Source organism: Moraxella sp. K02, assembly GCF_041154755.1.
Taxonomy (GTDB): domain Bacteria; phylum Pseudomonadota; class Gammaproteobacteria; order Pseudomonadales; family Moraxellaceae; genus Faucicola.
In genome coordinates this window covers 1-115,343 of the sequence record NZ_AP031590.1, presented here as the reverse complement: position 1 = coordinate 115,343, position 115,343 = coordinate 1, and the positions used below count along the sequence as shown (strand labels likewise).

The following is a 115,343-nucleotide window of genomic DNA, read 5'->3' as shown; positions in this document are numbered from 1 at the left end:
CAATTCTACCCAAGGCACTAGGCTGTTAAAGCTATATTTGTGGACAGTCACTTGCTGCGGTTTGGCGACTTGCTCAATGACTTCATTGAGTAAATACCCGTGCAAGGTGGCTGGTGTTGCCAACACCGCGACTTGCTTGGTCGTCGACTGCATCACCGCAGGTTTTAATGCAGGGACTAAACCGACAATCGGTACTTGAGGATACTGCCGCCTTGCCGCCTGTAATCCATGCGCTGAGGCACTATTGCAAGCTATCACAATGAGCTTACAGCCTTGCGAGTGTAGCCATGCCACTGCCTGCAAGGTAAGTTCACAAATCTCTGCTTCACTGCGTGAGCCATAGGGTACGTGCAGGGTATCGGCAAGATAGATATAACGTTCAAATGGCAAGCGTCGCTGCAAATGGGTCAATACCGACAATCCGCCCAACCCAGAATCAAATACGCCTATCGGCGCGCTTGCTAACTCTACCATAGCCTACTCAGTCCAACTCGCAGGGTGTTGCTATTTTAAACCGCAAAATAATCGCCTACCCATAAAATAGACCACTATCTTATACCAATTTTTAGACGCTCACTACAAAAAAAATGCGGGGGCGGATTTGACAGCCCATTCGTCACTTCGCTGGTTCACAAGCTATCAAAATTTGGCTACAGCGGCTATTTAGGCGGTCATCGTCAAGGTAAAAGTGCTATCACCACTGTGCAAAATCAATGACGCACCCTCTTCACCCTCTACCAACTCACCCAATTCAATCAAATGATAGAACACATTGCGATGAATGAGTCCGTATAGCACTGAATCACCATTTTGCCGCACCAACAGATAAGGCTGGCTGGCTTGTTTTTGCTGTAAACCAGCATCATGCTGGCTAGCATGGGTAAATGGCAGACCCAAACGAATCGGATGCTGCTCATCAGCAATCACCACATCGCCTTGCGTGGTGGTGAACTGCAACACCGATTTGCTAGTGTCGCCAAATTGCTGGGTAATGACGTCCACTTGATTCACTAGCAGTGGCGCGTCTTCTACTTGGATTTGCCATTTTTCCACAGGGGTTTTTAAAAAATACCGAACCTGGTGGTTGTCATCAATCTCTGACCACAACACTTTGGCAAACAGATCAATGAGTAGTGGACGGGTGATTTGACTGCCTTCATGCCACCACTCGCCATTGGCTTTGACCACCACATCCATCGTACCGCTGAGTTTGGGTTGCCATTTTTCAAGCGGTGGAATTTGGCGTGTCGGATGATTTGCGGCTGCTAGCGCTTGCGAAGTGACCGATTGCTCGATTTGTTGGCTTAGCTCGCCTATATCAAAGCTGGGTTTAGACGCTACATTATTAGTATCATTATTAGTCATTGTCTGGCTCGTATTATGGTAGTTTTTATTTAAATTAGGCGTTAGATTATTGTATGGGTTTCTGAATGCCATGATGCACTGTGTTGACATCACTTTGTGGTACATAGTAGTCAATTCAACGCTGGGTTTCAAATAGTCGCTGTTAGTACCTGTGTCGATTTATTGTATATAAAGGTGACAGATAGCATAAGACAAGCCAGATTAGATACGATAAATTAAGCCCGACAGTCATTTTCTCCTGCAAAAATATTAGGTGGTTAAACGGTTAATCTATTATACTAAGTAGTATTTTTTCTGAATTCATATAACGATTCATTATATGTTAAAATCAAGAAAACCATTGATAACATTGCCAGCCTGCGCCAGCAATTATTTGATGAACTGATAATCAAAGGCTAACCTTCTAGATCACTAGCCTTGCAAAAATCATCGTGATGCAACTTATGTTGATAAATTGTCAGATATAAGCTGAAGAACCGCATTGTATAACCCAATGCGCGCAAGATTAAGCAAGTTGTCATCACTGAATTTTATTTTTCTAAGGAGTTTGTATGCAAGACATCGAACGCGAGCAAATGGAGTTTGACGTAGTTATCGTGGGTGGCGGACCTTCAGGTCTATCTACGGCAATTCGTCTACGTCAACTTGCCATTGCTGCTGGCAATCCTGATTTTAGCGTGTGTATCGTTGAAAAAGGGTCAGAATTTGGTGCCCATATCTTATCAGGTGCGGTTATGGAGCCTAACGCACTGACTGAACTGATTCCTGATTGGAAAGAAAAAGGTGCGCCCGTTCGCGTGCAAACCAAAGGTGACCGCGTCTACATGCTCAAAAATGAGACCAAATACCGCGAATTGCCAGAAAAAATCGTCCCAAGTTTGATGCACAACCACGGCAATTACATTATCTCATTGGGTAACCTTGTACGTTGGTTAGCCACCCAAGCCGAAGAGCTTGAAGTGATGATGTTCCCAGGTTTTTCTGCTTCTGAAATTCTCTACAACGAAGATGGTTCTGTTCGTGGCGTATTGACGGGTGACATGGGCGTCAATGCCGAAGGTCAACCAAAATCAGGCTATGAGCCAGGCTATGAGCTACTGGCAAAATATACCATTTTTGCTGAAGGTTGCCGTGGTCACTTAGGTAAACGCTTAATCAGCCGTTTTAACCTATCAGAAGGCAAAGACCCACAGCACTACGGGATTGGCTTAAAAGAGCTTTGGGAAATTGACCCTGCCAAACACCAAGAAGGCATGGTGCTGCACGGTTCAGGTTGGCCACTTAGCGAGACGCATAGTAACGGTGGTTGGTGGTTATACTTCGATGAAAACAACCAAGTGTCATTTGGTATGGTGATTGACTTGTCTTATCACAACCCTTACCTATCGCCATTTGATGAGTTACAACGCTTAAAAACCCATCCGCTCATTCGCAATATTTTAGAAGGCGGTAAACGCTTATCTTACGGTGCGCGTGCCTTGACCAAAGGCGGTTTAAACTCATTACCAAAACTGTATTTTGCCGGTGGTGTGTTAGTGGGTGACGATGCAGGTTTCCTAAACCCAGCAAAAATCAAAGGTACTCATACCGCCATCAAATCAGGTATGTTAGCCGCAGAAGCCGTGTATGAAGCGATTGCTGCCGGTCGTCAACATGACGAAGTGCCAACCTATGAGCAAAAATTCAAAGCATCATGGCTCTACAACGACATGTACCAAGCGCGTAACTTCGCAAATGCGATGCACCGCATGGGTATCTGGATGGGCGGTGCATTCAACTTCCTAGAGCAAAATATATTTAAGGGTAAAATGCCTCTGACTATTCGTGACAGAATGCCAGACTACGATGTGCTTGAGCGCGCAGACCACGCTTATATCCCTGAGTATCCAAAGGCTGATGGTAAGCTGACCTTTGATAAATTATCTTCCGTGTTTATCTCCAATACCAACCACGCTGAAGATCAACCTTGTCACCTAAAACTAACCGATCCAGAGGTGCCAATTAAGCGTAACCTCAAAATCTTTGCTGAGCCTGCACAGCGTTACTGTCCAGCAGGGGTATATGAAGTGGTGCAAAGTGACAGCGGCGCAAAATTTGTAATCAACTCACAAAACTGTGTGCACTGTAAAACTTGTGATATCAAAGACCCCTCACAAAACATCACGTGGGTCACGCCAGAAGGCGGTGGTGGTCCAAACTACCCAAATATGTAATGATTTATCAAAAAAAGCCGCTAAGTTAGCGGCTTTTTTATTGGGTTTTGTTAAAGTTATTTAAACCAAATAAGGCTCACCCACTTTGACACGCATGGTTTTACCAATACTGCTTGAATAGGTGGGTTTGGTGATATCACTAACAAACACCCACTCGCTGGTGCATTGCTCAGGGGTGACTGTCACAATCATATAACCGCGCTGAGAGGTGTCACACCATTTTAACGTACCACCTTTGACCAGCATGGGTAACCCCAGTGCTAACTGTTTTGGGTCAACTGTTGCTAAGTATTCTTCAAAACCTGGCGACGTCACTGATTGTACCGCAAATTCCACCCCAACGGGTTCACCTTTGACATTGACTAGATTATTCGCCCAAGCGTTATGGGTATCGCCTGCCAATACCACTAAGTTTTTTTGCATCGCGTTGGCAATACCATAAATCATCTCGCGTGCCACCGCATAACCATCCCACGCATCTAGGTTATAAGGAATGAATGGCGCTTGCTGCAACTGTTGTACCATACTTTGCTCTTGCGGTGTCAAAGTCGTGGGCGCGGTCTGCGCTTTTTGCATTAGGGTCAGATAAGTGACGGCATCTACGCCCAAAGCAGGATTCATAAAGTTGAGCAGTACGGGGGCAGGAATAAACATCTGCCCCATCACCACTTGCTGACCCAGAATTTGCCAAGTGGACTTTGACGCTTGCAATTGACCTGCTAGCCAGTTTTGTTGTGGCAAACCAATCAATTGGCGGCTGGTATCTTGCATTGCTGCGGTGAATTTCGTGCCATCCAAGGTGAGCTGACCATTGGCGTCTTTAATTAAAAATTTATTGTAATCTAGCTGTTTGTCCCGGGCAATGACACGGGTGTCTAGCATATGCAGACTGAGTAAATTACCAAAATCAAAACTGCGATAAATTTGCGTCATCACACTATTACGCGTGGGCATCCATTCATGATAGGCTTTCATGGCGTCCATTTTGCGCTGATTCCAATCGCCTTCATTGGATTGGTGGTTTTCAGCACCCGCTTTATAAGTATCATTACTAATCTCGTGGTCGTCCCATACCGCAATCATTGGCATGGCGGCATGTACCGCTTGCAAATCTTTATCGGTACGATATTGGGCATAGCGCAAGCGATAGCCAGTAATGGTGAGCAACTCTTCCACTGGGATGACTTCACGATTGAGCTGTGCGGCCTGGCCTGAAGCATAAGCAGGCACCGTTTTACCTTGGTCATCGATGGTATGACGACCATATTCATAGATATAATCGCCTAAGTGGAGCAGCACATCGACATCGCTACGCTTGGCAATATCGGCATACGCATGAAAATAGCCTGCAGGATAGTTTGAACAGCTCACTACCGCAAGTTTCACTTGATTGACATTCGTGACAGGTAGGGTTTTGGTTTTACCAATCGGACTGGTGACACCACCACATATAAATCGATAAAAGTAAGGGGTATTCGGCTGTAAACCCGTGGCATCCACTTTGACCGTATAATCTTGCCCACCGTTTGTTTTGCTCGTGCCTTTATGGATGATGGTGTTAAACGCATTATCACTGGCAATTTGCCAATCGACATCAAGGCTGCTGCCACTGTTCGTCGGTGTCACACGAGTCCATAAAATCACTTTGTCAGCAAGCGGGTCACCACTGGCTACGCCATGTAAAAAGCTAACCTGCGCTGTGTTATCATTATCATCATTGTCATTATTACAGCCCGCTAGCATCATCGATGCACCTGCGGCAGTCGCAAGCGAGGTAGATTGTAAAAAACGGCGACGGTTGATACTTGGGGTTGATGGCTGGGTGTCTTTAAGCAAATTGTGGATAGGAGAATTTTGCTCAGCAGGCGGTTTGGTCATGGGATTTCCTCAAGGTTAGGCAAAGCCAAAATGTGATAAAAATGAGTGACGTAACTAGGAAACATTAGCTGACTAAGGTGACAACCGTATGACGATTGAATGAACAATTAACGGCAAATTTTAGCCAATAAAAAAGCTGACCGAAGTCAGCTTTTATGCAGCAAAACATATAGGGAACAAAACATACAGGCAATAAAACTAGGCATAAAACCTAGTCGCTTATTAAGAGTCGCTTATCAAGACTAGCAGCTAGATACCCACGGCCGCTTTAAATGCCGCTTCATCAAAGTCGTCACCATGGGTCACAACGATGGTACCATTAGGGTTAACGTTGACAAATTTGACCCCTTTGATGTCTTCGGTTTTCTTGATGATTTCATCAGCAGCGGCTTGGTCTGCGATAGGTACATCATATTTGGTTTGTGGCATAACAGGTATCCTTTATATTGATAACAAAATATTGATAATTTTATATTAATAACAGTGGTATTGCGCAATGGATAAAAATTAATTAAAACCAATCGTTAGGTCAGTGTTAATTAATCAATAAGTGCATAGGGTATAACATAACAAAAATTTGGGGGTGTGAATAGTCGCTTTATCTGTAAAAATAGCGCTCTATCAGAATTTAAGCGCCTACTATGGGCTATCATGCGTTAATGTATTTAATGGCATCGGGTGTCCAGTGGCTGATATATTGCTGCACTTGTGATTTGCGATTTTCATCAGCAATTAGGTACTTAGCAATCGCTTGCGCCACGATTAGCAAGCTTTCATCTCTCGCTAGGTCACTGACATAGTAGCTATCAAATCCCGTCTGCCGTTTACCCAAAAGCTCCCCTGCACCGCGCAGTTCCAAATCTTTTTGCGCAATCACAAAGCCATCATTGCTATCTCGCAGCACATTGAGCCGCTCGATACCCGTTTCTGACAATGGTGTTTGATAAAGCAATACGCAAAAGCTTTTTTGGGTGCCACGTCCCACGCGTCCGCGTAGCTGGTGCAATTGCGATAACCCTAATCGCTCAGCATTTTCAATCACCATCAGCGAGGCATTAGGCACATCGACCCCAACTTCAATCACGGTGGTAGCCACCAGCAAAGCGGTTTTACCGGCTTTAAAATCCGCCATGACTGCTTGTTTGTCATTGGGTTTCATTTTGCCATGCACCAAGCCAATGTTGAGATTGAGCCTGTCATTCAAATCGGCATAGGTCGCTTCAGCGGCTTGCGCATCAAGCACGGTAGACTCTTCGACCAGTGGGCACACCCAGTAAGCTTGTTTGCCTTGCTCACAGTTGGCAGCGATACGTTCAATCACTTCATCACGTCGGTCACGGCTTATGGTGACGGTGGTGATGGGGGTACGGTTGGGCGGCAGTTCATCAATGATGGACGTATCCATATCACCAAATGCACTCATCGCAAGGGTACGCGGTATGGGTGTGGCTGTCATAATCAGCTGATGCGGTGTGGTATGCGCCAAGCCTTTATCTACTAGCGCCATTCGCTGCTCAACCCCAAAACGGTGCTGCTCATCGATAATCACCAAGCCCAACTTGGCAAAATTGACATGTTCTTGAAATAGCGCATGTGTACCGACCACGATTTGCACCTCGTTGTCTTGTACTTGTTGCAAGGCTTTTTCACGCGCTTTGGCTGTTTGCTTACCTACTAGCCAACCCACACCGATGCCAAGCGGTTCAAACCAGCTTTTAAAGTTATTAAGATGTTGTTCCGCCAAAATCTCTGTCGGTGCCATCACCGCCACTTGCCAGCCGCTATCAAGCGCATAACACGCCGCCAAAGCTGCCACCAAGGTTTTGCCTGCACCAACATCGCCTTGCACGAGTCGCAGCATGGGTACTGACGTTGACAAATCTTTGACGATTTCCGCCACGACCCGATTTTGGGCATGGGTCGGGGTAAAAGGTAAATTGGCTAACAGCCGATTGGCAAGCGCGCTTGTGGCATCGCAGCGCGGTGCTTTGTGCTTATAAAGTTGTTGTTTGCGGTACAGTAGACTCAGCTGGTGCGCGAGCATTTCTTCGATAATGAGCCGCTGACAGGTCGGATGGCTGCGATTTTTTAACGCCTCTAATACCAAAATTTGCTTGTTCAAATCGGTATAAATCGGTGGCTGATGAATAAAGCTAATGGCTTCTAGCAAGCTAAATGCCCCAAATGGGTTGTGGCTACCTGCCAGTAACGGAAACTGCTTGCTGAGCGCACTTTGTACGATTTGCCACTCAGTATCATTAATAGTAGCCATCACAGGATTGGCTTGTTTAACCGTCTGCAGTGCAAGTCGAATCAAGCTACGCAGTTTATTTTGATGCAAGTTTTTGACCGTTGGATAAACAGGTATCAGCCCTGTATTGGCCAGGGGTTGATGTCCAGTAATAATTTCATATTCAGGGTGGCTGATTTGGGTGCCATACTTACTGATACTGATTTCGCCAAACACACGTAAGGTATTGCCCACCACCATGGTATCGGTCAGTCCACGATAGACTTTGAAAAAGCGTAATGTTGTTTGCGCTGTCCTATCTTGCAATGTCACGCTCAGGCCCATCTTTTTGTTGTCGACGCGGACAACGGTGCCTTGTAGCAATGCCGATTGTCCATCGACGACATCACACATGTTGACCAGTCGGCTGCGATCTTCATAATCACGCGGCAAATGTAGCAACAAATCAAACACGCGCTCAATACCAAGTTGGTCAAGCTGCTCAGCGATTTTACTACCCACGCCGGCAAGTGCGGTGACAGGGAGATTAAAGATGTCAGGTTTTAGCGTCATATTATAAAGTTAGCTTATCTGCCTATAATAAAAATAGCATGAAAAAACACCAAATTAAGTTAGAATACATAGCGACACAATTTACGCTTTATAACCGATGAACTCAACAAATTTATCATTTAATAATATTGCTGTTTTGATTGATTAGGCTTGCTATGAAACCGCTTTCTTTTTTTGCCTTGATAACTACTAGCATTTGTTTTACGGTCACCGCCTGCACCAAAACGCCAGTGATACCCACCCAACCTATTAAATCACCTGCTAAACCATCAGTAAAACCCAAAATTGCCCTTGTATTAGGCGGGGGCGGTGCCAAAGGTTTTGCTCATGTCGGCGTCATCAAGGTACTGGAAAAAAATGGCATCACCCCCGACTTAATCGTCGGTACCAGTAGCGGCAGTCTAGTCGGTAGTTTATACGCCAGTGGCAAGTCCGCTAGCGAACTTGAAGACATCGCGACCCATGTTAGCAATAATGAGTTGCTCGATTATAGCTGGAGCAAACAAGGCTTTATCGAAGGTCTCAAACTACAAAACTGGGTAAATACCCAAGTCGATAATCGACCGATTGAAAAACTCCCTATACGTTTTGCCAGTGTCGCCACCGATTTAACCACCAAGCAAAAAGCCGTCTTTGATAAAGGCAATACCGGTCTTGCGGTGCGGGCATCCAGCAGTGTGTATGGCGTTTTTGTGCCGCCACGTATCAACAATAAACGCTATGGCGATGGCGGTCTGACAAGCCTTGTGCCTGTGCAAACTGCCAAACAAATGGGCGCAGATATTATCATCGCGGTAGATGTTTCAAGCCCGCCAAAAAATAGCCATCCACAAGATTTTTGGGCGCTACTGGATAAGACATTTGCCGTCATCCCCAATCAAGCAAACGCTGCTGAAATCAAATTGGCGGACGTGGTGATACGCCCAGCCGTTGGTGATATTGGCACGACCAATACCGTAGCCAGAGAGGCGACGATAAAAGCAGGGGAAATCGCAACCTTAGCAAAGCTCAGCGATATCGAGCAAAAAATCGGCAAGTTTCAAAAATTGTAAATAAAAAAACCACTCATTCAATTGAGCGGTTTTATGCGTTGAGCCCTTCTAGGCATTGCTTCTAGGTATTGAGCGCTTATTATTTTACTTTTAAACGATATTTTACCATCGCCACTTCATTAAGACCCAAACCTGGCACATCCCACTGTATGGCTTTATAGTAAGCCATCGGTAGATTTTGTAGCACGCCATTCATGTTGGTCTTTAGCGGCATATATTGAAAATTGGCACCGTCCATACTACCAAACGCGCGGGTTGGCTCCACATCGCTTGTGCTCACCAATTCCATATTGGCTGGAATGTTCATGGTCACTTTCATGTTGCGGATACGGTCAGGGCTGTTATTGGTTAGGTAGCCGCGATACTCTACGATATTGCCAGATGCAAGGCGCGTTTGTGCATTGACGGGGCTTAACACTTCTTGACCTTGTGGATCCTGACCAACAACCGAGGCTAAAATGCGGGTTTGAACTTGACCAGCAACGGGCGCTGAGATAGGTGCTGCTTGATTATTAGCAACAGGGTCTAATGCCACCGTTGGTAGCACAGCCATTGCGGTGGCTGATGCCCCAAGTGAGGCGGTCATTAGCGCGAATACTGAAAGCTTTTGCATGAATATTCTCCATTAAATCATGATTTTCAAATGTTCAAAATTATTGTGTCAGCCGGTGCTAGCATATTCTCTTTTTTCGGTAGGTTGGCATACACCGCTGATTAGGTGGTCAAATAGGTTAAGGCTCGACTATAGATTAGCATAACAAACTTTACAATTTAACTCACTAGCAAGTTGAAAGTTGCGGGATGAATTTACTAAATACAAACAGCGCAGCCAAAATCAGTAAGATTAGCTATTGTATTTTGTAAGGTTTATTGATAGCCTTATCGTTAGTCTCTGAGCGATGCGTCGCAATAAGCTGTGTGAAGAATGTTTCATAGTGCATTGCCCATTAGCTGTTAAGTCCATATTTGCTGTTAAGCTTACATGTATGTTTAATTAAAAGAGACAAAAACTTTATCGTACGCTATTTGTACGTCTACTTTTTTTATCATGTCTACTTTTATCATGCCAACTTCAACCGATACTTCAGCAAGTTTTACCCATGGCAATGCACCGCTTGCCGATGGCGAAACGATGACTGATAATAACCCTATACTTGCCTATCACGCTATGATTGATTTACCCAATAATACCCAACAAAATGCCGCTGCCACAACCCCTGCTTATGTTACCCCGCCTTATGTATTATGGTTTCGTAACTTTGCGCCCTATATCAACACCCATCGTGGCAAGACCTTTGTCATTATGTTCAATGGCGAAGCGGTCAATCACGACAATTTTAGCCATTTGATTCATGATTTTGCGCTGCTGCATAGTCTTGGCATTAAGCTCGTACTCGTCCACGGTGCGCGTCCGCAAATTGATGCCAATCTTGCCGAGAACCATATCGAAACACCGATGGCAGATGATGTGCGCATCACCACAAAAGAAGCCATGCCGTACATCCTAAAAGCCGTTGGCTCAATTCGTCTGCAAATTGAAGCGCAGCTATCGATGGGACTTGCCAATTCGCCGATGTATGGCTCTCGTATTGATGCCATCTCAGGCAACTTCGTCACCGCCCGCCCTTACGGTATCCGTAATGGCATCGATTATCAATTTACTGGGGAAGTGCGCGCGATTGATGCTGAAGCCATACACAACAATTTAATCCATGATCATGTGGTGATTTTGGGTAGTATGGGCTATTCTGCGACAGGCGAAGTATTTAACCTGCTGGCTGAAGATGTGGCGCTACAAGCGGCGATTAGCCTAAAAGCGGATAAATTAATTTTCTTGGGTGAGCAAACAGGTATCTATAGTCAATCCTAAATTATAGTAAGCACCGTTTGCCCTGAGCTTGTCTAAGGGTAATGGTCGTTATGGTTCGACAGGCCTACCACGAACGACCCTGTTCGATATAATTCAGTTTTCACTATATAAAGATGGCACTCACCTGCTTAAAGAAATGATTCCGCATGAAGTGACACGCTTCTTACGGGATGTTCCTGAAAACTCAGAAATCGCGCGTTTCTTACGGGCAGCCAGCGATGCCTGTCAATACGGCATCCACCGTACCCATATTATCTCCTATGCCAAAGATGGCGCATTGCTTGAAGAGTTATTTACCCGTGATGGCTCAGGGACGCTAATCTCCCATGACCCGTATGAAGAAATTCGCCGTGCCGATATCGACGATGTGGTAGGTTTGATTGAGCTACTAGAGCCACTCGAAGAACAAGGTATTTTGGTCCGTCGTTCACGTGAGCGTTTAGAGAGCGATATCGAAAACTTTAGCGTGATTGAGCGTGATGGCATGGTGCTAGGCTGCGCAGCTTTATACCCACTCAACGACCAAGCCGCGGAAGTGGCTTGTGTGGCTGTCCATCCCGATTATCGCAATGGTAGCCGTGGCGCAGATTTGATAGCATTCTTAGAGCAACAAGCGCGTAGCCGCGGCATTCATGAACTCTATGTCTTGACTACTCGCACCGCGCATTGGTTTGTCGAGCACGGGTTTATGGAAGTCCCTGCTGAATCGCTACCGGCTGACCGCTATGCCTTTTATGACAATACCCGCAACTCTAAAGTATTAAAAAAGGTACTTTAAAGGTACGCTTTTCAAGCCCTCATATAAAAAACGCTCAATAGGAATATGAGCGTTTTTTTATAGCCAAATGGGACAAAACTTTAAGATGGGAGAAAACTTAAAGTTTGACGGGTTGGGTCACAGGTGGATTGACTTGTAGCAGCTCAATATCAAAAATCAACACGCTGTTGGGCTCGATATCGGCATTACCTGCTTCGCCATACCCCAAATTAGCGGGGACAAACAGACGGTATTTACCCCCTTCTTTCATCAACTGTAGCCCTTCTGTCCAACCTTTAATCACTTGATTGAGTGGGAAAGTCACAGGCTCGCCACGTTTATAAGAGCTGTCAAAAATCGTACCGTCAATCAAGCGACCTTCGTAGTGGACTTTGACTTTGTCCGTTGCTTTAGGCGATTTGCCTCTCCCTTGTGTTAGCACTTGGTATTGTAGACCCGACGCGGTAGTCTTCACGCCTGATTTTTTGCCGTTTTCTAGCAAGAACTGTTTGCCTTTTGCTGCATTGCTAGCTGCTAACGCTTGTACTTCTTTGGCATAGGCAATTTCTTTGTTTTTTTGATAGTCTAGCAATACTTTTTGCATTTGTTTTTTGTCAAGATTGGGCGACTGCGCTGAGTATGCATCTCGAAATCCCTGAAAAAACGCATCAAGATTTAAATCATCAATACTGTCTTTGTTGCTCTCACCCATCAGATAGCCAAAACTATAGCCGACTTGTGCCAATGCTGGGCTAGTTGCCGTCACTGTGGATTTTGGTACATAAACAGAGGACGCAACTTTGTTTGTGCCAGTGCTGGCGGGTGCGGCATTTGCACTGATTGACGTAACCGCTAACAGCATGCCAGTAGCGATGCCAGTCACTAAACTTACTTTTTTATATCCTAAAATCATTGGGATGTTCCTTTGCCATCGTGCCGATGAGTAGGGCGAGCGAATTCGATAGTTGCGCTTGCCCAGCTGATTGAGATCACCTATCTGACGCCAACCCAACCTATTGGGCAGGTTGAGAAGCTGACTGCATGGATTCAATTTGTTGTTGTAGTTGCGCTTGGATATCTGCTGCGGCAGGCTGTGCAGCATCAGCCGGTGGATTGACTTTTACCAAATCAACATCAAAGATGAGCACGCTGTTAGGCTCAATACCACCTTGGGGGGCGCCTTGCTCACCGTAAGCGAGTTTTGATGGAATGTAGAAGCGATATTTGCCGCCTTCTTTCATTAACTGTAAGCCTTCAGTCCAACCTGGGATAACTTGGTTAAGCGGGAATACCGCAGGTTGACCGCCATGCTGTGCGGTGCTATCAAACACGTTACCGTCTAACAATTTACCTTCATATTGTACCGCTACGATATCTGTGGCTTTTGGCTGCGCGCCGGTACCTTCTTTGAGCACTTCATACTGCAAGCCAGACGCGGTAGTTTTGACCCCCGCTTTTTTAGCGTTTTGCGCTAGGAAAGCCTCGCCTTTGGCTTGGTTGTCATGCAGGCGTTTTTGGATTTGGGTTTGCTCATAGGTTTGTACCGCTTTAATCATTTCTTCGCGAGTCATGGTCGATGTTTTGCCATTAAAACCGTCATTGATACCTTGATTGATATCAGCAGGATTGAGGTCTTTGGCGTCTTTTTTGACGTTTTGACCCATCATATAACCTAGGCTATAACCTACTTTTGCCACTTCACTACTTTGGGCATTGATAGCGGTTGAATTACTAGCCAGCTGACGGCTACCGATGGCGGCTACTTGTGGGTCGTTGCCAAAACTTTTGATAAAAACGGGTGATAATGCCAAAGCACCTAACACAACTGCTGCCAGTACGGGAACTGTATTATTGCTCATAAAATTTCCTATCTGATATGTCCAATTAAGGTCTAATAACGACTAAAAAATCGTCTCAAAATTGTAGCTATCATAGCAGAAATAGTTTGTAAAACCTATGACATCGTGAGGTAACCGTATGGTCAAACAAAAAATTGGGCAATAGTAAAACTGGCTTTACATTAATATACTTTTCTTAACAATTCATGCGCTAAAAAGCTAGTTGCACAACCTTTTTATACTGTCATCTTGTTGAGCTTCAATGCTACAGTAACATTTGCAAACACTTGAAAGGTATTTGTACCACTTTATTTAATTAAACATACACACAACAATGATAATTATAAGCATGACATTGGCTTAGCTAGACGGATGATAGACAAACAATAGTATGGAGTAGCATATAGTTAGCAATTTTCGAGTATTTAAAAACTTTTATCAACCACATCAATAATATAACCACATTGTAGGAGGCACAATGGACAATTTTTTCATTAATTTTAACCAAACTCTTGGTTCATCCATGATGACCATGATTGGCGCACTGATTATTTTTATTCTTGGCTGGATTATCGCCAGTATTGTCGGTTCGGTGGTGCATAAATTATTAGAAAAACTGAGCATCAATCAAAAAATGAATGCGTCAACAGGTAAAACCTATGACTTGGCACATTTATTATCACGTATTGCTTTTTGGTTTGTCTTTATCATTGGTATTGCCGCAGCATTAAGTTTCTTAAAATTAGACGCTATCTCAGTGCCGTTTGCCAATATGGTCAATAGCGTGTTGTTATTCATCCCAAATCTTGTGGGTGCAGGCTTACTTGCGCTACTAGGTTGGGTACTGGCGACTGTGGTGCGCTCTGCGCTGTCAAACGTGCTTAACCGCACGTCAGTTGATGAAAAACTATCAAGCGAAGCAGGCGTACCGCACATGAGCGAGAGCATTGCTAACTTGGCTTATTGGTTTATTTTGCTCATGTTCTTGCCAATGGTATTGCAGCAATTAGGCGTAACGGGTCTGTTAGCCCCGATTAATGGCATGATTAGCAAAGCGTTATCTTACATCCCTAACTTAATCGGCGCGGGTGTGATTATTTTTGTCGGTTTTGTTATTGCCAAAATTTTACGTGGTATTGTCACTAATATTGTTACAAGCTTAAACGTGCAAAACTTAGCAGGCAAAGCGGGTATCGGCAACCAAACCCAAATCGCCAATATCGCAGGTACGCTGGTATATCTCATCATAATCATCACCGCGATTATCATGGGTCTTAATGTACTGGATATCCAAGCGATTTCTGGTCCTGCAACCAATATGCTGAACGAAATCATGCTAGCGATTCCAAATATCATCATGGCTGTATTGATTTTAGGTATAGCGTATTTTGTGTCAAAAATGATTGCCGATATCGTCAAAAACCTACTTGATAACTCAGGCGTAAATGTATTACCAAGCAAGTTAGGCTTGCAAAATGTGTTAGGTAATGCCAAAGTCTCTGACGTGGCAGGCTTTTTGATTGTGTTCTTTGTGATGTTATTTGCCACCATCGAAGCGGCTCGCAGCCTTGGCTTTACTTATATTGGAAATTTAATCAACGTCTTTATCGAGTTTGGCGCGCAAGTCATCCTAGGTGCAATTATCCTTGCTGTGGGTTTTTGGCTTGCCAATTTACTGGCGAGTGCGGTACAACGCTCACAAAATGGTACGGCATTTTTAGCCAACCTTGTTCGTGTTCTTATTATGGGTCTGGTGCTTGCGATGGGCTTACGTGCGATGGGCATCGCTGACTCTATCGTGAACATGGCATTTGGCTTGACTTTAGGCGCAGTCGCGGTTGCGTTTGCCCTAGCCTTTGGTCTTGGTGGCCGTGAAGCTGCCGCGCGTTTTTTAAAAAATATCCAAGATAAAGCCGAAGGTCAAAGCTCAGGCTTGACAAATATGATGAATACGCCTGTGAAAGAGCCCACCAAATTGACAGGGTTTGAAACAGATGTCGCGACTCAGTACGCACCTACACAAACAGGTAGCATTGAGCGTCCAATTGACTCAGGCATTGCATCGGGGATTGACAACAATCAAGCAACCACTGTCGATACCACCACGTCATTGCATACCGCACTTAACAATTTGGCTGAAAGCATCGATACCGATGAAACGACCCAAACACAGCAAGCGATTATTCAACCTACCAGCACTTTTAGTAGCGATGATTTAAAACCTAAATCATAGTTGTTTAGTGTACAGCCACGCTGAAAAAAATGCCCTGATAAGTAATCAGGGCATTTTATTAACGGTGTAAATCTTGTAGTGGCTGTGACATTTTTTCAAAATGCTTACCCAAAACGCCGCGATAGTTTTCTAAAATTTTCGGTAAATCGGCATCATAGTCGCCCGTTGGGTAAAACAAAGGCATAAAGCGGATTTGCTTGGTTTTATAGTCCATTGCAATCGGTAAAATCGGTACGCCTGCGCCTACGGCAATATGATAAAACCCTGTTTTCCATTTTTCGGTATAACTGCGTGTCCCTTCAGGTGCCAACCCTAACCAAAGCTGATCTTGTTGGTTAAACTGCTCAATGGCGGCCTGCAAAGTTGAACCTTTTTTGTGACGGTCAATCGAAATCATACCGCCCCATTTTAAGAAAGACCCGATGAGGGGGAGACGAAACAGCTCTTTTTTACCCATCAATTTAAAATCAATGCCAACTGATAAAATGCCCATCACCGCGTTCCAGCCGTCTTCGTTTGACGTGTGCGGGACGGCGAGCATCACCAGCTGTTTGACATTGGGCACCTCGCCCACAAGTTGCCAACCGCGCATTTTTAAGTATTTTGCGGCGAGCTTGGCGATGTTTGGGTCATCGCGGCGGGGCACATTTGAGCCAAATTGGCTGGGATCTAATGGCGTTTGGTTGATATCCATGAATATACTCTTTGAGATACTAGGTTAAATTAAGATACTATAGTGAAAACTGAATTATATCGAACAGGGTCGTTCGTGGTAGGCCTGTCGAACCATAACGACCATTACCCTTAGACAAGCTCAGGGCAAACGGTGCTTACTATAATTTAGGATTGACTATAGATAACCTCAATTCGACATAAGAAAGGATAAAAAAAAGAAGTCCAACATGCTAAAGTAAGTTCACCACAAACACCTTTAACCAGGACTTCTTACATGGACAATCTTGTAGAACTTTACTGCCACATCGACGACTTTTGCAAAGCCTACACAGCCGAGCAACAGCAGAAAATGCTAAAACTAAAGAGCAACAGCAGTAAAAAGCCACGCAACAAACCATGCAAAATAAGTTTAGCAGAAATCATCACCATCTTGGTACTATTTCATCAAATACGCTATCGAGAATTTAAAGCCTTTTACTATGGCTATGTCTGTCAATGGCTAAAAAATGCCTTTCCAAGACTACCAAGTTACAACAGAATGGTAGAGCTGATGGAAAAAGCCGTATATCCCATGTGTGACTACCTACAATTCTTAATGCAAGGCAACTGCACAGGGATTAGCTACATCCACTCAACCAGCCTAGCGGTTTGTGATAACCACCGTATCAAACGCAACAAAGTCTTTGCCGATACAGCAGGACGAGGAAAAAGCAGTATGGGCTGGTTCTTTGGCTTTAAATTACACGCCATCATCAACCACCGAGGTGAACTCGTGAATCTTACCGTAACAGCGGGCAATGTTGATGACAGAAAGCCTGTCAAACAACTGTGTGAAAACCAAGTCTTTGGTAAACTGTTTGGCGATAAAGGCTACATTGATAAAAAGCTGACCGCTTGGCTAGACGAAAACTTGGATGTTGAACTGGTTACCAACGTCAAAAAGAATATGAAAGCTAAAGACATTGCTTGGTTAGATAAACGATTGCTTAAACGCCGTTTCTTGATTGAGACGGTGTTTGATGAGTTAAAGAATATTTGCCATATCGAGCATTCAAGGCATCGTAGCCATGTTGGGTTTATGAGTAATTTGGTGGCAGGGCTGATTGCTTATTGCCATGAGCCCAAGAAGCCGACACTTAAAAATGTGCTGATTGAACCTTTCGTCGCTAAGATTGCTTGTTAATTCAAAGCCTTAGAGTATGGCTTATGTCGAACTGGGGTATAGATAGCCTATAGTCAGCTGAATGTAAAAATGTTATGGATTTAAACGCGCTACTGGTATAAATTTTCTTTGCGTGCTGCTTACACAGAGGCTGCACAAAATTCATCCCAGTAGCACTGTATCATTTTTAAAGTGGGTTAACTAGACAGCTAAAAGGATAAAAAATGACCAAACCTAATCCAAGAGTATTAGAAGTAAAAGGCGTATTCGTTGAGCCTGCATCGGCGGCTTCAATCGGCGGTGCAATCCGTGATATTAAAGCAGGTAAAATCGCTGAAGGTTCGGTGATCGTTTGCACAGTGACGGGTAATGGTCTAAAAGATCCTGACACTGCGATCAAACAATGTGCCGATGCCGTGATGCTCACCATCAATGCCACATTGGATGATGTCAGAACATCAATCCTATCAAATATGGAAAAATAATTTTTCATGCTTTGCTCAGAAGAAAATACTTAAAAAGCCAACCAACTGCGGTTGGTTTTTTTTATTGCATCGTGCAGAATATAAACTGTATAAGAATAATTCCTATTTACAAACAATTTGATACAGTTTGATTTGTTTTGGTGCAAAATCAATAAATCGCCCAATATTTGTGCAATACAATAATGCTTCAAAGTTGGTTTTGTAAGTTATTGCAGTTTTATTGCAAAGAAATAAGATAAAACAGTAACTTAATAAAGTTGGCACGCTCTTTGCTATTTCAATAACAAGTTCAGAGTCAAATCATTTCGATTTGAACATTTGTAATAAACAGCTTGGGGGAATACCAACATGAACTTTAAACTTTCTACATTAGTGGCTGCATCTTTACTCACTTGTGCAAGTGGCTTGACTATGGCAGCTGAAAGCGATGTATCATTCTCTGGTACTGCAGCAATGACTTCAGATTACCGCTATCGTGGTATGACACAAACTGAAAGCGACCCTGCCGTTCAAGTTGGTTATGGATTAACCCATAGCTCTGGCTTATACGCAGGTGTCTGGGGCTCGAATGTCGGCTTTGGTAGCTCATTAGAGCTCGATCCATATGTAGGTTATAGCACTGAACTTGGCTCTTTGGCGTCTAAACCAGTTTTAGATGTCGGTTTATGGTACTACGGCTATCCAAGTGCTTCTGATTTGAATTGGCTTGAGCTGTATGCACGTCTAGGTTTTGCAGACACCATCACTGTTGGTGACAGTTTGCTTGCAAGCGTGAATTTCACTAATGATTTTTTTGGCTTAGATACTGATGCATGGTATTTAAACCTGACTTATAGCATGCCATTGAGCGCATCTTTCGGTGGTGTAGCAAGCTTAGGTTATACCACTGCTGACGATTATGATTTCAGTGATAACGCTAGTGGCGATGATAACTACATCGACTGGAAAGTTGGTGTGACTTACAGCTTTGCTTCTGTTAAAGACCTGTCAGCTGAGCTTGCTGCTGTCGGCACAAATATTGACGCCGACACCAACCCGTACAAACGTGGTGTAGAGACTGGTGCTGTATTTACAATTACTAAAGCATTCTAAGTTGTAAATAGCATAGGCTAGAAAATTAGCCTTGCGATAAAAAAATCCTGTCTTACTTCAAGGCAGGATTTTTTTATGGAGAATTGGTTCTAATACCAAACCCAATAGTTAAAGTCTTGCTTGTGTAGGACGCATGCGATGCACCGCTGGCTATATCTCACCAAAAATGGTGCGTAAAACGCACCTTATTATATTTTTTGGGTTTGGTATAAATACGTCTTGGCATGTTAAATGCTTAATATTTATATCGAATAAAGATTGTTTGAATAGATTAAAAAGAAGGGGCTGTCCTAGATGAGTAAAATTATTTAGGATAGCACTATGAGAAAGAGTAAACTAAGTTGGTATAAACAAAGCAGACTCATCGAGTTATTTGTTGCCGGTTCTACCGCGAGAACAGCAGCAAGCTTAGTTGGTGTTAATAAAACCACAGCCAGTTATTACTTTCATAGGCTAAGACTGCTTATTTACGAGAATAGGGGCTGTATACATTAGATTAAGATACTATATTAAATTAAAATACTAAGCTAAAATTTTCAGTTTACATTAGCTCACTGAAATTAGCAAATTTGTCGATTGGAGGAATTTATAACAAACTTTTGGGCTGTAGGATGATAATACTTGCGCCCAACAGTATCACCAAACCGCCCATGCTGTCCCAGTGCGTTAAAGAAACGCCATCGACAAATTTTAGCCATACCAAAGCCGTCGCGATATATATGCCACCATATGCGGCATACACTCGCCCTGTCGCTGTGGGGTGAAGGGTCAATAGCCAGACGAACAGGGCAAGCGTGATGGTCATAGGTACAATGAGCCAAAGTGGTTTGTGCTGTTTGAGCATCAGATAGCCGAGATAGCAACTGACAATCTCGGCAATGGCGGTGATAAAGAATAACAGCAGGGTAATCAACAATTTAGTCATATTCGCGGATTTGCTCCATGTTAGATGTTAGATGTTAGGCAGAAGGGGAAATTTGATAAATCGCATCACGAGCGTCATTTTCTTTTGAAAAGTCTAAAGCCTAATAGGATTTATCTACTTGATAATGTTCAAACGTAGCTGATAGCGGTGCTCTTTCAAAAGTATGCGTTAGCATTGGGGGCTTAACGTCAATCATTTTTGCGTAGCCATTAAACCCCAATTTCCGCCAAATCGCCTTTTTGCTCAAGCCATAATTTACGGTCACTTGAGCGTTTTTTGGCAAGCAGCATATCCATCACGCTATCGGTTGCAGTTGGGTCATCAAGGTCTAGCTGCACCAAACGTCGCGTATCAGGATTCATCGTGGTTTCACGTAGCTGTTCAGCACTCATCTCACCCAACCCTTTAAAACGGGTAATTTGCGGCTTTTTGTTTTTTGCCACTTTTTTCAAGATTTGCTCAAGTTCGTCATTATCAAGGGCGTACTCCACCTCTTTGCCAATATCAATGCGGTATAGCGGTGGCATTGCAACGTACAGATGCCCTGCATCAACCATCGCTTTAAAATGTTTGACAAACAGCGCACACAGCAACGTGGCAATATGCAGTCCATCCGAATCGGCATCTGCCAAAATACAGATTTTATCATAACGCAGTTCGCTCAAGTCGTCCGAATCAGGATCAACGCCAATGGCGATGGCAATGTTGTGGATTTCTTCACTGGCAAGCACCGTATCGGGCGATACTTCCCACGTGTTCAAAATCTTGCCTCGCAAGGGCATAATCGCTTGAAAATGTCTATCACGTGCTTGTTTGGCACTACCGCCTGCTGAATCCCCCTCCACCAAAAACAGCTCTGCGCCATCTCGCAAATCACCGCGACAATCCGCCAATTTTCCTGGCAATGCTGGTCCTTGGGTGATTTTTTTACGCTCAACTTTTTTGGCAGATTTTAGCCGTTTGCCTGCTTTATTAATCGCTAATTCAGCGATTTGTTTGGCAATCTCCGAGTTTTGATTGAGCCACAAGCTAAAGCCATCTTTGGCAAAGGCTTGCACCACGCCCGCCGCTTCTCGGCTCGATAGGCGCTCTTTGGTCTGTCCGCTGAACTGCGGTTCGGAGAATTTTAGCGATAAAATATAATTGACCCCATCCCACACATCTTCAGGAGCGAGTTTGACGTTGCGCGGCAGTAGATTGTGCAGTTCACAAAATTCTTTCAACGCGTCCGTAATACCTGTGCGTAGGCCATTGACGTGGGTGCCACCTTGTGCCGTAGGAATCAAGTTAACATAGCTTTCTTGCACAGGCGTACCACCCTCGCTAAGCCAACAAATGGCAAAACTTAACCCTGCTCGCTCGCCTTTTTTGGCGTCGTAATTAAACACAAATGGCTGTTCTGGCAAGGTGATTTCTTCGACCAGTTGCTCGGTCAAGTATTGCGATAGCCCATCGGTAAATTGCCAAACGTCTTTATCGCCGTCAATTTCATTGATAAAAGTGATGGTCAGCCCTGCCGATAATACGGCTTTGGCTTTAAGATGGTGTTTGAGTTGTTTGATATTAAATTTTGGCGTGTCAAAGTATGTTTCATTGACCCAAAACCGCACGAGTGTGCCACGTTTTTTCTTGTTAGAAGACGGGGCAACCGCCAGCGGAGCAACGGCATTGCCATCGACAAATTGCATGGTAAATTCTTCACCATTTCGCCACACAGTGACATCGACTTTGTGCGACAAGGCATTGACGACTGAAATTCCCACGCCATGCAGACCGCCTGAGACTTGGTAGTTGTCGGTAGAAAATTTACCGCCTGCGTGTAGGCGTGTCAAAATCAGCTCAATGCCCGATTGGTTGAATTCTGGGTGAATGTCAGTGGGCATGCCGCGCCCGTCATCTTCGACCGACAGCGAGCCGTCGGTGTGTAGAATGACAGTAATATTTTTGGCGTGACCTGCTAAGGCTTCGTCCACCGAGTTGTCGATGACTTCTTGGGCAAGGTGGTTGGGGCGTGTGGTGTCAGTGTACATACCAGGGCGACGGCGTACTGGGTCAAGACCTTCTAACACTTCAAGTGATGTGGATGTGTAACTACTCATAACAACCTTAATTTTTTAAAATTTTAAATGATTCATAATAAATAGTAGATATAGCTAGTGGTATGAGATAAACCCATTTTCTAGGCTAAAGCCTGACCTTTCGAGCAAATTTTTACTTAATCAGCGGCAAGCCGAACAAGAACAGTATGATTTGCGGTAATTTGGTTTCAAAATCACTCATACGATGGTCGCCACCCTCTTCCACGATGATATGGCTTTGGGCATTGCTTTTTTCCAAAGTGCTTTGACTAAAATAATTGACCGCATCTTGGAAATTAAGCAGCTCATCGCCTTTTTTCAAAATTACCAATAAATTCTGCGGATTGAGCGATTGTTCGGGGCGATTCGCTACCAGCCACTCAATATCTTTTTTGCTAATATGCCAGCCATCGGGGGTCACGTGACCGATATAATCATCGGGCAAACTGTCAAAATCTTCCCCAAAAAAACGCTTGAGACTTGTGCCACTGTGCACACTTGGATTGAGCAATACCGTTTTTTTACCTGTCAAATTTGCCAAAATATTGCCATAAAATCCACCGAGCGAACTACCGACCAAACCTGTATTCGGGTCTTTGGCAATAATTTCTTGGATTAAAGCAATCGACTCATTGGGTGAACGATTCAAATCGGGCGCAACAACCTTGATTTGTGGGAAATTTTTGGCACAAAAATCTTTGAGTTTTTGCGCTTTTTCGGCGTTTGAATTGCTATCAAGTCCGTGAATATACACAATTTGCATGGCTTTATCTCAAATTTTTAATTATAGTAAATTATCATATCGACTGTTGTTGGTTTGGCTAACATTTAATCTTAGCATTGCTTGGCTAAAATAGCCATGATGCGAGGTTTCAACACGTTAAAATTTGTCGTGTTAATTAGCTAGCCGTGTTTAGTGGTACGTTTTTGTCTGTGTTATTTGATTTTCAGCCCAGTTAACCCTATCTCTGCATAGGTGGATTACTCGTCCATTTGTATGGCGTAGTCAGGAGTTATCACCGCGATGGAGCAGCAAGAGTTATTTGATATTGCCAGTCCTTGTATTCAAGTCTGCGAGCTTGATAAACAGGGGTATTGTAAAGGCTGTTTGCGCAATCGCACCGAGCGTGACCTTTGGCTACTGATGAATGACTCACAAAAGCGGCAAGTACTTAAGTTATTAACCATCCGACGACTCAAACGACTGCGTGCCCAGCGTTTGGCGCACCAAACACACACCCAAACTGCGCAAGATAATGAGATAAATTTGACATTGTTTGAAGATAATGAAAATAATGTTGGCGACTAATTGATTAATTGATTAATTGATTAATTGATTAATTGATCGTAATGTCTACTAAAAAAAATTAGGTTGAATGCATGAATAGTTCTTGGTTTAAGCAGGTTTGGCGACTTGCATTAACAGCGATTACGGTATTGATTTTTTTCATGGCAATTCGTGCGCTTTACCGTTTGACCAAAACTGTGCACTATCAAGACGTTCTAGACGCTATCGCGCATATTCCTACTTTCCATCTTATTATCGCCGCCATCGTGGTGGCTTTTGGTTATTTAGTACTCACTATTTATGATTTTATTGCGCTCCGCCAACTCGGCAAAAAACTTGATTACCGCCATGTCGCCCTCACCTCTTTTACCGCTTATGCCATTAGTCACACCATTGGACTCAATCTTGTGACCGCGAGTGGTATCCGTTATCGTAACTATCGCCGTTTTAATCTGACTCATAATGAAATTGCCAATATCGTCTGGATGGTGTCGATGGCATTTACCTTTGGTATTACCACGTTGATTGGGGCGTCTTTGACTAGCCATCCTGAGATTACCATTCAACTATTGTCTGAACTGGATAAATCCCTTGGCATCTTTGAGCATACTTTTTATGTACGGGTGCTTGGCATCACCATGTTAAGTATGATTGCGGCGATTATTGTATATGCTGGCAAGCAAGGCAAACATGTGGTGATTCGGGGTTGGCGTTTTGATTTACCGCCCGCCAAAATTGTGCTGCAACAGATTGCGATTGCCATTTTAGATTTAAGTACCGTGGCGTTGGTACTATACTTACTATTGCCGCCTTCTGAGCATATCAGCTATTGGGCGACCTTTTCTGCGTTTATTCAATCAATGGCAATCGGTATTTTAAGTCATGTCCCTGGTGGTTTGGGGGTGTTTGAAGTGGTTATGATTACGGCTTTGCCAAAAGTCGATCGGACACAGATGCTGGCGGTGTTATTGATTTTTAGATTACTGTATTACATCATGCCATTTTTGGTTGCCTTACTGGCATTGCTGGCATATGAGGCAAAGCTATATTTGAGTGAAAATTCTGACAAAAAAAAATAACCTTTTACATTTTTAACACTTTGCATCAAACAAACGTGTTTTCATATCGTAAAAGGTTATTTTAAGCGTGTTTGGTACGATCATACCAATTTAAAAAGACCTGTCAAATCGGCCTATCGTATTAACATTTAGTATCTAAACTTCAGTGTTTAAACTTTTCGGCTAATAAAGGCGATAATAAATAAAATCACCGCTACTGCCAAGAACACATATGCCAAGTTTGCCGATAAACCTGCCACACCACCAAAACCTAAGAAACTCGCAATTAGTGCGATTACCGCAAAAATAATAGCCCAACGAAACATGATAATTCTCCTTTTTTTATTGTTTTCAATGTCCTGCTTCTATACTTTGAAAATTTTAGACAATTTGCATTTTAGTTGTTAAAGCATGTTAACCTATGCTTTATCACATGACTGCATATTAAAATGATTCTATCTTGTTGTAACGAGCAATTTTGTAAGGTTTGTGGCATTCTCATAGCCGTTATATAAAAAAGTGCAAAAAAAAGCCCTACAAGGTTGATGACGTTGACGCTTCTAGTAAGCTTTAGTAAGTTTTGCAACGCTTTGTTAATACGTTAGCATACCCAGTCTTTTAGTCATATCATAAAATTTACACTAAAATGAAATTTGACGGCGTTTCATTGACAATTTCACCGATTGTTAACGCTACCGAATAACTTCCTTAATGCCAACAGGGTTTATTTACGCATTCTCAACATTTTGCCCGCAATCCTTACATTCTTGTGTCTAATGATTGTTCTATAATGACACCCAGGCGTTTAGTACTCCCCTAAAGTATTTTCTTGATAATTGATGACACGGTCATATTTGGGGATGATACTAACTATCTAATATAACTATAGAAAACAAGCTAACCATCAACCTAGCAATCAACAATGAGGAAAAAATTATGAAAAAATTAGCCACAACGCTTACTGCATTAGTCATAGCAACAGGTCTTACGGTCAGCGCCCAAGCAGCGACTAAAGTAACAACTACGACCAAATCGACTACCACACATAAAAACGTAGCAACGGCAAAAGCAAAATCGCAAAAAGCTACTCAAAAATCCACAAAAGCATCAAAAAATACTCACAGCACCAAAGCTTCAGCTAAGGCTAAAAAAGGCAGCAAAGCAACGCCAAGAACCAGTGAAATAAACATTGATATCCCAGCTGACCTAAAAATCGACGAAAGCAATAACAAATCTGTTGCGCTAACCGCACCTATGAATACTCAACCAAATCCTGCAGTTGTGGTACCTGTAGCAAAAGTTACCCAAACAGGCCCTGCAGTTCAATCAGTCACCGTGCAACCGGTTGATGATAATACAGCAATTACCTCAACAACAACGACCGTGCCCGTTGACGTACAAACCGTGCCTGTGGTAGTAAACCCATAATCGCCAATTGTTAAGTGATTTTTATAAAAAAAGATGCCTGCGTGGCATCTTTTTTTTGTGGATAATTAGCTAATTAGTCTATTGATTATTTGGACAATAAAAAAGACACGCTTGATACCCTTTTTTAGTGTTCCTTTTTTATCGTTATATGGCTCAAAATCTTTAGCAACCTTTAGCGATGATAAGCATATTTGGGATCTGCTGCCGCGGTGAATAACACGTCCGTTGATGAGTTGAGTGCTGTCTCAACCGAGTCTTGTACTACCCCAATAATAAAGCCAATTGCAACTACCTGCATGGCAATGGTGTCAGGAATATTAAAGAAACTACAGGCCAATGGTATCAATAGCAATGAACCCCCTGCTACACCTGATGCCCCCGCCGCAGCTAAGGTAGATACCACCGCTAACAACAGCGCAGACCCGAAGTCCACATGAATACCTAACGTATGTGCCGCTGCCAATGTCATGACATTGATGGTAATCGCCGCCCCTGCCATATTAATGGTGGCACCTAGTGGAATAGTGATTGAATAGGTATCTTCATGCAAACCTAACTTATGCGCAAGGTTTAGATTCACAGGAATATTGGCGGCTGAACTGCGAGTAAAGAAGGCGGTGATGCCACTTTCTTTAAGACAGGTAAACACCAGTGGATAAGGATTTTTGCGGGTTTTGACAAACACAATCAATGGATTTACTACCAACGCAATAAACGCCATAGAGCCGACCAATACTGCTAACAAACGGGCATAACTTAATAACACCGACAGACCCGTTTCAGCGATGGTTTGTGTCACCAAGCCAAAAACACCCAATGGCGCAAACCAAATCACCCATTTGACCACGCTTGAGACCGCCTCCGATAAATCGTTAATCATTTGCTTGGTATGGTCTGAGGCATGGCGCAAGGCAAGACCCAAAATCGCCGCCCAAGATAGCACGCCCATGTAGTTGGCATTAACGATCGATTTGAAAGGATTTTCCACCATGTTGGTCAATAGTGCTTTTATCACTTCTGCTAAGGATGACGGTGGCGTCTGACTGACTTCACCCGCTTTTAAAATCAATTCGGTTGGGAATAAAAAGCTTGCTACTACCGCCGTCAAAGCTGCCAAGAACGTACCTGCCATATACAGCGCCATGGTTGAGCGAACATTGACCTGAGTGCCTGATTTATGCTGACTGATAGCGGCAATGATTAAGATAAATACCAACAACGGTGCAATCGCTTTTAACGCACCGACAAACAACGCACCCAAAATTGAGATGGTTTGCGCCACACTCATGGATAAACCGCCGATGATAGTCGGATTGGCTAATGAACCGACTAAAATACCGAGTATCAGCCCTATCACAATTAAAGGCACCAACCCCACGCGCTGATACGCTTGGATAAGCTTTAACATAATAACCTCTTAATATTTCACCGCAAAAATGGCTGATATATTAACATTTTTTAACAATTTGCATAAATTATTTTTAAAATCGTCAACTTGTCAACTTAAAGTTATCAAAGTGCTGGGTAGAGAGGTTATCGGATTTGAAAAACTTGGATGGTAGGTGGGCTGCTAGTTGCCAGGGCTTGTAATTGTGCTTGATAAACGCGGTATTTGTGACGACCACTTTCAACGTGTTCGGGGGCGGCGTCGATAACTTCTAGCAGGCGGCTAGCTTGGGTATCTACAATTGCTTCGTTGGTGAGATTGATGACGACGCCATCAAATTGGGTGACGAGCTCAATATTATCGGTAAGTACCACACTGGCAGGGATTTTTTGGTGATAAAAGGCATCAAGTTGCTGGATAATTTGGTGGGGAATAAACGCCACATCACTCAATGACCATAATCGGTCATCAAGTGAGGGGAGTAGCTCGGATGCTGCCACTACGATAATGCTATCCTCGCTTTTGGTCAGCACAGTTGAAATCAGCTGGCAGACGAACGCCAGCTGTTTTTTTTGCGGGGACAAAATATAAAAACTAATTTGTGATGCCATCATGGGGTGGTCAGCGTCCTATCACTTAGACTGCATCTTGGACAGCTTGGCGATAAAGATAATGCATCAATAACGGTACTGGACGACCCGTTGCGGTTGGCTCTTTGCCCGACTGCCATGCCGTCCCCGCGATATCCAAATGCGCCCAAGGGATATCTTCAACAAACTTCGATAAAAAACACGCCGCTGTGACTGACCCTGCCGGCATACCGCCAATGTTTTGCATATCTGCCATGTTCGATTTAAGCTGCTCTTGGTAGTCATCATCCAGTGGCATGTGCCAAACACGGTCATACGCTGATTCGCTAGCTTGTTCAAGCTCAAAAATCACATCTTCATTGTTACTGTATAGACCTGAGCGCACATAACCCAGCGCCACGATACATGCCCCAGTCAAGGTTGCCATGTCGATAATCACTTTTGGCTGATAGCGCTGTACATATACCAAGGTATCGCAAAGTACTAAACGACCTTCCGCATCAGTATTGAGGATTTCGACGGTTTTACCATTCATGGCGGTGACGATATCGCCAGGGCGAGTCGCTGTTCCTGATGGCATATTCTCCGCACAAGCGAGTGCGCCAACGACTTGTAGCGGTAGACGCACTTCACATAGCGCTTTAATCATCCCCATGACTGCAGCCGCACCGCCCATGTCATATTTCATCTCCCCCATACCCAGACCTGGTTTGATTGAGATACCACCACTGTCAAAGGTGATGCCTTTGCCCACCAGTACAATGGGTTGCTCTAGGCTTGATTTTTTGCCTTTGGTTTTGCTATTTTTGTCTTTTTTGGCGGCTTTGCCATTGTACTCAAGTAATACTAGTTTAGCTTCATGCGCTGAGCCGCGAGCGACTGCCAAAAAGCAGTTCATCCCTAATTGCTGCATGTCTTTTTCACCCAATACCTTGACCGTCAATAGCTCTGGGTATTGATTTGCCAAGCTTTGCGCTTGCTCTGCAAGATACGCAGGGAAACATACATTCGGTGGCTGATTTGCCAAATCTTTGGTGAGTGATTGACCTTGGGCAGTCGCCTGCTGCAGCTGTAGCAGGGGGTCAAACGCGGCTTGGTTGTCTGCGCTGACCAATAAGGTCAAGTCTTTTAGCGTCGGTTTATCCGCTTTTTGCGATTTATAAATATCAAAGGTATAGCTTTGATTCAACAGGGCTAATGCCAACTGACCAAAACTCACTTCATCCATACTATCGCCTAAACTAATCACGGCAGATTTGGTAAGACGGCTCAAACTTGCATAAATCGCTTTGGCAATTTTTTGCAGGCTACCGCCGTTTAATTTGTCTTGACTGCCCACGCCAACCAATAACAGACCCGTATTATTGTCTGTGCCATAACTGATGGCGGTGTCGGCAAGTTTACCCTTAAAACGACTTGCTTCAATTAGGCTACTAACAGCGGTTTGTAGCTCGCTCGTTAGTTGCCCCATAGTTTGGCTATTGTCATCTACCAATACCACGTGATAGCTATTCTTGACCGGTTTTTTAAGCGCGGTCGCCAGTGTTAATGTCAAACTCATTTAAGCTCCTTAATTATTGTCATCAAGAAATAACTATTATCATAGCATACCTATTATCGTATTTGGGTTATAGCATTGGGTTATCACTGGGCGATGGGATAGCAGACGTCATTGCGTAGGGTAAAATGCGGCTGTGAAAAGTCTTTGTAAAAAGTGGCTTTGATAAAGCGGCTGTAAAAAGTGCTGCTGAAAAGCCATTGTGAAATGTTACCTTACAGTATTCATATTCATAATCTCTCGGCAACGCGCTAAAATAGCCGATTAACAGATGCGCCGAATGGTATGATGTCGTACAATATTGGCATTTACTTCCCTAGCTGTTTGAATTGATTAATTTTTGAGTAATATTAGGTGGTTACTTGTGATATTACGACGCTATATGACGCAACAAGTCGCCGCCAATACTGCGATTGTGCTGTTATTTCTGATGGCACTGATGCTCGGCGGTCGCTTAATCCGCTATTTTGGTATCGCTGCAGAAGGCAGGCTGGATGTGGGTTTGCTATTTGCTATTATTGGCTATAACATTCCAACCTTTCTTGAGCTGATTTTACCGCTGTCATTTTTTATCGCCCTGATGCTCGTGCTCGGTCGTATGTACGTGGATCAGGAGATGAGCGTTCTGTTTGCCAGTGGTATCAGTCGTGGCCGTTTGACGCGTTTGATGATTCCGCTGATTACTGGGCTATTTGTATTTCAAATGGGGATTAGTCTTTGGGCAAAACCATGGGGACTGTCTAACAGTGAGCAGATTTGGCAAACCCAGTCGCTCGGTAGTTTGCTTGATTTAGTGCGTCCAAAAACCTTTATCAGCAGTGGCAACTATCACCTGTATGTCGATGAGTTTGATAAAGAAAAACGTGAACTCAAAAATCTATACGTGGTGCAGCAGCAAACCGATAAAAGCGGCAAAATCGCCAAAAACGATGTTATCATCACCGCCACGCGCGCCTATCAAGTACCCAGTAAAGACACGGATAGCTCAATGCAGCTGGATTTGTTTCAGGGTCGTCGCTATGAGCTTAGCACCAACAACGCCAAATACAACCAAGCCAGTTTTGAAAAATATCGCATTACCCTAGAAAAACCTGCCAGCGAAACAATTACCGAAACCAATGTTGAAACCCAAACCACTGCCAAACTGCTCGCCAATACCCAAAAACCCGAAGTCAAAGCCGAGCTCGGCTATCGCTTTACCATGCCGTGGCTGATTATCATTGCGGCGATGCTTGCTACCCCGCTTGCACAGGTACGCCCCCGTCAAGGACGCTGGCTTCGTCTGTTACCTTCCGTGCTCATATTCGCGAGCTGTGCGATTAGTATCATTTCGCTACGCACTGCCATTGGTAAAGAGCGCATTAGTGAGTACGCGTATATTTGGCTAATCGTTGGTTTTATCGCGTTTGCATTGTTGTTAAATTGGCAAAGCCGCGTGGTACATCGTGTCCGCTATCGTCGCCAAAGTCGTCAGTTGTCCCCAGGCGGTCAGCCATGATTTTATCTTATTACGTTAAAAAACAAGCGCTTTTTGCCATGACAGGGGCTATCATTGGTCTTTGGCTACTTAAAGTCGTCTTTGATTATCTGGCAGAGTTGCAGGATCTCAATGATCATTACAATTATTTAGATGCCTTGCGTTTTATTGCCTATAGTGCACCCAGTGATTTACTCGATTATATGCCGTTTGGGACGCTGTTAGGCGCTGTGGTAGGTCTAGGCTTGCTTGCCAACACCAGTGAGCTTACGGTGATTCAAGCCGCAGGTATCAGCCGCTTTAAAATAGTCAGTTGGGTGATGCAACCAGCGATTATTTTTGTCATTATTGGGCTATTACTTGGGCAGTATGTAGTGCCAACTAGCAATCAGTTAGCGCACCAAGTCAAGCATGACAAACCTTTGCTATCAAGTGCCATCAACGGTTATTGGGACAAACAAGCCAACCGCATCATCAATATTGACTATGCCAATACCAAAGGCGAGCTCAAAAACATTAAAGTTTGGCAGCTAGACGACACTGCTCATATCCAGCAAGTGCTGCAAGCCGATACTGGCAGCTTTGTCAGTCAAAACACCGCCGATAAAACATCGGGCTGGCAGCTGCAACAAATCAAACAATTAACCATCGCCGCCGATGGACACAGTCAGTTGACCACCATCCCGACTATGACGCTGCAGTTACCCATTGAGCCGTCAGCGATTTATCTGTTAACACGCAGCCCTGATAACATGTCAGTGACCGAATTATGGCAGCACCAACAGCTCTTAGCCAAAGACAAACGCCGCTCGCTTGAGCATGAAGTTGCCTTTTGGAAAAAACTATTGTCGCCTTTCGCCATGCTATCGCTAGTGTTAGTTGCTTGTTCATTTGTATTTGGCTCCTTGCGTAACCAAAGCTTGGGCTATCGTATTGTGATTGCTCTGCTCTTTGGCTTGGTATTTAGTTATCTGCAAGATTTAGTCGGGTTTGTCAGTTTAAGCACGGGATTTTCACCGTTTTTTATGGTGCTGTTACCGATTATTGCCAGTGCCGCGCTTGGCGTGTATTTAATTAGAAATAAAAACTGATATGTCTGCCGATTTATTGACTGACCCGCGTGTCGAAGCCCATCCATTTGGTAACTTCTTTTTTGCTGATACCAAAGTCTTGATGATGGGTACCATGCCGCCCATGCCTGACAAATGGTGCATGCCATTTCATTACCCCAATTTTTATAATGATATGTGGCGTATCATGGGCAAGGTGTTTTTTGATGATATCGATTATTTTCGAGTCGGTGAAGAAAAACGCTTTGATGCCGAAAAAATTAAAGCATTTTTACAGGCTTATAACATCGGTGAATGTCCCTCAGTCACTCACGTCATCCGCGAAAAAGGCAATGCAGCTGACGAACATCTGACCGTGGTTGCGACGGTTGATTTGGGTAAAGTGTTGGCACAGCTTGAGCAGGTCAAGTGGATTTATACCACCGGTGGCAAAGCCACAGAAGTGCTGATAGCGCTGGTGAACCAAAGTATCAGTGACCCCACTTCACCCTATTTTGACCCCAGCCAAACACCCTATAAACTGCCAAAAACCAATCAGTTTCTTGAAGTTAACGCTTTTGGGCGAGCATTTGGTATTTATCGGTTGCCATCGACCTCGCGCGCTTACCCGCAAAGCTTGGAGAAAAAAGTAGCCGCTTATCGCGCGTTTTTTGTCTTGGCAGGGATATTGCCCGCAAGTGACAGCTAGCAGCTAGCATAATTGACAGCTAGCATAATCAGCAGTTAGCAAATGATAAGCAAGCTGCCATGACACAATTGATATAGTCACTGTGCTTGCCCTACTTTATACTCTTGCCTAAGACTGATAATCAATGCTGACAGTCAATGCACACAGTCAATGCTTACAATCATCATTTCAAAACACACCGTATAAAAATCAAGGCATGGGAGCCGATGCATGTCCAACACCGCACCATCAATCTTGCTTGTCATCGCAGTTATCAGCATGATTGGTTGTGAGCAATCTGATTCTCAGCAGCCAACACCCCCGACGGGTGCCAGCGCGAGCGCGCCCCAAGAATTTGATGATAAACCATTGCCCCAAGTATTAGACACCCAGGCAATCAATAACAACATGCTTACCGTCAGTCAACTGGCGCAAGGCTACTTGATGCCTGACTCAAGTACCATCAATGACTATCAAGAAGCGTATTTTACTGTCATCAAGCAGCCAAGCATCGATGCGGCTGCAGCCAGTGACCCAAACGCCCTCAATCAATTTGACTATATACCCATCTCGCCTGATATGATTTTTGTCAAAACTATGCTGAGTCATTTTGATGAAATCATCGCGCTTGCCAATATTGAGCAGCGATACGGCAAAAACCCTGAACTGCTAGACTTAGCCCGAGACATTATTAGCTCACGCCAAAATGAATCACAAATATTACAGAATTGGCTTGCCATGCAACTGATTCAAAATACCGCTGACCCTAATCAGTCGATGGCAGATAGTGTGGCAGCCCAGCAAGAAATCGATAGCATTATCGATGATATGCAGCAAGAAATGGTCGACACGGTAATGACTAAAAACGCCGACCAAGCGTTTGCCCAAACCGTGCTGATTCATCATAAAGGCGCGATCGCGTTCTCCCAAGTGATTGCCAAATATGGTAACGATGACAAAGTGCGTAGCCTTACCAATACCCTAATCGATACCCAACAAGCCGAAATACAACTTCTACAAAATTGGCTCCGTAACCACGGTTTTGCCCAATAATCGTTTGCTGTAGTAAATAAAAAGGGCGGATTATCGCACGATAACCCGCCCTTTTTTAGGATTAAACTCACCTAATTGATGTTGACTAACTTGATGTTTGTTAACTATCATCCACATCATGAACCATTCGCGTGAGCGTGATTTGCCGCTGTAACTGCCGAAGCGGTCTTAGCTCGTCAAGCAGCGATAGTATCAAGCCAATTGCTTGCGGACTGGCATCAAAATCACGGCGTAGGCGTGAGGCAAGGCGCACTGTGGTCAATTGTGCGCTATTAAAATAGGGCTGGCTGTCGATGGCAGGCGTTTCAGCATAAATAATATCTTCATCCATCAGCGCTAATACCCAGCTTTTATCCCAACTACTCGCCGTAATCAAATCATCTAAGGTTAACCGTAATGATAAATCCGTATTGGTGGTTTGAGCCATGTTGCACTCCTGTTGTGTATCTCTAGTTATGTTTGGTGCTGGTTTGTCATTTTTTTTATTGTACTGCCTATTTTTTTTGCCTAGTTATCAATAAAGCTTAATTATCAATAGATTAGCGCATTGGCACAAACGAGGCAAATGCCGATTTGAACGCTTCAAACGCTTGGATATCTGCGTCTGTATCGATTTTTGGCAACACGATATTTAAACTTAAATACAAATCACCGGCTTCTTTGGCTGGGATACCTTTACCTTTAAGGCGCAGATTGGTACCCGTGCGGCTATTTTTTGGGACATTGACATTGACCTTACCAGCAGGCGTGTTGACCGTGATTTGACCGCCCATGGCTGCTTCCCAAGGCGCAACGTCTACCGTTTGGAACACGTCTTTGCCTTCTACACGGATATTGTCTGGGTGATTAAATTTAATTTTTAGGTACAAATCGCCATTGTCACCGCCATACGGGCTTGGATTGCCTTGTTTTGCCAAGCGAATTTGTTGCCCTTCGGCAATACCTTTGGGGATTTTGACTTCAATGGTTTTGGTTTGATAATCCAGCCCTGTCGCGGTTTGCACGGGTAAATTTAGGCTGATTTTACGGGTATCGCCTTCATAAGTGGCTTTCAAATCAATTGATAACTCGGCGTGCTGATCGTCGCCTTTGGTCGAACGTTGCGACTGTCTGCCACCAAATCCGTCTGAAAACCCGCCTGCCCCGCCCCCGAATGTCGAGAAAATATCATCAAATCTAAAGCCACCCGCGCCTTGCGACTGACGACCGCCAGCCCCACCGCCAAACTGGCGAAGGATTTCATCCAAATCCGCTTGGCTCATATTGGCATTAAAGCCCTGACCGCCGCCCATGCCGCCAAAGCCTTGACCCATATAAGGGTTATCTAGCATCAGGTCGTATTGAGCGCGTTTCTCAGCGTCCTTGAGCGTTTCATAGGCGTTATTGATTTCACCCATTTTGGCGTCAGCATCGGGTGAGTCGTTGATATCAGGGTGATATTGTCGTACCAGTTTGCGATAGGCTTTTTTAATATCTGCTTCACTGGCTTTTTTATCGACGCCTAAAATGTCATAATAGTTTTTTTCTGCCATTATTATTGTCCTTACAATTTTGCGAATAATGTTATTCGCGCAGCAATGTGATGATATTAATATAATGGCTATTTTGGCATTTTTCAAAACTTCTTTGGTAATTGACGATGATGAGCGCCAAGTGATATCAGCGTTTAATCGCAGTTTTGGGCTTTTTTGACAACAGGATAAGAGATGACAAAGGTTGCATTGTTAGATTATGGCATGGGTAATTTACATTCGGCGGGTAAAGCCTTAACGGCAGTGGGCGCTGATGTGTCGATCACGCGTGACTCTGCGGTGATTGCGGCAGCGGACAAAATCGTCTTCCCTGGCGTAGGGGCAATGCGCGACTGTATGGCAGAGATGCAGGCAGCAGGTATCGCTGATGCTGTCAAAACGGCTGTATTTAATAAGCCTGTAATGGCGATTTGTGTCGGGATGCAGGCGTTGTTTGAGCGCTCAGAAGAAAATGACGGGGTAGACTGTCTAGGGGTACTGGGTGGTGACGTCAAACGCTTTGATGATCATTGGCTAGATGACAAAAATGAACGCATTAAAGTGCCGCATATGGGCTGGAATACTATCACCCATATGGATTTGGCGCATCCGCTATGGCAAGGGATTGAAGATAATACCTATTTCTATTTTGTGCATAGTTTTTATTGTGTGCCGTCTGATCCATCGATTGTGGCGGCAACCTGTGATTATGGCGTCGAGTTTTGTGCCAGCGTGATTAAAGATAATCTGTTTGCGACCCAGTTCCACCCCGAGAAAAGCCATACCGCAGGATTGCAGCTATTGAAGAATTTTGTTGAGTGGAGAATCTAGTAGCTTTTTTTCAAGATTTCTCGCAACATGACAATGGTCATTTTGGTTGTCTTATCCAAAACAGGTTTATCAAATAATGGTGAATAGCTACAGGCTTCAGTTGGGTCGCCTGATAGCTGCGGATGTAATTTATTTTTGCAAGCTTGGGATGTCAGTAGTGCTGTCTGTTTTAACACCTCTAACAACATTCCTTCAAGGCACAATGGCTCAGATTGTAGTAGGATAAAATTTTTCTCTTTAGCGGTTTTGGTGTCTTTTGCATCAATCGCTACATCTGAATCCATCAAAATATAGATATAATCAAACGCTCGGTGTTGGGTCTGTTTGACTGTATATTTGATGACATCATGCGGTGAGCCACCTCCTGCAAAGTCTAACGTAACTTTTTTACCTGACAACCGATTATCATAAATCGACTTCATGTGTTGCAAGAATGCTTCCTCATGCTCGCCTTCACCCACGATAATTAAAGTGGTTTGTTGTTGATTGCGGATTTTTTTCTTCGCCATGCCTATCCCTTACAAATTCGGTACGGCAGAAAAAGCCCCTGCCATGTATTTGGCATAAAGGTTATCGTCATTGCGTATACCTTCCACTTCATCTAATCGCCATGCTTCTGATTTTTGGTCGATTTTTTCTACCAAATAAATTTGATGCTTGTTGAGAATATTAAATACTTCAGGCGTATGGCAAGTAAAGATAAGTTGGGCATTGTGGGGATTGGTGTATTGGGAACGGAATAAATTAAAAATCTCTGGCAGTAAATGCGGATGTAAGTCGTTGTCGAGTTCATCAATAATAGCAATACCGCCATTTTGTAAGACAGGTAAGATTAAACTTAATAAGTTAAAAGCTGACTGTGTACCATTAGACTCTTGGAAAAAATTCAGTTCAAAAGTTTTCCCGTCTATAGTTCTATGTATACCGAAAGGCAATAATATTTCTTGTGTTTCCGAGGAGTCTTTTGCCAAAGCAGTGATTTCCTTGATAACTATTTCCTGTATCCCTGTATCAAATTTGCATAACAAATCCTCTGCTGTTTTCTTAAGCTTTTCATTCTCGTTAAACAATTTAGTAGCTTTAACAATAGAATTTGCATTTTGACTTAGTCTACCGCCAGCGACAACATTTGATTCATTATTCATTAAGGAATTAATAATTTGCTTAGCAATTTCATTTTCAAAAATTTCTGCGTAACTAATTAATGAAACATTTTTTTGAGCATCATTTGCTAAAGAGGGTCTAATGAAACCATTATGCCTGTAATCTAGAACACCGTTAACGTATGAACGTTTGAAAATGTAACTAAATTGACTACTAGATTTTTTGTAAAGATTTTCTTTTACAATTTGTTCCCTATTAATAACTAGTTCATACCTGTATTCTTCAAAATTATTTTCTAAGTTTTTTAGCAAAAAACCCATATGAAATGTGGCATCTTCAGGCTCACTTAATATATGGGTTTGTATAACTATTTGTTTATCACTATCAAATGTTTTAGCAGAAGTACATATATACCAAGTCAAAAAAGACAATGGTTTAAGAAATTGAGTTTTCCCCGACCCATTGGCTCCAACTACCGCCATAATTTTATTTAGGCGAATGTTATCTTGGGTTGTTTTGACGGTAAAATCATAGGCAGAAACTGTCGCCTGTTTGCTAAGTTCAAACGACACTTCTGTCTCATCAAGATAAGAATAAAAATTATTAAATCGAATATATTTAATCATAAAATTCCAAATATCACATAAATTTGTGATTTATTGATTAATATAGCACAATTTTTTCTGTAGCAATTTAAGAATTGTAAACCGCTCTCACCACTTCCCCAATGGTGGCAATGCCTTTTTTCAAGGTTTCATCATCTTGCGCGATGCTTAAGCGGATGCACTCATGGGCATGCCTAAAATTCTCGGTATCCACGCCAACAAAGAAATGCTCGCTAGGAATAATCAATGTGCCTTTGGCTTTTAATCGCTCATACAGCTCAACCGTGGTTATCGGCAAATCTTTAAACCATACCCACAAGAAAATCGCACCTTCAGGCTTGTGGATTTTCATCGCATTGTTATAGGGGCTTGGCAAGTCGCCCAGTTCTTGTTTTAGCAGCTGCACCGCTAATTTGGCTTGTCCTTGATAAAACGGACGAATATGATTGTCTGACAAATCTTTTAGCCGGTCATCTTGTAGCAGTGGCGTAGCAATCGCCGCACCAAAACGGGTCGGCGCTAGATTGACAATCGCATTTAGGCTGCTAATCGCTTTGACCACTTGCGGATTGGCGACCACAATCCCTGTACGCACCCCAGGTAAACCGATTTTTGATAGGCTAAAGCACAAAATAATCTGCTCATTCCAATTGAGCGTGGCTTTGCTATAGATGATATTGGGGAACGGCATCCCATACGCATTGTCAATAATCAGTGGAATATCAAAAAGCTTGGCAATCGCTTCAAGGCGTGCCATTTCGTCATCGGTCAGCACGTTGCCTGTTGGGTTGGTGGGGCGGGAACAACAAATTGCCCCAATTTCGCCGTTGTGCAATTCAGACAAATTCTCTAGCGTGTCAAAATCGACTCGGTATTTAAAAAAACCGTCTTCACCTTGATGTTGCACAAATTCGATGCTGGGTGGCACTGCGATAAAATGCTGCCCGTCCACATGGGCATCGGCATAACCCACGTATTCTGGGGCAAGGGGTAATAGAATTTTTTTATCTATGCTGCCTTGTTTAGTATCCTCAAACTGCCCACCAAACAAGTTAAATAAATAAAAAAATGCATTTTGTGAGCCATTGGTCAGGGCGATATTGTCTGTGGTAAGTCCCCAATCATAATAGCGATTAAAAAAATCTACCAATGCTGCAATAAACTTGGCATCGCCCTGCGGCGTTGAGTAGTTCCCGATATTTTCGATGGCCATTGCGCCCATATCACCTTCAGCTAGGGTTTTAAACACCGACCAATAGGTTTGGTTAACTGTATCAATCCGTGCTGGATTGCCACCGCCGAGCATATTAATCGGTTGCTCGCTGTTAAGCGCGTTGCCCAAATCATCCATTAACTGCAAAATACCGCTGTTTTTGGTAAACTTTTCACCAAACTTTGAAAACTGCATGATTGCCCCTTTAATTTTGCCAAGCTATCTGCGTATTATAGCAGGATGCAAGTGCCGTTGCCCGTTTTGACTCACCTGCACAGCCACCATCAGGATACCTCAGCATGAAACCGCATTTACCCAAACTCAAAGGCTATAGCCACACTTGGCAAACCACCTTGATGGTGATGTTGATGGTACTGGTGAGCGTGGCATTATCGCTGTGGTTTTTTTGGCGCAGTCTGTATTTACCAGAGCTACAAAACCATGCGACTTATCTTGCCAATCAGCTGTTGATGATTGATAAAGCGGATAAAGATTTTAAAAACAATCCCGAGCTTAAAAATTGGATTATTGATGCCTCGCATATTAACGTGATTACTGACCCACAACAGATACCTTCTTTTCAAGAAAAAACCTTGGTGGATTACTTTACCCAGCGAATGGCAACACAGATGGAAACCGTGATGCAGCGCCCTGTATCGGTCAATTTTAAATTCAAACCCGTACCGATTTTGTATATTCAAGACAGCGCGCATCCGGATGTTTGGCTGCAAGAGCCTGTCAAGTTTTATGCCAAATATAGCCCAACGTCGATTTACTTTTTCTTATTGGGGATTCCGCTTGCCACGTTGCTGACAATTTTGTTTTTGGTAAGACAATTAAATCGCCCGCTCAAACGCCTACAAAAAGTGGCGATTGATTACATCACCCTTGGGCACGCCAACAATTTGGTGACCAATGAAGGCTCAACGGAGATTCGTCAGGTGAATTTGGCATTTAATCGACTGTTTCATAACTTGACCCAAACCCAAAAAGAACGCAATATTATGCTCGCTGGTATTTCCCATGATTTGCGCACGCCACTGACGCGGATGCGACTCACAGCCGAGATGCTACCCGATGAGTTTTTGCGGGAAGGGCTAGTGTATGACATTGAGGACATGGACGCGATTTTGGAGCAGTTTATTTCATTTATGAAAGATGGCTCAGATGAAGCAGTGCGATTGACCAACCTGCGCCCCATCATTAACGAGATTGTGGTGCAGTTTGCCCCCACCCCATTTATTATCGATATCCAAGACGATCTGCCCAGTGTGCCATTGCGACCCTTATCCATCAAGCGTCTCATCGTTAATTTGGTCAATAATGCTTGTCGCTATGGTCAGCCGCCCATTCATATTGAGATTAGCATTGATGATGATCTACAGCCTACTGAGCAAGTGGTCACCGATGAAACACTAACGCCAGAGATAACCTCTAGACAAAAATACTTAACCATCAAAGTTAGCGATGAAGGGCAAGGCGTTGCCGAAGATCAGCTCGAGCGGATTATGCAGCCATTTGAGCGGGGCGAAACGGCACGTACCACGCAAGGAAGTGGACTTGGGCTTGCGATTGTAAGCCGCATTACTCACCTGCACAATGGTAGCGTCATCGCTCGTAATCAGCCCAATGGTGGTGGCTTAGTAGTAGTGGTGAATATTCCGATTATAGAATGAATGATTATAGAGTAAAGATGACAGAAAACTAATTGGTTGCTTAATAGGTTAGGCTAACCATGATTCTTGGGTAGCTTTGGTTTTAGTAGCTTTGGTTTTGATAGCTTTGGTTCGGGTAGCCATTTTTACTTTTTAGTACCAATCATGGGGGGTAGCTCACTTGACACATTGGTGGCTGTGACAGGATGAACCAATGCTGCACGCGCCTGTGAGACTGACTCGCTTTCAGTAGGTTTGCGCAAAAAACTATAATAACCAAAAACAGCTATGTTGAGTACCATCAAGGCTAAAAATAGGTAACGCATACCATCCTCGCTTGTGATTATTTCGCTTATCGGTTAATTGATATGCGCAAATTTTGCTAAACCATTGCATAACTCACTAAAATTTAGCCGAGTCTGAGCAAATTTGCAAGCATCACTGGTAACGAGCTTATGACCCTTGCGCTTGCGTGTATTTTTTCTAGCTACTTTTTTGGGTAATTTCATCCGCTTCAATACTTGAAGCTAGCTGGCTTTTTGGCCATTTCATGATAAATCGCGCCCCACCCAAGGTCGGGCTTTCATCCACTGACATCCGGCCGTTAAACCAAAACGCAATTCGAGACACGATTGATAAGCCAAGACCATAACCACCCGAGGCACGGGTACGACTATCATCCAAACGCGCAAATGGGATAAAGACTTTTTCACGGTCTTTTTCTGGAATACCCTGTCCATCATCTTCCACACTGATAAAGGCCTCATTTTTTTCTAAGCCTGCTGAGATGATAATAGTGCTTTCGGCATAACGGGTGGCATTACCTGCCAAGTTTTGCAACACGCGGTGTAAATAGCGTCTATCGGCTTGTGCAAACGCACCTTTTTGCATGTTGCCTACTTTAACGGTGACAGGTTTACCAAGCGCATTGGTCTCGCGGACAATCTGCGACACGAGTTCTTGCAAATCGACATCTTCCCAGTCCATTTTGGGTGAGCCTTCTTCAAGCTTGGCATAGGTCAAAATTTCATCAATTAAGCCATTGAGCGATTCGATATCCTGGTCGATATAATCACGCTGACTCATCCGATCGTCATAATCATCCGTATCAGCCAGCATATCCACCGCAAAACGGATACGTGCTACTGGGGTGCGCAGCTCATGGGATACGGCACGGGTCAACTCGCGCTGGGATTCAATCAAACGGCGGATGTGCTCAGTCATACTATTAAAGGTTGCGGCTAAATGGGCAATTTCATCTTCGCCCACGACTTTTACTTTGGTATTGAGCTTACCTTCGCGCACTTTGGTGATACCGCTTTGAATAAGCTGCAATTTACGCTCTAATGGGAAAATCAGCGCATACACCCCTAGACTAATCAAGAACATACTAATGAGCGTGATACTAATAATCAGATTAAGCGGAAACCAGTTAAATAGCGGAATGGGTCCCAAATCCACCACGGTATCTTGGATTTCAGTCGGTGCTAATACCCGAATCGATGAATTCTCTACACTGGTATTGTCACGGAACATAATCACGATGTCTTTGCGATACAGGCGCGCTTTTTGGTCGGTATCAAGTTGAAGTTTATTAATGGATTGCAAGGTGAGCTTAAAAGGGAAAAATTTTTGAATTTGTTGCAAGCGTTGCTGTTTTTCTGCCAAAGTACGATAGTAAGACAAATCATCGAGCAGCAATACGCCTATCCCTTTGATTTGTTGCTCACTGAGTTTATTAAAACTCACATGCAACACGTTATTCTCGCCCGAGACTTTATGATAAATCTCAGCCGTATTGGTATCGCTATTAAAACGTACTACGGCTTGTTGTTTATTGAGTCGATTGATTTCGCTGGTTCTAAAATCTGCTTTTGAAGTCGGTTCAATATTAAACTTGGTATCAAATAAAGTACTGACATCAGAGAGCCAAAAATTACGCTCTTGGGCAGTGACTTGGCGCGACAAGCCTGAATCAATGAGATAAAATGCCGCTGATGCCATATCCTCGCGATAAGTCTGTACCCGCTCTGCATTGATAGTGGTGATAAGCAGTTGCGCAAAAAATGCAACCAACAAACAGATAAATAACAGACCTGCATAAATTCGCAGAAAAATAGACTGGTTTAAGGACGATAATAGCGACATAAAAATCTAGGGTTAAGGTCAATAGATAATAGCGGTATTATTACCTAGCAAAATTAATATTACAATGTAAAATTCATGAAAAACGGTGAGGCAACTGTCTAGTAACGTAGTAAATTGTTGTCCAAAACCTTTCAATTGCTAAGTAGCAAAATACACAGCGACAAAAAAAGCCAGCTTGATGCTGACTTTTTTATCGATACGGTGTTTATCAATACTATGTTAGTTTTCTTTGACAAACAGATAACCTTTACTGCGAACGGTCTTGATACGTTTTGGGTTTTCTGGATCATCACCAATTTTTGGACGGATACGAGAAATACGTACGTCAATCGAGCGGTCTTGACCATCATACTCAATACCACGCAGACGTTCAAAAATATCTTCACGCGATAAGATACGACCTGCATTGGATGCCAACAACCACAACAAATCATACTCCGCACTGGTAAAGTCAACAAGCTCATCGTTCAAAGTAACCGAACGACCGCCGTTATCAATGACCAAATCGCCAAACTCAAGGCGCTGCGGCACTTCATCAGTTGGCGCGGTATCAGAGCGGCGCAATAGCGCACGGATACGCGCTAATAACACACGCGGTTGAACGGGTTTTGCCACATAGTCATCCGCACCCATTTCTAGACCTAATACTTGGTCCATATCTTCGGTACGCGCGGTTAGCATTAAGATAGGGTTATGAAAATGAGGACGTACTTCACGACATACCGTCAAACCATCACTACCTGGCAGCATCACATCAAGTACCACCATATCAGGCTGCTCAGCCACGATACGACGAATCGCACGGTTACCGTCAGTTTCAATTGCCACATCTAAACCATTTTTACGCAAATAATCTTGGGTCAAGGTGGCAAGACGCTCATCATCCTCTACAATCAATACGCGGGGTATCAACTCTTCTTCTGACATAATTTCCTCCAAAAAATTTTATACATACTCTTAATACTTATATCAGAATATATCTTTATTTATCTATCAGCAATAAGTAATGAAAGTTTACGCATTGCCTGTACTACTACAATATAATTGGATTAATTTAGCGAAAAAATAGCCAATTTAATATTGTTAAAACGTAACTAAACATAAAAAAGTATAAATACCACATATAATAAGATGGAAAAGCATAAGATATAAGGTTATCTGTTAAATGACTGATTCAATAATTGATAAAATTTTTTTGCTAACTTTTGTTTAAAAAATAATTAACCCCAGTTCGACATAAGCCATACTCTAAGGCTTTGAATTAACAAGCAATCTTAGCGACGAAAGGTTCAATCAGCACATTTTTAAGTGTCGGCTTCTTGGGCTCATGGCAATAAGCAATCAGCCCTGCCACCAAATTACTCATAAACCCAACATGGCTACGATGCCTTGAATGCTCGATATGGCAAATATTCTTTAACTCATCAAACACCGTCTCAATCAAGAAACGGCGTTTAAGCAATCGCTTATCTAACCAAGCAATGTCTTTAGCTTTCATATTCTTTTTGACGTTGGTAATCAGTTCAACATCCAAGTTTTCGTCTAGCCAAGCGGTCAGCTTTTTATCAATGTAGCCTTTATCGCCAAACAGTTTACCAAAGACTTGGTTTTCACACAGTTGTTTGACAGGCTTTCTGTCATCAACATTGCCCGCTGTTACGGTAAGATTCACGAGTTCACCTCGGTGGTTGATGATGGCGTGTAATTTAAAGCCAAAGAACCAGCCCATACTGCTTTTTCCTCGTCCTGCTGTATCGGCAAAGACTTTGTTGCGTTTGATACGGTGGTTATCACAAACCGCTAGGCTGGTTGAGTGGATGTAGCTAATCCCTGTGCAGTTGCCTTGCATTAAGAATTGTAGGTAGTCACACATGGGATATACGGCTTTTTCCATCAGCTCTACCATTCTGTTGTAACTTGGTAGTCTTGGAAAGGCATTTTTTAGCCATTGACAGACATAGCCATAGTAAAAGGCTTTAAATTCTCGATAGCGTATTTGATGAAATAGTACCAAGATGGTGATGATTTCTGCTAAACTTATTTTGCATGGTTTGTTGCGTGGCTTTTTACTGCTGTTGCTCTTTAGTTTTAGCATTTTCTGCTGTTGCTCGGCTGTGTAGGCTTTGCAAAAGTCGTCGATGTGGCAGTAAAGTTCTACAAGATTGTCCATGTAAGAAGTCCTGGTTAAAGGTGTTTGTGGTGAACTTACTTTAGCATGTTGGACTTCTTTTTTTATCCTTTCTTATGTCGAATTGAGGTTAATTAGCAAATTTGTAATTACCCCTTTTTTAAGCACTTATATCTTTAAGCACCCATAAAAAAACAGTGGTCATAGCCACTGTCTTTAAACACATCCGCATCAAAATTAGGCACGGTTTTTGAATTTCTGTAAGGTTTGCAATTGTGCCAAAGATTCTGCCAATGCTGCCAATGCTGCAGAGGTGTCGATATCGGCTTTTTGATTTTGCAAGGTTTGTTCTGCATGACGACGTGCTTCCAAAATCTTAGCTTCATCTAAGTCATTCGCACGTACTGCCGTATCTGCCAATACCGTCACTAAATGCGGTTGTACTTCTAAAACGCCACCTGATACATACACCATTTCATCATTGCCATTGCTGGTTTTGATCTGCATAGTGCCTGGTTTTAATAGCGTAATAAAAGGAATATGTCCTGGCAAAATACCGACTTCACCTTCTACACCAGTAGCAATTAACATGCTAATCTCACCAGAGTAGATAGTTTCTTTCGCACTGACGACATTACATTGTAAAGTTGCCACAGTTCTCTCCTATGGTATTGCAAAATTAGGTTGATAAAACCCTGTTAATATAGTTTAAACTAACAGGGTTTGATTGAGAAATTAGCCGCGTAGTTTTTCTGCGGCAGCAACTACTTCTTCAATACCACCTTTCATGTAGAATGCTTGTTCTGGCAAGTCATCATACTCACCATTCAAGATTGCTTTAAAGCTTTGAATGGTTTCACGGATTGGTACGTATTTACCTGGTGAGCCGGTGAATACCTCTGCAACGTGGAAAGGTTGTGACAAGAAACGTTGGATTTTACGTGCACGGTATACTACTAATTTATCATCTTCTGATAATTCGTCCATACCCAAAATCGCAATAATGTCTTTCAATTCTTTAAAGCGTTGTAATACTTCTTGAACGCCACGAGCAACAGCATAGTGCTCTTCACCAATGACCAGTGGGTCTAACTGACGTGACGTTGAGTCTAGTGGGTCAACCGCTGGATAAATACCTTGTGAGGCAATATCACGGCTCAATACTACTGTTGCGTCTAAGTGAGCAAAGGTTGTCGCGGGTGAGGGGTCAGTCAAGTCATCGGCAGGAACGTATACCGCTTGTACCGAAGTAATAGAACCTGATTGGGTTGAAGTAATACGTTCTTGTAGTACACCCATCTCTTCTGCAAGCGTTGGCTGATAACCTACCGCAGATGGCATACGACCTAATAATGCTGATACTTCAGTACCCGCTAGTGTGTAACGATAAATATTGTCAACAAACAATAATACGTCACGACCTTTACCGTTTTCATCTTTTTCGTCACGGAAGTATTCCGCCATAGTCAAACCTGTCAGGGCAACACGTAAACGGTTTCCTGGTGGCTCATTCATCTGACCATATACCATCGCAACTTTATCAAGTACGTTTGAGTCTTTCATCTCGTGGTAGAAGTCATTACCTTCACGAGTACGCTCACCTACACCGGCAAATACAGATAAACCTGAGTGTGCTTTTGCGATGTTATTGATAAGTTCCATCATGTTAACGGTTTTACCAACACCCGCACCACCGAACAGACCGACTTTACCACCTTTAGCAAATGGGCATAGTAAATCAATTACTTTAATACCGGTTTCTAAAAGTTCAGTAGAGTTTGATTGTTCATCATAGCTTGGCGCTTCACGGTGAATCGCCCAAGTGTTGCTATGCTCTACCGGACCTGCTTCGTCGATTGGGCGCCCTAAAACGTCCATGATACGACCTAGTGTACCTTTACCCACAGGTACAGAGATTGGTGCGCCAGTATTGCTAACTGGTAGACCACGTTTTAGACCTTCAGTAGAACCCATGGCAATAGTACGTACGATACCATCACCTAATTGTTGTTGTACTTCTAATGTAGTTTCTGTGCCTTCAACTTTTAAGGCATCGTAAATTCTTGGTACGCTTTGACGGTCAAATTCAACGTCAATAACCGCGCCAATAATCTGTACAATACGACCGCTACTCATTACGCTCTCCTTGAATGTAGGTCAATTATGAAACAGCAGCAGCACCGCCAACGATTTCCGAAATTTCTCGGGTAATCGCCGCTTGACGCAGCTTGTTGTAAACCAATTGTAATTCGTTAATTAAGTTACCTGCGTTATCCGTTGCTGCTTTCATAGCAACCATACGTGCAGACTGTTCAGAAGCAATATTTTCTACCACACCTTGATAGACGATTGATTCAACATAACGTCCCATCAAACCATCAAGCAGCTCTTTGGTAGTTGGCTCATAGATATAATCCCAGCTATGTTCACGATTTGCCATCGTTTCATCAACCAAAGACTCAGCCGCAATCGGTACTAAGCGTTGCACACTAGGATTTTGGGTCATGGCATTAACAAATTCGTTATATACCATGTAAATCTCATCAATTTCACCACGATTATACGCATCAAGCATTACTTGAACTGGCACACTAAGTTGCTCAAAGCTTGGGTTGTCACCATAGTGAGTTTCCGCAGCAATCACCGTACCACCGAATGTTTTAAAGAAGCTCACGCCTTTTTGACCAATCACCGCAAAACGCGTTTCAACAGATTGGCTTTTTTGTTGTTTGACATGCTGCATCAATTTTTTGAATAAGTTGATATTCAAACCACCTGCAAGACCACGGTCAGAACTGACTACAATATAGCCAACACGATTAACCGCACGAGGTACTAGGTAAGGATGTTTGTAGTCTGGTGAAGCTTTAACTAGATGAGAAACCACTCGACGCATGCTATCAGCATAAGGACGACCTAGTTGCATACGTTCTTGGGCACGTCGCATCTTACTCGCTGCAACCATTTGCATGGCGCGAGTAATTTTCTGGGTACTTTTAATACTAGCAACTTTTGCTCGAATTTCTTTTAAACTTGCCATAAATAATCCATACAGCCATGTTTAGTTTCAGTCCACGCCCATTGATATAACATGGACGAAATTTGGAAAAATGAACAAAGTAATCATAACCCCTTTGTTCATTTGTTCTATGACAATGCAGTTCTAAAATTTCACTGAATCTTAGAATGAATGATTTTGCTTATAGTTTTCAATCGCTAATTTGAACTGGTTTGCGATATCATCATTATAGTTAGCAGTGTTATCAATGTCTGCCATAAAATCACCATGTTGGTCACGTAGGTAACGTAACAAACCTGCTTCAAACGCACCCACTTTGTTGACAGGAACATCAGCTAGATAGCCTTCGTTAGAGGCATAAATTACCGCAGCTTGTTCAGCGATGCTCATTGGTGCGTATTGATTTTGTTTCATCAATTCAGTCACACGTTGACCATGGTCAAGCTGTTTACGGGTCGCGTCATCTAAGTCAGAAGCAAACTGTGCAAACGCTGCCAATTCACGATACTGTGCCAATGCGGTACGGATACCACCTGACAATTTTTTGATGATTTTAGTTTGCGCTGCACCACCCACACGAGAAACTGAAATACCCGCATTCACCGCTGGACGGATACCTGAGTTAAACAAGCTTGACTCTAGGAAGATCTGACCGTCCGTGATTGAAATCACGTTGGTTGGTACGAATGCTGATACGTCACCTGCTTGGGTTTCAATAATTGGCAAGGCAGTTAGTGAACCTGTTTTACCTGTTACAGCACCGTTGGTGAATTTTTCTACATACTCAGCGCTTACACGTGAAGCGCGCTCTAATAGACGTGAGTGAAGGTAGAATACGTCACCTGGGTAAGCTTCACGTCCTGGTGGACGACGTAAAAGCAATGAAATTTGACGATAGGCTACGGCTTGTTTTGATAAATCATCATAAATGATAAGCGCATCTTCACCGCGGTCACGGAAGTATTCACCCATAGTACAACCAGAGTATGGCGCGATGTACTGCAGTGCTGCTGGTTCAGAAGCAGATGCAACCACAACCGTTGTATAAGCTAATGCGCCCGTTTCTTCTAGTTTACGTACCACGTTTGCGATTGTTGAACGTTTTTGACCAACGGCTACGTATACACATTTAATGCCCGAGTGTTTTTGCGCGATGATCGCATCGATTGCCATGGCTGTTTTACCAGTTTGGCGGTCACCAATGATAAGCTCACGTTGACCACGTCCGATTGGAATCATGGTATCAACAGCTTTATAACCTGTCATTACTGGCTCATCAACTGATTGACGGTCGATAACGCCTGGGGCGATTTTTTCAACTTTATCCGTTAATTTGGCGTTAATTGGGCCTTTACCATCGATAGGATTACCCAGTGCATCTACCACACGACCTAAAAGCTCGGGTCCAACTGGTACTTCTAAAATACGACTAGTACAGTAAGCTTTTTGTCCTTCTTGGAGATTCAAGTATTCACCTAGAACAACCGCGCCGACTGAGTCTTGTTCAAGGTTTAGCGCCATACCATATACGCCACCTTCAAACTCAATCATTTCGCCGTACATGGCATCTTCAAGACCATGAATCTGTACGATACCGTCAGATACCATGACAATAGTGCCTTCGTTCTTTGCTGTGGCACCCGCAGTCAGGTCTTGAATTCGCTGCTTAATCAGATTACTGATTTCCGCTGGATTCAATTGTTGCATTGCACTGTTCCTTAATTTTTACTGACTAGAATCAATTTTGTTGAAATTTATGCCGTCAGCTGTGTTTTTAACTGTTTTAATTTGCCACGTACAGAGTCATCGATTACTTTGTCACCGACCTTAATCGTCACACCTGCAATTAGGGCAGGGTCTACATTGACATGTAGTACGACCTTCGCGCCTAGGGAGGTAGCAAGTCGGTGTTCAATGAGTTGCTCTTGCACTTGCGTTAATGGATATGCCGACGTGACATATGCATGAACTTCTTTTGCATCAGCGGCTTTTAATAAACCAAAACGCTCATTGATACTGGGTAATAATGCCAAACGATCTTGCTCTGCAAGTTGCGTCAAAAAATTAACAAAAGCATTGGAATCTGCTTGTGCCCCACCCTCAATAGCGGTGCTTAAAGTTTTAAACACGGTATTGCTATCTTCAGGTGAACTTTGGTTATAAAGGTCTTTTAAAGTAGCGACTTTAGCTTGTGCAGCAACTGCTGGATTATTGATATAATCGGCAAATGCTTTATCACTAACGATGGCATTCATCACGTTTAAGTAATCTTGCCACTCATTGACTGACGTGTGCTCTTTAGCATAATCAAATGCTGCTTTTGCATAGGGTCTTGCTAAGGTTGATAAATCAGCCATCATATCCTCACTGTACGGTTGCTACTTATAACTTGGCTGCCAATTGGTTTAACATATTGGCATGAGTTTCTGGATTGACCTTTTCTTGTAAGATTTTTTCGGCACCGAGTACGGCAAGTTCTGCAACCTGCGCGCGTAAACCTTCACGGGCTTTATTAATTTCTTGATCAATTGCTTCACGCGCTTGTTGACGAATACGTTCGCCTTCCACTTGTGCTTGCACTCTGGCATCTTCAATCATTTGATTGGCGCTTTTGTTCGCTTGGTCAATGAGTGAAGCGGCTTTTGCTTTTGCTGCGATAAGCTCTTGCTCTGCAGCTTGTGATGCAGTTGCTAAGTCTGCTTTGGCTTTTTCGGCAGCATTTAGGCCATCTGCGATTTTACGTTGGCGATCCGAAATAGCAGCAACCAAAGGCGGCCACACAAACTTCATGCAAAACATCACGAAGATGGCGAATGCAATCGATTGTCCAATTAGGGTTGCATTGATATTCACTTAGAATCCCTCGTTAATTAAGTTTCTTCAATCCTTGTCCACATAAGATGATGTGGACATTGTACTGATAGTGTACCTATTAACCTGCTAAAGGATTTGCGAATAACAATAACATTGCAATACCAACACCGATCATCGGTACGGCGTCAAGAAGACCTGCCACGATGAACATACGAGTTTGCAATTGTGAACCTAGTTCTGGTTGACGAGCGACGCCCTCTAAGAATTTGCCACCTAAGATTGCAAAGCCAATACCTGTGCCTAGTGCACCTAAACCGATTAGCAAAGCAACGGCAAGAACGGTCATACCTTCTAGAGTCATTGATGTATCCTCATTACTGTTTTGAAATTAATGTTCAGTTTGTGATGCAAGGCTAAGATAGACAATGGTTAGCATCATGAAAACGAACGCTTGCAAAGTGATTACTAAAATGTGGAAGATTGCCCACGGTACTGATAACACCCATTGAATCCAAAATGGCATAAGGGCGATTAACACAAAAATTAATTCACCTGCATACATGTTACCAAAAAGTCGTAAGCCAAGTGAGATAGGTTTTGCGATTAGAGTTACAAACTCTAGGATAAAGTTCACTGGAATCAATAAGATTTTAGCAATTGGGTTTTTTGCGCTAAATGGATGAAGGGTTAATTCACCAATAAAACCGCCAAAACCTTTTTCTTTAATACTATAAAAAATTATCAGTGCAAATACTGAGAACGACATACCAAGCGTCACATTTGGGTCGGTACTTGGTACGACTTTCATGTAAACATGGTGTGGGTTATGTCCTAGCAGACCACCAATTTTTTGTGCAATGACAGGCAAATAATCAACTGGCAGAAGATCCATGAAGTTCATCAAAAAAATCCACACAAAAATTGTCAGTGCTAATGGCGCAATAACTTTTGATGTGCCATGATAAGTATCACGAACGTTACTATCAACAAACTCCACAATCATTTCAATAAAAGCTTGCATTTTGCCGGGTACACCCGAGGTCGCTCTTTTTGCCACCATATAAAAAATGGCACAAAAAAGAACCCCTAAACCAATCGACCACAGCATTGAGTCTAAATGAATCGCATTGAAACCCATTTCAGAAGCTTGCTGTTTGGTTTCGGCAACTATCCAACCTTCTGTTGGGTGATTACCGAAAGTCCAGTTTGTCAAGTGGTGATTGATATACTCATTTGAAGTAATTTCTGCGTTTGCTTCTGCCATAATCTTAACTTCTTTTTTATATTGAGCCGATAATAGAGGGAGTTAGCGTCAGATATTTTGTCTAATCACAAAAATTTGTAACTTAACACTATAATCGTATCTAACTGAGCTGATGATACTCAATGAGAAGTGCAAACATGACGTCAAAGGCACATCGAGGCGTTTAAGCAATCTGCTTAACTAAGGTGATGAACCGTGAATAAACGGATTGTTTATCAACGTAATAATATAGGCTATCGACCTACTGTGTTTTGCTTGACTCAAATAAGTGGGTCATCAGTAAAACATATATGCAATTGCTTGAAAACTAATTCTTTTTAGCCAATTAGCGCTGAGCAATCGCACCTTTAAAAAATTTTCACTATATTAATTCAACTGTTACCTTTTTGTAAAGGATTAAATGGATTTATTTGTGATTTAGTTTAGGTTATTTCTGTTATTACCAAATAATTGTAAATAGCCTTTTTTTACCAAGGATTTCGGTAAGTGATAATGAGGTAACTCATTTGCAAAATTAAGTACCCCGCGAATACCGCAATGGCGTTTAGCGGTTTTAACAGCAAAAAAATCAGTGCAAACCCAACAATGGTCAACACCCACTTTGCCATATGCGCTTGGTAAAAACGATGAACAATTTGACGACGCTGCTGATAGCCCGATTTGCTCAGGGAAATTTTAGCAAAGATGATTTGACTCACCCACCCTAGCACACTACCGGCTAGCAGATTTTTACTCACCGCATACTGGCTATTGCCTTGCCAAACATCCCATACAATCCCGATGGCAACCAGCCCAAGTATCAGCCATGACTGCTTGTTGATGGATTGTTGGATAGACTGTGGGTCAAATGGCTTGGCAGGTTTTGACATAGCAAAATAAGGGCTAGGTGATTATGGGCAGGAATGATGAAAGTAGTATAGCAGAATCTTGATTAAAAATTTTGCTAAAGGTTGTTTTATCTACGCTGACGTTAATCGTCAGTCATTATGAATAGTGTGTTATTAGACTTGTTATATTGTCGGGTAGTTTTATAGCCGAACCACTAATTTCTCAGACAAATTATGCGGTTTTCATGCTAAAGTAATTTGATAGTTATTGATGATTTTATGTGATATGACCCAACGTTCTATTCAATCAGCTAGAAATTCTATTCAATCAGCCCATAGTTACGACGCAAATTGTCGCCATCTATCTATGTCCATGTGTATGCCACACATGACGGCCGAGCAGGTTGAAGCACAGATTACTCAGATAAAACAGGATTGCCAAGCGCAAGGTTTACGTTTTACTGCGCTGCGAGAGCAAGTGTATCGTTTGATTTTACTTGCCGCGCAGCCCATTGGGGCATATGAATTATTGGATTTGCTGCAAGCAGCGAGCGAAAAAGTCGTCGCACCGCCAACTGTATATCGTAGTCTGGAGTTTTTGCTCAGGCATGGCTTGGTTCATCAATTAAATTCCAGCAAGGCTTTTTTTGCTTGTTCTCAGCCCACCGATCGCCATGTTGCCGCTTTTTTGGTTTGTCGATGCTGTGGCGAGGTGCAAGAGTTTAGCCACCCATCTATCCAGACCATGCTAAATGAGGTTGAGCAATCAACCAATTTTGCCACTCAGTCAAGCATTATTGAGCTTTCAGGTGTTTGTCAGCGCTGCCAATAATCACCTTTTTTTATCGAATGCTTAGAATGAGACTCTGCAAACAATTATTTTGCTATTGTGTTTGTCAATTATGAGCATTTGTGATATAAAACATGCCTTATTTGATTGACTTAAGTCAATTAACCGTTGTTTGATAAAGTTGTACTGCCACGATTACCGTCATTATTCTAAGGATAACTGAGTGACGTTACTGCCAAGTTCGATATCACAACACCATGCTGATTATTTTTCAATTATTGAATTAAGTGATCTGCATCTTTTTAATGACCCTAATAAGTTAATGAATGGCGTTAATACCGCAGACACATTTGAGTCGGTATTATCCTTGGTTCGACAACAGCGCGATGATGTTGATTTGTTGGTACTGACGGGGGATTTATGCCATGAACCTACCTCGCAAAATTATGACCGTTTATTTGCAACCTTAGACGACGTCGACATTCCGTTTATAGCCATCCCAGGCAATCATGATGTGACCCTAGAGCTTGATCACCATCTACCTTTTGCCCAGCGCCGCCATTTGCCCGTCAAAGCAGATACTCGCCTGCAAAACTGCTATAGTATTGCCACCGATTATTGGGACATATTGTTATTAGACTCCTCTTGTGAGGGACACAGTTATGGCAAAATTGACGAGCAGTCATTGCGGTGGCTGGCGCAACAGTTGGCGAACGCCAATCGCCCTTGTGCAATTTTTTGTCATCATCCAATGGTGTTAATCGATTCAACATGGCTTGATGAATACACTTTAATCAATGCGGACCGTTTTTGGGAAGTGATAATGCCGTATTTAGATCGCATTAAAGCTATATTTGTCGGTCATATTCACCAAGAAATGCATAAGATTAATTATGGAATATCTGTGTTTGGCTGCCCATCGACCAGCCTACAGTTTAAACCCTTATGTAAAGACTATACCATTGACGAAATTGCGCCTGGTTTACGTTGGATAAATTTATATAACAATGGGTTACTTGCAACTGGTATCAAAAGAACAGATACTATCTGACTAATTTTTCATGGTTGTTGAACTTATGTTCATAAACTTAATGTCGTGAAAGTTTGGTTAGCTTGTTTATTAAGGTTTTAGCGTTTATTTTAGTTTGATTTCATATACTGACGAATTGCAGTGTTTAAAGCGTTAATAACGCGATGTCATTGGCTTAAGTGCTGAACTCGTAATGAAATTGTAAACTTAAAATTGTATCACTATTGGTTTTTAAAGGAATTAGCTATGGCATCTGCCCAAAATGAACGTGAATTAAGCTTTACCCCATATCAGCCAGCGGCTGAAGAAGAATATATGAATGACGCACAACTTGCGCATTTTAGAAAAATTTTATTAGATTGGAAAGAGCAGTTAATTAGCGAAGCTGAATCAACTAAATCTTATATTCAAGATGAATCAACGGCGATGCCTGATATTAATGACCGCGCCACCCAAGAAGAAGAGTTTGCGTTGGCTCTGCGCACGCGTGACCGTGAGCGTAAACTGATTCGCAAGATTGATAAATCGATTGCTGAAATTGACAGTGGCGATTACGGTTTTTGTGAGACTTGTGGTGTAGAGATTGGTCTGCGTCGTTTAGAAGCCCGTCCAACCGCGACCCAATGTATCGATTGCAAAACCTTATCAGAGATTAAAGAAAAACAAGCATGGGGTCATGCTTAATTTATCAACATCTCCTGTTATTGGTCGCTTTGCTCCCTCTCCGACGGGAGCTTTGCATTTGGGGTCACTGGTGACTGCGATTGCCAGTTACTGTATCGCTAAACAAGCGCAAGGCAAGTGGCTAGTACGCTTTGAAGATACTGATACGGAGCGCTGTCATCCAAAATTTAGCGATTTGATTTTAGCAGATTTAGATCGATTGGGTTTGCACTGGGATGGTAACATTCGCTACCAGTCGCAACACCTAAACACATATCATGCGTTATTGGATGAGCAGCTAAAAGCAGTAAGTTATGGCTGTGATTGCAGTCGTAAATCACTGCAAACTTATCAACTCGCCCACCCCAATACCCAATACCCTTATCCTAGAATCTGTGTCCATAAGCGGCTATCGCGCGATCATGCCATTCGCTTAGTGATGCCAGATAACCCAATGCTTTTTTTCGATCAGCTGCAAGGGGTGATTTTGGGCAATCCGCAACGAGACCAGGGTGATATTGTGGTCAGAAGGCGGCGCATTGGGCGGTCTTTTTCAAATACGCCAACCGCCAACAAAGGCATGATTAATTATATGCTTGCGGTGGTAATTGATGACGCGCAACAAAGTGTCAATCAAATCGTGCGGGGTCTGGATATATTGCCATTGACGATACCGCAAATGGTCATTTCGGATTATTTAAATTTCCCCCCTAACCAACACTACTATCACTTACCCATTTTGGTGAATGCACAAGGGCAAAAACTGTCTAAACAAACGCTCGCAGAGCCGATTCAATCCTACCCTGCACGCCAACTTATTAAGACCGCACTGCAATTATTACAACAGCCACCGATTGATCTGGATAAACCAACCACGATGCTCGAGCAGGCGGTTTACCAATGGGATCATACGCCGCTGCAAGGCAAACAGCGTATAAAAGTCGATAGCTTACAAAATCTTTTGGCAAGCCGTTAATAATAACGACATTGATTGGCAGGAATCGTTGGGCTTTCTTTGATAATTCGCATCAATAATCCGACGATAATCAGATTAACCACCATAGAAGAACCTCCATAGCTAAAAAATGGCATGGTCAACCCTTTGGTAGGTAGCATCCCCATAGTCATGCCGGCATTAACAAAAATTTGCCCAAAGAATAAAATTCCAACCCCAAACGCAAAATAGCTTAAGCGTGTTTGGTGCCGTGCTAGCGCTTGGTAGCTAATGCGCATAACCGTGGTGACCAAAATAATTTGTAACACCAGTAAAAACGACACACCCACTAAGCCTAACTCTTCACCGGTAATCGCTAGTAAAAAGTCGGTATGCGCCTCCGGTAAATGGGAGAGTTTTTGGATACTTTCCCCATAACCGACACCAAACCATTCACCGCGGGCAAAGGCTACAATACTGCGACCTAGCTGATAGTCACTATTTTTTAAGTCATCAAACGGATCTAAAAACGAGGTTACCCGTTTTAGTCGGTAACTTGCCCCCATAATCGCCATGGTGCCTGCCAAAAACATGGCACCCATGATGATGAAAAACTGGCGCATGGGTAACCCGCCGACAAAAATCATCGCCGCAATACAGGTCGCAATAATCACCACCGAGCCGAAGTCAGGCTGCAACATGATAAATAAGATCAGCCCCATGGCTATCAGTGTTAGCCGCAAAAAGCCTTTCCAATGGTTACGAATCTCTTCTGATCGGCGCACCAAATAATCTGAAGTGTACAAAATCATCAACAATTTTGCCAATTCAGAGGGCTGAAAATTGATACCACCTAATTCAATCCAGCGTTTACTGCCGTTAATCACTGACCCACCGATTAGGGTATAAATAATCAGCAAAAGACAAGCCAGCAGCGCGTACATAATAAAATCTAAGCGAAACGTCTTGCGAAGCGGGATAAAATATACCAGTAAACCAAGAACTGCACCGATTCCCATGTACGCCAGTTGGTGATAAAAAAAGTAAAAATCACCCAGTTTTTTGGTTTGTGCAAAAGGTATTGACGCGGACGCCACCATCAACAGACTAAATACCATAATGGTTGCTACCGTGGTCAATAGCACCGAATTAATGGGCGGAATCCACTGGCGGCTTTTCTTAGTAGAACCGCTTTTAGCTGAGAGGGATGAAGAAAGTGACGAAGAAGTCGAATGGGGCGCGGGCATAACACAACCTAAATATTAAAAATACACTAGCGAATGATTATTGGGATTTGACTAAGCGTTGAAAAACTTGTCCACGTTCCACATAGCCACTAAACTGATCAAAACTTGCACAAGCGGGTGATAGCAATAATACGCCTAAAGCGGGGAATGTTGGCTGGTCTTGCCAAGCTTGATTGACCGCTTGTTCTAGGGTTTGGCATTTGGTTAACACAATCCCTGCAGGATTGTGAGTATCCAACCCCGCTGATGCCAAATCAGCCGCGATTTTATCGGCATCTTCTCCAATAAAGTACACCACTTTCGCATAATCCATCAGGGGTTTTGCCAGTTCAGCAAAGTTTTGACCTTTACCTTGCCCGCCCAAAATCACAGCGAGTTTTTTGCCTTTGGGCGCATATACTTTACCTAGCCCCAAAATTGCCGCGATGGTCGAGCCAATGTTGGTGCCTTTGGAGTCGTCAAAACAATCGAGCTGATGGGTGGTTGTGATAAATTCACAGCGATGGGGCAGCCCGACAAAGTTTTTTAATGTTGTTAGCATACTCTCTAACGGCAGACCTGCCAACTCGCCAATTGCTAGGGCTGACAGCGCATTCATCAAATTATGCTCACCTTTGATCGGTACTTCTTTTTCATTGAGTAACCGCTCGCGACCCCGGGCTAGCCAGATTTCACCATCGCTATCTTTTATCAATCCGTACTGATTCATATCCGGTGCATTACTACCAAAGCTAATGGTGGGCATATCATCGGCTACTAACGGGCGACTAAGCAAGTCCTCGCGGTTGACCACAATGGATTGCACGCCTTGGAATATTCGGTGTTTGGCTTGGTGATAGCCAAGCATATTGCCATGGCGATCTAGATGGTCAGGCGACATATTAAGCACGGTGGCTACTTTGGCAGCCAAATTGGTGGTGGTCTGTAGTTGAAAACTGGATAACTCAAGCACCGCCATCTGTATGGACTCAAGTAACAAATCAAGCGCGGGTGTTCCCAAGTTACCACCGACACCGACTTTAAACCCCGCATTTTTAACCATCTCGCCAACCAGTGTAGTGACGGTGCTTTTGGCATTAGAGCCGGTAATTGCAATAATCGGAATATGTCGCTGTTTAGCTACTTCATGGAACAATTGAATATCACTGACAATCGCGATTTTTTTCGCACGTGCGCCATCAAACACCGGCAAATAAGGGTCGATACCAGGACTGATGATAATGCGATCTGCCACTGCCAACAGCTCGCCATCTATTGCGCCAAACTTGGTCACTATATGGGTTGGCAAGTGCTCGGCAAGTTTGGGCAGACCTGCATCGGTGACAGCTACAGGGTAGCCAAGCGCGTGTAAATAGTTGACTGCCGACAAGCCTGATTTACCCAGTCCAACCACCACTTGTAATCCATTGCCACGTTGAATCATGCTCGATGCTGATTGCATGCTTTGATTGGTTGAAGCAGGTGAAACGGCTGATTGAGTGGCAGAGAGTTGGCTCACGAGAATTCCTTGTAATACTTAAACTTGTAATACTTAAATCTTAAATAAAGGTACCGCTAGATAATGCAGTAACAATACTTGCCGCATAAGCTAAAAAACGTTTTCTATCATACCATTTTATGACAAAAAGTTTTGCGATTAAATGTGAGTTTTCATGTTTTGTAGTGGCAGCAATAAAAGGCGGTTTAAATGCCATGATTTTTGTGATTCGGATATACTTTTTATTTATATTACCCAACAAATTTAACGATTTTAGCCAGTAAAATGCACCTTTTTAGTGCAATTATTTTGTTTTTATCGCAAATTATTAAAATAATTCTCAAAATCATCTACAAAATCGTTAATCACACCCAAATAACCTTTTTGGTGCAATAACTGATTTAAATTAGAGGAATTTTTATTTTTTCGTTATAATAAAATTTCGCTTTCTGTGTGATGGTCGCATTGAAGCCACAAAAAAGTTTTTGCTTTATTTTCAATAAGTTGTATTTTTTACCCCCTTAAAAATAGGACGTTTCTGAAAGTTGGCACAGCTTTTGAATTATCGAAACTACCATTTTCAACACGCTATACGAATGCTGTTTAGGGTAACCGCTATTAAGCCACTACAGCAGATAGTAACTAACCCAGCCATAAGCGGCACTTAAAAGGAAATTATTATGAAATTAATTACGGCTATCTTAAAACCGTTCAAACTAGATGATGTACGTGAGTCACTCTCTGAGATTGGTGTTCAAGGTATCACTGTTACCGAAGTAAAAGGTTTTGGCCGTCAAAAAGGTCATACTGAATTGTATCGCGGCGCTGAGTATGTGGTTGATTTCCTGCCCAAAGTTAAGTTAGAAATTGCGGTGACTGACGAAATGGTTGATGCAGCGATTGAAGCTATTACTCGCGTGGCTAGCACGGGCAAAATCGGTGATGGCAAAATCTTTGTATCACCATTAGAACAAGTGATTCGTATCCGTACGGGTGAAACGGGCGCTAATGCTATCTAACACTATCATGACTGTCGTTGCCGCAACGCTTGTTAACTTTTAAAGTCGACCATCCTTTAAACATTAACGCAGACCTATCAAGCAGCTTAACGACTATCTCAAATAATTTTAAGGGGGTTACGATGAATGCCGTCATTACAAGAGCAGCTTTTGCCAAATTTTTACAGCCACTAGTATCTACTAAATCAATTTTATCGTTATTGTTGTTATCTCCATTGGTGGCTCATGCTACTGACACGCCTACGCTAAATGCGGGCGACACCGCTTGGGTATTAATTTCTACTGCATTAGTGCTACTAATGACTATTCCAGGGTTGGCACTGTTTTACTCAGGTATGGTGCGCAAAAAGAATATTTTGGGGACGATGGCACACAGTTATGGTGCCACGGCGGTAGTATCTATTGTTTGGATTGTGTTGGGTTATTCACTGGCGTTTGGTAGCAGTGATTTTAATCAATTTGTTGGCGGTTTTGATAATGTATTGTTATCTAATATCGGGCTGGGTGATTTAACGGGTACCGTACCGACCCTGTTATTTGTCACTTTTCAAATGACCTTTGCCATTATCACTGTGGCAATCTTAGCAGGCTCGATTGCTGAACGTATCAAATTTAGTAGCTTTATGGTGTTTACTGCCCTTTGGGTATTATTAGTGTATGCACCGATTTGTCACTGGGTTTGGGGCGGCGGCTGGTTGATGGCAGATGGTGCGCTAGACTTTGCAGGCGGTACGGTCGTGCACATTAATGCAGGTGTGGCAGGTATTGTGTTGGCGGCTGTTTTAGGTAAACGTAATGGCTATAACCGTGACCCAATGGCACCTTCAAACTTGGCTTTAACCTTAATTGGTACGGGTTTGATTTGGGTAGGTTGGTTTGGCTTCAATGGCGGTAGTGCTTTGGCGGCAAATGCATTAGCAGGTAATGCCCTACTCGTCACGCAAGTAGCGGCAGCGGCAGGGGCATTGACTTGGTTTGCCATCGAAAAATTAGTGCGTGGTAAAGCCTCTGTACTGGGCGGTGCATCAGGTGCAGTAGCAGGTCTAGTCGGTATTACCCCAGCAGCAGGTTTTGTGACGGTAGCAGGCGCATTAGCGATTGGTATCATAACCTCATTGGTTTGCTTTTATGCAGTCAACTATCTCAAACGTCTATTAAAAATCGATGATAGCTTGGATGCGTTTGGATTGCATGGCGTTGGTGGCATCGTCGGTGCCATATTAACAGGTGTCTTTGTGAGTCCTGCTATCACTGGCAAACCCTTAGCTTTATCGACTATAGGTCAAGTGTGGGTGCAATTAGAAGGCGTGTTTGCGGTTATCATCTACTGCGCGATTGTGACTTTCATTATTGCTAAAGTGATTCAATTAACCATGGGCTTACGTGTCACTGATGAAGATGAATACACCGGTCTTGATTTAGCCGTACATGGCGAACGTATCGAATAGACAAAGAATAATAAACATAGGCTGATTCAATCAGCCTATTTTTTTATCTGACCATACTAAAAGACTCTAAAAAACTTGCGATTGCACAAATAAAAAAGCTAGATAGTGATATCTAGCTTTTTTGATATTTCAAATCAGTAGTGATTATTTAATTTTTTTCCAAGTTTGGCTGCCTTTGACTGGAACAGATAAAGTCAAGGTTGAACCACTTACTGAAATATTTGCGCCTAACCCAAGACCCCAACGTGGGTCTTTTGCTTTACCCGTATATTTGCCATTACCCGCTGCTTTAACGCCTGTTAACACAGTTTTACCAACAAAAGATTTTGCTTTTTCAGTATTACCTGCAACGATTTTACCGGTGAAAGTAGCACCTGTTTGTGAGATTTGAACTTGGGCTTTTGGTTGATTGTCTTCATAAGTTTGCCAAGTACCCACGATTGGATCGGCAGCCATAGCAGCAACACTTAAAGTAGAAAGCGCAACACCAACGCTGATTGATTTAAGAGAAATTTTCATAACAGTTCCTTCTGTAGCGCACTGCAAAAAAGTAAGGGAAGTGAGATGCAGTGCCATTGACAATCATTATAGCCAAAATGGTTTTGAGGTAAAGATATTTTTTAATGCGCAAAAGTTACTAATAGTTTTCTACATCGTTACAGGACAAAATTTCTCATTTTTTTTATATTAAGTAATTGATTTTTAAATGATTATTTTTCTAGAAAACCCCAAAAGCGCAAACTGACTCATCAGTCATTTGTGTATAATTATCAGTTTTAGGATTTAAATAGGCTGATTATCCATTCAAAAATAGTCAAGACTAAATTAACTAAGACTAATAAAATTTGTTGGTTATCGGGTTCTGATTTTGGGGTGTTTTTGTTTTTTGTAGCGCTCGAATAGTCATCGATAGGCAGCGACATTGCCGTTTTTTGTACCTTCCCTGACAACCCTGGCATGGCATCCACGCCTATTCTTAACGCCAATTCATCCAGACTAATGACTTCCACTCGCTGACTATCATCATTAGGTGCAAAATAGACGCCTGCTTGTTGTAGACTTGGAATATAAATCGCTTTGTACAGATGACTGGGTACTAATATATTGTTATTAATTTTCTTAACCCGATTACTGATAAAAGCCACCCCTGTCACCACATAGATACGGTTGTGTTTAATCGCTAGATAACGAGTACGGGACTCAATGTCTCGCCAAGTGCTACGATTATTGACAGGATTTTGCGGTACAATGTTGGCAAGGCTAAAACTATCATATTGTGATTCAAGCGTACTCATATCTGCGTTGGGCGCTAGATGCCCACGATCATAAGGTACGTTACGATAATCAGCTAAATAGCCTTTAACCCGATTAGGCAGCTGACTTTCCTCGTGAAAATTATCAACCCTCGGTAATTCACTCGCTTTTTCAATACGCGCTCGCGTCAAATACTCCGCTGACCATAAAGCGGTTTTACTCAGTGATGAATACCCCACAGCAAAGCCATTTAGACATAGATAATAAATCTCAAGTGGTTGATTCGAGAGTGGCTGCGGACTTTGTTGGTTAGCATAGGTATTACCGCATTGATTGAGGTGCTGTTTGCGATAATCTAAAGAGCTGCTTGAATGTGCCCATAAGGGCAATACGGATAAACCCATTACTACCACGCTCTGTGACAGTGATTTGTGGGAAAAACGCTGATAACCACTCATACGCTATAATTTACCAACTCTAGCCATCGATGAAAATTGATTAATTATACATGACATTTGGCATTATTTTGGGTAAAATAGGCGTCCGTTTTGCGATTCCCTATATTTTGGAATTGCAACTCGATTGGAAACGTGGCTGAGTGGTCGAAAGCGCACGCCTGGAAAGTGTGTATACGTTAATAGCGTATCGAGGGTTCGAATCCCTCCGTTTCCGCCAATTCTCTTTTTGGCATCCTTCCAAATTATTCTTAAATACATCTAAAACCCAGTGCCATCAACGCTTATAGACAGTTAAACCTCATACTCCTTTTCCAAAATATTCTATAGTTTTCCTACCCCATCCTAACATTGTGTTGGTTTATTCGTTGGTTTATACTCTAAAAAACCCAATTTTAAACCAACAGCAAAATTCAATAAACCAACATTGCTAAGAAAGTAGTATATATAGTGGTAGTTGAAAGGATGTGCATATGCTTACCGATACTAAAATTCGCAACTTAAAACCGTCAGATAAATGTACTACCAAACGCCCTGATAAATATAGCGACACTGATGGTTTGCAGTTATTGGTAAGAGTGACTGGTTCAAAGGTATGGGTAAAAAGCTATCGATTTAATAATAAACAGCAAACGGTTACCTTAGGAAAATATCCTGAAATAAGCCTTGCCCAAGCCCGTCAGATTAGTGGGACTATTAAAAGCAATTTAGTAAAGGGAATTGATCCGAAACTTCAAAAACGTATTCAACAGAAGGAGCAAGCTCAATCTCAAGCTTTTAATGATTATGCCTTACTTTGGCTAGCTGAGAGAAAGCTTATTCTTAAGCCTCGTACCTATCAACAAGATTATAATCGTCTCCACAAAGATATACTGCCAGCCTTCAAGAGTTTAGCCATTAATGACATTACCTTTGAAGACTGTAAAGCAATGGCTGATGCCATGGAATCTCGTAAGCATGATGACGGTACTCCTCCTAGAGAAGTGACTCGCCGTACTATTGATATTGTGGCTAAGATTTTTAAAAGGGCTAAAATTGAACGTATCGTTATTGACAATCCAACAGATGGTCTAAAGGAACTCTATCCTAAAGCCAAAACTCAGCATATGAAGCATGTAGATTTAGAAGAACTGCCTGCCTTACTACAAGCGATTGACCAATATCATGGTCATGAGCAAACTAGATTGGCTATGAAATTCTTAGCTTACTCCTTCTGCCGTACCATTGAATTGCGTATGCTGAAATGGGAACATTTAGACTTTACTAATAATCTTTGGCGTGTAGATGTGGATAACCTTAAAGTCGCTCGCAAGCATGTGGTTCCCCTATCTCGTCAGTTGGTTGAAGTTTTAGAAGCGTTAAAGCCGATTACTGGTCGCTATGAATACGTGTTCTATAATACTGGCACTAATCAACCATACAGTGAAGAGTTTATTAATAATGCGTTAGATATTCTAGGATATGCAGGCAAGCAAACTGGTCATGGGTTTAGGCACATTGCTTCTACTAATTTAAATGAGTTAGGTTTTTTGGGTGATGCTATTGAAAAGCAATTAGCCCATGACAAGAAAAATAGTGTTCGTGCAGTTTATAACCACGCCCAACACCTAGAAGAACGCCGTAAAATCATGCAGGTATGGGCAGATTTCCTTGATTTATTACGTGATACTGGGAAGGTACCAAATCTACAACAGGCTCGTCAACAAATTGAAGCATCCATCAAATTACACACGTCTGTTTCAATTGATGATGTTGACACACATTTGTTAATTGAAGAATTAGAAAGACGTGGTATAAATCTCTAAGCCTAGCCTATATTAACTTTCGGCGTTTATTTTCTTAAACTCTTGCTCAATTAACTTGTTTATAACTCTACGATTAGTTAATTTATAATGAGACGCAATTTTAATAAGTTTTTTCCAATTTTTAACATCTATGACTTCAGTACGATTATTCTTAGACTCGCTCTCAAGTACTCTAGCATGGCGTCTTTCATATGCTTTTGTTATTTGATTAAGGAGTATTTGTCTAGGTTTAATTACTTCAGTTTGTTTGTTTTCGATATCTAAACTTGTAAATAGTAACGGTTGAGTTTTAGTGGAATTAGGTTTATATATTTCATATTGATTTGTAAAGAATGGATTAACCATATCCAAACTTGCCTGAATTAAGGCTAATTTCTCATCTTTATTCGAAGGCCGATAAAAATTAATCAATTGTAAGTAGTTTTTTTCTTTCAAATAATCCATCAACCAATCTAAATCCTCATTATCCAAATTATTTAAAAATGAAATTTGTTTACGTTCAGTTTCAACATCAAAGTAAAACTTGCGAAGTCTATTCATGGCGTTAATTTTAGTGTGTTTATTATAGCTAGCATTGAAATCTTGATAATAAAAATTAACTTTCCACCTATCTTTTAAATCATCTCCCCATGAGCGCACATAAGATTCACTAAAAGTAAAAGCTCTATAAGTTAGACTATAAACTACGTATTCTTTAAGCTCCTTAATATTATAAAAGCAATATTGAGAATCTATAGGAAAATTCGCAGCAATAAAAATTATTAGCCGAGCATTGTCTTCAAACCATTCGAAATATGTTTCTCCCAATAGGCAATTTGATTTAAACAATTGAACGTTATAAAAAACCGATATGGGATCTTCTGAATTTGTTAAATAAATTTTTATCAAGTCCTTTATCTCATGATCCTCATAATTGGAAAAGTTGGCTCTATTCGGATAGTTGTAAATTAGAACGAAAAGAAAATTTTTTGCATCATGAATACTCATTTTATTAATTTTACTAAATAATTCCTTAATTTCATTTTTTGCCAGATTGCCTAAAAACCTTTTAGACTCGATTTCACTATGTATAGAATAATTAATTATTTTATTTAATAATTCTTTGTAATTTTCATCAATACTGTTATCTTTTGTCAATTCTATAATCTGTTCAACGTTCATAAAAATCCTAAAATAGTTGTAGAATTATGATAGTAATAAACGAAAATAATGGTAGTAAATCAGTCTTAAATACCAATAAATTATCTAGGAAATTTGTAGAAAATTCGTAGAGAAAATGCTATTCAATGAGGAATTATGACCAATAACTCCATAGTAATAAAAAACGTCTATATCATTATTTTTGAAGCATACACACTTCTCTGACTTTCTTCAATATAAAAAATTAACTCCATTTTTTTATTGGACTGACTCTACTAACAGATTAAGATGAAAATTTTAAAACAAACTGGAGTCCTGTCAGTAAAATTAATTAAGCTGCTAATTGGTTATTTATTTAATATATTCTAAATATTAGTACCATTCACTAAAAATATTTTTCGTTTAATACTCCAAATTCTCAAACACTATAGCACATACAGATTTTAGAAATTACAAATTCAAATTAGGTTATGAATCAGATAATTAAATTGGAGTTTCAATAGTGGCTACACCTAATTTAAAAAATATTAATATTTTTTATAAAGTAGATTTTTTACTACATGAGATATTTGAAGAAAAAAAATCAGTTATAGAAATTCAATATAATCTAAATGACTTATATGGGAAATTTTGGGAAATTTATGATGAGAGTTACGATTATGCTTTGACAATTAACGCTTTCATTGGAGCAACTCAAGCAGTAATGGGAGATAAAATTGCACAAGAAGTTTTTTGGGAAGAAGCCCAAGTGTTAGAGTTTCTTCGTTATTTAGATACCTATAAGGAATCCTGCCAAAAGGAGAGGTTGTTATACACAGCACAGGAGGCAAGAAATAGAAAGAACATTGAAGACTATATTTCTAACTTAACGGCTCATTACTCCAAATTATTGTTTGTGAGAATAGATTTACATTATTTAAAAAACAGTCAAGATTGCGTGACAGTATCAGAATTTTATGAGCATATCAGTAATTTTAGAGATCTTATTTCCAACAAAAATACATGCTTTGAAAATTTGCAAGGATATATTTGGGCGATTGAACATGGTATGGATAGAAGTTTTCATTGTCATTTACTCTTAATTTATGATGGCTCCAAGCATCAAAATGACTATGGATTAGCAAAAATGGTTGGTGAAAAGTGGGTAAAAATTACCCACTATAAAGGCGGCTATTATAATGTTAACACACCTTCTAGAAAAAACCTTTTTAAGAAAACTGGTAAATTGGGAATTGGAATGATATTTCGCAACGATAATCATTCTGTACAAAATGCTATAAATGCTGCAAAGTACTTGACTGAAATTAAAGCTGATTATCAACACGCTGTTATTAAAATAGCAAAAATGCGAACGTTTGGTAAAGGACAATTCAAGGTTGGTTGGCGAAGAGGTATAAAATGATTAAAAAAATTTCAAATATATATTATTCACTAGAAGAAAGCCTAATATGACTATCTAAGCACCTTCAACCATAAACGCACATTAAAGGTCTGCCCTAAAAAGCAGACCTTTTTTTATGCCACAAATTTGACCTAACAAGGAGTTTCTATGCCCATAAAAACCTTATGTCCTAACTGTCATTCATCCAATGTATACAAGCTTGGTAATGATAATATTAATTTTAGCTTACCCCTAAACCAGACACTATTGCATCCTAGGATTATAGAGGGGTTAAGTTCCAGTATTTGTAATGCTTATCGACTGCCACCCTATGCAGGTATTGCCATCAGCACGGTCGCTAATATTGCGATAAGTTTAGTACAAACCAAATTCACCATCTTTCCAGGTTCACAGCAAATGCAGTGCATTGACTGTGAATATGTCTTTGATGCAACAACGCTAAATGGGACATAGCCTGTCCATCCAATCTATTAAACTTAACACAAAAAAGGAGAATATCTCATGTCACACGAACTACAAACAATGGCATATGTTGGTGAAACCCCTTGGCACGGTTTAGGTAACGAGCTTACCCCCAATCAACCCATCGAAGTTTGGGCAGAGCAAGCAGGCATGGACTGGACAATCGAATCATCCGATGTTAGCTACTATGCCAATCATGCCGCAGGTGGCAAGCTCATTATGCCATTTGCTGATAACAAGGTACTGTACCGCTCAGATACCCTAGAGCCGTTATCCGTGGTGAGTCAGCGCTATCAAGAAGTCCAGCCACGTGAAATCTTGGAGTTTTATCGGGATTTGACTGAGCAAGCTGACTTTGAGCTTGAAACCGCAGGCGTACTCAAAGGCGGTCGTAAGTTCTGGGCACTGGCGAAAACAGGACAATCCACGGCATTAAAAGGCAAAGATGTCAGTAATGGCTATATCTTACTGGCAACCGCTTGTGATGGTACGTTGGCAACTACTGCCCAATTTACCAGTATTCGGGTGGTGTGTAATAACACACTGGCTATCTCATTAGCGGACAAAAGCGGGGGCGTGGTCAAAGTGCCACATTCAACTGTGTTTGATGCTGATAAGGTGAAAAACCAGCTCGGTATTTCCATTAACCAATGGAATGAGCATATGTACCAAATGAAGCAGCTCACTGAACGGCGGATAACTCAAGCACAAGCCACCAACTATCTCAACCGCTTGTTCAATGATGTTGACGATACGCTGATTATGTTCCCAACCAATAAGAAAACCCAAAAGGCGGTTCCCAATGCCAAAGCCATGAATCAAATCATGACCATGTTCAATGGGCAAGGTCGTGGTGCAGACTTAGACTCCGCCCGTGATACCGCTTATGGCTTATTGTGTGCCGTGACTGAATTTGTTGACCATGAACGCCGGGCTATGTCTACCGACCATCGGTTAGACTCAGCTTGGTTTGGCACTGGGGCAAACTTAAAGCAAAAGGGGCTTGAGGAAGCGATGCGACTGATTGCCTAGCACCAGTCATTAGAACAAGTCGCTTAAAGCAATTTATCTATTATCTAAAACACTGTAACAACCACGCTTTAGCAATAAGGCGTGGTTTTTTTATGCCCTTTTTTTACAAACATTTAACCAAAGGAGATAACCGCATGAATGATTTAACCCTACCTATTCAATCCCCCAGTTCTAATGACAGTCAATCTGTTAAGGAACTAGCCTTAGAGTCTGTAGTGGTAAACCACCCCAGTAGTCAGGTACGCCCAGCAGGACATGAACCCAAATCTGCTAAACGGTTAATTAGTACTAAAGATTTAACCCACCAAGACTGGTTAGCCGTTCGCAACACAGGCATTGGTGGCAGTGATGCCGCTGCCGCTTGTGGTTTAAATCCCTACATGTCTATGCTTGAGCTATGGCTCATCAAGACAGGACGACAAAACCCAGACTTATCCGATGGGCTGATAGAAAATGCCTATTCACCACTGTATTGGGGTAAAGAGTTAGAACCCCTTATTGCCAAGTACTACACCGCTAAGACAGGCAATAAAGTTCGCCGTGTTAACGCAGTCCTGCAACATCCTGACCCCGATAACTCCTTTATGCTTGCCAATCTTGATTATGCTGTTAATAAATCAGAAGTGGGGGTTCTTGAGATTAAAACCACAGGGGAGCATGGCGCAAAGCTATGGAAGCATGGTGTGCCGCTGTATGTCACTTGCCAAGTACAGCACCAGTTAGCGGTGACAGGTAAAAGCTTAGCCCATGTCTGTGTACTCATCTGTGGGCATGAAGCTCGGGTGTATGAAATCAAACGCGATGAGTTAATCATTAATCAACTCATTCAGCAAGAACGCCGGTTCTGGGAGTATGTGCAACAGGATGTGCCACCGCCTGCTGATGGTAGTGAGTCAGCAGCAAAAGCCTTAAGCCAGCTTTATCCCACTAGTCAGGGTGAAATGATTGACTATCGGGACAATGACATCTTAAACACTTGGTTTAATGAATTGACCGAGCAGAAAAAGCTGATTGATCACCATCAACACCGCTTTGATTTTCTCAAACAGCAAATTCAGCAGGTAATGAAAACAGCAGAGCTTGCCACCTTTGCCAATGGCTCAGTTAGCTGGAAGAAAGCTAAAGATAGCGTGAGTTTAGATACAAAGGCACTGCTCAAAGACCAACCTGAACTACTTAATCAATATCCACAGGTAAGGCAAGGCAGTCGTCGTTTTCTAGTGAATACCAAGGCGTAATTCAAGCTAACAAGCATCCCATTATCCTAATCACTGTATCGCCCATGTTTGCTGGTCAAGCATGGGCTTTTTATTTGATTCAGTCAGCCAATTAAGCAAGCCTTTTAAACCCATTTATTAAATTAAACCAAGGAGAACACCCATGATTAAAGGGTTAACCATCACACCGCCTATCTTAGGCAGAATCACCATTGGTAAGGTCGTTGAGAAAAATGGTAAACGCTTACCGGAGAAAGATGACCAATTCACCATTACCAGCCAAGTGCAAAGCAAGGAGGGTTGGATTAAGCATCCACTCGATGACAAGCTACGCCAAACCAAAGCAAATGGCAAGCTACGTCAAATCCCGGTACGGATGCTGTTTAACACGCCTGAGTTAAACCTTCGAGCCGAATATACGCTGTTTGATCGGCAAACAGGCAGACCTATCTGTGTGGGTAATGGTGAGCTGTGCCAACGACGTACCCAAAACGGCGTTGAGCAATTGCCTTGCCCCAGTCCAGAATTATGCCCAATCGGACAAAATGGTAACTGTAAAGTGTTCGGAAGACTATATGCCAACTTAGATGATGTCGATGAGTTAGGCTCATTTATCTTTCGTACCACGGGCTACAATTCAATCAGAACGCTGATGGCTCGCTTAAGCTACTTTAATGCGGTATCGGGTGGGTTGTTGTCTTGCTTACCGTTACAGCTGACGATTCGTGGGAAGAGTACGACACAAAGCTATCGTACGCCCATCTATTACGTGGATTTGACCTTGCAGGATAATGTGAGCTTAAAGGATGCGGTGGAAAATGCTCAGGCGATTCATGCGCAGCAATTGCAGTCTGGCTTCAATCAGCAGGCGTTAGAGGAGGTGGCTAAGCTTGGCTATGCCAATTCAGCGTTTGAGGTGGATTCAGATGAGGGATTGGCAATCGTGGAGGAGTTTTACAATGCTGATGTGGATAATGATGGGATTGTTCGGTCAGTGGGGAGTGATAGTCATTCATCCGATGGACAGTGGCGGTCGCTTGAGGATGAGCTTCGGCAGAGTGTGAGAAAGGTTAGCTAGTATTTTACAGTTTTTCAAGAAGTCTGCTTAGGTGGACTTTTTGACTATTTTGGACGTCGTAAAAAAATATTGGAAACACCTTTGGTATGTGAAGAAGTCCCTTCACTTATTTCATAAGGAAATCACAATGAACACATTAAATAAAAGCAATCAAGTTGAAACAATGCAAGCCATTGAGCCGCAAGTCCCAATCTCTATTTTGCCAAGAATGTTACCAATTAAAGAGGTTTGCTATTACACAGGTTTAGGACAATCAACTATTTACAATTTACTTGATAAAAAATCAGATTATTACGACCCTTCGTTTCCAGAACGTGTTACTTTAACTAAAGGACGTGTGGCTTGGATTGAATCTGAAATTGCTGAATGGATAAATAGCAAGATTGCAAAACGATCCGTTTAATTTTTAGCATAGTAAAGTCATGAGAACATGGCTTTATTTTTTTGTCTAATTTTCAGCTACAATAACTAAAGATTTATTTGGAAACCAACAATGCTAACAATAGAACAGATTTTACCAATAATAGCTCAAGGTGAAACCCTAACAGTTGAGTTTAAAAGTGATAAAAATAGGCTACATGATAAAGATTTAATTGAAGCTATCGTTGGGCTGGCTAATACAAACGGAGGGTATTTGTTTGTTGGTGTTGAAGATGATGGTGAAATTACAGGTTTACATAAATCGCACGATAATGCTCAAGGCTTGATGAGTTTTGTAGCAAGTCGCACCAGTCCTTCCATTAATGTCAATGCCACAATTTATACGCTTGAAGGATTTAAAATAGCCGTTATTAAAGTTTTGCGTTCTATGAGTCTTGTCGCAACTTCCGAAGGATTAATTCAACGCCGTCGGCTAAAAGCCGATGGTAGCCCTGAATCTGTGCCATTTTTACCCCATGAGTTTATTCAACGCCAATCTAGTCTAAAGCTAATAGACCCATCAGCAATGCCAGTTTTGGAAATAGAAGCAAGTCAACTAGACCCAATTCAAAGATTGCGTCTGCGAAAGGCTATCAATACCTATGGTGGTGATAGAGCTTTAGCTAATCTTGATGATGAACAACTTGACCATGCATTAAGCCTTATTGTAGAACAGGATGGCAAATATCATCCAACGTTAGCTGGATTATTAATATTAGGGACTGAAGAATTGTTGAAAAGACACTTACCAAGTCATGAAGTGGCATTTCAAGTTTTGTCAGGTACAGATGTTAAGGTGAACGAGTTTTATAAAAAACCCTTTTTGGAAACTTTTGAAGAAATCGAATTACAGTTTCGGGCAAGGGTTGAAGAAGAAGAAATTCAAATTGGCTTATTTCGCACACCTATTCCTAATTATAGTCGAAATGCTTTTCGTGAAGCTTTTGTCAATGCCTTAGTCCACCGGGATTATTATCGCTTGGGCATGGTACAGATCAAACTTGATGACTTTGGTCTTACTATTAATAGCGCAGGTGGATTTATTGAAGGTGTAAGTTTAGATAACTTATTAGTCACTCCCCCACGCTCACGCAATTCGTTATTGGCTGATATCATGAAGCGAATTGGTCTGGCAGAGCGTACTGGTCGAGGCATTGACCGAATCTATGAGGGAATGCTTCGTTATGGTCGCCCTGCTCCCGACTATAGTCAGTCCAATAGCACAACTGTGTCTTTATATTTGAGTAATGCCAAAGCAGATTTTGAATTTTTAAAGATGATTATTGAGCAAGAAGAAAAACAAGGTTTTGAGATGCCAATTGATACCTTGATCATTCTTAGTCGTTTGAAAGATGAGAGACGATTGACCACAGCTGATTTTGCTGAATCAGTCCAAAAATCCGAAACTTATATTCGCTCAGTTTTAGAAAAATTAACTGAAGCTGGACTAATTGAAGCTCATGGCGTAGCAAAAGGACGAAGCTATACCTTAAGTCAACAAATTTATCAACAACAAGGTGAAAAAACAAATTATATTCGTCAAATGGGCTTTAATCAAATTCAGCAAGAGCAGATGGTTAGACAATTTATTGAAAAAAATAATCTTATAAGACGTGCCGACGTTATGGATCTTTGTTATTTATCTAAAGACCAAGCTTATAAACTCCTTAAAAAAATGGTTGATAGCAATATTTTGGAATCTCAAGGTAATGGACGTACCAGATTTTATACGCTTGTTTGACTAAGCAAACGCGTTTAGGCGCGTTTAGGCGCGTTTAGGCGCGTTTTCCGCTTGAGTTAATTTCGTAATTTATATTAATATATTAAGCTGATAGCTCAACTTAAGGATAAATTACGGTGGACATTAAGAAAGTTATACAAGACTTAGAAAGTGGACCTATTTCTACGAAAGCTACTGCTGAAGCGTTTCTCGACTCTTACAATTCTCAAGAACAAAAGCAAATTATTGCCGCTATGTATATTGGTAGAGATTATTTTCATGAAAATCAATTTAAAGAAGGTCATCTGCCGAGTAGCTCAGAAGTCGACCATATTCCTCAAACAGATTATGCTGAAATTCTACAAAGTAAAGGAAAAGAGAACGTCGCCAAATACCTTGGCATCTTTGATAAATGTGCCGAAAATTCTAAATTTGACATGAAAAACTTTTAATGGAAAGTAATTATTCATACTAAAAAAGCCTCTCAAATCTAATGAGAGGTTTTTTTTGGCTTTTTAACTGGTCACTAAATTGTTGAACTTACAGTACAAGTTATGTATGTTATACCAAACCCAAAAAATATAATAAGGTGCGTTTTACGCACCATTTTTGGCGAGATATAGCCAGCGGTGCATCGTATGCGTCCTACCCAAGCAAGACTTTAACTATTGGGTTTGGTATTATCCTGATTTTCTACCCTTCTACGATGTTTAGTCAATTGAACTTTGCTATAATATCCGATTTTGCAAGATTGCATGTTTTTCTGATTTATGATAAGGCAAGTTATGACTACCAAGCTAGAAACCTACGCTATTTCACACGAAAATTCATCGAATGAATTAATTCGGGAAACGCCATATAGCGCACAAGAAACGGTTAATAGCCAACAACTTGCTATTCTCAAAAAGAACTTTCCGAGTTGTTTTGACAAAAACGGCGCATTTTTACCCAATAAACTTGCTGAGTTAGTCGGTACAGAAACAGAAGTTAGCCAAGAGTTTTATGAGTTAAACTGGCTTGGGCGGTCATATGCCAAGTATTTGCGTAATGCTCCGCCTGAAATGCTGATGACAGAAGACACCGAGCATAATGCCGAGCCGATTAATCAAGATAGCCAAAACTTGCTGATTCAAGGTGATAATCTTGAGGTGTTAAAGCATCTTAAAAGTGCTTACGCCGAACAGGTAAAGATGATTTACATTGACCCACCATACAACACAGGGTCAGATGGGTTTGTGTATCAAGATGACCGTAAGTTTACGCCACAGCAGTTGAGTGAGCTTGCCAATGTGCCGATTGAGGAAGCGGAGCGAATTTTGGCGTTTACGGCGAAGGGGTCAAATTCGCATAGTGCGTGGCTGACGTTTATGTATCCTAGGCTTTATGTGGCGAGAGAGTTGCTGAAAGATGATGGGGTTATTTTCATTTCAATTGATGATAATGAGGTTAATCAACTAAAAAGCCTCTGTGATGAAATTTTTGGTGAAATAAACTTTATTGCTCAAATTGTTGTAAATTCTAACTCGTCTAAAAATAACTCTAAAAATATATCTATTACACATGAATATATCCTTTGTTACGTTAAGGCTATCGAGTTTCAAACTGAAGAGTGGAAAGTTGAAAAACAACAAATTAAATCCTTTGAAACGAAAGCAAAACAACTACTGAAAATGAATTTGTCAGAAAACGAGATTCATGAAGAGTTATTGCAATTAGTAAAATATCCAAGGTTTTATGATTTTGACCATTTCACTTTCGCTGATAAAAATGGGGTTTATGAAACAGATAATCCAGGCGGTGTAGAGAATGGAAACTTTGATACTGAAATAATTCATCCAATTACTGGCAAAGTTTGTGCTATGCCTGTTGGTGGATGGAGATATAAAGATGAATCTTTAAAAGATATGGTCAAAAATAATCAATTATTTTTCGGTAAGGATGAGACGACTATTCCCAGAGTTAAACGTTATTTACATGACTATAAAGAACAAGTGCCTAAGTCGAATATATATTTTGACTCTCAATCTACAACAAAGTGGTTAAAGTCGGAAAACATTCCTTTCTCATTTCCAAAATCCATTGAGTTAATAAAATATATTTTAACTATGCAGAATGATAAAAACTCAATAATTTTGGATTTTTTTGCAGGTAGTGGAACTACTGCTCATGCAGTAATGCTACTAAATAGTGAAGATAACGGAAATAGAAAATTTATTAGTGTTCAGATACCTGAAGACTTACACGAATCCTTAAAAAAAGCCTCATCACAGTCAAAGCCTACAATCCAAGAGGCAATTAATGTTTTGAAAAAATTAGGTAAGCCTCAGACAGTTTTTGAAATCACGAAACTTAGAATCGTACGAGCCAGTCAAAAAATCCGTGAAGAAAATCCACAAGCCACAGGCGATTTTGGATTTAAAATATACAAAACCACACCCCAGCTTATCAACCACAACCTAGCCTTTGACCTTGACCAACTTGAATTACCAGAGTTACTAGAAATACAGCCGGATGACTATCTCGCCCTACTTACCACATGGCGACTGTACGACGGAGCAAAACTCACCGAAAAAGTCACCGACATAGACCTAGACGGCTACACTGCCCATCTATGCCAACAAAACCTGTATCTGATGTATCCAGACTTTCAGCCAAAGCATTTAATACAGCTTATCAAGCTACTCGATAATGACCCAAGCTTTACCCCAAACCGTGTCATCATGCTCGGTGAAACCATTGATAGCTCACGCCAAAACGAGATATACCAAGCACTTAAAGACTATGCCAATAAAAAATCACTCGATTTATCAGTTATCGTAAGAAATATATAAGGCGTGATATCTATGGCAAATCCAACAAAACCCACCCAAAACGGTTTTAGCTACGAAAAAGGCTTGCCCCACCAAGAAAATGCGGTCAAATCAATACTTGCCGTATTTGACGGTGCAGAGCCAAAAAATGACAACGTCGCCAAAAACCCAGAACTTACTTTTCTCAATGCGACCAAGTATGCCCAAAATATCGCTGATATCCAAAAAACTCATGGTATAGAAAGTCGATTCAGCGATAACAGCAACGTCATCGATATCTCAATGGAAACAGGGACAGGCAAAACCTATACCTACACCAAGACTATGTATGACCTACATCGTATTTTTGGCATTTTTAAATTTATCGTCATTGTCCCTACGCTATCTATCAAAGCAGGGACAAAAACCTTTTTGCAAAGTACTGCGTTAAAACAGCACTTTTTGCAAGACTTTACAGGTGATTATAGCAATGCCGAAATCAAGCTATACGAAGTCAATAGCCAAAAATCGACCAAAAACAAAAAGGATGCTCATTTAAATGTCATCAGCAACTTTACTACCGCTGATGATAACAAAATCATCCATGTGTTACTGATTAACGCAGGGATGATTAACTCCGATGCGATGAAAGCGTCCAGCTCACAAGCCTATTCTTTAAGCTTCGAGAACTACGATACCGCATTCGGCGGATTATCAGCCACTCGTCCGTTTGTCATTATTGATGAGCCACACAAATTCAAAACCGCCAATGTCACATGGGGTAATATTGAACAACTAAACGCCCAATATATTCTAAGATTTGGGGCAACGTTTAATGATAATTTTCATAATCTTATCTATAAACTGACTGCCCTAAATGCCTTTAATGACAATCTAGTCAAAGGTGTACAGGCATTTATTGAAGAAGTTGATAGCGATACTAAAGCCACGATTGAACTCATTGATATTGTTGATGGTAAAGAAGCAGTTTTTCAGCTACTTAGTAAAAACGACAAACCGACTTTTAAACTTCAAAAAGGTGGAGATTTATCCGTTATTCATGAGGCAATCGATGAACTTATCATTGATAAAATGAATAAGTCCACCGTGGTTTTGAGCAATGGGCAAGAGCTAAAACGTGGTAGCAAAATTAACCCCTTTAGCTATAGCGAAACCTTGCAAGATAAGATGATTCAACGTGCTATCAAAGAGCATTTCAAACTTGAGCGTGAATTATTGACCGAGTACGATTATAAAATCAAACCCCTGACCTTGTTCTTTATTGACGATATTACAGGCTACCGTGATGGCAATAAAATCACAGGTAGCTTGCGTGATAAGTTTGAAAGCTGGATACTTGCCGAAGCCAAAGAGCGTCTAATAACCGAAACCAACCCATTTTATAAAACCTACCTTGAACAAACGATTCAAGATGTAAGTCTTGTGCATGGCGGTTATTTTTCCAAGGATAACAGCGACAGCGATGAGAAAATCGAGCAAGAAATTTATGAAATCCTGCACGACAAACAAAGCCTATTATCACTGACCAATCCACGCCGATTTATTTTTTCAAAATGGACATTGCGTGAGGGTTGGGATAATCCAAACGTCTTCCAAATCTGTAAACTTCGTTCAAGTGGTAGTACCACATCCAAACTCCAAGAAGTGGGACGTGGACTGCGTCTGCCTGTCAATGAATACATGGCAAGGGTCAAGGATAAACAGTTTTATCTCAATTACTTTGTCGATAGTAGCGAAAATGATTTTGTTAAAGAATTAAAAAATGACATTAATAAAGACTATGAAGAAACGCCGCCAACCGAACTCACAACAGAATTGATTGAAAAAATTCGTAAAGCTTATCCAGATAGCTCAAAACGAAGTATAACCAATCTATTAGCCGATAAGAATATCATTGATGACAACGATGTATTTGTATCCAATTCTTCTTACCTTGAATTAAAAAATCTGTTTCCCGATGCCTTTGGCGGATTACAACCCAATAAAATCCGTTCAAGCACAGATGAAAAACATCAACGTATACCCATGCGTGAAGGTAAATATGAAGAGCTTAAAACGTTATGGGAAATGATTAATCAAAAAGCAATTTTACAATATGATATCCAGTCCGAAGATGAGTTTTTGGCATTATTTCTAGCTTATCTTGCTGAAAATAAGCAAAAGTTTCAGCAAACAGGTATTCGTACTTCGGTCAATCGCCTGAGCCTAAATGAGGATGGCTTGGTTACCGTCAATCAAATACATGGCTATGACGACGATTTTACCCCATTTAACACGCTAACCTATCGTGAGTTTCTGGATAAACTATCACAAAAAACCTATATCAAAATTTCTACGTTGCATCGAGCTTTTTGGGAAATGAAAGCAGAGCTTAATATTGAAAAGTTCCTAAACATGAATACGGTGAATAAAATAAAAAAAGGCTTTAACCAATTCCTTTTAAATCAATCGTTTAGTAAGTTCCAGCTTGGCTATCATGTCATTGATAATAAAATTCACCCCACTAAGTTTACCGATGAAAAGGGAATGCCAAAGCCTGTATTTGTAAGCGATTTAGGTGTGCATGAAGACAATGCTCACAATACAGCAAAAAATTACCTGTTTGATAAAATCTTTTATGATTCGTCGATTGAGCAAAAAAATATCGTTGATGAAATTGAGTATGTTATCGTCTTTACCAAGATACCTAAAAACTCAATCAAAATCCCTGTCGCAGGTGGTGGAACATATTCCCCAGATTTTGCTTATATAGTTAAAACCAAAAAAGGCGATATTTTAAACTTTGTCATCGAAGCAAAAGCTGTGACTGCTGAAGACGATTTACGCAAAACCGAAAATCAAAAAATCAAACATGCTCAAAAATTATTTAATCAAATAAACAAAGATGTTAAGGTGATATTCCAAACTCAATTTGATACCGATAAGGTACAAGCGTTGATTGAGCAAGCACTGTATTGACTTTTTCTGTCTATATCGAATAAATTCGGTAACAATTTGCGGTGTTGGTGTTATTATATATTTAATTTAAGAGTGGATTCAAAGATGGAAAACTCTCAACTAATTCTTATTGCCGATGATGCAAAACTCATTGAAATAGTGCATAAATCAAAAAATAATTTAAATTTTTCGAACATTATTAGTAATGCTCCTAATGTATTACTATCAGTTTTAATGCCAAATGTTACAAATGTTTTAAATATCGTAGATAGTGTTAGTTTTGCATATTTACTAAATAAAAAAATTAATAAACCAAATGAACAATCGAAAATCGATTTAAGAGATAGCTTAATTAAATACATTGCGAAAGAACTTGACCTTTCCTCGCCTTTAAAAGTGATTAGTCCTGAAGAAACAAATACCTTAAACCTAACGTTTGGTGAAATTGCAAGAAATGGGAGTTTTTATATAAAACATCCAATTATTACTAATGTATATATACCTTTTAGCACTTATAGTGAGACTCTATTAAAAGAAAAAGAAGCAGCGTTCAGGAGTTTAGCAAGTTCATTAGGTGCTAAAACTATCAATTTAGTTGATGCAAAATTTTATGATGCTAAGGGTACAATAATAGCTAAAGCAGATATAGCAGAGAAAATTTCTGCTAATCTAGGCATAAGAGCCAATTTTGAAAAAGATGGAAAGCTTCAAAGAGCTGTTTTCTGTGAATATGGAAAACCAAGGCATGAACCGAAAATTCCTGATGACATAAAGAAATGGGTCGAAATTGACCCAGATTTAAGACTAATGGCAAGGGATAGATTAGAAGGACATTTGATCAGGAATACGGTAAAGCTAAGTTTTGATGAAAAATCAGTTTCTAACGCTAATCTAGCTGCAAAAATAGCAGATAGAGGATTAGATATCGGTGGAGGTTATCAAAAGTCAAATAGTTCGATATGGTTTTTTGAAGTTGAATATTACCCTATAGAGAGCTAAAACAATTGTTTTAGAACTGATATTTTAATTTATTACTCTGAATCATAAATGATAAAGTAATTTTATATTTTAATCTAATTTACCCTAGTCTCCTGTGCTAAATGGACAATAAGGGAATATTGAGCCATTTCACAAGTAGGATTTAACCCTAGCTATATCTTTGATTTTTAGATTTCATAAACGACTCGATTTTGTCCGTCTTTATCAGTCTTTATACGCAACTCTTCAAAACTAAATTGATTATTTTCAATCACCTGGCGTAGTATTTTTTGTCTTGGATTGAGCTTCGCTTCACCTGTCTTGATCTCAGCAAAGATCACTTTGACATCTTCTATTGGTACACTACTCTCACTACAAGCATGTAGATTATGAAAAATCACGTAATCTATTGGCTCACCCATAAATCGGCAATCTGCAGAGCTATAAGGAAAATCAGCAATAAATGGCATAAATTGCTCACCTATTTGCCCTTTTAATACATTGCGTTGCATATTGTTTGAACGTTTTTAGCGTCCTTAGTTTCAATATCTAACTGACGTTGAAATTTCATTTCTCGCTTATGCTATTTGGAATTTAACTCAGCAATAATAATATACTGAAGTTATGATTTAGCATAAGGATATAACATGAGAAAATCTACCAAAAAGATAAGACTATTAAATTACATTATTAGGTATAATGAAAAAAGCTAATAAAGAAATAAACATAAGTTTTTTATAGATAATGTATATCTGTACTTAATTTGAATTACAAAATTTATACAGTTTATGAGTTGGTAATCCTTTTGCCTTAAGCACTATTCTTATGTTGGTTTATTTGTTGGGTTGATTTTAAATTTAGATAAATTAAATCTTTAAAAATCAAATAGATACCTGTTGAGTTCGAATCCCTCCGTTTCCGCCAAATAAATAAAAAGCTAGCTTAATAATAAGCTAGCTTTTTTGTTGCTGGGTTAATGAATTACGCTAAATCACGCACATGAGGTTCACGATCCCATTCACGCGATTTGGCCTTCTCAATAAAGGTATCTATTTCCTTTAAAGCCACTACACTGGCATCTTTCTCAATGTGCTGAGGAATTAGGATAAATTCATCCGTCGCACCGCAATAAGCAATCGCCTTTAGATGGGCGTGCGCATCTTTAAACCACGCAATCGCTTCACTCACTTTGGCTAGTTTTTTCGCTTGCTCTGGCATAATGATACTAACGACTGCATCAAATAAGACAGAAGGCGAACCCGCCAATTGACCGTCAGCTGCAATGGATTCACCATTGTTTAACGTAATGCTAATTTTTGGTGCTACTATAAAGGGTGTTGCCTTTGCTGCGGTAATCGCCGCTTTATATTTTTCAAGCATTTCTGCATTTGAATCATCTGCGACTAAAATAGCCACTTTACGACCTTCAAGCGTTGGCTTGGCTTTGCCAATCAACTGCAAAGCCGGCGATAATGGTAAGTCTTGCACTGGAACCGTCGGCTCAATCGGTTTTGGCACTGATTTCATCCCTAACCCATCGGCAACGCGTTTACCCAATGTTGCATCAACCGTTAACAGCTGCGCAACCATGCGTTCACGGATATAGGGCGTCTCAACTTTTGAAAGCTCAAATACAATCGCTGAAGCGATATGCGCCTGCTCAATAGGGGTTTGACTACGATAGAACATACGTGGTTGACTATAAAAGTCTGCAAAGCTTTCTGCACGGATACGACCTTTAACTGTATCATTGCCTTGGCTTAAATCCTCAACAAATGATTTAAAGCCTACTGCGGGATTTTCACGCGGTTTTTCTGGTTCTAAACTTTGTGGTTCATAAGCAACGCGACCTTTCGGAATTTGCATCTGCATATGACCATCACGCTGCATATTATGGAATGGACATTTTGGTGCATTAATTGGCAATTGAGCAAAATTTGGTGAACCTAAACGCGACAGCTGGGTATCAAGATAACTAAATAAACGACCTTGTAGCAATGGGTCATTACTAAAGTCGATACCTGGGACGATGTTCGCTGGGCAGAAAGCCACTTGCTCTGTCTCAGCAAAGAAGTTATCGGGATAACGGTTTAAGACCATCTTACCAACCACTTTAACTGGTACCAACTCCTCTGGAATAAGCTTGGTAGCATCTAAATGATCAAAAGGGAACTTATCCGCTTGCTCTTGGGTAAAGATCTGCACACCAAAATCCCAAACAACTTCATCACCATTTTCAGACAAGGTTTCAAATAAATCACGACGATGATAGTCTGGATCCGCACCGGCAACTTTCACTGCTTCATCCCAAACATGTGATTGCAGTTCAAGACGTGGACGCCAGTGATAACGGAAGAACACGCTTTCACCTTGGGCATTAATAAAGCGATAACTATGGATACCAAAGCCTTCAATCATACGCAAACTGCGAGGAATAGCACGATCACTCATTGCCCACAAGTAATTGTGCAATGTTTCTGGACTCAATGAAATAAAATCATAAAAAGTATCATGCGCTGAAGCAGCTTGTGGGAAACCACGATCGGGTTCCATCTTGACCGCATGCACCAAATCTGGAAACTTAATAGCATCTTGAATAAAGAATACTGGGGTATTGTTACCCACCAAATCCCAATTTCCTTCCTTAGTATAAAGTTTAACTGCAAAACCGCGAATATCACGCGGCGTATCAATCGATCCTGCGCCACCCGCTACTGTCGAAAAACGGGTAAATAAAGGTGTTTTCTGACCTACTTCAGTAAGCACTTTAGCAGTAGTATATTGTTCTAATGACTCAGTCAACTCGAAATAACCATGCGCTGCACTACCTCGCGCATGCACAATACGCTCTGGAATACGTTCATGGTCAAAATGGGTAATTTTTTCGCGTAAAATGAAATCTTCTAGTAATGCAGGACCACGGCGACCCGCTTTTAGCGAATTTTGATTATCAGCAATTACGATACCTTGCTGGGTGGTCAAATTGGTAGAATTTTTGTCAGCTTGTTGATGGGTTTCACCCGCATTACCTTGGTGAGTATTCATCTCGGGTTCGGATTTAACAGGTTTTTGCGTCATTTTTTATCCTAAATTCTTAAATATAGTTATAATTTTCTAGAAAATATCAACTTTGAATCTAAGATTCGCATAGACTCAATATTGATTAAATTAGTATACATAATTGGTAAAATTATAGTGTGAAGATGCGTAACGCACTGACAGAAATAGGAGATTATAGAGGCAAACTAAAAAAAATAAGACCATAGCCACCAAACAAAACCCCCCTTACTTATGTAAGGGGGTTTTGGAATAGGGAGCTGACGATGACCTACTCTCACATGGGCGAACCACACTACCATTGGCGCATTGGAGTTTCACTTCTGAGTTCGGGAAGGGATCAGGTGGGACCTCCAAGCTATTATCGTCAGCAAAGGGGGATAGAGGAATGAGTTAATTTAAAAGTAAAGTATCAGCTATATCAAGCGAGGTGATAATCGTTATTACCTACAAAGCCATTTAGGCGTTGTATAGTCAAGCCAAACGAGCAATTAGTATTGGTTAGCTACACACATCGCTGTGCTTCCACACCCAACCTATCAACGTCGTAGTCTACAACGGCTCTTTAGGGAAATCTAATCTTAAGGTGGGCTTCCCGCTTAGATGCTTTCAGCGGTTATCCCATCCGAACATAGCTACTCGGCAATGCGACTGGCGTCACAACCGAAACACCAGAGGTTCGTCCACTCTGGTCCTCTCGTACTAGGAGCAGATCCTCTCAAATTTCCAACGCCCACGGTAGATAGGGACCGAACTGTCTCACGACGTTCTAAACCCAGCTCGCGTACCTCTTTAAATGGCGAACAGCCATACCCTTGGGACCTGCTTCAGCCCCAGGATGAGATGAGCCGACATCGAGGTGCCAAACACCGCCGTCGATATGAACTCTTGGGCGGTATCAGCCTGTTATCCCCAGAGTACCTTTTATCCGTTGAGCGATGGCCCTTCCATACAGAACCACCGGATCACTAAGACCTACTTTCGTATCTGCTCGACTTGTGGGTCTCGCAGTTAAGCGCGCTTTTGCCTTTATACTCTTCGAACGATTTCCGACCGTTCTGAGCGCACCTTCGTACTCCTCCGTTACTCTTTAGGAGGAGACCGCCCCAGTCAAACTACCCACCATACATTGTCCTCAGCTCTGTTAAGCTTGAGTTAGAACCCCAACATTACCAGGGTGGTATTTCAAGGATGGCTCCACAGACACTGGCGTGCCTGCTTCAAAGCCTCCCACCTATCCTACACAGGTAAGGTCAAAGTTCAATGTAAAGCTGTAGTAAAGGTTCACGGGGTCTTTCCGTCTAGCCGCGGGTACACAGCATCTTCACTGCGATTTCGATTTCACTGAGTCTCTGCTGGAGACAGCGCCGCCATCATTATGCCATTCGTGCAGGTCGGAACTTACCCGACAAGGAATTTCGCTACCTTAGGACCGTTATAGTTACGGCCGCCGTTTACTGGGGCTTCGATCAAGAGCTTCGCTTACGCTAACCCCATCAATTAACCTTCCAGCACCGGGCAGGCATCACACCCTATACGTCCACTTTCGTGTTTGCAGAGTGCTGTGTTTTTAATAAACAGTTGCAGCGGCCTGGTATCTGCGACTGCCAATAGCTTTGTAGAGCATGTCTACTCACCATCGGCAGCGTACCTTCTCCCGAAGTTACGGTACCATTTTGCCTAGTTCCTTCAGCAGAGTTCTCTCAAGCGCCTTGGTATTCTCTACCTGACCACCTGTGTCGGTTTAGGGTACGATTTCTTTATGACTATCGCTTAGAAGCTTTTCCTGGAAGCAGGGTATTTGCCACTTCGCTGTACAAGTACAGCTTGCTATCAGATCTCATTAATAACCTAGCGGATTTGCCTACTAAGTCTAACTACATCCTTCCACTTGGACAACCATCGCCAAGCTGGCATAACCTTCTCCGTCCCTCCATCGCATCATAAACAAGTATCGGAATATTAACCGATTTCCCATCGACTACGCCTTTCGGCCTCGCCTTAGGGGTCGACTCACCCAGCCCCGATTAACGTTGGACTGGAACCCTTGGTCTTCCGGCGTGCGAGCTTTTCACTCGCATTGTCGTTACTCACGTCAGCATTCGCTCTTGTGATACCTCCAGCATGCTTTACAACACACCTTCACAGGCTTACACAATGCTCCCCTACCACTTAATTGAAACAATTAAATCCGCAGCTTCGGCTCCTAGTTTGAGCCCCGTTACATCTTCCGCGCAGGCCGACTCGACTAGTGAGCTATTACGCTTTCTTTAAAGGATGGCTGCTTCTAAGCCAACCTCCTAGCTGTCTGTGCCTTCCCACATCGTTTCCCACTTAACTAGGAATTTGGGGCCTTAGCTGGCGGTCTGGGTTGTTTCCCTCTTGACGACGGACGTTAGCACCCGCCGTCTGTCTCCCGGATATCACTCATCGGTATTCGGAGTTTGCATCGGTTTGGTAAGTCGAGATGACCCCCTAGCCGAAACAGTGCTCTACCCCCAATGGTGTTCGTCCGAGGCGCTACCTAAATAGCTTTCGGGGAGAACCAGCTATCACCGAGTTTGATTAGCCTTTCACCCCTATCCACAAGTCATCCCCTGGCTTTTCAACGACAGTGGGTTCGGTCCTCCGGTAACTGTTACGTCACTTTCAACCTGCTCATGGATAGATCACTCGGTTTCGGGTCTATACCCTGCAACTAGACGCCCTATTAAGACTCGGTTTCCCTACGGCTCCCCTATTCGGTTAACCTTGCTACAGAATATAAGTCGCTGACCCATTATACAAAAGGTACGCCGTCACATCATAAATGATGCTCCGACTGCTTGTATGCACACGGTTTCAGGTTCTATTTCACTCCCCTCACAGGGGTTCTTTTCGCCTTTCCCTCACGGTACTGGTTCACTATCGGTCAGTCAGGAGTATTTAGCCTTGGAGGATGGTCCCCCCATCTTCAGACAGAATTTCTCGTGTTCCGCCCTACTTAATATGCTCATTAAAGTGTTTCGAATACGGGACTATCACCCTTTACAGTAGGCCTTTCCAAACCTTTCTTCTACACTAAAACTCGTCGGCTCCTCCCCGTTCGCTCGCCGCTACTAGGGGAATCTCTATTGATGTCTTTTCCTCGGGTTACTGAGATGTTTCACTTCTCCCGGTTTGCCTCGTAAATAAATTTACGATACCTGTCTTATGACAAGTGGGTTTCCCCATTCAGATATCGCCGGATCACAGGATATTGCCGCCTCCCCGACGCTTTTCGCAGGCTGTCACGTCTTTCATCGCCTCTGACTGCCAAGGCATCCACCATGTGCACTTCATTACTTGACTATACAACCCTAAAGGGTCGTATAGGTAATGGTAACGATCTTCACCTATGTTTACGCTTGATTCAGTTCTCTTTACTTTTAAGTAATCAGTTGTTCCAATCATTTCTTTGGGTCTGATTGGCTGATTACTAAGGTTAATTATCTTCGTTGGAACTTGATAATTAACCCAGACTCATTTCTCTATGTTGTTATTGAATTATCAGACCCTCGTCAGGTCGTGATTTCTGATAAAACAGATTGAAGTAATCTCTTAATACACTTACTAAATTACTCTGTCTGCTTTATTACGTTAAGCTAATTATGGTGGAGCCAAGGAGAGTCGAACTCCTGACCTCCTGCGTGCAAGGCAGGCGCTCTACCAACTGAGCTATGGCCCCTGAGCAAGGATCAGCAAAGCATCGCTTTGCCCGAGTGCAAGAGAATTTACCAAGTAAATTCTAAAGCATTTAACCTCTGGTTAAATGGTGGGTCTAATAAGACTTGAACTTATGACCCCTGCCTTATCAAGGCAGTGCTCTAACCAACTGAGCTATAGACCCCGAGAACCGTTAAAAAATTGCATCGCAATTTTAGGTTCGAGCTAAAATCCTTTGCTAAGGATTTTAGTCTTAGCCTTGCTATTTGCGCTGCTGTAGATTAACGATTATTAGCTTATTTATACACAAGAACAACTTGCTGTGAATTCTCACTTAGTGCTTTAGTTAAGGAGGTGATCCAGCCGCAGGTTCCCCTACGGCTACCTTGTTACGACTTCACCCCAGTCATCGACCACACCGTGGTAAGCGCCCTCTTTCGTTAGGCTACCTACTTCTGGTGCAATAGACTCCCATGGTGTGACGGGCGGTGTGTACAAGGCCCGGGAACGTATTCACCGCAGCATTCTGATCTGCGATTACTAGCGATTCCGACTTCATGGAGTCGAGTTGCAGACTCCAATCCGGACTACGATAGGCTTTTTGAGATTAGCATCACATCGCTGTGTAGCAACCCTCTGTACCTACCATTGTAGCACGTGTGTAGCCCTGGTCGTAAGGGCCATGATGACTTGACGTCGTCCCCGCCTTCCTCCAGTTTGTCACTGGCAGTATCCTTAAAGTTCCCGGCTTAACCCGCTGGCAAATAAGGAAAAGGGTTGCGCTCGTTGCGGGACTTAACCCAACATCTCACGACACGAGCTGACGACAGCCATGCAGCACCTGTATGTGAGTTCCCGAAGGCACTCTCTCATCTCTGAGAGATTCTCACTATGTCAAGACCAGGTAAGGTTCTTCGCGTTGCATCGAATTAAACCACATGCTCCACCGCTTGTGCGGGCCCCCGTCAATTCATTTGAGTTTTAACCTTGCGGCCGTACTCCCCAGGCGGTCTACTTATCGCGTTAACTGCGCCACTAAAGTCTCAAGGACCCCAACGGCTAGTAGACATCGTTTACGGCGTGGACTACCAGGGTATCTAATCCTGTTTGCTACCCACGCTTTCGAATCTCAGTGTCAATATTATGCCAGGAAGCTGCCTTCGCCATCGGTATTCCTCCAGATCTCTACGCATTTCACCGCTACACCTGGAATTCTACTTCCCTCTCACATATTCTAGCACCACCAGTATCACATGCAGTTCCCAGGTTAAGCCCGGGGATTTCACATGTGACTTAATGAGCCACCTACACTCGCTTTACGCCCAGTAATTCCGATTAACGCTCGCACCCTCTGTATTACCGCGGCTGCTGGCACAGAGTTAGCCGGTGCTTATTCTGCAGGTAACGTCTAATCTAATGGGTATTAACCATTAGCCTCTCCTCCCTGCTTAAAGTGCTTTACAACCAAAAGGCCTTCTTCACACACGCGGCATGGCTGGATCAGGGTTGCCCCCATTGTCCAATATTCCCCACTGCTGCCTCCCGTAGGAGTCCGGACCGTGTCTCAGTTCCGGTGTGACTGATCATCCTCTCAGACCAGTTACAGATCGTCGCCTTGGTGGGCCTTTACCCCACCAACTAGCTAATCTGATTTAGGCTCATCTAATAGCAAGAGCTTGCGCCCCCTTTCACCCGTAGGTCGTATGCGGTATTAATTCGAGTTTCCCCGAGCTATCCCCCACTACTAGGCAGATTCCTAAATGTTACTCACCCGTCCGCCACTAATCATCTCTAGCAAGCTAGAGTTTCATCGTTCGACTTGCATGTGTTAAGCCTGCCGCCAGCGTTCAATCTGAGCCATGATCAAACTCTTCAGTTTAATCTTTCTATCTATTGTCACCGCTACGCGGTGTCAATAGATTTAATTTGTTGACTCAATTATTTATACTGTCTTTGCTCAAATAAACTTACGAGTATCTTCACTCTGACAATACAAATTAATTAAAGTCTTAATTTTATCGCCCTAAGTGAAAATCCACACAAGTTGTTCTTGTGTTTGTTGTTATTTAATGTACCAAAGATATCGTCTATCATTTGGTGAGCTTGATATTGTAATACGTTTTGTTTTACTCTGTCAAGCTTTATTTTAATTCTTTCTAAGCTTCGTAACTTGTTTTACTTGTTTGTAAACTGTTCGTCGCTCAGTGGTGGCGTATTATACGTGAATTGGAATGGGTGTCAACACCTTTTTTTTCAAATAAAATAAAAATACCGCCTTGCGGCGGTATTTTATTGATGCTCTAATCAGTGAACTGATTATTTGTTGTCATCTTTTACTTCGGTGAATTCTGCATCGACAACCCCATCATCTTGCTTGGTTTGTTGTGGCTGTGCATCACCCGCTTCTGCCGTAGCGCCTGCGTCAGCATAGATTTTTTGACTAACCGGTAAGAAGGCATTGTCTAGGGCTTCAAGTTTTGATTTGATGTCATCTAGATTATCTTCTTTGACAGCCAACTCTAGCGCTTTAATAACGTCTTCTACTGCAGTTTTATCGCTATCGGTTACTTTATCAGCGGCATCTTTCATGGCTTTTTGTACGCCATGAATACGACCATCTGCTTCGTTACGTACTTGCGCAAGTTCAGCAAATTTGGCATCTTCAGCGGCATTAGCTTCAGCATCACGAACCATTTGCTCAATTTCAGCATCTGATAGACCTGAGTCGGCTTTAATTTGGATACTTTGTGCTTTACCAGTCCCTTTGTCTTTTGCTGAGATATTCATAATACCGTCAGCGTTGATGTCAAAGGTAACTTCAATTTGCGGTACGCCACGCGGTGCGGGTGGAATATCGGTCAAATCGAAACGTCCAAGTAATTTGTTTTGTGCAGCAATTTTACGCTCACCTTGGTAGACCTGAATAGTTACCGCAGGTTGGTTGTCATCCGCTGTCGAGAACACTTGTGATTTCTTGGTTGGAATCATGGTGTTTTTCTCGATGATTGGTGTCAACACACCGCCCATGGTTTCGATACCTAGCGTTAACGGTGTCACATCAAGCAGTAGTACGTCAGTTTTGTCACCAGACAGTACCGCACCTTGAATCGCTGCACCCATCGCTACCGCTTCATCAGGGTTCACATCTTTACGAGGCTCTTTACCAAAGAATTCTTGAACACGTTGTTGCACCAATGGCATACGGCTTTGACCACCCACCAAGATAACGTCATCAATATCAGACGCTTTTAAGCCCGCGTCGCTCAGTGCGATTTTACAAGGCTCAATGGTACGGTTGACAAGCGCTTCAGTTAAGCTTTCTAACTTGGCACGGGTTACGTTTACCACTAAGTGTTTTGGACCTGTGGCATCGGCAGTGATATACGGTAAGTTAATATCCGTGCTTTGTGAGCTTGAAAGTTCGATTTTCGCTTTCTCTGCCGCTTCTTTTAGGCGCTGCATTGCCAGTGGGTCACCTTTTAGGTTCACACTGTTTTCTTTTTTGAATTCTTCAACTAAGAAATCAATTACTGCTAAGTCAAAGTCTTCACCGCCTAAAAAGGTGTCACCATTAGTTGAAAGCACTTCAAATTGCTGCTCGCCATCAACGTCTGCGATTTCGATGATTGAAATATCGAAAGTACCACCACCTAAGTCATAAACCGCAATCTTACGGTCTGCACCGCCTTTTTTGTCCATCCCGTAAGCTAAAGCCGCCGCTGTAGGTTCGTTGATGATACGTTTGACATCAAGGCCTGCGATTTTACCAGCGTCTTTAGTGGCTTGACGTTGGCTGTCATTAAAGTAAGCAGGTACAGTTACTACCGCTTCAGTCACGCTTTCACCCAAATAATCTTCTGCAGTTTTTTTCATTTTTTTCAAAACTTCAGCAGAAATTTGAGGTGGTGCTAATTTTTTACCGTTGATGTCAACCCAAGCGTCGCCATTGTCAGCTTTGACAATTTTATATGGCACCATGCCGATATCTTTTTGCACAACTTTGTCTTCAAACTTGCGACCAATTAAACGCTTGATAGCAAATAAGGTATTTTGTGGGTTGGTTACCGCTTGGCGTTTAGCTGATTGACCCACTAAGATTTCGCCGTCATCTTTATAAGCAACGATTGATGGGGTGGTACGTGCACCTTCAGCATTGTCGATGACTTTAACTTTGTCACCTTCCATCACTGCAACACATGAGTTGGTTGTACCTAAGTCAATACCAATAATTTTAGCCATAATTAAATTCTCCAATTTTTATTTTGATGGTAAGTGGTGATGAGCACCACGTTGTCTTGTATTTTTATATCGGTTTACCGAGGGTTTTTTTCAAGCAGTTAGCAAAAGTTTTTTGCTACGCTTGTTACCCATCGGCCAATCCGTGGTTTACTGCTTGCCTACTAGCTACCTACGCGAACCATGGCGGGGCGCAATAAACGCTCATTTAGCGTATAACCTTTTTGTAGTACTTGACCGACTTGGTTGGCACTTGCCTCTGGGTCGATACCCACAGCTTCATGCAGGTCAGCATTGAATGTTTCGCCTTGTGGATCGACCACTTTTACGCCGTATCTTTCTAGCACCGTAAGCAGCGACTTGTGGGTAAGTTTGACGCCTTCAAGCACAGGATCATTGTCAGATTGGCTACTTTCAATTGCACGTTCAAGGTTATCCACGGTTTCTAATAGGTCTTTGGCAAACTTTTCTAAGGCGAATTTTTTGGTTTTTTCGGTTTCTTGCTCCATGCGGTTGCGCGCATTGTAGGCCTCAGCATTGGCACGGGCATGGGCTTCTTTGGCTTCTTTGACTTGACCTTCAAGCTCGGCAATACGCTGCTCGTAGGTGCTTAAGTTGATGTCGCTAGGAATGGTTTTTTGCTCGTTACTTGGCTCAAACTGTTCCATGGCATCTTTTAACTCCGTTGAGACAGCGTCAGTTTGGTTATGCGGTTGCGTATTTTGGTTATTATCAGCTGAATTCATCAATCATCACTCCTATTATCAAATTAACCATCACCAAGGTAACAGTTACACGTTAAAACGGTTAAAGTTATCGGCTTTGATAATGGTGAATCCCTTTGATTTCAAGAGTGAATAGCATTATTTGCGGGTCAAAATGGCGTTTTTCCTATGAAATCCACACTAAATTTGCGTATTTATGACATGAGAAGATAAAAATTGCTAAAAACAAGGCGTTAAGCGCGTACTTGTTGTTGGGTTAGTGCGTCAAAAATTTGGCTAGGTCGAACAAATCCAAGGGTGTCGCCGAGTAAATAACCGATGGCATCACCAAAGTATTGATAAGCCGCCGCGAAATCAGTAGCAGGTGTTAAACCCGATAGGTTACAACTCGTGGATACCAAAAATCCAAATGGGTTATTATTGTCTACATGGGCAATGTGATTGCAAAGTTTGGCAATCATCGGATGGCTAATCACCCGTATGGCTAAGCTATCTCGCCCACCTGTGACCCACTCGGGGATTTTGCCTTGCAATGATGCAGGAATCGGTAACAACCAAGTGGTGGCTTGTGCATCGCTAGACTGCCAACTTGCCGCAATGGTGTTGACTACCTGCTGTGGTAACGGCTGTAAAAATGGCTGAATATGCGCGATATCGCCTGTGATAACAATCATGCCTTTTTCGATTGGACGTTGTTTAATCGCTAAAATCTGTTTCACTGCGGTTTCGTTAAACGGGTCACAGCCGATTCCCCACACCGCTTCGGTTGGATAAGCGAGCAGATTGCCGGCTTGTAAAAATTGCTGAACTGCATCGAGCTGGGTGTCATTAAATTGCATTATATACCTCGATTATTTTGTAGTTTTTTTTGCTCATCGCTTATCAAAATTAAGGACGGCAGCGCATATATAGACCGCCGCGCTGCATTACCAGTCCCATGAGTTCAAGCTCAATCAGCCAGCCCATGAGTGTCGCAATATCGGTGCGGGTCTTATCGACCAAGCTGTCTAAATCTTGCCCGACCCAATCGAGTTGATTAAGTAGTGTCTGCAAATGCGGCGGCACATCCATCGCCAATGGCGCTTGGTGCGGCTGAGTGTTTGGTGCTGATTCGGACGGTAATTGAGGGCTATTGCTCACTGCCTGGGCAACTATCGGCGCTGTTTCAACCTCGGTGGCTTTGACAATCGGTGATTTAAAAATTGATAAATCTTCCAAAATTTGTGAGGGATGATCGACCAAGGTCGCACCCTCACGAATCAATTGGTGGCAACCTTTGGCATTGAGGTTTTCAATATGACTAGGAATAGCAAAAACTTGTTTGCCTTGCTCGTTGGCTTCTCTGGCAGTGATGAGTGAGCCGCTTTTGGCAGCGGCTTCTACAACCAAAGTTGCCAAACTTAGCCCAGCGACGAGACGATTGCGCCTTGGAAAATGGTAACGATTGCTCGGCATATCAGGTAATAATTCACTAATGACGCAGCCACCTGACGCAATAATATGGGCTTTAAGGTTGGCGTGATTTTTTGGGTAACAATGTTTAATACCATTGCCCAGTACCGCAATAGTACCACCTTGTGTGCCCGTCATCTGTAGACTTAACGCACCTAAATGCGCTTGTTTGTCAATGCCTTCTGCCATGCCACTGGTGATCCATAAGCCTTCGTGCGCCAAATATTGCGCCATATCAAAGGCAATTTTTTCGGCATGTGGGCTAGGTTTACGACTTCCAACGATGGCCAATTGAGGTTGGCTTAAGGCAGATAAGTTGCCTTGATACAATAGCAAAGGGGGTGGGTCATAGATGTTTTTTAACTGCGTCGGATATAAAGGGTCATTATCAAACACAACCCCATACTGCCCTTGTGATAGTTCTAATAGCGTATCATGCAAAAATTGGCTGGTTCGACTGGCGCGGATAAACTCAGCAAAGCGTTTATGGTGATTATCATGCAAGCCCAGCGCTTGCCAGTCTGCTAGCTTGGCTTGAATGGCTTGTTCAGCGCTACCAAAACGCGCTACAAGCTTGTTATAAACAGGTACCGATAAGTTCACTAAATGCCATAACAATAAGGCGGCCTGCTGCGCCGGGTTTAGGTTAGGCTGATAGTCCTGCATCACGTATATTCCTTAGGCATGTATAGGGCTTATGAATGTTTGCTATTATAAATTTTTCTCACAATAAAAACTTTAAAGACAGCAAAGCCAGTCAAGGTGACTGGCTTTTGAACAATCGCTTACCCATCAAGCATAACCAAGGGCAAGCAAAGGTAAGCGAAAGCGTTAATTGCCGACCGCAGGCAATAAAAAATCTTGCTCATGAATCGGTGATTCTGCATCAAGTACATAAGCGTAGCTAATATCGTTAAATGCTTTAAATACCATCACATGACCGATTTGCTCACTTGGCAAGCGTACTGCCCCACCTTTCACGGGTGAATAGTCGTCCAAGACTAAAGCGCCTTTCTGATAAACCGTCAACACATCGCCTGGCTCAGCGCCTTGGCTAGTACCCAAATTAATGGCAATCACCCCATCTCGACCTGTACTACTAATTGAGTTTAAAATGCGAATCACGCGACCGCCACGGGTAACGCTGGCAGGTTTTGGATAAAAAGCGGGGGGCAAATACTGACCGACTTCGACAAATACACGGTCGCCTTCGCGCACTTCTTGACCATACGATTTTTTAAGCTCGATACTAGAAACACCGTTTGATGCTACGCTAGTGACGATACCTGCGGCAACTTGGGTGACTTCAAGACCGATGACTTTACGGTTGGTTGGGTCAACATACGGTTCGCCCTCACGATACACGCCATAGCGTTGTCCCACAATGAGTGGCACGCCTTTGGCATAGATTTTGTTACCCACACCTGTGATAATGTTTTTATCTTTTGAAGCAAGTACATAGGGGGTAGTTTTAAAGTCATCAGGCGATACGATGATATTGCGCTCAAGCCATGTTTCAATGGCAGTCAAAGGAATCGCAGTAATACTACCGGCGGCACTTACCACTGTGGTTGTGGTGACTGGCGCGCTCATGGCTTTTTCAATGCCTGCACAGCCTTCACCCGTATCTACACCGACCAATTTTTGCCCTTTAATCACACATAAGATAATCACATCTTTTGGATAAATCAGATGCGGATTACGAATCTGCTTATTAGTCGCCCAAATTTCTTTCCAGCGCCACGGACTTTCTAAAAATTTACCGGAGATATCCCAAAGCGTATCACCTTTTTTTACTACATAACGGTTAGGAGCATCGGCTTTGATACGAGGCGGCGGGTTGTTGGCAGCGGCCACCGAAGTCACTGTCATACCTAGGGTTGCCAATAAAGCGAAGGATAATTTTTTCATTGTCGTGGTGTTATAGTTCGTCATAGCCCAATGCTCAAGGTTAACTGCTTAACGCTTTAAAATAGCATACTCTTTACCATCACTTATAAAAATCATAGCCAAATGTTGTGTTATGTGTCGCAAAATCACCCATAATTTGCACTATGTAAATTTTGGTTAGCATAGCATAAAATAATTGGGGCTTCATAAATTTTCTCTTTAAATCGTTTTTTTAAATGATTTGGTTTTGGTAGATTTTAATCACTCAATCATTATCATTGATTATTTGCTATTGTGAAGCGATTGGTTTGCACCTATATATAAGTTATAGTAGCCAAACTTTAGCGTTTGCGTTACCCTATGCCAATTTTTTTAGATAATTTTTGCTTTATTAACAGTTGACCGATTATGACTTTACGTACCATTTTAAATTACCCAGATCCGAGGCTTCGTACCCTTGCCAAGCCTGTCACTCACTTTGATGATGACCTAAAAACCTTGATTGATGATATGTTTGAAACCATGTATGCCGCCAAAGGTATTGGTCTGGCGGCGACACAAGTGGATGAGCACATTCAATTGGTGGTGATGGACTTATCTGAAGATGGCAGCCAGCCTCGGGTGTTTATCAACCCTGTTATTACCCCATTAGCCGATGAATTATATAGCTACGAAGAAGGGTGTTTGTCTGTGCCAGAGTATTATGACAAAGTCGATAGACCCAAACATGTCAGAATTGAGGCTGTCGACGCGCAGGGCAACCCGTTTGTTGAGGAAGCACAAGGCCTACTTGCCGTATGTATCCAACATGAAATTGACCACTTAAATGGTAAAGTTTTTGTGGATTATTTATCCAAGCTCAAACAAGACCGGGCGCGTGATAAAGTGCGTAAAGTTATCAAACAACGTGAAAAAGATGCTGAACATAAAAGATTGTGATTTTTAACTGTAAGGGAAAACCATGACCACTCGCCCATCGCGTATCGCCACTGTCACACGAAATACCGCCGAAACCCAAATCACCGTGTCTATCAACCTTGACGGTACCGGTCAAGGTAGTATTGACACGGGCGTGCCATTTCTTGACCATATGCTTGACCAAATCAAACGGCATGGCTTAATTGACATGGATATCACCTGTAACGGTGATACCCACATTGACGACCATCATAGTGTCGAAGATGTTGGCATTACACTAGGTCAAGCCTTTAAACAAGCAATTGGCGATAAAAAAGGCATCGTGCGTTATGGACATTTTTATGCCCCGCTTGATGAAAGCCTTAGCCGTGCGGTAGTAGATATTTCAGGTCGCCCTGGACTGCACATGGATATCCCATTTACCCGTGCGATGATTGGTGGGTTTGATGTGGATTTGTTCAGTGAATTTTTCTATGGCTTTGTCAATCATGCCATGATAACTATTCATTTGGATAACTTGAAAGGCAAAAACAGCCATCACCAAATTGAAAGTACGTTTAAGGCATTTGCTCGTGCGCTACGCATGGCGGTGGAATATGATGAACGCGCACTCGATAGATTGCCTTCTACGAAAGAAAGTCTTTAATAGCAACCTGTAAAAATAAAAGCCCTGTTTGAAACAAGGGCTTTTTTTATGCTAGTTGTTTTGTACTAATTTTTGCGTGCTAATTTTTGCGTTTTAGTCTTTAAAATTATTAAATTGCAGTGGCACGCCAAATTGTTTTTCTTTTAAAAACGCCATCGCTTGCTGTAGCGTGTCTTTTTTCTTATCATTGACCCGTACTTTATCGCCTTGAATCGCTGCCGATACTTTCAAATCCGACTCTTTTAATGCCTTACTGATTTTTTTGGCAGTATCGCCATCAAGTCCATCTTTGAGATTGACCACCTTTTTCATTTGTTTGCCCGAGCCTTGATTATCCTGTGGGTCGAGCGACTGCAAATCCACCCCACGTTTTATCATGTTTTTCTCAAGCATGGCATACACGTTTTCCATCTGCAACTCATTGTCTGCGGTGATGGTGATTTTTTTGTCTTTTTCATTCAGTTCGACTTTAATATCGCTGCCTTTGAAGTCAAACCGGGTGGCGATTTCTTTCTCGGTATTTTGTACGGCATGTTTAACTTCAAATAACTGTAACTCTGAAACCACGTCAAATGATGGCATAAGGTTTTCCTTATCAAATTCGTTAAATAAAATCTAAAAAATCTGCCCTATCATAACTGATTTTGTCAATTTTTAACAATTGACTAGCTGTTTTTACCGAAGTTAATCATATAAAATAAATCATAAACTATATAATGATTTAAAATACTGATTAAAATACTGATTAAAATAATTAACTTTTTAATCACGCTGATTACAGTTTTTTACCTTATTTGTTTGTATAATGAGTAAATAGATAGGTAATTTACTAAAAAATGTAGTATAACAATTTACCATAATAAGGAGTAGGACATGGCGTTTAGCGATATGATTGGCAAACAAGTGCCAAGCGTGACTTTTCATACCCAACAGCAAGGCAAATGGGTAGATATTAGTACGGATGAATTATTTAAAGGCAAAAAAGTAGTATTATTCGCCTTACCTGGGGCATTTACACCAACGTGTTCATCACTGCATTTACCCCGCTATAATGAATTGGCAACTGAATTTGCTAAACTAGGCGTTGATGACATCGTGTGTGTCTCGGTCAACGATACGTTTGTTATGAATGCTTGGGCAAAAGACCAAGACTGTAGCAATGTAACCGTGATTCCAGATGGTAACGGTGAGTTTACTGAAGCGATGGGGCGCCTAATTGATGACTCAGCAATTGGGTTTGGCAAACGTTCATGGCGTTATTCAATGCTGGTCGATGATGGTAAAATCGTCAAAATCTTTGACGAACCCCAAGACAGCGGCAGTGATGACCCATACGAAGTATCAGATGCCGATACCATGATTAAATATATTGACCCAAACTGGCAAGACAAACCCTCTGTCTCTATTTTTACCAAGCCTGGTTGCCCACATTGTACCAAAGCCAAAGAAACGTTAACCCAAAAAGGCTTTGAGTTTGAAGAAATTGTACTTGGTAAAGATGCCAGTATTACCTCAGTGCGAGCAATTACTGGTCGTGAAACCACCCCGCAAGTATTTATCGGTGGCAAGCACATCGGTGGTAATGATGACTTGCAACAATACTTTGCTGATGCAAAATAATGTTTGATTAAATAAAAAAAGACAGTCTAGGCTGTCTTTTTTATTGTCTAATTAAAATTATTTTCGATGTCTTCGAGTGCCATCATCAAATTCATCACCTGCTCTTCGACTGCTTCAATCTCACTTTTTAATGCCGTCTGCTCATCGAGCAACGTTAACAAATCCGCTTTTAGGCTATCCTCGTACAGACTGGTATCGCCTAACTGTTCTTCAATTTTCGCCAGTTTTTCGCCCAATTTTTCTAGCTGTTCCTCATCGTTTTCGATTTTTTTACGGATGGGCGCGGTGAGTTTACGCTGTTCAGCGGATTTTTTGCGTTGTTCTTCTTTAGATAATGCATTGGGTGCGCTAGACGTTTCACGTGAAACATCTTTTCTATGGTCAGCTAATTTTTTGTCTTCGAGCTTTTTATTGTCGTTCGCTTGTTTGGCTTGCTGTTTGCGGGTTTGTGATAACCACTGACTATAATAAGCGATGTCATTGTCAAAGACATTACATTGCCCATCATGCACCAAATATAGCTCATCGCAAACATTGGCTATCATTTCTCGGTCATGTGACACCAGAATGACCGCCCCTTCAAATTCTTGCAAAGCCATGCTCAATGCTTGCCGCATCTCCAAATCTAGGTGGTTGGTCGGCTCGTCTAATACCAACACATTGGGGCGCTGCCATACGATGAGCGCAAGGGTGAGTCTAGCCCGCTCACCGCCAGAGAATAACTTGCTTTGGGTATCAATACGCTCACCGCGAAAGTCAAAACTACCTAAAAACGCCCGTAAATCAGCGTCTGAGGTTTTGCCTGCGAGACGCTGCAGCATCAACATGGGGGATGCTTCGCCATCGAGGCTATCCATTTGGTGTTGGTTAAAATATCCTAGTACTAAACTATCTGCGGCTTTACGCGTCCCAGCCAAGATAGGCAACTCACCCACCAAGCCTTTAATGACCGTTGATTTGCCTGCGCCATTCATCCCTAGCAGCCCGATGCGGCTGTCAGGGGTAATTTGTAGGCGAATTTTCTCGATGAGCGCGACACCATTGTAACCTACACTGGCATTATTTAGCACCAATAATGGCGATGTTAATTGCACAGGGGATTTGAACCGAAACTGAAACGGATTGTCCGCCATGATAGGCGCTAGCTCGGTCATCCGTTCTAGCTGTTTGACACGGGCTTGCGCTTGTTTGGCTTTGGAGGCTTTGGCTTTAAAACGGCGGATAAAATCTTCGAGGTGCGCACGGGTTTCTTGCTGTTTTTCAAACTGTTGCTGCTGCTGGGCTAGGCGTTCACTACGGGTACGCACAAAGGTGCTGTAATTGCCTGTATAAAGGGTCATTTGTTGGTTCTCAATGTGCAAGATATTACTCACCACATTATCCAAAAACGCTTGGTCATGCGAAATCATGAGTAGCGTGCCGTCATAGGCTTTGAGCCATTCTTCAAGCCACAAGATGGCATCTAAATCCAAGTGATTGGTCGGTTCATCAAGCAACAATAAATCCGCACGGCTCATTAAGGTTTTGGCAAGGTTTAGGCGCATACGCCAGCCGCCTGAAAAACTACTCACAGGTTGGCTTTCTTGAGCAACATTAAACCCAAGTCCTGTCATGATTTGGGACGCTTTTGCAGGGATACTATAGCCATGGATATCATCAAAGCGGGCGTGCACGTGGGCAAGCTCATCTTCTGACAAGGTATCTGGATGGTTAATCTTATCTTGCAGCTCAAAGTATTCTTTGTCGCCACTCAATACAAAATCTATCGCCGACTGGTCAGTGCTTTCAATCTCTTGCGCCATATGACCGATTTGCCAACTGTTGGGAACCGATAGACCGCCTGTATCGAGTGCCAATTCGCCTTCGCCTTTTTGGGTCAATAGCGTCGCAAAAAAACTGGATTTACCTGTGCCATTGTTGCCTGTTAACCCGATTTTCCAACCTGGATGGATTTGCAAATTAACATCTTTAAATAATACGCGCCCATCACGGCGAATACTGGCATCTTTTAGTTCTATCATAATCGGCTCAAAACTCAAAAAATTTGACTAAAATTAAATGGGAAAATTCTTGATAGTATAAAGCAAGCACCCCATAATAAGAAAAAAGTTTTTATAAGGAATACCCCGATGATTGATACCGTAACTGATAGTATGGTTGATGGCATGACCTTGACCGATAATGCTGCCAAAAAAGTGCGTAACCTACGTGATTCAGAAGGCAATAACGACTTGATGCTGCGGGTATATGTGACGGGTGGTGGCTGTTCGGGTTTTTCATATGGTTTTAATTTTGAAGAAAACTTGGGCGATGATGATGCTACCTTTAGCAACGCTGATGTAGCATTGGTCGTTGATAGTTTGAGCTACCAATATCTACATGGCTCAACCATTGATTATGTGGAAGGATTAGAAGGCTCGCGTTTTACCGTCAACAATCCAAACGCCACCACGACTTGTGGTTGTGGTTCGTCATTTTCTATCTAGCTTTACTGGCTAATTTTACCGGGTTTCTTTACCCAGTTTATTTGAATGATTAAAAGGCTTTAGCTTAAATTCTGTCTTAAATATAGTCAGTAACTGTTAAGTTTAGCCTTTTAATTTTCGTTTATCCTGTATTTGTTACCTTTGAATAAAATCATCTACATTTTTTCAGCGTTTATCAGATTTGATTTGTGTCATTAGCCTTTATCCGTAATAATGTTTTTATCAACAGCGTGATGACACTTAACCGTGTTATCATCAACTACCCTAATATAGGTTGATATTAATTTATTCTTGTTAATTACTTAATGTTAAATGTGTTAATGATTTAAGTTTGTTAGCTAAGCAATGATTAATAAGCAATCTTTATTATTAGTTTAATAACACCAAGGAGCTTATCATGGCTAAATTATCTTTAGACTCACTCAATAACATCGACGGTTTCATTGCAGCTGCATTGGTTGACAGCGAATCAGGTCTAGCACTTGCTTCAACCGGTAATGGTATCGACCTTGAAGTTGCAGCAGCGGGTAACACTGAAGTGGTACGTGCAAAACGTAAAACTTCTAAAGCATTAGGTCTTAACGACAATATCGAAGATATCTTAATTACATTAAGTAAACAATATCACTTAATCCGTCCGCTAGTACGTAACGAAAACCTATTTTTGTACCTAGTACTTGATCGCCAAAAATCAAACCTAGCCATGGCGCGTCATGAATTAAAAGGGTTTGAGACTGAATTAGATTTCTCTTAATGCCTTATTGCTGATTAAAAGTTTCAGGTAAAAATTACCACTTAATTAAATAATGGGATAGTTTTTATCATACCCACGGTATTATTACTGTGGGTTTTTTACGTTTGGGGATTATTGGAATTGGTAATTTCGTCATCACGATATTTTGATAGTGTTTGTGTAAATTTGGTGGCATAATTTCACACAATTAAAAATAATTCTAGGATAACTATGACCCAAGCGCCTCAAACTTGTACTTCTTTGCAGCTACCTTCTTGGCTGACCGCTGAAAACATTCATGGCATGCTACGGGGTATCGAAAAAGAAGGCTTACGTATGAGCCCTGAGGGATATATCGCCACTACCCCACACCCGACAAAGCTTGGCTCAAAACTCACTCACCCTTTTATCACTACTGACTACGCTGAAAGCTTGTTAGAGCTGATTACTGAGCCAAAACCCACGGTAAAAGAAGCGCTTGATATGCTGCGTGATTTGCATATTGTGGTACAAAATGCTTTGACCGATGACGAGCTGTTTTGGTCGATGTCGATGCCTTGTATGATTTCGGGTGATGAAGATATTTTGCTGGCAGACTATGGCACCTCAAACTCAGGTAGATTAAAAACCCTATATCGTCACGGCTTGGGTATTCGCTATGGTCGCCGTATGCAGACCATTGCTGGATTGCATTATAATTTATCATTTGGTGATAATTTATTCACCGCTTGGCAACAGCAGTTAGGTGATACCCAGTCATTAACTGAATTTAAAAATGAAAAATATTTGGGTCTGATTCGTAACTTCAAGCGTCTCAGTGGTATGGTGCTGTACTTGGTTGGTGCAAGTCCTGCCGTATGCGCGTGTTTTTTAAAGGGTCGCGAGCATCCGCTACAGCCAATGAACGCATCAACTTACTATTTACCCAACGCTACCTCTCTGCGTATGGGCAAACTGGGTTACCAAAATAGTGTACAAGATGATTTAGATATCCGTTACAACAGTCTCGATGAATATGTCGCAGGTTTGCGTAATGCCATCCACACGCCGCATCCTAATTTTAGCGCGTTGGGACTCGATGACGACAATGGCTATCCCATTCAAATCAATGACCATATTTTACAGATTGAAAACGAGTACTACAGTCCAATTCGACCCAAACAAATTACCCAACCTGGCGAAAACCCCAGTGATGCCTTAGCCAAGCGCGGTATCGCTTATGTGGAACTCCGAGCGATTGACTTAGATCCGTATAGCGAAATCGGTATCAGCTTAAATACCGCCTGTTTTATGGAAATTTTGGCATTGTACTGTCTATTGCTCGATAGTCCTGACTTATTGCCCGATGAAGATGCCCTACTTGCGCAAAACCAAGAAAAAATCGTCAATCAAGGGCGCGAGCCAAACTTAATGATTGATACAGGAGCTGGGCAAGTCGCATTTAAAGACTGGCTACTACAGCATCTGCTAAGTATGCGTAAGCTATCAGAACTCATGGATGTTACTTATGGTAGCAATGATTACCGCAACGCGTGGCAAGCGATGATGGCAAAAGCACAAAATCCAGACAATACCCTATCAGCACAAGTATTAGCCGATACCGAACGCTTTGATAGTAGCTGGCAGTTTGGTAAGTCACTGGCGCAAATGCATGCCAATCGCTTAAGACATCAAGGATTGCTCCCTGAGCAAATGACTTACTTTGAGCAGCTTGCCAAAACCTCTGTGCATGAGCAAGCCGATATCGAGCAGAATGACACACAAGATTTTTATGCCTATGTGGGTCAATTTCGCTAGTTAGTAGGTGCTAGTAATCAGGTATCGTTGGGCTGATTATTCTATAGCGTTAAATTTCTAAAATTCTAAGCGCTATGATTTGGCTTATTCTTTTTCACTAAATTGTTTGATGGTTTTTTTATGCGTGATACTTCATTGACCCACAGCTTGTTAAGTTATCGGGGACTGGCAGGACTATTAACGTTAGCCAGCATTATTGGCATGAGTTTCGCCTATTTTTATTTGCAAGGGGTGGTAAAATTAGACCCGTGTCCGCTGTGTATCTTTCAGCGAGTGGGTTTGATTGTGATGGGGATTTTTGCGTTTATCGCCTTTTTGCTCAATCCAAAACAAGCTTGGGCAAAGATTTTGTTGATGTTTGGCGCACTGCTCGGCATTTTGTGGTCAATTGCGGTGGCGATTCGCCATGTATGGATTCAACACCTGCCACCTGACCAAGTACCCTCATGTGGTCCTGGGTTAGACTATTGGATGGATACGCTGCCGATTGCCCAAGTGTTGAAAGAAGTATTTAAAGGTTCTGGCGAGTGTGCGGTGATTGACTGGACGTTTTTAGGCTTTAGTATCCCAGAATTATCATTGGGGTTTTTTAGCATTTTATTGGTAATGATTATTTTAGCGATCCGTAAAAGCAATACTTGATAACGTTACCGGTCGTGGTTTAAGTGGTTTAAACCCACAAAAAAGGCGATAATTAATCGCCTTTTTTTATGAGCTTTTTTAGTCGCTTTATTCCCATTCAATGGTCGCTGGTGGCTTACTTGAGATATCGTAGGTCACACGTGATACTTCTTTGATTTCATTCATGATGCGATTGGACACGGTTTCAATCAAATCATACGGCAAATGGGCAAAACGCGCTGTCATAAAGTCGATGGTTTCAACCGCCCGTAACGCAATCACCCACGCATAGCGGCGACCGTCACCGACCACGCCCACTGATTTTACCGGTTGGAACACCGCAAACGCTTGTGCGGTTTTATCATACCACCCAGATTTTTCCAACTCTTGCATAAAGATGGCATCGGCTTGACGCAAAATATCAGCATACTCTTTTTTCACTTCACCCAAGATACGCACGCCTAGCCCTGGACCTGGGAAAGGATGACGATAAATCATTTTTTCAGGTAGCCCTAATGTCACGCCGAGCTTACGCACTTCATCTTTAAACAAATCACGTAAGGGTTCAATGAGTTTAAACTGCAAATCGTCTGGCAAGCCACCGACATTGTGGTGCGACTTGATTACATGCGCTTTGCCTTGGTGACTTTTTGCAGATTCAATGACATCGGGGTAAATGGTACCTTGTGCCAAGAATTGAATGCCTTTGCCCTCACCCGACAGTTCACGCGCGGTATCTGCAAACACATCGATGAATGTTTTGCCAATGATTTTACGTTTGGCTTCTGGATCGCTAACGCCGGCTAATGCGGTCAAAAAACGTTCTTCAGCATCCACGCGAATGACTTTAACGCCCATGTTTTCAGCAAAAATTTGCATCACTTGGTCGCCTTCATGGAGCCGTAACAAACCATTATCAACAAACACACAGGTTAGCTGCTTGCCAATCGCTTTGTGAAGCAGTGCGGCTACCACCGAGCTATCTACGCCGCCCGAAAGTCCCAACAACACTTGCTCATCGCCAATTTGTTCTTTTAATTGCGCGACACGCATTTCAATGATATTGTCCGGTGTCCATGCATTGGCACAGCCACAGATTTGGTGCACGAATCGGCTAATCAATGCTTCACCTTGTAGCGTATGGGTCACTTCTGGATGAAACTGCACTCCGTAATAATGCTTGCTCTCATTTGCCATCGCCGCAATTGGACAGCTTGGGGTTATCGCAGTCACTTCAAAGCCTGTAGGTAACTCAACAACTTTATCGCCATGACTCATCCAAACGTGTAATTTGTTAGGCTCATCTTCAATATCTTTAAAGAAGCTATCTTGAGCGGTTTTTTCAATGATAGCAGCGCCAAACTCTTGGTGACTACTGGCTTCTATTTTGCCACCAAACCGATCTGCCATCGCCTGCATACCATAGCAAATGCCTAGTACAGGCACATTGATATCAAATACGGCGTCATTAATTTTTGGGCTATTTTCTGCATACACGCTCTCTGGACCACCCGATAAAATAACCCCTTTTGCACCAAAGTCGTGAATTCGCTGTGCGTCGATATCGTATGGGTACATTTCACAGAATACTCCTGCTTCGCGCACGCGGCGCGCAATCAGTTGACTGTACTGTGAACCATAATCCAATACCAAGATACGGTCTTGTTTGATTGAGTTGTTGGATGTTGACATACGAGCCTCTTTAAATTTGGATAAATAGCTTAATTGAACCGATGCTAACAGGTTTCAAAAATTTATGGGTATTGTACCAATTAACGGCTTTATTTGCTGATTTTTATAGAATGAATAATGGCTGCATAAATGTTTTAAGTAAAAATTTTCCCTAAAAAATTTCTATAACAAAGGGTCTTTACTTAGGTTTTTTTATATCATTTTCACCAATTGATTATCTTTGTTACACAAACCTCATCCAAGAGGCTTTAGGTTTACCAAACTCTACGAAAAGATTGCTGATACTGATACAGAGTAGACGCAAAAATTTATTATCATGAAACGGTAATAACCGAAAACGGTTTTACGAAAAAATTGATTTTAACTTATTGATTTTAAGTTGACGTCACGTTTAATCGTTTTTCGACAATAAAAATAATAGCCGTATTAAAAATTTTCTCTAAAGACTAATATGGTTTGGATAAAAAAACTTCAAATGAGGATACAATCATGGTAGATAATATTAATAATTCAGACTTAAACCGCGACCCTATCACTGGTGAGCCAGGTTCACACCCAATCGGTACTGCAGTAGGCGGTATGGGTGGTGCCGCAGCGGGTGCGGCTATCGGTGCTATTGGTGGTCCATTGGGTATGTTAATTGGTGGCGCAATCGGTGCGATCGCGGGTGGTGCTGCAGGTCACGCTGCAGGTGAAGCTATTGACCCAACGATTGAAGATACTTATTGGAACGATACTTATTCACAAACAACGTACTATAGAGATGGTTATGATTATACCACTGACTATCAACCAGCTTATGCCGTCGGTTATGCCAATCGTGCAAAATACCCAGCGGGCACAACGTTTGACAGTGTGGAATCTGATCTTGAACGTAGCTGGCATGAAGTAAAGGGTAGTTCACGTCTTGCATGGCAAGATGCCAAAGAAGCGATTCGTGACGGTTGGGATAGAACAGATGCTCGTATTGCTGGTCAAGAATATTCACCACGTCTTCGTACAGTGGATGGCTATGCAGAAGGTGAAGAAACAGTGGATGGCTATGCAGAAGGTGAAGAAAAAGGTCATCCTGTTGCTACTGGTACAGGCGCATTAGGTGGTGCCGCAGCGGGTGCAGCCGTTGGTTCGGTAGCGGGTCCTGTTGGTACATTGATTGGTGGTGCGATTGGTGCCGTGGCAGGTAGCGCGGCAGGTCATGAAGTCGGTGAAGCAGTCAACCCTACTACTGCTGAAGATGCCTATGAAAAACCTCACCCAGTTGCCAGTGGGTCTGGCGCACTAGGTGGCGCAGCAGCCGGTGCGGCCGTTGGTTCAGTAGCGGGTCCTGTTGGTACCTTAGTGGGTGGCGCGATTGGCGCTGTAGCTGGTGGTGCAGCCGGTCATGAAGTCGGTGAAGCAGTTAACCCAACTCAGGCAGGTGAACAACGTAAAGAAGCTAATCCTGTTGCCAGTGGTACAGGTATGGCAGCTGGTGCCGCTACAGGCGCAGCGATTGGTGCAGTAGGTGGTCCAGTAGGTTCATTGGTTGGCGGTGCCATTGGTGCTGTAGCAGGTGCAGCCACAGGTAACGCCGTAGCAAATACGCTTGAAGGTAATACAGAAGAAGATACCTACTGGCGCAATAACTACAATACAACGACTTACTATAGCCAAGGCTATGATTACGATACTGACTATCGCTCAGCGTATGATTATGGTTACCGTGCACGTCATCATTTTAATACTGCTAATGACTTTGAAAGTGTTGAAAATGACTTACGCACTGATTGGGAACAATTCAAAGGTAGCTCACGTTTGACTTGGGACCAAGCTCGCCTAGCAGCACGTGATGCCTGGTATCGTATTGAGCGTTAATCTTTCGATTAATTTAGCTTAAAATAAAAAAAGACTTTCATTTACTTGAAAGTCTTTTTTATTTGAACTGTTGAAATCCAAGACAAAAAAACTGGTCTATTAAATTACCATTTTAATGCCAATACCGATTAACACTAACCCACCAAAAATTTCAGCTTTACTCTCTAACCATGTACCTGATTGCTTGCCCATAAAGACGCCAATAAAGCTAAAAATTCCTGTTACCACGGCAATTACTGCACAGGATACATAAGGATTGACTGGAATTAAATTTAAGGTAAATCCAGCTGCCATTGCATCAATACTAGTTGCAATCGCTAAAGTAGTCATGGTTTTATGCGTGATGACAACATTGGCATCATTGGCGATATCTAAAGCAATATTGTGCGGGGTGGAATCTTGTGATGTGGCATCTTCATCATCGCCAGATAAGGCTTCATACAGCATTTTTCCACCAAGCCCGACTAAAATAATACATGCGATCCAAGGTGCCCAATTTGCGATAAATCCTAAGATTGAACGTCCACCGAGATAACCAATCAAAGGCATCAACCCTTGAAAGACGCCAAAATATACGCCTGCCATGACCGCAATTTTGGTCGTATCTTGGCGGTGTTTGGCACCCAATCCAATCGCTACAGCAAAGGCATCCATTGATAAGGCTATCGCTAGCAGTAATAAAGAAATCATGTGATATCTCTTTTAAAAATTCAAGCTGAAATAAAACCACCTTATTACAACATAAGGTGGTTTGCATTGTATTAAAGTATTAAAACATGACCCTAAAATTGGATTAAATATCTAAGTTGGTCACCGTTAACGCATTCTCCTCAATAAAGGCACGACGCGGTTCTACATCATCCCCCATCAGACAAGAGAACAAATGGTCAGCGGCAATCGCATCTTCAATGGTGACCTTTAGCATATGGCGATTTTCTGGGTCCATCGTGGTTTCCCATAATTGATCAGCGTTCATCTCCCCCAATCCTTTATAACGCTGAATCGCTAAACCACGGCGCGCATCACTCATAATAAATTGCCATAGATAACCCATATCTTTGATCGGCAGTTTTTTATCACCTTTAGCAATATAGGCGGTATCTGACAACATGTCTTTCCACTGACTGGTCAAGCGATGCAAACGACTATACTCACCTGAACCAATAAATGCGGTATCTAACAAGTATGCGTGTGGCAATTGATGGATAAAAATCGTCACGCGCGGTAGATAATAGGTTTTTTGATGATCGCCTTCTTGTTTGCTAAAGGACTCTAATTCAATTTGTGGGTGTAATCCGTCTGCCGTCACTGCTAGATTCTGCGCTAACGCTTCTACCCAATTTCGCATTTGCGTTTCATCTTCAATCATTGGCATGCTAAGTTTGTTGGTAATTGCCAACGCATCCAATACGGCGCTTGGATATTTGATTTGCAAACGGTTTTTGATGGTCTGAGTTTGGTTATAATCATTGAGCAAGGTTTCTAGTGCTTGCCCTGTGACCGCAGGCGTACCTTCACTCAAATGCAACTGGGTATCATCAATGGTTGACGACAATAAATAGGCCTTTAACGCTTCATCATCTTTGACGTACAATTCTTGGCGACCTTTTTTCACTTTATACAGCGGTGGCTGTGCAATATAAATATGACCACGTTCTAATAGCTCTGGGGTTTGACGGAAAAAGAACGTCAGAAGCAAGGTGCGAATATGTGAACCATCCACGTCCGCATCGGTCATGATGATAATTTTGTGATAGCGTAATTTATCAGGATTGTACTCATCAGGTCCGATGCCTGTACCCAATGCGGTAATCAAGGTACCCACTTCCTGCGACGATAGCATCTTATCAAAACGCGCACGTTCTACGTTTAGAATTTTACCTTTCAGCGGCAAAATCGCCTGCATCTTACGGTTACGACCTTGTTTGGCAGAACCGCCTGCCGAGTCCCCTTCCACAATGTACAGCTCTGACATCGCAGGGTCTTTTTCTTGGCAATCAGCAAGTTTGCCTGGCAGACCTGCGATATCAAGTGTCGTTTTACGGCGAGTCATTTCACGAGCTTTACGCGCCGCTTCTCTTGCACGGGCGGCATCGATGATTTTACCAGCAATCCCTTTGGCAGCATTGGGATTTTCAAGCAAGTAAGCGCTAAACTTATCGTGCATGGCTGATTCAACCGCTGGTTTGACTTCACTCGATACCAGTTTATCTTTTGTTTGGCTTGAGAATTTTGGGTCAGGTACTTTGACAGAAATAATCGCCGTCAGACCTTCCCGCGCATCGTCACCTGTTACCGCAACTTTTTCTTTTTTCATCAAGTTTTCGCTATCCATATAGCTATTTAGGCAGCGTGTTAATGCCGAACGAAAACCAGAAAGATGGGTACCACCATCTTTTTGCGGGATATTGTTGGTAAAGCATAATACTTTTTCGTTGTAGCTATCTGTCCATTGCAATGCCACTTCGACGCTGATACCATCATTTTCTTGACTGGTAAAATGAAACACCTCATTTAACCCAGTTTTGCCCGCATTGATGTAATGAACGAATTCAGATAGACCGCCGACGTGCTCAAACTCATGGCGTTTGTCATCGCGCTCATCCGTCAATACGATGCGTACACCCGAGTTTAAAAACGACAATTCGCGTAAGCGCTTGGCGAGAATTTCAAAATCAAAAATCGTGCCTGTAAAAATATCATCGCTTGGATAAAAACGCACTTGTGTACCTGTTTGCTGGGTGGCTTCAAGTTGCTCGACAGGGGCTACGGGCTCACCATCGGCATACGTTTGGCTATAGTGGTAGCCATCACGCCAAATATCAAGCACCAGTTTTTTCGATAACGCATTAACCACTGACACACCAACACCGTGCAAACCACCTGAGACTTTATAACTGTTGTCGTCAAATTTACCGCCCGCATGCAGTACTGTCATGATAACCTGCGCGGCTGACACTCCTTCTTCTGGGTGAATATCGACAGGAATACCGCGTCCATTGTCTTTGACGCTGACCGATTCATCTTCATGGATGATGATGTCAATTTGATCACAGTGACCCGCCAAAGCTTCATCAATGGCGTTATCTACCACTTCAAACACCATATGATGCAAACCCGTGCCATCGTCGGTATCGCCAATGTACATACCAGGGCGTACACGCACGGCTTCTAAGCCACGAAGTACGCGGATACTGTCAGAACCATAAGCTTTATTTTGTTGATGACTTAATTGGGTAGTAGATTGTTGTGTCTGATCGGCTACATTCGCAGATGTATCAGTCATGATGACTCCATAAGTTTTGCATGGCAAAAACGTCAGAACATACTCGATTTTATGGTCAAAATCGTTGATTTTTTTCTTAGTTTTTTGGCGAAAAATAAAGGGTTTATTGTAGCAAATTTCAGGGGAAAAGTCACTGAATATCCCTGCTTGTGAGAGGCAAAATAGTGATTTAGCTGAGCTAAAAAAGAGGGAGTTTAAGTTACATCAGTTTGAAAAAATACTTAATCATCTAGACTTAGTCACTTAAAAATATTATTGGTTTTTATAGGTCATTTTTAATAGGTTGTGTTTTAAGCGGTAATTGTCTAAAGCTTCCCTGTTCCACGTGAAACAGTTTTATATTATCCTGCCAAATCTTTTGAATACTATCGACGATATCTTGGGTAAGACTGGTGATAAACAGCTGTGAATTAACTTGTTTTAAGCCAGTTAATAACAACATAAGCGCGTCATTATCCAATTCCGCTGTGATATCGTCCACCAATACCAAGGGTACTTTATCGACCTGATTGAGTAACGGCAACTGCGATAAGCGAAGCGCCATGACCAATAATTTTTTTTCACCCCGTGACAGCATATCGGTGGCAAGCAATGTCTGCTTGTGTTTATGCCCTGCTGCATCGGTATGCACTAAATCTAGCACAACATTGATATCAGCCCGATGGCATCCCATACGCGTATAGCCAAGCTCAATGTCAGACGCTAAACGATTGGCTAAGGTAATTGCTAAGCCAGCTTCAGTATCAAACCCCGGTGTATAACGCAATCGTAATTTTTCGGCATACTGGGGTAAAAATTTTTGCACTTGCGCCAAAAAATGGGGCTGCCATTGTTCAATGATGTAGGCCCTTGCTTGGTGAATTTTTTCTGCATGTTGGCTTAGCTGGTGATCCCAAGCTGACAGTTCTTGCTGTTGCAGGCTAGTTAATGAGACGTTGCCAGCATTTTGCTTTAATAAGCTATTGCGCTGTTTTAGTAGACGCTGATAAGACAACCAATTGGGGTGGAATGATTGTTCCACGTGAAACCCTAACCAATCTAGCATTTCACGCCTTGCTTGACTACCGTCTTCTAGCTGTGCAAGGCTCACAGGCTCGAGCAATAGGGTGGGTAGTAGCTGCGCAAGTGGGCTTTGGGTAACAAGCGACTGACCATTGAGCCGTAATTGCGTGGTAGCATCTTGGGATTTGGCAATAGCGACCGTTTGCTCATGATTGAGCCTAGCAAAAACCGTCGTATCGCTAAAACCATGCTCAATATAATGCCTGGGTTGATGATGGCGAAAACTTTTGCCGCGCGATAATAAATATATGCTTTCTAATAGCGACGTTTTTCCGCTGCCATTTTGCCCCAAGAACACATTACAACTGCTGGGTTGTAATTCAATCATGTGAAGATTGCGAAAATGATGAATAGCTAATTCAATAATTTGCATGATTTATCTACTTGACTACTCATCACTGGATTGAAAAAAATATGCCCGCTGACTAAATACGCATTGGCATAACCACAAATTCGTGTTTGCTGTCATTGACTTGTTGTACCAATACCGAAGCATTGGCTTGGCTCATGTTAAAGTCAATTTCGCCTTGCAGTACATTCAGCACATCTAGTAAATAAGCCACGTTAAATGATATCTCTAATGGCTCACCTTGATATTTAACCTCAAGCTGCTCACTGGCTTCATCTTGCTCAGCATTACTAGCACGTACCATCAAATTGTTATCGCCTGAAAAATCAAAAATCACACCACGCGATTTCTCGTTACTCAAAATAGCCACGCGGCGAAGCACATTCGCCAGCTGCTCTTGGCTGATACGGGCAATTTTGTTGGTCAATGACGGCATGACGCGGCGATAATCGGGGAATTTACCATCAATCAAACGCGCGGTAAAAGCCACCATGATGGCATTTTTTAGCTGACCTGTGCTATCAACTTCTCCAAACGGGAGTAAGACTTGTAAAAATTCACGACCGACATTGAGGGTGATTTTATTATCTTGATTCGGTAGCAGGCGTTTAAGCTCTGCTAACAAACGTTGTAATTCAAGTACGGCTTTTCTTGGTAAAATTGCAGACAGTGCCACGTTATCATCACACGCTATCACTGTACGAGCCAATGCCAAGCGGTGACCATCGGTTGATACTGTCGCTAATTGCCGCTCTTTAACCTCAAACAGCATACCGGTGAGATAGTAACGCACGTCTTGCACTGCCATCGCAAAATGCGTTTTATCGAGCAAATCGACTAGGTCTTCACGGCCCAATTGAATAGGCGTGACTTGCTCGGGCTCACCCAATAGGGGAAAGTCTTGGGCAGGCAAGGTGCTGAGTTTAAAACGACTACTACCGCAGACAATTAAACACTGATTGTCGTTAGCGACAGTGATAGAGACCGGTAAACCGTCGGGCAATAATTTTACGATATCTTTGAATTTGTTGGCAGGAACGGTGATTTCACCTGGTTGTTTGCACGCCGATGCTGGCAAATTAAGGGTGGCTTGTAATTCAAGCTCCAAATCTGACGCTACCATCACCAATTGAGAGGGGGTTAACGCCAATTTCATATTTCCCAAAATCACCATGTTATGGCGTTTGTCAGCGGCTTTTGAAATTAAATTAATCGCTTGTAGTAACAAATCGCGAGAGATTACTAATTGCATGGCACCGCCTCAAATCAAAATGAATGGTTTAACAAATGGAAAAATTACAATCTATTATACGGGGTAATTAACTAAAAATCTTTTTAATCGAGTTAACAAAATACTAGGTCTGTAACATTAATTTTAATGAGCGATAATCCTTATCAAACATCAGATCGCTGACACAAAGTTCTTGAACTTTCTCACAGGCGTGCATCACCGTGGTATGGTCGCGACCGCCAAATGATTGACCAATTTCTGTAAAGCTGTTGTTGGTTAGTTCACGGGCTAAACTCATAGCCACTTGCCGCGGACGAGCGATATGACGTAAACGCTTTTTACCCATTAAGTCTTTGACTGAGATATCATAAAACTCAGCAACAACTTTACGAATATTATCCATACTGACCGCTTGTACACGCATGGCAATCAAATCTTTTAACGCCATTTGTACCAGCTCTAGATGGATAGGCTGATTGAGCAAACGAGAAATGGCTAAAACTTTGTTGAGTGCGCCTTCCAATTCTCGCACATTGGCGATGATATGCTGAGCGATAAAAATGGCGCACTCTTTTGGCAAATTCACCTCTTGCGCTTTGGATTTTTTTTGCAAAATTTGAATACGGGTTTCTAACTCTGGCGGCTCCAACGCTACTGCCACCCCCCAAGCCAGACGTGACTTCAAACGTTCGTCAAAATCAGTCAATGCGCTCGGGTGTTTATCAGATGCCAAAATCACCTGTTTATTTTTGCTCATAAAATCATTGAGCAATAGCAAAAACTGCTCGCTACTTTTTTGCTTGCCCGCAATTACATGAATATCATCAATAATCAATAAATCGGCTTTTTTTATTTTATCTTTGAACTCATCGATTTTTTGTTTTCTTAATGAATTCACCAGCTGGTTAACAAACTTATCGGACGTGAAGTAATAAAAACTTTTGCCTTGCTTTAAAATCTCATGGGCAATTGCTTGCATCAAATGGGTTTTTCCCAAACCTGTCGCGCCATAAATAAACAGCGGATTATTTTTAGATTGACCCAAATTGTTGGCAGTCTCTCGGCAAATACTATAAGCGATTTGATTGGATTTTGCGGTTACAAATTGGTCAAACGTGAAGTGCGGATCGATGTACTGAAAAGAGCGTTGCTGCTCATTTTTTACCAGCGTCACGTTTTGCTCACCAAGCTCTTGTGTGCTAATAGCGTCAGTGATTGCGTTACCCTTATCAATTTGAATCTGCACATGAATCGGTAGGGTTGGCTCAAGCTGATGTAAAATCGTTTGAATTTGACTTAAATGATTTTTTTCAACATAGCTGGCAAAGTACTGATTAGGTACATTGACGACCATCGTGTTGTCATGCATTGAGGCGGATAATGGGCGAATCCACATGGTAAAAATATTATCAGGTACTTGATATTTTAATTCGTCAACGCACTTAAGCCATAACGCATCAGCCATAACTTCATTTTCCTAATTCAAGTATCTTCAAAATCGGTGTAATGTATCATAAAACCGCGATTTTACAAATAAAATTATTGTGGATAATAATGTGGATATA

At 42.1% G+C, this 115,343-nt stretch carries 93 protein-coding genes, 3 tRNA genes, 3 rRNA genes and 5 pseudogenes (1 of these 104 running past the window's edge); 44 read left to right on the top strand and 60 right to left on the bottom strand.

The genetic code is table 11. From position 1 onward, the window contains the following. On the bottom strand, positions 1 to 474 hold the 5' portion of the coding sequence (murI, locus tag ACAM39_RS00525) for a glutamate racemase (protein WP_369627827.1). 396 nt of this gene lie to the left of the window's left edge; the window shows 474 of its 870 coding nt (coding positions 1-474); its start codon is at positions 472 to 474; its stop codon lies beyond the left edge, outside the window. Positions 475 to 663: 189 nt separating this feature from the next. Beyond that, positions 664 to 1,365, bottom strand: a complete 702-nt coding sequence (locus tag ACAM39_RS00520; protein WP_369627826.1) for a DUF1285 domain-containing protein — start codon at positions 1,363 to 1,365, stop codon at positions 664 to 666. A 551-nt stretch (positions 1,366 to 1,916) separates the two neighbouring features. Between ACAM39_RS00520 and ACAM39_RS00515 the strand changes: the two genes are divergently transcribed. Next, positions 1,917 to 3,578 carry an electron transfer flavoprotein-ubiquinone oxidoreductase gene (locus ACAM39_RS00515; RefSeq protein WP_369627825.1) on the top strand — a complete coding sequence of 554 codons (1,662 nt, stop codon included), beginning with the start codon at positions 1,917 to 1,919 and terminating at the stop codon, positions 3,576 to 3,578. A gap of 60 nt (positions 3,579 to 3,638) precedes the next feature. Here the strand turns inward: ACAM39_RS00515 and ACAM39_RS00510 are convergent, their stop codons facing one another. The 3 genes from ACAM39_RS00510 to recG form a co-directional block, all read right to left on the bottom strand. Further along, a complete protein-coding gene (locus ACAM39_RS00510) occupies positions 3,639 to 5,456 on the bottom strand; it encodes an alkaline phosphatase D family protein (protein ID WP_369627824.1) in 1,818 nt (605 codons plus the stop codon). A gap of 249 nt (positions 5,457 to 5,705) precedes the next feature. Continuing rightward, positions 5,706 to 5,885: a hypothetical protein gene (locus ACAM39_RS00505; protein WP_369627823.1), complete on the bottom strand. Its 180-nt coding sequence runs from the start codon at positions 5,883 to 5,885 to the stop codon at positions 5,706 to 5,708. A 220-nt stretch (positions 5,886 to 6,105) separates the two neighbouring features. Then, entirely contained in the window at positions 6,106 to 8,259 is a 2,154-nt protein-coding gene (recG, locus tag ACAM39_RS00500; protein WP_369627822.1) for an ATP-dependent DNA helicase RecG, read from the bottom strand. Positions 8,260 to 8,414: 155 nt separating this feature from the next. On the opposite strand from recG, the gene ACAM39_RS00495 reads away from it, so the two are divergent. After that, complete coding sequence (locus tag ACAM39_RS00495; RefSeq protein ID WP_369627821.1) at positions 8,415 to 9,311, top strand: patatin-like phospholipase family protein; 897 nt, start codon at positions 8,415 to 8,417, stop codon at positions 9,309 to 9,311. Between the two features lie 79 nt (positions 9,312 to 9,390). Here the strand turns inward: ACAM39_RS00495 and ACAM39_RS00490 are convergent, their stop codons facing one another. Then, complete coding sequence (locus tag ACAM39_RS00490) at positions 9,391 to 9,924, bottom strand: hypothetical protein (RefSeq protein ID WP_369627820.1); 534 nt, start codon at positions 9,922 to 9,924, stop codon at positions 9,391 to 9,393. Between the two features lie 555 nt (positions 9,925 to 10,479). Here ACAM39_RS00490 and argA point away from each other — a divergent pair. Continuing rightward, positions 10,480 to 11,959: pseudogene (gene argA, locus ACAM39_RS12425) on the top strand (amino-acid N-acetyltransferase). A 97-nt stretch (positions 11,960 to 12,056) separates the two neighbouring features. Here argA and ACAM39_RS00475 read toward each other — a convergent pair. Together ACAM39_RS00475 and ACAM39_RS00470 are read right to left on the bottom strand one after the other, a co-directional pair. After that, positions 12,057 to 12,851, bottom strand: a complete 795-nt coding sequence (locus tag ACAM39_RS00475; protein ID WP_135889361.1) for an FKBP-type peptidyl-prolyl cis-trans isomerase — start codon at positions 12,849 to 12,851, stop codon at positions 12,057 to 12,059. 100 nt (positions 12,852 to 12,951) lie between these two features. Further along, on the bottom strand, positions 12,952 to 13,797 hold the full coding sequence (locus ACAM39_RS00470) for an FKBP-type peptidyl-prolyl cis-trans isomerase (RefSeq protein ID WP_369627819.1): 846 nt from the start codon (positions 13,795 to 13,797) through the stop codon (positions 12,952 to 12,954). 457 nt (positions 13,798 to 14,254) lie between these two features. Here ACAM39_RS00470 and ACAM39_RS00465 point away from each other — a divergent pair, with 457 nt between their 5' ends. After that, positions 14,255 to 16,009 (top strand): mechanosensitive ion channel, encoded by a 1,755-nt coding sequence (locus tag ACAM39_RS00465; RefSeq protein ID WP_369627818.1) that lies wholly within the window; start codon positions 14,255 to 14,257, stop codon positions 16,007 to 16,009. A gap of 58 nt (positions 16,010 to 16,067) precedes the next feature. Here ACAM39_RS00465 and ACAM39_RS00460 read toward each other — a convergent pair whose 3' ends face one another. Further along, positions 16,068 to 16,703: a lysophospholipid acyltransferase family protein gene (locus ACAM39_RS00460; protein ID WP_369627817.1), complete on the bottom strand. Its 636-nt coding sequence runs from the start codon at positions 16,701 to 16,703 to the stop codon at positions 16,068 to 16,070. 255 nt (positions 16,704 to 16,958) lie between these two features. Here ACAM39_RS00460 and ACAM39_RS00455 point away from each other — a divergent pair, with 255 nt between their 5' ends. From ACAM39_RS00455 to ACAM39_RS00440, 4 genes and pseudogenes are all read left to right on the top strand, one after another. Then, positions 16,959 to 17,867 (top strand): IS982 family transposase, encoded by a 909-nt coding sequence (locus tag ACAM39_RS00455; RefSeq protein ID WP_369627816.1) that lies wholly within the window; start codon positions 16,959 to 16,961, stop codon positions 17,865 to 17,867. A 236-nt stretch (positions 17,868 to 18,103) separates the two neighbouring features. Beyond that, positions 18,104 to 18,331 (top strand): annotated as a pseudogene (locus ACAM39_RS00450) (threonine synthase); the annotation flags it as partial. Between the two features lie 348 nt (positions 18,332 to 18,679). Beyond that, complete coding sequence (locus ACAM39_RS00445) at positions 18,680 to 19,423, top strand: TorF family putative porin (RefSeq protein WP_100269270.1); 744 nt, start codon at positions 18,680 to 18,682, stop codon at positions 19,421 to 19,423. 321 nt (positions 19,424 to 19,744) lie between these two features. Further along, a pseudogene (locus ACAM39_RS00440) lies at positions 19,745 to 19,900 on the top strand (IS1595 family transposase); the annotation flags it as partial. Between the two features lie 109 nt (positions 19,901 to 20,009). Here the strand turns inward: ACAM39_RS00440 and ACAM39_RS00435 are convergent. The 3 genes from ACAM39_RS00435 to ACAM39_RS00425 form a co-directional block, all read right to left on the bottom strand. Continuing rightward, on the bottom strand, positions 20,010 to 20,348 hold the full coding sequence (locus tag ACAM39_RS00435; RefSeq protein WP_369627815.1) for a YnfA family protein: 339 nt from the start codon (positions 20,346 to 20,348) through the stop codon (positions 20,010 to 20,012). 209 nt (positions 20,349 to 20,557) lie between these two features. After that, a complete protein-coding gene (gene parE, locus ACAM39_RS00430) occupies positions 20,558 to 22,447 on the bottom strand; it encodes a DNA topoisomerase IV subunit B (protein ID WP_369627814.1) in 1,890 nt (629 codons plus the stop codon). A gap of 112 nt (positions 22,448 to 22,559) precedes the next feature. Next, positions 22,560 to 23,189, bottom strand: coding sequence for a YqiA/YcfP family alpha/beta fold hydrolase (locus tag ACAM39_RS00425; RefSeq protein WP_369627813.1), 630 nt, complete (start codon positions 23,187 to 23,189; stop codon positions 22,560 to 22,562). Positions 23,190 to 23,450: 261 nt separating this feature from the next. Here ACAM39_RS00425 and ACAM39_RS00420 point away from each other — a divergent pair, with 261 nt between their 5' ends. After that, positions 23,451 to 23,735, top strand: a complete 285-nt coding sequence (locus ACAM39_RS00420; protein ID WP_369627812.1) for a DUF1289 domain-containing protein — start codon at positions 23,451 to 23,453, stop codon at positions 23,733 to 23,735. Between the two features lie 71 nt (positions 23,736 to 23,806). Further along, on the top strand, positions 23,807 to 24,793 hold the full coding sequence (locus ACAM39_RS00415) for a putative bifunctional lysylphosphatidylglycerol flippase/synthetase (RefSeq protein WP_313424776.1): 987 nt from the start codon (positions 23,807 to 23,809) through the stop codon (positions 24,791 to 24,793). A gap of 149 nt (positions 24,794 to 24,942) precedes the next feature. On the opposite strand, the gene ACAM39_RS00410 is transcribed toward ACAM39_RS00415, so the two are convergent. Next, complete coding sequence (locus ACAM39_RS00410; protein WP_007115844.1) at positions 24,943 to 25,098, bottom strand: DUF1328 domain-containing protein; 156 nt, start codon at positions 25,096 to 25,098, stop codon at positions 24,943 to 24,945. A 610-nt stretch (positions 25,099 to 25,708) separates the two neighbouring features. Between ACAM39_RS00410 and ACAM39_RS00405 the strand changes: the two genes are divergently transcribed. After that, a complete protein-coding gene (locus ACAM39_RS00405) occupies positions 25,709 to 26,200 on the top strand; it encodes a hypothetical protein (RefSeq protein WP_369627811.1) in 492 nt (163 codons plus the stop codon). Positions 26,201 to 26,372: 172 nt separating this feature from the next. Here the strand turns inward: ACAM39_RS00405 and sstT are convergent, their stop codons facing one another. From sstT to ACAM39_RS00390, 3 genes are all read right to left on the bottom strand, one after another. Beyond that, a complete protein-coding gene (gene sstT / locus ACAM39_RS00400) occupies positions 26,373 to 27,608 on the bottom strand; it encodes a serine/threonine transporter SstT (RefSeq protein ID WP_369627810.1) in 1,236 nt (411 codons plus the stop codon). A gap of 125 nt (positions 27,609 to 27,733) precedes the next feature. Then, entirely contained in the window at positions 27,734 to 28,201 is a 468-nt protein-coding gene (locus tag ACAM39_RS00395; protein ID WP_369627809.1) for a DNA polymerase III subunit chi, read from the bottom strand. Between the two features lie 22 nt (positions 28,202 to 28,223). Next, positions 28,224 to 29,738: a leucyl aminopeptidase gene (locus ACAM39_RS00390; RefSeq protein WP_369627808.1), complete on the bottom strand. Its 1,515-nt coding sequence runs from the start codon at positions 29,736 to 29,738 to the stop codon at positions 28,224 to 28,226. 379 nt (positions 29,739 to 30,117) lie between these two features. On the opposite strand from ACAM39_RS00390, the gene lptF reads away from it, so the two are divergent. The 4 genes from lptF to ACAM39_RS00370 all read left to right on the top strand — a co-directional run bounded on the left by lptF (position 30,118) and on the right by ACAM39_RS00370 (position 34,002). Beyond that, positions 30,118 to 31,233, top strand: a complete 1,116-nt coding sequence (gene lptF, locus ACAM39_RS00385) for an LPS export ABC transporter permease LptF (protein WP_472828213.1) — start codon at positions 30,118 to 30,120, stop codon at positions 31,231 to 31,233. Next, positions 31,230 to 32,303, top strand: a complete 1,074-nt coding sequence (lptG, locus tag ACAM39_RS00380) for an LPS export ABC transporter permease LptG (protein ID WP_369627806.1) — start codon at positions 31,230 to 31,232, stop codon at positions 32,301 to 32,303. Before lptF ends, lptG begins: the two co-directional genes overlap by 4 nt. Position 32,304: 1 nt before the next feature. After that, positions 32,305 to 32,970 (top strand): DNA glycosylase, encoded by a 666-nt coding sequence (locus tag ACAM39_RS00375; protein ID WP_369627805.1) that lies wholly within the window; start codon positions 32,305 to 32,307, stop codon positions 32,968 to 32,970. Between the two features lie 210 nt (positions 32,971 to 33,180). Then, positions 33,181 to 34,002 (top strand): DUF305 domain-containing protein, encoded by an 822-nt coding sequence (locus ACAM39_RS00370; RefSeq protein WP_369627804.1) that lies wholly within the window; start codon positions 33,181 to 33,183, stop codon positions 34,000 to 34,002. 100 nt (positions 34,003 to 34,102) lie between these two features. Here ACAM39_RS00370 and ACAM39_RS00365 read toward each other — a convergent pair whose 3' ends face one another. Together ACAM39_RS00365 and ACAM39_RS00360 are read right to left on the bottom strand one after the other, a co-directional pair. Beyond that, complete coding sequence (locus ACAM39_RS00365; protein WP_369627803.1) at positions 34,103 to 34,429, bottom strand: chaperone modulator CbpM; 327 nt, start codon at positions 34,427 to 34,429, stop codon at positions 34,103 to 34,105. Between the two features lie 112 nt (positions 34,430 to 34,541). Then, positions 34,542 to 35,534 carry a DnaJ C-terminal domain-containing protein gene (locus ACAM39_RS00360; RefSeq protein ID WP_369627802.1) on the bottom strand — a complete coding sequence of 331 codons (993 nt, stop codon included), beginning with the start codon at positions 35,532 to 35,534 and terminating at the stop codon, positions 34,542 to 34,544. Between the two features lie 174 nt (positions 35,535 to 35,708). Between ACAM39_RS00360 and hisH the strand changes: the two genes are divergently transcribed. Then, complete coding sequence (hisH, locus tag ACAM39_RS00355) at positions 35,709 to 36,344, top strand: imidazole glycerol phosphate synthase subunit HisH (protein WP_369627801.1); 636 nt, start codon at positions 35,709 to 35,711, stop codon at positions 36,342 to 36,344. Here the strand turns inward: hisH and ACAM39_RS00350 are convergent. The 3 genes from ACAM39_RS00350 to ACAM39_RS00340 all read right to left on the bottom strand — a co-directional run bounded on the left by ACAM39_RS00350 (position 36,341) and on the right by ACAM39_RS00340 (position 39,461). Beyond that, a complete protein-coding gene (locus ACAM39_RS00350) occupies positions 36,341 to 36,853 on the bottom strand; it encodes an OLD family protein (RefSeq protein ID WP_369627800.1) in 513 nt (170 codons plus the stop codon). The two genes, hisH and ACAM39_RS00350, sit on opposite strands and share 4 nt — an antisense overlap. A gap of 9 nt (positions 36,854 to 36,862) precedes the next feature. Continuing rightward, on the bottom strand, positions 36,863 to 38,074 hold the full coding sequence (locus tag ACAM39_RS00345) for an AAA family ATPase (protein WP_369627799.1): 1,212 nt from the start codon (positions 38,072 to 38,074) through the stop codon (positions 36,863 to 36,865). 67 nt (positions 38,075 to 38,141) lie between these two features. After that, entirely contained in the window at positions 38,142 to 39,461 is a 1,320-nt protein-coding gene (locus tag ACAM39_RS00340; RefSeq protein ID WP_369627798.1) for a valine--pyruvate transaminase, read from the bottom strand. Positions 39,462 to 39,565: 104 nt separating this feature from the next. On the opposite strand from ACAM39_RS00340, the gene ACAM39_RS00335 reads away from it, so the two are divergent. Continuing rightward, on the top strand, positions 39,566 to 40,942 hold the full coding sequence (locus tag ACAM39_RS00335) for an ATP-binding protein (protein ID WP_369627797.1): 1,377 nt from the start codon (positions 39,566 to 39,568) through the stop codon (positions 40,940 to 40,942). A 125-nt stretch (positions 40,943 to 41,067) separates the two neighbouring features. On the opposite strand, the gene ACAM39_RS00330 is transcribed toward ACAM39_RS00335, so the two are convergent. From ACAM39_RS00330 to ACAM39_RS00270, 13 genes are all read right to left on the bottom strand, one after another. After that, on the bottom strand, positions 41,068 to 41,247 hold the full coding sequence (locus ACAM39_RS00330) for a hypothetical protein (protein ID WP_369627796.1): 180 nt from the start codon (positions 41,245 to 41,247) through the stop codon (positions 41,068 to 41,070). A 157-nt stretch (positions 41,248 to 41,404) separates the two neighbouring features. Further along, on the bottom strand, positions 41,405 to 43,069 hold the full coding sequence (locus ACAM39_RS00325; RefSeq protein WP_369627795.1) for an ATP-binding protein: 1,665 nt from the start codon (positions 43,067 to 43,069) through the stop codon (positions 41,405 to 41,407). 219 nt (positions 43,070 to 43,288) lie between these two features. Further along, complete coding sequence (locus ACAM39_RS00320) at positions 43,289 to 43,996, bottom strand: response regulator (protein WP_007115827.1); 708 nt, start codon at positions 43,994 to 43,996, stop codon at positions 43,289 to 43,291. Between the two features lie 334 nt (positions 43,997 to 44,330). Continuing rightward, positions 44,331 to 45,239, bottom strand: coding sequence for an IS982 family transposase (locus ACAM39_RS00315; RefSeq protein ID WP_369627794.1), 909 nt, complete (start codon positions 45,237 to 45,239; stop codon positions 44,331 to 44,333). Positions 45,240 to 45,434: 195 nt separating this feature from the next. Next, positions 45,435 to 45,851 (bottom strand): F0F1 ATP synthase subunit epsilon, encoded by a 417-nt coding sequence (locus ACAM39_RS00310; RefSeq protein WP_065253551.1) that lies wholly within the window; start codon positions 45,849 to 45,851, stop codon positions 45,435 to 45,437. Positions 45,852 to 45,932: 81 nt separating this feature from the next. Beyond that, complete coding sequence (gene atpD / locus ACAM39_RS00305) at positions 45,933 to 47,333, bottom strand: F0F1 ATP synthase subunit beta (protein ID WP_007115825.1); 1,401 nt, start codon at positions 47,331 to 47,333, stop codon at positions 45,933 to 45,935. 25 nt (positions 47,334 to 47,358) lie between these two features. Next, on the bottom strand, positions 47,359 to 48,237 hold the full coding sequence (gene atpG, locus ACAM39_RS00300; RefSeq protein ID WP_065253550.1) for a F0F1 ATP synthase subunit gamma: 879 nt from the start codon (positions 48,235 to 48,237) through the stop codon (positions 47,359 to 47,361). Positions 48,238 to 48,378: 141 nt separating this feature from the next. Further along, complete coding sequence (gene atpA, locus ACAM39_RS00295) at positions 48,379 to 49,923, bottom strand: F0F1 ATP synthase subunit alpha (protein ID WP_369627793.1); 1,545 nt, start codon at positions 49,921 to 49,923, stop codon at positions 48,379 to 48,381. Positions 49,924 to 49,970: 47 nt separating this feature from the next. Continuing rightward, on the bottom strand, positions 49,971 to 50,573 hold the full coding sequence (locus ACAM39_RS00290; RefSeq protein ID WP_007115822.1) for a F0F1 ATP synthase subunit delta: 603 nt from the start codon (positions 50,571 to 50,573) through the stop codon (positions 49,971 to 49,973). Between the two features lie 25 nt (positions 50,574 to 50,598). Continuing rightward, the gene (locus tag ACAM39_RS00285; RefSeq protein WP_036594652.1) at positions 50,599 to 51,069 is read right to left on the bottom strand and encodes a F0F1 ATP synthase subunit B; all 471 of its coding nucleotides are present in this window, start codon (positions 51,067 to 51,069) and stop codon (positions 50,599 to 50,601) included. A 79-nt stretch (positions 51,070 to 51,148) separates the two neighbouring features. After that, the gene (gene atpE, locus ACAM39_RS00280; RefSeq protein ID WP_007115820.1) at positions 51,149 to 51,391 is read right to left on the bottom strand and encodes a F0F1 ATP synthase subunit C; all 243 of its coding nucleotides are present in this window, start codon (positions 51,389 to 51,391) and stop codon (positions 51,149 to 51,151) included. A 27-nt stretch (positions 51,392 to 51,418) separates the two neighbouring features. Beyond that, positions 51,419 to 52,294 carry a F0F1 ATP synthase subunit A gene (gene atpB / locus ACAM39_RS00275; RefSeq protein WP_007115819.1) on the bottom strand — a complete coding sequence of 292 codons (876 nt, stop codon included), beginning with the start codon at positions 52,292 to 52,294 and terminating at the stop codon, positions 51,419 to 51,421. A gap of 467 nt (positions 52,295 to 52,761) precedes the next feature. Continuing rightward, the gene (locus tag ACAM39_RS00270; RefSeq protein WP_219332074.1) at positions 52,762 to 53,163 is read right to left on the bottom strand and encodes an ATP synthase subunit I; all 402 of its coding nucleotides are present in this window, start codon (positions 53,161 to 53,163) and stop codon (positions 52,762 to 52,764) included. Between the two features lie 337 nt (positions 53,164 to 53,500). Between ACAM39_RS00270 and ACAM39_RS00265 the strand changes: the two genes are divergently transcribed. The 4 genes from ACAM39_RS00265 to gluQRS all read left to right on the top strand — a co-directional run bounded on the left by ACAM39_RS00265 (position 53,501) and on the right by gluQRS (position 56,580). Beyond that, entirely contained in the window at positions 53,501 to 53,953 is a 453-nt protein-coding gene (locus ACAM39_RS00265; protein ID WP_369627792.1) for a Fur family transcriptional regulator, read from the top strand. 181 nt (positions 53,954 to 54,134) lie between these two features. Next, entirely contained in the window at positions 54,135 to 54,962 is an 828-nt protein-coding gene (locus ACAM39_RS00260) for a metallophosphoesterase (RefSeq protein WP_369627791.1), read from the top strand. Between the two features lie 225 nt (positions 54,963 to 55,187). Beyond that, positions 55,188 to 55,625 (top strand): RNA polymerase-binding protein DksA, encoded by a 438-nt coding sequence (dksA, locus tag ACAM39_RS00255; RefSeq protein WP_036594643.1) that lies wholly within the window; start codon positions 55,188 to 55,190, stop codon positions 55,623 to 55,625. Next, positions 55,618 to 56,580 (top strand): tRNA glutamyl-Q(34) synthetase GluQRS, encoded by a 963-nt coding sequence (gene gluQRS, locus ACAM39_RS00250; protein WP_369627790.1) that lies wholly within the window; start codon positions 55,618 to 55,620, stop codon positions 56,578 to 56,580. The genes dksA and gluQRS overlap by 8 nt, the downstream gene beginning before the upstream one ends. Here gluQRS and ftsW read toward each other — a convergent pair. The 3 genes from ftsW to ACAM39_RS00235 form a co-directional block, all read right to left on the bottom strand. Beyond that, positions 56,577 to 57,785 carry a putative lipid II flippase FtsW gene (ftsW, locus tag ACAM39_RS00245; protein ID WP_369627789.1) on the bottom strand — a complete coding sequence of 403 codons (1,209 nt, stop codon included), beginning with the start codon at positions 57,783 to 57,785 and terminating at the stop codon, positions 56,577 to 56,579. The two genes, gluQRS and ftsW, sit on opposite strands and share 4 nt — an antisense overlap. 37 nt (positions 57,786 to 57,822) lie before the next feature. Beyond that, positions 57,823 to 59,226 (bottom strand): UDP-N-acetylmuramoyl-L-alanine--D-glutamate ligase, encoded by a 1,404-nt coding sequence (gene murD, locus ACAM39_RS00240; protein ID WP_369628551.1) that lies wholly within the window; start codon positions 59,224 to 59,226, stop codon positions 57,823 to 57,825. A 97-nt stretch (positions 59,227 to 59,323) separates the two neighbouring features. Then, a complete protein-coding gene (locus ACAM39_RS00235; protein ID WP_369627788.1) occupies positions 59,324 to 59,479 on the bottom strand; it encodes a hypothetical protein in 156 nt (51 codons plus the stop codon). A gap of 463 nt (positions 59,480 to 59,942) precedes the next feature. Here ACAM39_RS00235 and ACAM39_RS00230 point away from each other — a divergent pair, with 463 nt between their 5' ends. Both ACAM39_RS00230 and ACAM39_RS00225 read left to right on the top strand, forming a co-directional pair. Next, positions 59,943 to 60,281 (top strand): P-II family nitrogen regulator, encoded by a 339-nt coding sequence (locus ACAM39_RS00230; protein WP_007115809.1) that lies wholly within the window; start codon positions 59,943 to 59,945, stop codon positions 60,279 to 60,281. Positions 60,282 to 60,403: 122 nt separating this feature from the next. Further along, complete coding sequence (locus ACAM39_RS00225) at positions 60,404 to 61,729, top strand: ammonium transporter (RefSeq protein WP_409520224.1); 1,326 nt, start codon at positions 60,404 to 60,406, stop codon at positions 61,727 to 61,729. Positions 61,730 to 61,873: 144 nt separating this feature from the next. Here the strand turns inward: ACAM39_RS00225 and ACAM39_RS00220 are convergent, their stop codons facing one another. Beyond that, positions 61,874 to 62,305: a DUF2147 domain-containing protein gene (locus ACAM39_RS00220; protein WP_369627787.1), complete on the bottom strand. Its 432-nt coding sequence runs from the start codon at positions 62,303 to 62,305 to the stop codon at positions 61,874 to 61,876. 200 nt (positions 62,306 to 62,505) lie between these two features. Continuing rightward, the gene (locus ACAM39_RS00215) at positions 62,506 to 63,441 is read right to left on the bottom strand and encodes a DNA/RNA non-specific endonuclease (RefSeq protein ID WP_369627786.1); all 936 of its coding nucleotides are present in this window, start codon (positions 63,439 to 63,441) and stop codon (positions 62,506 to 62,508) included. Positions 63,442 to 63,567: 126 nt separating this feature from the next. Between ACAM39_RS00215 and ACAM39_RS00210 the strand changes: the two genes are divergently transcribed. Both ACAM39_RS00210 and ACAM39_RS00205 read left to right on the top strand, forming a co-directional pair. Further along, positions 63,568 to 63,658, top strand: a tRNA-Ser gene (locus ACAM39_RS00210). Between the two features lie 253 nt (positions 63,659 to 63,911). Beyond that, positions 63,912 to 65,243, top strand: a complete 1,332-nt coding sequence (locus ACAM39_RS00205) for a tyrosine-type recombinase/integrase (RefSeq protein WP_369627785.1) — start codon at positions 63,912 to 63,914, stop codon at positions 65,241 to 65,243. A 12-nt stretch (positions 65,244 to 65,255) separates the two neighbouring features. On the opposite strand, the gene ACAM39_RS00200 is transcribed toward ACAM39_RS00205, so the two are convergent. Beyond that, entirely contained in the window at positions 65,256 to 66,404 is a 1,149-nt protein-coding gene (locus tag ACAM39_RS00200) for a hypothetical protein (RefSeq protein ID WP_369627784.1), read from the bottom strand. 481 nt (positions 66,405 to 66,885) lie between these two features. On the opposite strand from ACAM39_RS00200, the gene ACAM39_RS00195 reads away from it, so the two are divergent. The 10 genes from ACAM39_RS00195 to ACAM39_RS00150 all read left to right on the top strand — a co-directional run bounded on the left by ACAM39_RS00195 (position 66,886) and on the right by ACAM39_RS00150 (position 80,460). Beyond that, entirely contained in the window at positions 66,886 to 67,785 is a 900-nt protein-coding gene (locus ACAM39_RS00195; RefSeq protein ID WP_369627783.1) for a YagK/YfjJ domain-containing protein, read from the top strand. A gap of 501 nt (positions 67,786 to 68,286) precedes the next feature. Next, positions 68,287 to 69,279 carry a DUF932 domain-containing protein gene (locus tag ACAM39_RS00190; RefSeq protein ID WP_369627782.1) on the top strand — a complete coding sequence of 331 codons (993 nt, stop codon included), beginning with the start codon at positions 68,287 to 68,289 and terminating at the stop codon, positions 69,277 to 69,279. Between the two features lie 134 nt (positions 69,280 to 69,413). After that, complete coding sequence (locus tag ACAM39_RS00185; protein ID WP_369627781.1) at positions 69,414 to 70,517, top strand: YqaJ viral recombinase family nuclease; 1,104 nt, start codon at positions 69,414 to 69,416, stop codon at positions 70,515 to 70,517. Positions 70,518 to 70,659: 142 nt separating this feature from the next. Beyond that, a complete protein-coding gene (locus tag ACAM39_RS00180; RefSeq protein WP_369627780.1) occupies positions 70,660 to 71,574 on the top strand; it encodes a recombination directionality factor in 915 nt (304 codons plus the stop codon). 127 nt (positions 71,575 to 71,701) lie between these two features. Beyond that, positions 71,702 to 71,977, top strand: coding sequence for a helix-turn-helix transcriptional regulator (locus ACAM39_RS00175; RefSeq protein ID WP_369627779.1), 276 nt, complete (start codon positions 71,702 to 71,704; stop codon positions 71,975 to 71,977). A 90-nt stretch (positions 71,978 to 72,067) separates the two neighbouring features. Next, a complete protein-coding gene (locus ACAM39_RS00170; protein WP_369627778.1) occupies positions 72,068 to 73,735 on the top strand; it encodes an RNA-binding domain-containing protein in 1,668 nt (555 codons plus the stop codon). 116 nt (positions 73,736 to 73,851) lie between these two features. After that, entirely contained in the window at positions 73,852 to 74,166 is a 315-nt protein-coding gene (locus ACAM39_RS00165; RefSeq protein WP_369627777.1) for a hypothetical protein, read from the top strand. Between the two features lie 333 nt (positions 74,167 to 74,499). After that, on the top strand, positions 74,500 to 76,545 hold the full coding sequence (locus ACAM39_RS00160) for a site-specific DNA-methyltransferase (protein ID WP_369627776.1): 2,046 nt from the start codon (positions 74,500 to 74,502) through the stop codon (positions 76,543 to 76,545). A 12-nt stretch (positions 76,546 to 76,557) separates the two neighbouring features. After that, entirely contained in the window at positions 76,558 to 79,482 is a 2,925-nt protein-coding gene (locus ACAM39_RS00155; protein WP_369627775.1) for a type III restriction-modification system endonuclease, read from the top strand. An 84-nt stretch (positions 79,483 to 79,566) separates the two neighbouring features. Continuing rightward, positions 79,567 to 80,460 carry a hypothetical protein gene (locus ACAM39_RS00150; protein WP_369627774.1) on the top strand — a complete coding sequence of 298 codons (894 nt, stop codon included), beginning with the start codon at positions 79,567 to 79,569 and terminating at the stop codon, positions 80,458 to 80,460. A gap of 167 nt (positions 80,461 to 80,627) precedes the next feature. Here ACAM39_RS00150 and ACAM39_RS00145 read toward each other — a convergent pair whose 3' ends face one another. From ACAM39_RS00145 to ACAM39_RS00090, 12 genes are all read right to left on the bottom strand, one after another. Next, entirely contained in the window at positions 80,628 to 80,951 is a 324-nt protein-coding gene (locus tag ACAM39_RS00145; protein ID WP_369627773.1) for a Holliday junction resolvase-like protein, read from the bottom strand. A gap of 469 nt (positions 80,952 to 81,420) precedes the next feature. Continuing rightward, entirely contained in the window at positions 81,421 to 83,517 is a 2,097-nt protein-coding gene (locus tag ACAM39_RS00140) for a catalase (protein WP_369627772.1), read from the bottom strand. A gap of 237 nt (positions 83,518 to 83,754) precedes the next feature. Then, positions 83,755 to 83,868, bottom strand: a 5S ribosomal RNA gene (rrf, locus tag ACAM39_RS00135). Positions 83,869 to 83,966: 98 nt separating this feature from the next. Next, positions 83,967 to 86,826, bottom strand: a 23S ribosomal RNA gene (locus tag ACAM39_RS00130). 300 nt (positions 86,827 to 87,126) lie between these two features. Further along, a tRNA-Ala gene (locus tag ACAM39_RS00125) sits at positions 87,127 to 87,202 on the bottom strand. An 85-nt stretch (positions 87,203 to 87,287) separates the two neighbouring features. Beyond that, positions 87,288 to 87,364, bottom strand: a tRNA-Ile gene (locus ACAM39_RS00120). A gap of 163 nt (positions 87,365 to 87,527) precedes the next feature. Further along, positions 87,528 to 89,059, bottom strand: a 16S ribosomal RNA gene (locus tag ACAM39_RS00115). The 16S, 23S and 5S rRNA genes sit together here with 2 tRNA genes alongside, the layout of an rRNA operon. A gap of 437 nt (positions 89,060 to 89,496) precedes the next feature. After that, positions 89,497 to 91,419: a molecular chaperone DnaK gene (gene dnaK, locus ACAM39_RS00110; protein ID WP_369627771.1), complete on the bottom strand. Its 1,923-nt coding sequence runs from the start codon at positions 91,417 to 91,419 to the stop codon at positions 89,497 to 89,499. A 161-nt stretch (positions 91,420 to 91,580) separates the two neighbouring features. Then, positions 91,581 to 92,162, bottom strand: a complete 582-nt coding sequence (gene grpE / locus ACAM39_RS00105) for a nucleotide exchange factor GrpE (protein ID WP_369627770.1) — start codon at positions 92,160 to 92,162, stop codon at positions 91,581 to 91,583. Between the two features lie 212 nt (positions 92,163 to 92,374). Continuing rightward, on the bottom strand, positions 92,375 to 92,980 hold the full coding sequence (locus ACAM39_RS00100; RefSeq protein ID WP_369627769.1) for an L-threonylcarbamoyladenylate synthase: 606 nt from the start codon (positions 92,978 to 92,980) through the stop codon (positions 92,375 to 92,377). A gap of 49 nt (positions 92,981 to 93,029) precedes the next feature. Beyond that, positions 93,030 to 94,259, bottom strand: a complete 1,230-nt coding sequence (dprA, locus tag ACAM39_RS00095) for a DNA-processing protein DprA (RefSeq protein ID WP_369628615.1) — start codon at positions 94,257 to 94,259, stop codon at positions 93,030 to 93,032. A gap of 165 nt (positions 94,260 to 94,424) precedes the next feature. Then, a complete protein-coding gene (locus tag ACAM39_RS00090) occupies positions 94,425 to 95,528 on the bottom strand; it encodes a LysM peptidoglycan-binding domain-containing protein (RefSeq protein WP_369627768.1) in 1,104 nt (367 codons plus the stop codon). A gap of 363 nt (positions 95,529 to 95,891) precedes the next feature. Here ACAM39_RS00090 and def point away from each other — a divergent pair, with 363 nt between their 5' ends. Both def and hisB read left to right on the top strand, forming a co-directional pair. Then, positions 95,892 to 96,422 carry a peptide deformylase gene (gene def / locus ACAM39_RS00085; RefSeq protein WP_128680988.1) on the top strand — a complete coding sequence of 177 codons (531 nt, stop codon included), beginning with the start codon at positions 95,892 to 95,894 and terminating at the stop codon, positions 96,420 to 96,422. Positions 96,423 to 96,444: 22 nt separating this feature from the next. Further along, a complete protein-coding gene (hisB, locus tag ACAM39_RS00080; protein WP_007117432.1) occupies positions 96,445 to 97,047 on the top strand; it encodes an imidazoleglycerol-phosphate dehydratase HisB in 603 nt (200 codons plus the stop codon). 93 nt (positions 97,048 to 97,140) lie between these two features. Here the strand turns inward: hisB and ACAM39_RS00075 are convergent, their stop codons facing one another. Then, positions 97,141 to 97,629 (bottom strand): YajQ family cyclic di-GMP-binding protein, encoded by a 489-nt coding sequence (locus ACAM39_RS00075; protein WP_036591734.1) that lies wholly within the window; start codon positions 97,627 to 97,629, stop codon positions 97,141 to 97,143. A gap of 291 nt (positions 97,630 to 97,920) precedes the next feature. On the opposite strand from ACAM39_RS00075, the gene ACAM39_RS00070 reads away from it, so the two are divergent. Continuing rightward, a complete protein-coding gene (locus ACAM39_RS00070) occupies positions 97,921 to 98,667 on the top strand; it encodes a glutathione peroxidase (RefSeq protein ID WP_369627767.1) in 747 nt (248 codons plus the stop codon). Between the two features lie 47 nt (positions 98,668 to 98,714). Here ACAM39_RS00070 and ACAM39_RS00065 read toward each other — a convergent pair whose 3' ends face one another. Then, entirely contained in the window at positions 98,715 to 100,688 is a 1,974-nt protein-coding gene (locus tag ACAM39_RS00065) for an ATP-binding cassette domain-containing protein (protein WP_369627766.1), read from the bottom strand. A 132-nt stretch (positions 100,689 to 100,820) separates the two neighbouring features. Between ACAM39_RS00065 and erpA the strand changes: the two genes are divergently transcribed. The 4 genes from erpA (at position 100,821) to ACAM39_RS00045 (ending at position 104,325) form a co-directional block, all read left to right on the top strand. After that, the gene (gene erpA, locus ACAM39_RS00060; RefSeq protein ID WP_060994958.1) at positions 100,821 to 101,153 is read left to right on the top strand and encodes an iron-sulfur cluster insertion protein ErpA; all 333 of its coding nucleotides are present in this window, start codon (positions 100,821 to 100,823) and stop codon (positions 101,151 to 101,153) included. A 397-nt stretch (positions 101,154 to 101,550) separates the two neighbouring features. Further along, positions 101,551 to 101,907 carry a roadblock/LC7 domain-containing protein gene (locus ACAM39_RS00055; protein WP_060994948.1) on the top strand — a complete coding sequence of 119 codons (357 nt, stop codon included), beginning with the start codon at positions 101,551 to 101,553 and terminating at the stop codon, positions 101,905 to 101,907. Positions 101,908 to 102,117: 210 nt separating this feature from the next. Further along, a complete protein-coding gene (gene gshA / locus ACAM39_RS00050) occupies positions 102,118 to 103,683 on the top strand; it encodes a glutamate--cysteine ligase (RefSeq protein ID WP_369627765.1) in 1,566 nt (521 codons plus the stop codon). Positions 103,684 to 103,803: 120 nt separating this feature from the next. Then, positions 103,804 to 104,325, top strand: coding sequence for a disulfide bond formation protein B (locus ACAM39_RS00045; RefSeq protein WP_369627764.1), 522 nt, complete (start codon positions 103,804 to 103,806; stop codon positions 104,323 to 104,325). 87 nt (positions 104,326 to 104,412) lie between these two features. On the opposite strand, the gene guaA is transcribed toward ACAM39_RS00045, so the two are convergent. Continuing rightward, positions 104,413 to 105,996, bottom strand: a complete 1,584-nt coding sequence (guaA, locus tag ACAM39_RS00040) for a glutamine-hydrolyzing GMP synthase (RefSeq protein WP_369627763.1) — start codon at positions 105,994 to 105,996, stop codon at positions 104,413 to 104,415. Positions 105,997 to 106,485: 489 nt separating this feature from the next. On the opposite strand from guaA, the pseudogene ACAM39_RS12420 reads away from it, so the two are divergent. Both ACAM39_RS12420 and ACAM39_RS12415 read left to right on the top strand, forming a co-directional pair. Continuing rightward, a pseudogene (locus ACAM39_RS12420) lies at positions 106,486 to 106,950 on the top strand (hypothetical protein); the annotation flags it as partial. Between the two features lie 96 nt (positions 106,951 to 107,046). Beyond that, a pseudogene (locus ACAM39_RS12415) lies at positions 107,047 to 107,409 on the top strand (glycine zipper domain-containing protein); the annotation flags it as partial. A 540-nt stretch (positions 107,410 to 107,949) separates the two neighbouring features. On the opposite strand, the gene ACAM39_RS00025 reads toward ACAM39_RS12415, so the two are convergent. The 5 genes from ACAM39_RS00025 to dnaA form a co-directional block, all read right to left on the bottom strand. Continuing rightward, positions 107,950 to 108,540 carry a manganese efflux pump MntP gene (locus tag ACAM39_RS00025; RefSeq protein ID WP_369627762.1) on the bottom strand — a complete coding sequence of 197 codons (591 nt, stop codon included), beginning with the start codon at positions 108,538 to 108,540 and terminating at the stop codon, positions 107,950 to 107,952. A 103-nt stretch (positions 108,541 to 108,643) separates the two neighbouring features. Continuing rightward, positions 108,644 to 111,136, bottom strand: coding sequence for a DNA topoisomerase (ATP-hydrolyzing) subunit B (gene gyrB, locus ACAM39_RS00020; RefSeq protein WP_369627761.1), 2,493 nt, complete (start codon positions 111,134 to 111,136; stop codon positions 108,644 to 108,646). 262 nt (positions 111,137 to 111,398) lie between these two features. Then, the gene (gene recF / locus ACAM39_RS00015; RefSeq protein ID WP_369627760.1) at positions 111,399 to 112,571 is read right to left on the bottom strand and encodes a DNA replication/repair protein RecF; all 1,173 of its coding nucleotides are present in this window, start codon (positions 112,569 to 112,571) and stop codon (positions 111,399 to 111,401) included. Between the two features lie 52 nt (positions 112,572 to 112,623). After that, on the bottom strand, positions 112,624 to 113,799 hold the full coding sequence (gene dnaN, locus ACAM39_RS00010; RefSeq protein ID WP_369627759.1) for a DNA polymerase III subunit beta: 1,176 nt from the start codon (positions 113,797 to 113,799) through the stop codon (positions 112,624 to 112,626). Between the two features lie 103 nt (positions 113,800 to 113,902). Beyond that, entirely contained in the window at positions 113,903 to 115,243 is a 1,341-nt protein-coding gene (gene dnaA, locus ACAM39_RS00005) for a chromosomal replication initiator protein DnaA (protein ID WP_369627758.1), read from the bottom strand. Positions 115,244 to 115,343 lie beyond the last annotated feature (100 nt).

Coding starts and splice junctions, on each gene's coding strand:
- ACAM39_RS00200 (WP_369627784.1), bottom strand. CDS start 66,404: ATGAACGTTGAACAGATTATAGAATTGACAAAAGATAACAGTATTGAT.
- ACAM39_RS00160 (WP_369627776.1), top strand. CDS start 74,500: ATGACTACCAAGCTAGAAACCTACGCTATTTCACACGAAAATTCATCG.
- ACAM39_RS00475 (WP_135889361.1), bottom strand. CDS start 12,851: ATGATTTTAGGATATAAAAAAGTAAGTTTAGTGACTGGCATCGCTACT.
- ACAM39_RS00190 (WP_369627782.1), top strand. CDS start 68,287: ATGTCACACGAACTACAAACAATGGCATATGTTGGTGAAACCCCTTGG.
- recG (WP_369627822.1), bottom strand. CDS start 8,259: ATGACGCTAAAACCTGACATCTTTAATCTCCCTGTCACCGCACTTGCC.
- ACAM39_RS00075 (WP_036591734.1), bottom strand. CDS start 97,629: ATGCCATCATTTGACGTGGTTTCAGAGTTACAGTTATTTGAAGTTAAA.
- lptF (WP_472828213.1), top strand. CDS start 30,118: ATGACGCAACAAGTCGCCGCCAATACTGCGATTGTGCTGTTATTTCTG.
- ACAM39_RS00470 (WP_369627819.1), bottom strand. CDS start 13,797: ATGAGCAATAATACAGTTCCCGTACTGGCAGCAGTTGTGTTAGGTGCT.
- ACAM39_RS00405 (WP_369627811.1), top strand. CDS start 25,709: ATGAAAAAATTAGCCACAACGCTTACTGCATTAGTCATAGCAACAGGT.
- grpE (WP_369627770.1), bottom strand. CDS start 92,162: ATGAATTCAGCTGATAATAACCAAAATACGCAACCGCATAACCAAACT.
- ACAM39_RS00415 (WP_313424776.1), top strand. CDS start 23,807: ATGAATAGTTCTTGGTTTAAGCAGGTTTGGCGACTTGCATTAACAGCG.
- ACAM39_RS00445 (WP_100269270.1), top strand. CDS start 18,680: ATGAACTTTAAACTTTCTACATTAGTGGCTGCATCTTTACTCACTTGT.
- ACAM39_RS00340 (WP_369627798.1), bottom strand. CDS start 39,461: ATGCAGTTTTCAAAGTTTGGTGAAAAGTTTACCAAAAACAGCGGTATT.
- sstT (WP_369627810.1), bottom strand. CDS start 27,608: ATGTTAAAGCTTATCCAAGCGTATCAGCGCGTGGGGTTGGTGCCTTTA.
- ACAM39_RS00375 (WP_369627805.1), top strand. CDS start 32,305: ATGTCTGCCGATTTATTGACTGACCCGCGTGTCGAAGCCCATCCATTT.
- ACAM39_RS00370 (WP_369627804.1), top strand. CDS start 33,181: ATGTCCAACACCGCACCATCAATCTTGCTTGTCATCGCAGTTATCAGC.
- dprA (WP_369628615.1), bottom strand. CDS start 94,259: ATGCAGGACTATCAGCCTAACCTAAACCCGGCGCAGCAGGCCGCCTTA.
- atpG (WP_065253550.1), bottom strand. CDS start 48,237: ATGGCAAGTTTAAAAGAAATTCGAGCAAAAGTTGCTAGTATTAAAAGT.
- ACAM39_RS00140 (WP_369627772.1), bottom strand. CDS start 83,517: ATGACGCAAAAACCTGTTAAATCCGAACCCGAGATGAATACTCACCAA.
- guaA (WP_369627763.1), bottom strand. CDS start 105,996: ATGTCAACATCCAACAACTCAATCAAACAAGACCGTATCTTGGTATTG.
- ACAM39_RS00090 (WP_369627768.1), bottom strand. CDS start 95,528: ATGACGAACTATAACACCACGACAATGAAAAAATTATCCTTCGCTTTA.
- ACAM39_RS00345 (WP_369627799.1), bottom strand. CDS start 38,074: ATGATTAAATATATTCGATTTAATAATTTTTATTCTTATCTTGATGAG.
- ACAM39_RS00420 (WP_369627812.1), top strand. CDS start 23,451: ATGGAGCAGCAAGAGTTATTTGATATTGCCAGTCCTTGTATTCAAGTC.
- dksA (WP_036594643.1), top strand. CDS start 55,188: ATGGCATCTGCCCAAAATGAACGTGAATTAAGCTTTACCCCATATCAG.
- lptG (WP_369627806.1), top strand. CDS start 31,230: ATGATTTTATCTTATTACGTTAAAAAACAAGCGCTTTTTGCCATGACA.
- ACAM39_RS00365 (WP_369627803.1), bottom strand. CDS start 34,429: ATGGCTCAAACCACCAATACGGATTTATCATTACGGTTAACCTTAGAT.
- ACAM39_RS00185 (WP_369627781.1), top strand. CDS start 69,414: ATGAATGATTTAACCCTACCTATTCAATCCCCCAGTTCTAATGACAGT.
- ACAM39_RS00520 (WP_369627826.1), bottom strand. CDS start 1,365: ATGACTAATAATGATACTAATAATGTAGCGTCTAAACCCAGCTTTGAT.
- ACAM39_RS00045 (WP_369627764.1), top strand. CDS start 103,804: ATGCGTGATACTTCATTGACCCACAGCTTGTTAAGTTATCGGGGACTG.
- ACAM39_RS00460 (WP_369627817.1), bottom strand. CDS start 16,703: ATGGATATCAACCAAACGCCATTAGATCCCAGCCAATTTGGCTCAAAT.
- parE (WP_369627814.1), bottom strand. CDS start 22,447: ATGAGTAGTTACACATCCACATCACTTGAAGTGTTAGAAGGTCTTGAC.
- ACAM39_RS00175 (WP_369627779.1), top strand. CDS start 71,702: ATGAACACATTAAATAAAAGCAATCAAGTTGAAACAATGCAAGCCATT.
- ACAM39_RS00170 (WP_369627778.1), top strand. CDS start 72,068: ATGCTAACAATAGAACAGATTTTACCAATAATAGCTCAAGGTGAAACC.
- ACAM39_RS00220 (WP_369627787.1), bottom strand. CDS start 62,305: ATGGCACTGCATCTCACTTCCCTTACTTTTTTGCAGTGCGCTACAGAA.
- ACAM39_RS00235 (WP_369627788.1), bottom strand. CDS start 59,479: ATGGCATTTAAACCGCCTTTTATTGCTGCCACTACAAAACATGAAAAC.
- ACAM39_RS00410 (WP_007115844.1), bottom strand. CDS start 25,098: ATGTTTCGTTGGGCTATTATTTTTGCGGTAATCGCACTAATTGCGAGT.
- ACAM39_RS00465 (WP_369627818.1), top strand. CDS start 14,255: ATGGACAATTTTTTCATTAATTTTAACCAAACTCTTGGTTCATCCATG.
- gyrB (WP_369627761.1), bottom strand. CDS start 111,136: ATGACTGATACATCTGCGAATGTAGCCGATCAGACACAACAATCTACT.
- ACAM39_RS00230 (WP_007115809.1), top strand. CDS start 59,943: ATGAAATTAATTACGGCTATCTTAAAACCGTTCAAACTAGATGATGTA.
- dnaK (WP_369627771.1), bottom strand. CDS start 91,419: ATGGCTAAAATTATTGGTATTGACTTAGGTACAACCAACTCATGTGTT.
- ACAM39_RS00265 (WP_369627792.1), top strand. CDS start 53,501: ATGCCACACATGACGGCCGAGCAGGTTGAAGCACAGATTACTCAGATA.
- erpA (WP_060994958.1), top strand. CDS start 100,821: ATGGTTGATGGCATGACCTTGACCGATAATGCTGCCAAAAAAGTGCGT.
- ACAM39_RS00510 (WP_369627824.1), bottom strand. CDS start 5,456: ATGACCAAACCGCCTGCTGAGCAAAATTCTCCTATCCACAATTTGCTT.
- ACAM39_RS00330 (WP_369627796.1), bottom strand. CDS start 41,247: ATGCGTTACCTATTTTTAGCCTTGATGGTACTCAACATAGCTGTTTTT.
- atpA (WP_369627793.1), bottom strand. CDS start 49,923: ATGCAACAATTGAATCCAGCGGAAATCAGTAATCTGATTAAGCAGCGA.
- ACAM39_RS00065 (WP_369627766.1), bottom strand. CDS start 100,688: ATGATAGAACTAAAAGATGCCAGTATTCGCCGTGATGGGCGCGTATTA.
- ACAM39_RS00205 (WP_369627785.1), top strand. CDS start 63,912: ATGCTTACCGATACTAAAATTCGCAACTTAAAACCGTCAGATAAATGT.
- ACAM39_RS00150 (WP_369627774.1), top strand. CDS start 79,567: ATGGAAAACTCTCAACTAATTCTTATTGCCGATGATGCAAAACTCATT.
- ACAM39_RS00180 (WP_369627780.1), top strand. CDS start 70,660: ATGATTAAAGGGTTAACCATCACACCGCCTATCTTAGGCAGAATCACC.
- recF (WP_369627760.1), bottom strand. CDS start 112,571: ATGCAAATTATTGAATTAGCTATTCATCATTTTCGCAATCTTCACATG.
- ACAM39_RS00225 (WP_409520224.1), top strand. CDS start 60,404: ATGAATGCCGTCATTACAAGAGCAGCTTTTGCCAAATTTTTACAGCCA.
- ACAM39_RS00390 (WP_369627808.1), bottom strand. CDS start 29,738: ATGAGTTTGACATTAACACTGGCGACCGCGCTTAAAAAACCGGTCAAG.
- ACAM39_RS00070 (WP_369627767.1), top strand. CDS start 97,921: ATGGCGTTTAGCGATATGATTGGCAAACAAGTGCCAAGCGTGACTTTT.
- ACAM39_RS00515 (WP_369627825.1), top strand. CDS start 1,917: ATGCAAGACATCGAACGCGAGCAAATGGAGTTTGACGTAGTTATCGTG.
- ACAM39_RS00325 (WP_369627795.1), bottom strand. CDS start 43,069: ATGTCGCTATTATCGTCCTTAAACCAGTCTATTTTTCTGCGAATTTAT.
- murD (WP_369628551.1), bottom strand. CDS start 59,226: ATGCAATCAGCATCGAGCATGATTCAACGTGGCAATGGATTACAAGTG.
- ACAM39_RS00395 (WP_369627809.1), bottom strand. CDS start 28,201: ATGATGGCATCACAAATTAGTTTTTATATTTTGTCCCCGCAAAAAAAA.
- dnaN (WP_369627759.1), bottom strand. CDS start 113,799: ATGCAATTAGTAATCTCTCGCGATTTGTTACTACAAGCGATTAATTTA.
- ACAM39_RS00425 (WP_369627813.1), bottom strand. CDS start 23,189: ATGCAAATTGTGTATATTCACGGACTTGATAGCAATTCAAACGCCGAA.
- ACAM39_RS00350 (WP_369627800.1), bottom strand. CDS start 36,853: ATGGCGAAGAAAAAAATCCGCAATCAACAACAAACCACTTTAATTATC.
- atpE (WP_007115820.1), bottom strand. CDS start 51,391: ATGACTCTAGAAGGTATGACCGTTCTTGCCGTTGCTTTGCTAATCGGT.
- hisB (WP_007117432.1), top strand. CDS start 96,445: ATGACCACTCGCCCATCGCGTATCGCCACTGTCACACGAAATACCGCC.
- atpB (WP_007115819.1), bottom strand. CDS start 52,294: ATGGCAGAAGCAAACGCAGAAATTACTTCAAATGAGTATATCAATCAC.
- dnaA (WP_369627758.1), bottom strand. CDS start 115,243: ATGGCTGATGCGTTATGGCTTAAGTGCGTTGACGAATTAAAATATCAA.
- ACAM39_RS00505 (WP_369627823.1), bottom strand. CDS start 5,885: ATGCCACAAACCAAATATGATGTACCTATCGCAGACCAAGCCGCTGCT.
- gluQRS (WP_369627790.1), top strand. CDS start 55,618: ATGCTTAATTTATCAACATCTCCTGTTATTGGTCGCTTTGCTCCCTCT.
- ACAM39_RS00490 (WP_369627820.1), bottom strand. CDS start 9,924: ATGCAAAAGCTTTCAGTATTCGCGCTAATGACCGCCTCACTTGGGGCA.
- ACAM39_RS00335 (WP_369627797.1), top strand. CDS start 39,566: ATGAAACCGCATTTACCCAAACTCAAAGGCTATAGCCACACTTGGCAA.
- ACAM39_RS00455 (WP_369627816.1), top strand. CDS start 16,959: ATGGACAATCTTGTAGAACTTTACTGCCACATCGACGACTTTTGCAAA.
- ACAM39_RS00100 (WP_369627769.1), bottom strand. CDS start 92,980: ATGCAATTTAATGACACCCAGCTCGATGCAGTTCAGCAATTTTTACAA.
- ACAM39_RS00495 (WP_369627821.1), top strand. CDS start 8,415: ATGAAACCGCTTTCTTTTTTTGCCTTGATAACTACTAGCATTTGTTTT.
- ACAM39_RS00315 (WP_369627794.1), bottom strand. CDS start 45,239: ATGGACAATCTTGTAGAACTTTACTGCCACATCGACGACTTTTGCAAA.
- ACAM39_RS00290 (WP_007115822.1), bottom strand. CDS start 50,573: ATGGCTGATTTATCAACCTTAGCAAGACCCTATGCAAAAGCAGCATTT.
- ACAM39_RS00055 (WP_060994948.1), top strand. CDS start 101,551: ATGGCTAAATTATCTTTAGACTCACTCAATAACATCGACGGTTTCATT.
- ftsW (WP_369627789.1), bottom strand. CDS start 57,785: ATGCCCGCGCCCCATTCGACTTCTTCGTCACTTTCTTCATCCCTCTCA.
- def (WP_128680988.1), top strand. CDS start 95,892: ATGACTTTACGTACCATTTTAAATTACCCAGATCCGAGGCTTCGTACC.
- ACAM39_RS00155 (WP_369627775.1), top strand. CDS start 76,558: ATGGCAAATCCAACAAAACCCACCCAAAACGGTTTTAGCTACGAAAAA.
- gshA (WP_369627765.1), top strand. CDS start 102,118: ATGACCCAAGCGCCTCAAACTTGTACTTCTTTGCAGCTACCTTCTTGG.
- ACAM39_RS00320 (WP_007115827.1), bottom strand. CDS start 43,996: ATGTCAGAAGAAGAGTTGATACCCCGCGTATTGATTGTAGAGGATGAT.
- ACAM39_RS00145 (WP_369627773.1), bottom strand. CDS start 80,951: ATGCAACGCAATGTATTAAAAGGGCAAATAGGTGAGCAATTTATGCCA.
- ACAM39_RS00435 (WP_369627815.1), bottom strand. CDS start 20,348: ATGACTAAATTGTTGATTACCCTGCTGTTATTCTTTATCACCGCCATT.
- ACAM39_RS00025 (WP_369627762.1), bottom strand. CDS start 108,540: ATGATTTCTTTATTACTGCTAGCGATAGCCTTATCAATGGATGCCTTT.
- hisH (WP_369627801.1), top strand. CDS start 35,709: ATGACAAAGGTTGCATTGTTAGATTATGGCATGGGTAATTTACATTCG.
- ACAM39_RS00270 (WP_219332074.1), bottom strand. CDS start 53,163: ATGTCAAAACCTGCCAAGCCATTTGACCCACAGTCTATCCAACAATCC.
- ACAM39_RS00215 (WP_369627786.1), bottom strand. CDS start 63,441: ATGAGTGGTTATCAGCGTTTTTCCCACAAATCACTGTCACAGAGCGTG.
- ACAM39_RS00360 (WP_369627802.1), bottom strand. CDS start 35,534: ATGGCAGAAAAAAACTATTATGACATTTTAGGCGTCGATAAAAAAGCC.
- atpD (WP_007115825.1), bottom strand. CDS start 47,333: ATGAGTAGCGGTCGTATTGTACAGATTATTGGCGCGGTTATTGACGTT.